We start from the raw sequence: 115,343 nt of genomic DNA, 5'->3' as shown, positions 1-115,343 counted from the left end.
ACAGCTCACCGCCACTTACTACATGGGTCCAAAAGACACAGACGCGCTGGAAGCGCTTCATGAAGACCTGGATCTGACAGTCGACTACGGTTGGTTATGGTTTATCTCTCAGCCACTACTGAGCCTGCTGAAGTTCCTGCACAGCATTATCGGTAACTGGGGCTTGGCCATCATTGCGATTACCTTAATCGTAAAAACGTTGCTATACCCACTTACCAAAGCGCAATACACCTCTATGGCTAAAATGCGTATGCTACAGCCGAAAATGCAGGCTCTGAAAGAGCGCTATGGCGATGACCGTCAGAAATTTGGTCAGGCAATGATGGAGATGTACCGTAAGGAAAAAGTAAACCCTATGGGTGGCTGCTTCCCACTGTTACTGCAAATGCCTATCTTCCTGGCGCTATTCTATGTATTCCTGGAGTCAACAGAGCTGCGTCATGCCGAGTTTATGCTGTGGCTGACAGACCTGTCTTCAAAAGACCCTTACTATGTACTGCCTATCCTGTTTGGTGCCAGTATGTTCCTGACTCAGAAGCTGCAACCTATGACAGTGACGGATCCAATGCAACAAAAGATGATGACCTGGATGCCGGTTATCTTCTCTGTGTTCTTTATCTGGTTCCCGTCTGGTCTGGTGCTGTACTGGCTGGTCTCTAACCTGATCTCAATTGCCCAGATGCTTTATATCTATCGTGGCATGGAGAAAAAGGGCATGAAAGTCCGCGGTTAATACGCAATACAGATAAACTAGAAACGGTCCATCTCGGGCCGTTTTTTTATGTCCGCCATTACCACCCAACGGCCAGTCTCACAGTCTCACAGTCTCACAGTCTCACAGTCTCACAGTCTCACAGTCTCACAGTCTCACAGTCTCACAGTCTCACAGTCTCACAGTCTCACAGTCTCACAGTCTCACAGTCTCACAGTCTCACAGTCTCACAGTCTCACAGTCTCACAGCTAATCTTAATCATTAAAATCAATATCTTGATAATATTTTAGGCAGATTTTACGCCACTTTGATAGGCAAATTCAGGTTCATGTAGCACGCTGCGCTGCATCTTAACGATTTAGCGAGCACAGTATGTTGGAACCCCCTCTGTTAGACGCATTAAACACATCGCACCTCAGCTGGTGGCTGTTACCACTGGCCTTATTTAGCGGTGTACTGACCAGCTTTACGCCCTGCGTATATCCTCTGCTGCCCATTACCCTGGCTTCACTGACCAGATACCGCACCCAGGCACTGGCACCGCTTCAGTATTGCTGTGGCTTTGCTGCTGTCTATGCCCTGCTGGGTGGACTTGCCGCGTACAGTGGCAGCCTGTTTGGGGTAGTGGCCTCCAATCCCTGGGTACAGGTTGGTTTTGCCAACCTGCTCATTTATCTGGCCCTGGTTAATAAAGGCTGGTTGACTTTTCCGCGCTTACCGGGCCCTGCATTTCAGGGCTCGCAGGGAGCACTGCTAATGGGCATGACCAGTGCACTGGTGGCCGCACCTTGCACTTCTCCGGTGCTCGGTGGTTTGCTGCTGTTTGTGGCCACCAGCGGACAGCCGATATTCGGTGCACTACTGCTATTTAGTTTTGCACTGGGTATGAGCACCCTGCTGTTGCTGGCCGGACTGAGCAGTCAATTGGTGACGCGTTTGCCCCGCGCAGGTGCCTGGCTCAATTACGTACCCACCATCAGTGCGCTGTTACTGCTCATCATGGCGCAATATTTTCTTATTCAGGCCGGCAAGAGCTGGCTATAACGCAAGGAGACCATTATGGAGACGATTATGAAGATATTCCTCACAGGCATCGTATTACTGGCACTATCGTTCACGGCCACGGCAAAGCCTTATCCCCCTTTACAGGCCAGGACATTGGCAGATCAGCCAGTCTCAAGCAGCGGCAAAGTTACCTACCTGAAATTCTGGGCCACCTGGTGCGCCTATTGTGTAGAAGAGATGCCACTGCTCCAGCAGGCCTTTGAAAACAGCAAGGAAAGTTATCAGATCATTGCCGTCAATGTGGGCTTTAATCAGACCGCCGAGGGCGTGAAAACCTATTTAAACCGCTATGGCTATCAGTTTCCCACGGTGTTTGATGCAACAGGCACCCTTACCCGCCAGTACCGGGTAACCGGCACACCTCAGCACATTTTGCTCGATGCCAGTGGCACAGAGATTTACCGCAGCGCCCTGTTCACCGATGAGCTCAGACAACACCTGACGGCACTGACAGGAGCCAAGCAATGAAATTACACAACCCGATCACCCTATTGCTTAGCCTGACTATGTTTTTGCTCAGTCAGCAGTCAATCGCCGCCCCGGTTGAGTACATATTTATTACCCTCTGGGATGAGTACGTGCAGCAAACCTCCTTGCCCGAGCCACACCCTAATATCGAGCGTCGCTTCCTTCACCCGGACATCAACATAGATAAACCCAGTGTGGATCAATTTACCGCCTTGTTTCCGGTCTATGACGGCCTGCAAATAGACACCCACAATCAGCTGGCGATCCGCTATGGCGTGAGACAAACTCCCTATCGGCTGGTGGTTGAGGGCAACCAAGTACGCCAACGGGAGGCGCTAAGCAAGGCCCCAACTAAAGCACACGCAGACCTGCCCGCTCAGGATAAAACGCTTCAAACCTTGTCCGGACAACCCTTTAACCCCGCCAGCCCGGGTGCAGGCTTTCGGGTGTTATTCTTCAGCGACAGCCTGTGTCCGTTTCAGCATATCCCGAATTGTGAGCGCAGGATCGCACAGAATAACCACCTGTCAGCCAAGATCGACTACCCGGTGGTCACCGTGATCAAACCGTTTTATGTGGATCACACTCAGGTCAGTGCCTATCAGCAACGCTTTAACGTTAATCATGAGATCGTTTTTGACAGCCACAATCAGCTGTTCAGGCGCTTTGAGGTGACTGACTTACCCTACTGGGTAGTGCAAAACAGGCAAGGCAAGGTGGTCTATCGGGCAAATCAGGTGCCGCCTTTTCCTTTATAGGGCCCAGTTGCTCTGACAATACACGCTGTAGGGTTTGTCGATAACAGCTGTCACCAACTCAAATGGCGGCACTATTGCAGCTCTGATCCAGGTAAGCTGATTGATCAGTGCTGCACTATTGGGGCGTGTGGCCAGTTGATCGCTTAACTGCTTTGACAAGGCATGATCATGAACCATAAAAGCCGCAGTCGCGCCATATAACAGTTCCAGGTGACTGGCCTGCTCTGGCGCAGACAATAAAGTCAGTGCCTGTTTCGCCTCACCCCGGCGTAAATGAATATACATACGTGTGTAGCGGGCATAACCCTCAGTCTCAACCAACTTGAGCTGCTGATACACCGCCTGTGCACTTGTCACTAACGCGCCGGCCCGCTCCAGCTCATCTTGCTTTATCAGACTCCACCCCAGCATCAACTGGGCATGCGCAGCGGTGAGTGTGGATACCTGCTCCCAGCCCAGTAACTGCTCAAAGGTTTCTATGGCAGTCGCAAGCCCCGGCGCGCCATCCTGATCCAGTGCACCATCCATAATGGCCATGCCGCGCAACAGCCAGTGTAATTCATAGTGAGGAATAAACTGCGGATCAGGCTCCACCTGTGCCAGATAAGCCTGTGCCTTGTCGCGCTGATGTAGCTGAATATAGAAAAACCCAAGGTAAGTGAGTATTTGCTTTTGCAAGTAGTCATCACCCAGTTCCGATGCAATCTCCAGCGCTTCTAATAAGCTCGGTTCACTCTGTGCAACCGGCACCAGATAGTTCTGCCCATAGGCAAATAAAGCCCGCGCCAGTAAATTGCGCCGAGGCGACTGACGGTAAAAAGCTACCGACTGTGCCAGCACCTGCTTGCTGCGTTCTAAGTCCAGTAAACGCTTGGTTTCGGGCCCGGCGGCGGGCGGATTAGCCAGATAAAAAGCCTGTTGTGCGTCGCGATACGCCAGGGCACGGCTGCCAATTAACGCGTATGCTGAATTCAGCGCCCTGGCGTAAGCATCCCACAGCTGGGTGAGCCAGAACAGGTCGGCCTGTAACTGATACGCTGTGGCCAGTTGCTCCAGCAACTGGTGACGCTGCGCAAGCGTCAGCCCATGCTGCACGGCAGTCTGCGCCTGCGCATAGTCGCCCAGGGCTTTGTTAAACTCAGCCAAGTACAAATAATGGCGCACCCGTATGGCAGGCTCTGCAGCATTCAGATCCATGGCTGCAAATAAGGTTCTCGCCTGAGTCAGCTCACCTTGTTGCCAGGCAATGCGCGCCAGTTCGAGTTGCGCAGCCAGATGTTGCGGATCCTGGGTAAGGGTCGCCTCAAAATAGGATTTAGCCAGTCTATTGCCCTGCTCATCCAGCGCCTGTAGTCCGCGATAATAGTCTTGCGACGCGACCAGCTCCGGCTTACGAGCACTTTGACCATCGGGCAATAAAGCCAGTGCCGCAATGATCTGCTCAGCGACTTCATTAAATCCCACATCCAGCTGCTCAACCACGATTTTTTCCTGCTGCCGGGCGGTATTAACGGTTAGTACGTAGCGCTGTTGCTGACGTGACAATATGAGCTCAACCTGCCTGCTATTATCCTCTTGTGTTAACTGTGCAGCCGGGATCAAACGGTATTCAGATTGCAATCGAGTCGTCAATGCCGCGTGCAGTGCATAGCCCCACCAGGCATTGGCGGCGACCCCGGTTTGGTTGTCCAGAGGCAAAATTGTTAAAGCAGGATGGGCAAGCTGCGCCGACACCGGTGCAGGATCTGTTTCAGTGAACAGGGCAATAACACCGCAACCAATCAGTAAGGTGGCACTTAACAGCGCACTCAATAGCACCTTGTGCTTGTTGTGCTTTGGCTGTGTCAGCGGGCAGATCCACTGATAACCCTGCTGCGGTATGGTACGGATAAAGCTGGGTTGCTGCGCATCATCACCCAGTGCCTGGCGCAGCTCCGCCATACTTTGCGTCAATGCAGCATCGCGAAACTCACCGTGTTGCCACAGGGCCTCCAGTAATGCCTCGCGGGATATTACTTGCTGCGGTCGGGCCAATAAATACTGTAATAACTGAGCAACTTTAGGACGCAGCACCACCACTTGCTGATCTTTTTTTAATACCAAGCTGTCGCTGTCAAAACAATACTGAGCAAATACCACCACACGCTATATCCTTATCTCTGAACCGCCTCTACTATACCTCACAGCGTGCGTTTGCTGTACACTTAGCGCTAATTAGAGTTTGCTTTCAAGGGTCATCATGATCGCACAAGACACCATTGCAGCACAGGCAACCGCACCAGGTCGGGGCGGCGTCGGCATAATCCGCATTTCGGGTACTCTGGCCGAACAAGTTGCCCACACAATTCTGGGCAGATGCCCGAAAACCCGTTACGCAGAATATCTGCCATTCCAAACCCTGCAGGGAGAACAACTCGATCAGGGGATCGCCTTATTCTTTAAAGGCCCGAACTCTTTTACCGGTGAAGATGTGCTGGAGCTGCAAGGCCACGGCGGCCCGGTAGTATTGGACATGCTGCTTAAAGAGATCAGTCAGATTGACGGTGTGCGGCTGGCAAAGCCCGGTGAATTTTCCGAGCGTGCTTTTATGAATGACAAGTTGGATCTGACCCAGGCCGAAGCCATTGCCGATCTGATCAATGCCACCAGTGAACAGGCGGCTAAAAGCGCTCTGCATTCTCTACAGGGTGATTTTTCTAAACACATCAATGCGCTGGTGGAACAAGTGATCCATCTGCGCATGTATGTTGAGGCCGCAATCGACTTTCCAGATGAAGAAATCGACTTTCTTTCCGATGGCAAAGTGGCCGGCGATCTGAGCGCCATCATAGATCAGCTCAGTGTGGTACGCCAACAGGCCAAGCAAGGCAGCATTATGCGTGAAGGCATGAAAGTGGTGATCGCAGGTCGTCCAAATGCAGGTAAATCATCACTGCTCAATGCGCTGGCAGGCCGGGAAGCCGCCATTGTGACCGATATTGCCGGCACCACCCGGGATGTGCTCAGAGAGCATATTCATATTGATGGTATGCCGCTGCACATCATAGATACCGCAGGCCTGCGCGACAGTCCGGATAAGGTCGAACAAATAGGTATTGAGCGCGCCTGGGAAGAGATCCGCGCAGCCGATCATGTGCTATTTATGGTCGATGGCACCGAAACTGACGAAACCGATCCAGCCCGGATCTGGCCAGAATTCATCGAACAACTGCCACAAGGCATGGACATCACAGTGATCCGCAACAAGGTCGATCTCAGTGGTGAAACCACAGGCACCAGTCACGACCATGGCCATGCCCTGATCCGTCTTAGCGCCAAAGACAGTAATGGCATAGATCTGCTGCGTGAACACCTTAAAGCCTGTATCGGCTTCACCGGTGCAACCGAAGGTGGCTTTATGGCGCGCCGCCGTCACCTCGACGCGCTGGAGCGTGCCGCAGAGCACCTGGAAATTGGCCAGACTCAATTAGAAATGCACATTGCCGGCGAGATCCTGGCCGAAGAGCTGCGCCTGACCCAGCAGTATCTCAATGAGATCACCGGTGAATTCACCTCCGACGATCTGCTCGGTAAGATCTTCAGTTCCTTCTGCATCGGTAAATAACCGTTTATTAGCGCAGTGCCGCTCTGGCCTGCGCCCACTCCCACTGCTAGTCACACTTTCCTTATTCACACATTCGCCCTGTTTGGTTTTGCTGATCGGGTGCCATATCGTGCTGCCTGGCCGATTTAATTACACCGTTTTAGTCAAGAATAACGACCATAAACACGCTCCGTCACTGTCGGTATCGACTCTGGTAAGCCCATAAATCGCACACGGCTGCACCGTACGCGACCCTTAAACCCGGCCTTTTGGCGCTGCAGGTTATCAAAGACAGTCCGATCCGGGCTGTGATCCAAAAAAAGATCGCCATTTTTTAGATTATTTTATTATATGGATCAAAGTTTATAGATCCTCTACTTGCATGCACTTTTACCTGTAGATCGACTTATCCCCCAAAACTATCCACAAGCCGAAAAAACAGGTCGGTTTTGCCACTTAAGCGGCCGTTTTAGTCTCATCATATAGCCCCAAAAAACATCAGGATATACGCGGCTTATCCACAACAAGCTCACTGAATTAGCCGCTGGAATACTTTATTAACCTATTGTTTATTAATTAATTATTTAAAAAGCATAGTGCTTTGCACACAAATCAGGCAAGATTTTTTTATCCCAAACTCAGATCAATACTTTACTTCTGTTGTGAGGTCATTAAGATGTCGCGAATAGATCGAAAGTCAGTAATCAGGGTACACCGCGTCATGCGCAATATTGAGATCATCATAGGAAGCCAGATGGGCAGTGCGGAATACGTCGCAGAGCAGCTTGCCGAGCAACTCGATGCCAGTGAATTCAGCACACATCTGCATGAGCAGCCAGATCTGAACGCCTGTCAGCATCCTCTTTGGCTGGTGGTTACTTCCACTTATGGTGCGGGTGATTACCCGGATAACCTGCTGCCTTTTATAGAGCAACTGACGCAGCATGATGATCTGAGCCACATTCGCTTTGCCGTGGTGGGCATTGGCGACTCAAGTTATGACACCTATAACCTGGCCGCCAGTAATTGTGCGCAGTTACTGACAGACAAAGGCGCGCAGCAGCTTTTACCGGTATTAAAGGTCGATGTACAAGATGAAGCTTTGCCGGAAGATGCAGCCATTGCCTGGTTACCAGAGCTAACACAGCAGCTGAGCCTGGCAGCGCAGTAAGGTATATGGATCTGCATTAAGATCTTTTACACAGAAGTTATTCACAAAATAGGCCTTTCTTAGATCGCATTGTGGATAACCTTTGATCTAACTGCGGATCTAAGCATACTTATCCATTGGATAGTTTTCATCGGATCTTGCCTTGTGAATAAATAGCCACTTTGATCAAAGCTTTTCATCGTGATGATCCGATCTAATTCACATCATATGATCTGATCTAACTCTTTGGATCAAATAAGGAATACATCGTTATTCACAGATCTGGGCCGATCTAATAGTAAGATCTAATAAAAGATCTTTAAAAAGATCCTTATATATTATTAAGTGATCCTTTTGTGCTGATTAAAATTTAAACGTTTCACTTCTGCGTTTTTCTGGGTAGAATACGCACCCTTTCGAAATTTGCTGGTTGTTTTTAAGTAGGATCCCGTAAATGATTTATCACGAACATTTTGACGTTATCGTTGTTGGTGGTGGTCATGCTGGTACTGAGGCGGCGTTGGCTGCAGCACGTATGGGCATGAATACCTTATTGTTAACACACAATATGGACACCCTGGGACAGATGTCCTGTAACCCAGCGATCGGCGGGATCGGAAAAGGTCATCTGGTAAAAGAGATCGATGCTTTAGGTGGCGCAATGGCCAAAGCGATCGACAAAGGCGGGATCCAGTTCCGTACTTTGAACTCTTCTAAGGGCCCAGCTGTAAGAGCAACACGTGCTCAGGCGGATCGCGCTCTGTATAAAGCGGCGATCCAGGAGATCTTGCAAAATCAGGATAATCTGAAGATCTTCCAGCAATCGTGTGATGATCTGATCGTTGAGCAGGATCAGGTTAAGGGTGTTGTCACTCAGATGGGACTGCGCTTTAGTGCACAAACAGTGGTACTAACGGTGGGTACTTTCTTGGGTGGTCAGATCCACATCGGTCTGGAGAACTTCAAAGGTGGTCGTGCTGGCGATCCCCCTTCTATTGCATTGGCACAACGTCTACGTGAATTGCCATTCCGCGTTGATCGACTGAAAACGGGCACACCACCTCGTATCGATGCGCGTACTGTAGACTTTTCAGTGATGCAGGCGCAGCCAGGTGATACGCCAACGCCGGTATTTTCGTTCATGGGTAAAGCGTCGGATCATCCACAACAGATCCCCTGCTATATCACTTATACCAACGAGAAAACCCATGATGTGATCCGTGATAACTTGCATCGCTCGCCTATGTATGCCGGTGTGATTGAAGGGATCGGACCTCGTTACTGCCCGTCTATTGAAGACAAGATCGTCCGCTTTGCGGATAAAGAAAAGCATCAGATCTTTGTTGAACCTGAAGGGCTGACTTCCTATGAGCTATATCCGAACGGCATTTCCACCAGCCTGCCATTTGATATTCAGTTAGAGATTGTGCGTTCAATCCAGGGTTTTGAAAATGCGCACATTTGTCGTCCTGGTTATGCGATTGAGTATGATTTCTTCGATCCGCGTGACCTGAAGCAGTCTCTGGAAACCAAATTCATTAATGGTCTGTTCTTTGCCGGCCAGATCAATGGTACGACTGGATATGAAGAAGCCGGTGCACAAGGTTTGATAGCAGGTATGAATGCGGCCTTGCAAGTAAAAGGTCAGGAAGCCTGGACACCACGCCGCGATCAGGCCTATACCGGTGTTTTGATCGACGACCTGGCAACTCTTGGGACCAAAGAACCCTATCGTATGTTTACCAGCCGAGCTGAATATCGTCTGCTGTTGCGTGAAGACAATGCGGATCTGCGCCTGACAGAGAAAGGGCGTGAGCTGGGTCTGGTTGATGATGAACGCTGGGCGGCATACAACAATAAGTTGGAAGTGATGGAACAGGAAACGCAACGACTGCGCAATACCTGGATCCACAAAGATCACCCGGCGCTTTCGCAGGTGAACGAATTACTGAAATCGCCATTAACCCGTGAAGCCAGTTTAGAAGATCTGATCCGTCGTCCGGAAGTCAGCTACAAAGATCTGATGCAGATTGAAGGCCTGGCGAGCGACCAGGAGAATATTCAGGCGCTGGAACAGGTTGAGATCCAAACCAAGTACGCGGGCTATATTGCGCGTCAGCAAGACGAGATCAACAAACAGCTGCGCCATGAAGAAACCTTGCTCCCAGGAGAGTTTGATTATAGTCAGGTCAGTGGTCTGTCAAATGAGGTGGTTGCTAAGCTCTCAGAAGCCAGGCCACAAACAATTGGCCAGGCGTCTCGTATTTCTGGTATCACCCCTGCTGCGATTTCGCTATTATTAGTGTATCTGAAAAAGCAAGGGTTGTTGCGCAAGTCTGCGTAACAACAAACGGAAGACTGTGTTATTAGAACAACTTACAGCCCTGTTAGCCCACACGGACATCACGCTAACTGAACAGCAAAAGCAGCAGCTCGTCGATTATGTCGGGCTGCTCGACAAATGGAACAAAGCCTACAACCTGACTTCAGTGCGCGATCCTCAGGAAATGATGGTTAAGCACATCATGGATTCTCTGGTGGTTGCGCCTCATCTGAGTGGTAGAAACTACATTGATGTGGGCACCGGACCGGGACTACCCGGGATCGTACTGGCTATTGCCCTGCCTGATACACAATTTGTCCTGCTCGACAGCCTTGGTAAACGTGTACGTTTTTTAACTCAGGTAAAACATGCGCTTGGACTGGAAAACGTCACACCAGTTCAGTCTCGTGTTGAAGAATATCAACCAAGTGTTAAATTAGACGGTGTACTGAGCCGTGCATTTGCCTCGCTGCAAGACATGGTTCAGTGGTGTGGACATCTGGTCGATGACGAAGCCCGCTTTTTGGCATTAAAAGGCCAATTTCCGCAGCAGGAACTGGATAGCCTGCCCGCCGGTGTGACCCTGGAAAGTGATATCAGCTTACAGGTTCCCGAGCTGGATGGTGAACGTCATTTAATCATTCTGAAAAAAGACTAGTATTCGAGGACATAGTGGCTAGAGTCATTGCGATTGCAAACCAAAAAGGCGGTGTGGGGAAAACCACCACTGCGGTCAACCTGGCAGCCTCCATGGCAGCTACCAAACGTAAGGTCCTGCTGATAGATCTGGATCCGCAAGGCAATGCGACCATGGGGAGCGGCGTTGACAAATATGGCGAAGTGGCAACCATTTACGATCTTTTAATTGAAGAGACCCCAATTCAGGACGTGATCAGCAAAGAAACGTCCGGTGAATACCATTTAATTGCCGCCAACGGTGATGTTACCGCGGCTGAAGTCAAACTGATGGAATTGTTTGCCCGTGAAGTGCGTTTGCGTAATGCACTTGAATCGGTGCTGGATCAGTATGATTTTATTTTTATAGATTGTCCGCCTTCATTGAATATGTTGACGGTCAATGCCATGGCCGCGGCAGATTCTGTGATGGTGCCTATGCAGTGCGAATATTATGCACTGGAAGGACTAACGGCTTTGATGGATACCATTACGCAGCTATCTAAGCTGGTAAATCCACATTTACAGATTGAAGGGATCCTGCGCACTATGTACGATCCGCGTAACCGCCTGGCGAATGATGTATCTGAGCAGCTAAAACAGCATTTTGGCGAAAAAGTATACCGCACCGTGATCCCACGTAACGTGCGCCTTGCTGAAGCCCCAAGTTTTGGTGCGCCGGCGATGTACTATGACAGAGCATCCAGTGGTGCTAAAGCCTATCTGGCACTGGCCGGAGAAATGCTCCGCCGTCAGGAAAAACAAGCAGCAGCTGTTGCCTAAGAGGAAGAAAAACAATGTCGGTGAAAAAACGTGGTTTGGGTCGAGGTCTGGATGCCTTGTTGAGTTCGGCAAAACCTGCTGCCCCTCAGCCTGCCCAGCCTGAAGTCACGCAAACCCAGAGCACTGAACGTGCCGTTGAACCCGAGCAGGCCCCGCTGAGCAATGAGGTGACCGATCAGGAATTACAGCGGTTACCCATCGAGTATTTGCAACGTGGTAAATATCAGCCGCGCAAAGATATGTCAGAACAGGCACTGGAAGAGCTTGCCAGCTCAATTCGGGCTCAAGGGGTATTGCAACCGATAGTGGTGCGCCCGATTGCAGAAAATCAGTTTGAGATCATCGCCGGTGAGCGACGCTGGCGTGCTGCACAGCTGGCTGAACTGGATGTGGTGCCCTGTATCATTAAAGATGTCGCCGACGAAGCCGCGGTGGCCATTGCCCTGATTGAGAACATTCAGCGTGAAGATCTTAATGCTATGGAAGAAGCGGTCGCTCTTGATAGATTACTGAACGAGTTTGAACTGACGCATCAGCAGGTCGCCGACGCCGTGGGTAAATCTCGAACTACAGTGACAAATTTACTTCGTCTCAATAATCTCAATGATGATGTAAAAATCTTGTTGGAGCATGGGGATATTGAGATGGGTCATGCGCGTTGTTTGCTTGCCCTGACTGGTGAGCAGCAATCTGAAGCCGCCAGAACTGCCGTTGCGAAAGGGCTGACAGTACGAGAGACCGAGAAACTGGTGCGCACGATGCTGGAGCCCGTGGAGAAAAAACCAGCAAAAGAGAAAGATCCGGACGTTAAACTGCTTGAGCAACAACTAGCAGAGAACCTAGGAGCCAAAGTGGAGATAAATTATAACCAAAAAGGCAAAGGTAAGTTGGTGATTTCTTATGCAAATTTAGACGAATTAGACGGAATTTTGGGGCGTATCCAGCCCGATTTTCAACAACCCTCCTAATCTTACCTTTAAAGGCGAAATGGGCGCTCGAAAAGCGTTACATTTCGTCTCGTCAAGTTGCAAATTGAGCAGAAATAAGTATAATTTCGCCAGTTTTCTAGCCCTGATAAAATTTAGCGTCATTAAGGTTAAATATAAGTGACTCATTCGTTAGCAAGCCCGTATCGGCGTGCCGCATTAAAAGGTGTTTTGTATCAGGGTCTCGTAGCTATCATTGCTGCAGTAATAGTTTTTATTGGTTGGGGAGTAGAAGCAGGCCTGTCGGCGTTGGCTGGCGGTGCGGTGCTGGTACTCCCTAATTTTGTATTTGCCGCCTATGCATTCAGATTTATGGGTGCGAGCAAGGCAAATCAAGTGTATTCCTCTTTGAAACGAGGAAACGGATTAAAATTTTTGCTAACTGTTGTGCTTTTTGCGCTCATTTTTAAGCATTTTTCAGTGGTTATGTGGCCGTTTTTCGGCACGTATATGCTGGTGATGCTGACACAATGGTTGGTTCTGATTTTTTTTAATCATTAACTTTTAGGATAAAACAATGGCTGCAGAAGAAGTGACTCTATCGAGCCATATTCAGCACCACTTGACCAATGCCAAGATGTGTTCGACCGATGCCGGTCTGGCCTTCAATAAAGCATGTGCGGACAGTGGTTTCTGGACATGGCATATAGATACCCTCGCATGGTCCATCGGTTTAGGTCTTATTTTCTTATGGATCTTCCGAAGTGCCGCTAAAAAATCCACCACAGGCGTTCCTGGTAAATTCCAGTGCTTTATTGAAATGGTTGTTGAGCTCGTTGGTGATAACGTGCGAGACACTTACCATGGCAATAGCAAGCTGATCGCGCCTTTGGCCCTGACTATCTTTGTCTGGGTGTTCTTAATGAACTTGATGGATTTGGTTCCAGTTGATTTCCTACCAGCTTTCGCCGGCTTTGTTGGTGAGCAAGCATTTGGTATGGACCCACATGATGTTTACATGAAGATTGTACCGACCACAGACGTGAATATGACTGCTGCACTGGCACTGGGCGTATTTATTCTGATGATCGGGTATTCAATCCGCATTAAAGGCCTGGGCGGCTTCATTGGTGAGCTTACGCTTCACCCGTTCAGCTCTAAGAACAAATTAGTGATGGTTATCCTGATCCCATGTAACTTGCTACTTGAAACAATCGCATTGGTTGCTAAGCCTTTCTCGCTGGCACTGCGTTTGTTCGGTAACTTGTATGCAGGTGAGATGATCTTCATCCTGATCGGTGCAATCGGCCTGATGCAGCTTCCACTGCACTTTGTATGGGCTGTGTTCCACATCATGGTAATCGTACTGCAAGCATTCGTATTTATGATGCTAACTATCGTTTACCTCAGCATGGCTAGCACAAAAAGCCACTAATTAGCTGAAAAAATAGAATTTTTTAAACTTTAACTTTAATTTACTATTGAAACTTTGGAGATAAAAATGGAAATCGCAGTTGCTATTAAACTTATCGCTGTTGCTCTACTAATCGGTTTTGGTGCAATCGGTACTGCACTAGGCTTCGGTAACATGGGTGGTAAGTTCCTAGAAGCATGTGCTCGTCAGCCTGAGCTTGCGCCTCAACTACAAGTTAAAATGTTCATCCTAGCTGGTCTTATCGATGCCGTAGCAATGATCGGTGTAGGTATCGCTATGTACATGTTGTTCGCTCTTTAATATTGCAAAATACCTGAAACGAACAACTGTCAAGTAAGGAGGAGCGGTCGTGAACTTAAACGCCACTCTAATAGGTGAATTAATCGCATTTGTGGTCTTCGTATGGTTCTGTATGAAGTTCGTATGGCCACCACTAAATGGTGCGATTGAAGCTCGCCAGAAGAAAATCGAAGATGGATTAGCTGCCTCTGACAAAGCTGAAAAAGACCTTGAGCTAGCGCGCGAAAAAGCCGCTGAACAGCTTAAGGAAGCGAAAACTCAGGCTGCTGAAATCATCGAACAAGCTAAAAAGCGTGCAACGCTGATTGTTGACGAAGAGACAACTCGTGGTCAGCAAGAGCGTGAGAAAATCATTGCTCAGGGACACTCTGAGATCGAATCTGAGCGCAACCGCGTGAAAGAAGAGCTACGTCAACAAGTAGCGACTCTGGCTGTGGTTGGTGCAGAGAAGATTTTAGAGCGTGAAATCGATCAAGCCGCACACAGTGACATCGTTGAAAAACTTGTCGCTGAGCTTTAAGTAGGGGTATGAGCATGTCTGAATTGACTACTATCGCTCGCCCATACGCTAAAGCGGCTTTTGAACTTGCCGTTGAGAAAGGCACAGTTGAAGCTTGGAATGAAATGCTGTTCTTCGCAGGCCAGGTGGCCCGCGATGAACAGGTTCAGGCACTGTTAGGTGGCATTGCCACCGAAGCAGAGCAGTCTGATGTATTCATCAAGCTATGCGCTGAGCAACTCAACGAACAAGGCCAAAATCTTATCAAGCTGATGGCCGAAAATGAGCGTTTAGCCGCCATGCCAGCTGTTGCAGATTTGTTTGCTGAATTAAAAGCAGACTATGACAAAGAAATCGACGTTAACGTCGTTTCAGCAGCAGCGCTTGCCGAAGATGCGCAAGCAAAATTGGTCGCGGCACTTGAGAAACGTTTCGCACGCAAAGTTAAGCTGAATTGTAGCATCGACGAAACCATCGTAAGTGGTCTGGTCATTAAAGCCGGCGATACCGTTATTGACGGGTCTATTCGCGGCAAGTTAGATCGTCTTGTGACGACGCTACAATCGTAATTGGGAAAAAGAGCATGCAACTTAATTCCACAGAAATTTCTGCACTGATCAAGCAACGCATTGAGCAGTTTGAAGTTGTAAGTGAAGCGCGTAACGAAGGTACTATCGTATCTGTTACCGACGGTATCATCCGCATCCACGGTCTTGCTGACTGTATGCAGGGTGAGATGATCGAGCTTCCTGGCAACCGTTATGCTATCGCATTGAACCTTGAGCGCGACTCAGTAGGTGCGGTAGTAATGGGTCCATACGCTGACCTTAAAGAAGGCGTAAAAGTTAAATCAACAGGTCGTATCCTTGAAGTACCAGTAGGCCGTGGCCTGCTAGGTCGTGTTGTAAACACACTAGGTGAGCCGATTGACGGTAAAGGCGCGGTAGACAACGATGGTTTTGAGCCAGTTGAAAAAATCGCACCGGGCGTAATCGAGCGTCAATCAGTAGACGAGCCAGTACAAACTGGTTATAAGTCTATCGACTCTATGATCCCAGTTGGTCGTGGTCAGCGTGAGCTAGTGATCGGTGACCGTCAGACTGGTAAAACAGCACTGGCTATCGATGCTATCATCAACCAAAAAGACACAGGCGTTAAGTGTGTGTACGTTGCGGTTGGTCAAAAAGCTTCTACCATTGCTAACGTAGTACGTAAACTAGAAGAGCACGGCGCTCTTGAGAACACCATTGTTGTTGTTGCTTCAGCATCTGAGTCTGCTGCACTACAATTCCTGGCACCGTTCTCTGGTTGTACTATGGGTGAATACTTCCGTGACCGTGGTGAAGACGCGCTAATCGTATATGATGACCTGTCTAAGCAAGCTGTTGCTTACCGTCAGATTTCACTACTACTTAAGCGTCCGCCGGGCCGTGAAGCTTACCCAGGTGACGTATTCTACCTTCACTCACGTCTGCTAGAGCGTGCATCACGTGTTAACGCTGATTACGTTGAGAAATACACTAACGGTGAAGTGAAAGGTCAAACAGGTTCATTGACGGCATTGCCAATCATTGAAACTCAAGGTGGTGACGTTTCTGCATTCGTACCTACCAACGTTATCTCAATCACCGACGGTCAGATCTTCCTAGAAACTGACTTGTTCAACGCAGGTATCCGTCCAGCGGTTAACGCTGGTATCTCGGTATCTCGTGTAGGTGGTGCAGCGCAAACTAAAATCGTTAAGAAACTAGGTGGTGGTATCCGTCTAGCGCTAGCTCAGTACCGTGAACTAGCGGCGTTCTCTCAGTTCGCTTCTGACCTTGACGATGCAACACGTGCCCAGCTTGAGCACGGTGAGCGCGTAACAGAGCTAATGAAGCAGAAACAGTACGCACCAATGTCTGTTGCTGACATGTCTCTGTCTCTATTCGCTGTTGAGAAAGGCTACCTGAAAGACATCGAAATCAACAAAGTACTTGATTTTGAAGCAAGCCTTATCGCATTCGCGAAAAGCGAATACGCAGCGCTAATGACTCAAATCAATGAAACTGGTAACTACAACGCCGAGATCGAAGCGCAGCTGAAAGAACTTCTTGAGAAGTTCAAGTCTACGCAAACTTGGTAATGTGTTATGAAGGTGAGTAGTTAGCTACTCACCCAGATTCGGAGAAAGAGTCATGGCCAGCGGAAAAGAGATAAAAAGCAAGATCGGGAGTATCAAGAATACTCAAAAGATCACCAGCGCAATGGAGATGGTTGCCGCTTCTAAAATGAAGAAGGCACAGGAACGCGTCGCGTCCAGCCGCCCATACGCTGAAAACTTACGCAAAGTGATCGGTCGTATTGCTCAGGCTAACCTTGACTTCCAACACCCGTTCTTAATCGAGCGTGAGGTGAAGCGAGTAGGTTACATTGTTATCTCTACTGACCGTGGTCTTTGTGGCGGCTTGAACTCAAACGAGTTTAAGCGTGTAGCGAAAGACGTTAAAGCGTGGAAAGAAAAGGGTGTTGATGCAACATTTGCAACCCTGGGTGGCAAAGCTGCCGGTTTCTTTAAACGTTTTGGCGGTGAGCTTGAAGCCAAAAAAGCCGGGTTAGGAGATGCGCCTTCTGTTCAGGACGTAATCGGTCCTGTATCTGTGATGCTAAAAGCATACGAAGAAGGCAAAATTGATCGCTTATTCGTTGTGTACAACAACTTTGTCAACACAATGAAGCAAGAGCCTGTTATCGATCAGTTATTACCTTTGCCAAAAGCTGAAGAAGAAGTATCAGCTCACGCTTGGGATTACTTATATGAGCCAAACCCAGAGGCGATTCTAGAGACACTACTAGTGCGCTTTATTGAGTCTCAGGTTTACCAAGGTGTAGTTGAGAACGCTGCCTCTGAGCAAGCTGCCCGTATGGTTGCGATGAAAGCCGCAACAGATAACGCAGGTGGCCTGATTGATGAGTTACAGCTGGTATACAACAAGGCGCGTCAGGCTGCAATCACACAAGAGATCAGTGAGATTGTATCTGGTTCAGCTGCCGTGTAACGCTTCGGCAAAGTTTAACGAGAGGAATAGACATGAGTTTAGGTAAGGTCGTCCAAATTATCGGCGCCGTTGTGGACATCGAGTTCCCACAAGACAACGTGCCAGCCGTATATGACGCACTAAAAGTTACAGAAGGCGACCTGGCTGGTTTGACACTAGAAGTGCAACAGCAGCTAGGTGGCGGTGTGGTACGTGGTATCGCACTAGGTAGTACTGACGGTCTGCGCCGTGGTACTTCAGTAGAAGGTACAGCTGAGCCAATCAAGGTTCCAGTTGGTACAGCAACACTTGGTCGTATCATGAACGTACTGGGTGACGCAATTGATGAAGCCGGCCCAATCGGTGAAGAAGAGCGTTGGTCAATCCACCGCGCTGCGCCTTCATACGAAGAGCAAAGCAGCTCAGTTGAGCTACTTGAAACAGGTATCAAGGTAATCGACCTTGTATGTCCGTTCGCTAAGGGTGGTAAAGTTGGTCTGTTCGGTGGTGCCGGTGTAGGTAAAACCGTAAACATGATGGAACTTATCCGTAACATCGCAATCGAGCACAGCGGTTACTCAGTATTCGCCGGTGTTGGTGAGCGTACTCGTGAGGGTAATGACTTCTACCATGAGATGAACGACTCAAACGTACTAGACAAAGTATCGCTAGTATACGGTCAGATGAACGAGCCACCGGGTAACCGTCTGCGTGTTGCACTGACTGGTCTGACTATGGCAGAGAAGTTCCGTGACGAAGGTCGTGACGTACTGTTCTTCGTAGATAACATCTACCGTTACACGCTGGCGGGTACTGAGGTATCTGCACTACTAGGCCGTATGCCTTCAGCGGTAGGTTACCAGCCAACTCTTGCAGAAGAGATGGGTGTACTACAGGAGCGTATCGCGTCTACTAAGACTGGTTCAATCACGTCAATCCAGGCCGTATACGTACCTGCGGATGACTTGACTGACCCGTCACCAGCAACCACGTTCGCGCACCTTGACGCAACGGTTGTACTTTCACGTGACATCGCATCTCTTGGTATCTACCCTGCGGTAGACCCACTGGATTCAACTTCTCGTCAGCTTGACCCGCTAGTAATCGGTAACGAGCACTACGAGACGGCACGTGGCGTTCAGACTGTACTTCAGCGTTATAAAGAGCTGAAAGACATCATCGCGATTCTAGGTATGGACGAGCTATCTGACGAAGATAAGCAAGTTGTATCTCGTGCACGTAAAATCCAGCGTTTCCTGTCTCAGCCGTTCTTCGTTGCTGAGGTATTCACAGGTGCACCTGGTAAATACGTTTCACTGAAAGACACTATCTCTGGCTTCAAAGGCATCTTAAACGGTGAATACGATGACATGCCAGAGCAGGCTTTCTACATGGTTGGCTCAATCGACGAAGCGATCGAAAAAGCCAAAAACATGTAATTAGGGGGTTGTTATGGCAATGACAGTACGCCTTGACGTAGTAAGCGCTGAAAAGAGTTTGTACTCTGGTGACGTGACTGCGATCCAAGTGACAGGTAGTGAAGGTGAGCTGGGTATTCACCCGGGTCACGCGCCACTACTGACTGGCCTAAAACCTGGTATGGTACGTTTAGTAACAGAAGACAAAACTGAAGAGTTTATCTATGTTGCAGGTGGTACGCTGGAAGTTCAACCACAGACCGTAACTGTCCTTGCTGACGTTGCGATCCGTGCGGAAGAGCTTGACGAGCAAGCTGCTGAAGAAGCTAAACGTGAAGCGCAGGCGCAACTGGCTTCAGGCACCGCAGGCGAGCTGGATTACCAGCAAGCAGCGATGCAGCTTGAAGAAGCCCTTGCTCAGCTACGTCTTCTACGCCAGCTGCGCAAATAAGCAGCCACCTATCTGGTTTAAAAAACCCACGCACTGCGTGGGTTTTTTTATGTCTCTCACTCAATACAAGCAATACATGTCGTTAGATACGGCAGCGAGTTACAAAAACAGCCTTTTTGCATGTACCTACAGTTTTGTAAAGTACGACGAAGAGCAGCAGTAGAATGACAATTGAGTTGTATCTGTTTTGATGATAAAAGTAACTTTAGTGTAGCATTTTGTTGCAGCTTTACATCGTCAATTCGGAAATCATCCAGTATGAAACCCAACGCAAACCAGACACAGAGTCGATATATCAGCATTAATTCGTGGCAATTAGATATTGATTATCGCTTGCTAAGTCGCGGTGAGATCAAACGTGAGTTGGAACCCCTTATCTATGAACTGTTGATGTATTTTATCGAACACAATGCGCAACTGGTAAGCAGAAGGGATTTAGTTGATGCCATATGGGGTGGTCGTTTTGTGGATGATAATACCATTAACCGGGCTATTTTTGAGTTGAGAAAAGCGCTTAAACTGCCGCATGATGATGTTCAATATATTAAAACCGTTTATAAAAAGGGCTATAGCTTTCAGGCAAATATAGAGCATCTTACTCCCGCTCAGTGTGGCAGAGACAAAACGGCTCAAGGGATGCTAGAAATGGCCGGCGGACATGCCTGTGTGCCACTCTCAAACGCTGATGAAGCCACAATGACTACCAGGAAAGGGATTCAACACTGGGTAATGTTATTATTCGCGCTAGGGGTTATTTCAGCCTCTGTATTGTTTTTGGCTGCAACCCTTAAACTGGATCTTGTCGAGCCAAAACTGATGCAGCATGAAACTTTATTTTGGGAAAAGGGAACCGTCATTGCGCCTTCGGTGTCTTTCGACAAACAGTGGTTGGCTTTCTCTGCAGATCAAATTGGCGATGGCCGTTTCACGTTAAAGCTACAGAACCTGAGCAATTTAAAAGTGCACAATGTAAACAGTGTTGAATTAACAGACACTTATGCGGTTGGCTGGGCCACGCATAGCCCCGTGTTGTATTTTCAGCGGTTTTTTTATTCACAAGAGCGCTCAGGAGACTGTGAGCTTTGGTCTGCGGACTTTAGTGCAGGGGTTGAGCAGGCGAACTATCAAAAGCTGTTAGACTGCGATACATCCTATCTGATGAGTGTTGGCAGTGTCGATCCCGCCAACTCGATTGTATACACTAAATACCACTATCGGGGTGAACCGGGTCTGTCGGCACTGGTGCAGCGAAATTTGCGCACTGGTATGGAGTTTCAGATCACGTCACCTGATGCAAGTGGAAAAGGGGATTACTTTTTTCACTTTTCTCATAGCGGTACAAAGCTTGCTTTTCTCAGAGAAAAGGAAGAAAAGTCACAGCTATTTCTTGCCAATGTCGATGGAAGTAAACAGCAGAAGTTATTAGATATAAATAACTTTGTTAGTCGTGTGGAGTGGTCAGATAGCGATCAGCATATAGCCTGGTTTGACGCCCTAAGCGCATCTTTGTCACAGTTTTCGCTGGCAAATAATGAATTAGTTTTGCAGCCAATGCGCACCAGTCACCCATTGCAAAGCGTTATTAGTGGCAATCATGACAGCTATATCGCGGTCTCCAAATACAGAGACTTTGATGTCCAGCGCCTTCAGTATATTGCCGGGGAAGTTAAAGCCGTTGCCTACTCAGATTCTATGGTAGATGAAAAGCTGGTTGCCCCTTTTTACACTAAGCGCGGCAGTATTTACTTAACAGAAGGTCAGGATGGTACAACGATATGGCAAAATCAGAGGCGGGGCGAGAAAGGTTATTTTCCACAGCATCAACGCAAATGAAAGAGCTGCTGCTCTCACAAGATGACCGTTACCTGGTAATGGCGGATAATCATGCGCTCTACGTCTATTCTCTTTCAGCATTATCTCTGGAAGTAACCTTGCCTGTTAGCGGGGTAATCAATAGTGTTGTATGGCATGATCAACGCGTCCACTTTACTACACTAAGTGAAGGTCAGTCGCAGTCCTGGTATTTCGATTTAGCTGACAAACATGTGGTGCCTTTCTCATCTATTCCGATGCACTCTATTTTGTCCATCGACCATCAGCATGTCCTGTTTTTATCTCCACAAAGACATTTGATGCAAATGAACCGGATTGGCGGTCAGCCTTACATGTTGAAAGATTTTAGCCAGTACTCCTATTTACGCTGGGCCATCAGCGGTGAGCAGGTTTTTGTGAGTGATGGCTCCGCCGTTTTTAGTTTTCCCGTTAAGGAGCCAGACAGCTTTAAACAGGTTTATCAATCCGATGGTGGCTTCATTTTACGGCTGAAAGCCAGTGACCAGCCTACTCCCGATGTGTTTATCAGCACTGTTCAATGGCGCGACAATCTGATGCTACGTCTGTACAAGTAATGAGGTATGTAGGCGCTCTGAGAGAATGTGATTTTTTTATATCAAAAAAAATCATGCGGTTGTGTTTTTTTATTTATTTTTTCCTTAGAAATTCCTGAGTAACTTTTCCTTTTGCCGTGCTAACTTAGTTACATGGTTTAACGCGGGCTTTATCTATAGTTAAGCCATATGTCATTCATATTTAACCATGTAAAGTGTAGCGAGAATAACGATGAAAAAATGTCTAAAACTTAGAAAAGTGCCCCTTAAGCAGTTGTCAAAAAATAATAAGATGTTGCCAGGCTTTGTCACACCAATGGTTGTTGGTGGCGCGGCTCAGACTGATACCTTGCCTGATCCTAGTACGGATACTCCGTCTGTACATCGGACAACAAAAGGTTAAGCCTTTTAAGCTGGAGAGGGGCGAACAAGATGTTACATATCACTGTGTTTTCACCTGACCTGTGTGCTTGCTTTGATTTGGGGTGTCTCAATGAGGTGCTGGGAGATACGTCGCTTCAGGGGCGTTTTTTTAAAACCAAAAGTAAACCTGTATGTGTGGTGGATGCCGTCGACATCAGTGACAGTTTAGTGGCGCTGAAACAAGGGGATATTGTGATACTCTGTGGCTGGAATAGTACAGATGGTCACCTAGGTCGCCAGTCTGTAAGCTCTGTCGAGGCATTTTTGCGCCGTGGTGGCAAGGTTGTCGTTGTCGGACACTTGCCATTACCTGACTATCAGCTGCTGGTTGCAAGATATCGCACTCAGATCACTGTGCTGGAGTCGGGTCTGCCTGTTTTGGAGTGGGCAATTGGGTTCGTGCAGCGCAATGCTGAGGCTGAAATAGCGAATAGTATTGTTGATCGACTCAAATTGTGTCCGATTAAAATAGCCGCCTTAAGCGGCCTGCATAAACCGCCTGTGATGGAAGGCTCTGCGCGAATTAAAGAAGTGGTTGAGTGGGCTGAGTCGCACCTCGAGAAAGTAACATCCGTGGATATTTTAGCAGAAAAAGCGTTTATGTCGCGACGAAACTTTGATCGTCATTTTAAAGAGATGCTAGGTCAGAGCCCGAAAGACTGGTTAATGGAAAAACGCTTTAAACTTGCCAAGTCTTATTTGAAGTATAGTGATTTTGGTATGGAAGAAGTTGCTAGTTTAAGTGGGTTTGGTAACTACCCTAACCTCAGAAACTGTTTTAGTAAAAAGCTCGGTCAATCTCCTAATTCATATCGCATTGTCAGTCGTGCTGTTTAAACGTACAATTCAGAGATAGTATTTTCAAACATGCTATCTCTGACAGTATAGAGATTATTTTAATATAAAAATCAGTTGTTTGGTATTTCGCAGCCAACATTTGGGTTTGTTCCGCCTCCCAGCTCAAATAGAGCCAGTTCCTCCAGCGCTTCCTGTTCTATATCTTGTTCGAGATCTTCTTTTAAAATCTCAAGTTCCTTTTCTTCTGTTTTATTTAATGTCATTTTTATCACCATGGTTTATTTTAACAGTGATAAATTTAGTTTTAAATATCTAGTGAGGCTAGTGAATGTCTTGAACTTTAATGTGCTGTCTGAATTTTTTTGTTTATTAAAAAAGTACGCTTTCCTAAAATAATCAGCCTAAAATGGCTCATCTGTTTTTTTATTATAGTTTGTTCGCTAAATTTTAAACATCAAGTTTAGGAGGGCGTATGGACAATAATATTATACAAATGTTTAAAGCTGAGAGTGGTGAGGTAAATCGCTTTGATCCGCAGTGGTCTCAAAGCGTAGATCCCTTTCCAAGCAGTTTTGAGTCCAGCACGCCTACGCTGACAAAACCACGTACCAGTGGCTATACCATCTATATCGATCTACCTGATACAGAAGAAGAAATGTTACTGGTACACGGGTATTTGGGTCACAGAGTTAAAGTGACCCGGGATGTCGGGCTGTACTTGCGCTCGCAAGAAGATAAGCGGCCGCCACGCCCGCTGTATGGAGAGTGGAGCGATCCGGATTACCGCCATGTGGAGATTCCCGCCCCGGATAACGAAACACTGGCACAGCTCAAAAGCAAAGGATTTCTCACTCGTCGAACGCAGGCGCAGGAACTGAGCTTTTTTCGCCAGTTTGCCACCCAGAAGGCCAAAAGGCAGGTAAACACACTGCCATATTATTTAATTATGCCGACCTATTCGTGCAATTTACGTTGCCCCTACTGTTTTCAGGATCATATGAGAACAGATCCGGCTTACAAGCATCTGCTGACCACCATGTCTGAAGAAACGGTCGATTTGATTTTTGAGCAGTTGCCTGTACTGGAGCAGCGCCACCAGGTGGACAAAAGCCAGGAGCTGACCAGAACGTACAAGTTTTTTGGTGGCGAGCCCTTGCTTAAAGATTCACGTCCGATAGTTGAATATTTCATGGCAAAGGCCAGAAGTCACAGTAAGGCCAAATTTGTGGCTATCAGTAATGGCACCGAGTTACACCACTATCGGGATTTACTGGGAAAAAACGGGATCAGCGAAATTCAGATCACCCTGGATGGTAAGCCAGAAGAGCACGATAAGAGAAGAATCTACCCAGACGGGACTGGGAGCTTTTCGTTGATTGCTGACAACATCACTATGGCTTTGCAAGCGGGGGTTCAGATATCGGCCAGAGTGAATGTCGATAAAAATAATGTCAATGATCTGCCCAGTCTGGCAAACACCATAAAGCAGTATGGCTGGCATGAGTATAAAAACTTTAGAACTTATCTGGCCGTGATTGTTGCGCATAACGATCAGACGGAAGAAAAAGTGTGTTTTGGTACCCGGGAGCTCAACCATGCATTCATTAAATTAAAGCGACAATATCCAGACTGTGATGTGTTTCAGTTTGATGGTGACACGATGAAGCAAAAAGCTCGACAGGTATTCGATACCGGCAGAGAAAATAGCATTATGTCATCACAATATTGTGGTGCACATACCAAGATGTACGTCATTGATCCCTTTGCCGATATTTACGCCTGTTATGAAAAAACCGGTGATAAAAAAATTCGTATAGGTCATTTTGACAAGACATCCGGGCTGAATATTAATCAACAAAACGAGTGTAACTGGCGTTCACGTACTGTGGCGTCTAACTCTGTCTGCGCCCAGTGCCGCTATGCACTTTATTGTGGCGGTGGTTGTGCCATCAACGCAGAGGTCCGCACTGGCAAGTTGCATGCCAATTTCTGTGATTCGTTTGGCAAGCGATTTCGTGAAAGTATTGCTGAGGTTTACAGTGAGAGAGCAGAATCATGAATATTTTGCTTTGCACACTCGACTCCCCTGGGTTCTACAACCCGGTGATAGGACTTGCCAAAGCCTTAGAGGCGCAAGGGCATCAGGCGATGCTTGTCGCAAATCACAGGCAGGAACGGTATTTTCAGCTGGCAGGTGTGACTACGCTATCGGTGCCTCACAAGGGCGAAGGGTTTACAGTCTCCCGGTGGGGAAACCCGGAACATGGCGCTTTGCAGTTTAAGGATGTAAGAAAGGCGATTGATGTTTTTTGCCCTGATCTGATTATTACTCAGCCGATGGCATTAGGCAGTATTGCGGCGGCCCGTTGTGCGTTTATCCCCTTTGTCACTATCGGGCAGTTTTCTCCCTTATGGCAGGAGCGCCACTGGCAGGATCCTGACGTGTCCAGCGTGCTGTCTATGCACCGGGACATACGTGCCAGGGAGTTGTGTGCGTTTTACTTAGACCTGTGCCGTCACTTGAATCTGAACGATCCAATCAGGGACAGCAGAGATGTCCTGGGTAGCCTGCACCTGATCCGCAGTGTAGAGCCCTGGTTACAGGAGCGCCTGCCACAAGGTCTTGCCTACGCGGGGGGAATGCTATGGGAGGCGGGTCCTAGTCGCGAGATTCGTGACTGGCTGGTCAGCATGCAGCAACAGCAGCGCCCAATCATCTATGTCCAGCATGGTAAACGGTTTGGCCTGAAGACATTCTGGGAGCAGTTGCACAATTGGTCAAAAAATAGTGGTTATGCCTTTGCGTTAAGCACAGGCCGGTTCTTCCCCAGTGAGTATAACTGGCCTTCGCATACCCTATGTCACCCTTATATTCCACAGTCATTTATATTCAGACAGTGCACGGGTGCGGTATTACATGGTCATACAACATCCGTGGTGGGTGCGCTTTCTCATGGTATTCAAGCGACGCTGTTACCCGCCGGAGGGGAGACGGTCGACAATGCAATTATTTGTAGCGCATTGAGCTGTATACAGGTGCTTGATGACTGGTCCGAAATTACGTTCGATAAGGTCCTAAGTCAGCGCTTAGCGCCTTGCAAACCCACAGTCCCGGATAAAGCAAGGGGGTTTGATATGGCCGCCGGACTTGTCTGTCGGATTATGCAACCTAGCCACATGATGGCCTAAAACTAAAAGGTAAATAAAATGAGTGACAAAAAAGTAGAAAATGTAACAACACAAGAGCAAATGCTGGACATTGATGAAGTGTCTGCAGAAGAACTGGAAGAGCAAGCGGGCGGTCTGGCTCACAGGGATCGAGATGATGACGTAAAGGACTGTATTGGGCCCTTTACCGTGGATTGCTTTATTTACTAGCGGCTTTGGGAAGGTTGAACGGTAATCAGCCTTCCCGGCTTATCACGACCATACGATCGCAGCTTACTAACAGGTGGCAACCGTATGGAGAGTGACGCAAGACAAGGAGTCGGGCATGAAAGACGATGAGCAGCATTGGGCAAGCCCTGCACATATATCGGAACATCATACGGCATATCTGGCTTTAAAACGCGCCAGTCTCGCCAATCAGGCTGTGTCTATCAGTGTTCGTGAGCATGCCCTGTATCGTTCAAACAAATATCTTTATCTGACCATCTTGCTGACTGAGCAGTGTAATTTTCGCTGCACTTATTGTTATCAGTCTTTTCGCGATACTAAATTGTTACCGGCGATTGAGGCTGCGCTGAAGGCGTTTATTCACACTGAATATCTGCAAGGGTTAAAACATCTGGAAATATGCTGGTTTGGTGGCGAGCCCACACTGCATACGGAGCCGGTATTAAGGCTGGGTCACTGGATCCGGGCACACTGCCCGCAACTGGTATATCACGCCAGTATGAGCACCAATGGTTACCTTTTGAATACACGGCTGTTTGAGTCGTTGCTGGCAGCAGGAGTCAGGCACTATCAGATCTCCCTGGATGGCAATGAGCAGACACATAACACCACCAGAAAGCGGCGTACGGGGGCCGGGAGTTTTGTGCGTATCTGGCAAAATCTGACAGCGATAAAGCGACTATCAGGTCAATTTGGCATAGATCTGAGGCTGCACTACCACAGGTTGAACGCCCAGGACTTTGAGCAGTTCAGCGCTTTGGTTGAGCAGGAGTTCGGTTCAGATAGCCGTTTTAATCTGGTGGCAGAGGCCATCAAGAACCTTGGCGGTGCAAATCATAAACAGGCACAGGCACTGAAGGTTTCGCATGACACTTCGGGCCCCAAGGGGAATCGCATTTGTTATGCGGCCATGCCCAGGCACCTGTTGGTTTATCCGGATGGTCGGCTTGGCAAGTGTACCGTCAAGCTGGATGCCCCGGAAAATCTCGTCGGTCAGTTACATGAGGATGGCAGTATCACGTTGGATAAGGCGCGATTTCGCAACTGGACCCGAGGGTTTAGTACGCTCGATGCCGTCGAATTGTCTTGTCCGGCTAACCAGTCTAAGCGTGTCAGTCGCCATCCTGACTCAGTGAATCCAGGGGAAAATCTGATCCCCGTTGTTAATGTTGTAGGGTAATCATGGCTGTTCGAAAGAAGCGTTCTATTATCAGGCCGGAAGTGATCGAGGCGCGGATTGGCATTCAGGGTGACGTGCTCATGATCAGGCCGTTGTCTTTTCGCTATTTATGCCTTTTTTTTGTTGCGGTGCTAATGCTGGTGTGTGGCTTTATGGTCTATGCCGAGTTTACCAAAAGCACCCGGGTGCGCGGGATCATCAAAAGCCCATTGGGGGTCACAAAGGTGCTACCCAGGCAATCCGGGGTGATTGATACGCTCTTTGTGCAGGAGGGGGAGAGCGTGCAAAAGGGGCAGCCTTTGTATCAGATCCGCACTGAGCAAAATGGCGTCAGCGGCTCAGTATCCAAAGAGGTGACTCAAAGCCTGATCGAGAGCCTCAAACTGGTTGAAGAAAAGTTGCAGTTTCAGGTCCGATTGAATGACTTAGAGCTTCAGGAAGCGGAGCGCAAAATCGCGCAAATCAAGAGGGATGCAGCGCATACACAGGAGCAAATTGCGCTTGAGCGAGAATACCAACAGCTGTTAGGAAAAGAGCTCTCAGAAATTGAAACTTTGTATAAAAACCAGCAAGTGTCTAAGGTCGAGTACAACGGCAAATATGCGCAATACCTGGAGAAGCGGATTGCGGTTAAGGCGCTGGTCAAACAGCACGACGATTTAATTGCCACAGCGGAAGATGAAACGTTAAAGCGCCAGAATATAGGCGTGAACGGGCACGCTATGGTGCTGGAATATCGGCAAAAAATTAATGCATTGAAACGTGAAATTACCAATGCGGGCGCACAGGAAGCGTATCGAATACTGGCGCCCCACGATGGTGTGATTGCCAACATTTATTATCAAAATGGCCATTTTGCGCAGCAAGGGCAGGTGCTAATGAACTTACTGCCAGATGAGAGTGAACTGGTTGCCGAAATCTATATCCCAACGAGTGCAATTGGTCTGGTCAATGAGGGACAGGCGATCAATTTACGCTATCACGCATTCCCGTATCAGGAATTTGGCTTGTTTAAAGGCCATATCTACAACATCTCGCAAACGTTGATTGAACCGCATCAGGCGGAAGCGTCAAACCTGGTGGAAGGGCCGGTGTATCGTGCACAGGTCACCTTGCAGCAGCAATCTTTGTATGCCAAAGGAAAGGAAGTGGGCCTGCAAGCCGGGATGACACTGGATGCCGATGTCTTGGGTGAAACACGAACCATTCTGGCCTGGGTATTTGAACCACTCGCAGAAAAAGTGTCAGGAGCACAGCCATGATTGATCTCATTAATAAACTCAATTTTAGCCTGCGAGCAAAATTACCTGTGGTGCTGCAAAGCGAGGGGGCAGAGTGTGGTTTAGCCTGTTTGTGTATGATCGGGAGCTATTATGGCCATAAACTCGATCTGATCTCATTGCGGCGCAAGTTCTCGATTAGTCTTAAAGGTGCCACAGTTAAACAGTTAATTAGTATTGCCAATCAACTGGCGCTGATAGGCAGACCGATGCGGCTGGAGTTAGAGCAATTAAAACAGTGTAAATTGCCGCTGATTTTACACTGGGACATGTGCCACTTTGTGGTGCTCAAGTCGGTTGGGAAAGACGGTGTGTGGATCCATGACCCGGCCCGTGGCGCTATCAAATGTAGTTGGGAGCAGGTGTCGCGCTCTTTTACCGGGGTGGCTATTGAGCTGCGTCCGTCCGAAAGCTTTGAGCCGGTTGAAGCTGAACTCTCACTGGGTTTTTCTTTGTTGTGGCGAAAAATTACGGGTCTGAAACGCAGCCTGGGACAGGTCATGTTGCTCTCCCTAGTGATGCAGTGTTTTTTACTGATTGCCCCTTACTTCGTGCAGCTGGTGGTTGACAACGTGATTGTCACCAACGATTTCGAATTTCTGTGGATGCTGGGCGTTGGGTTTAGCCTGCTGTTACTATTGCAGGTGGCCACAAAAGGGGTCAGAGCCTGGGTTATTCTGTATATGCGTTCAATTATGGGGATCCAGCTTGTCGCTAACATGATGCGCCATTTGCTCAGGCTACCGATGAACTGGTTCGATAAACGCTTTGTGGGTGACGTGTTGTCACGCTTTCAGTCGCTGGATTATATTAAGCGGTTGCTCAGTGATGGATTTGTCGAAGGCATGTTAGATGGCCTCATGGCAGTGTTAACCCTGTCCATCATGTTCTTTTTGAGCCCCTGGCTGGCGGTGATTACCTTAGTCAGCGTGAGCCTGTTTACCTTTATCCGCACAATGTTATTTGCTCCTTTGCGCAACAACACCAAAGAATCACTGCAGCTCAAAGCGGCCTGCGATAGTTTGTTTTATGAATCGGTGCGATCGGTGCAGCCTGTTAAGGTCTTTAACGGTGAAGCGTCGCGTCAGGCTAAGCTGGAAAATGCCCAGGCCAACTGGATCAATGCTGATGTAAAAGTGGGCAGGCTGAACATCATGCAGCTGACCGCCAAGGACTTTGTTTATGGTTTCGAATACATTCTGCTGATCTGGGTTGGGGCGTTGTTTGTGTTGCAGGACAGTATGACAGTGGGTCTGCTATTTGCTTTTCTGGCTTATCGACAGCAATTTGCCAGCAGCTCGCAACTGTTTTTGGACAAGCTGTTTGAATGGCGCATGATGGGACTGCATTTGTCACGGATTGCCGACATCGCTTTGTCTGAGCCGGAAGAAGCGCTGGACAGCGACTATCCAATGCTGGGTGAGGTGAAAGGCCGTTTAGAATTAAACCAGATTGCCTTTCAGTATGACAAAAATGAACCCTTTTTATTCAAAAACTTAAATCTGACTGTTGAGGCTGGTGAATGTGTTGTGCTGACGGCACCGTCTGGCTTTGGAAAAACCTCTCTGATCAAGCTCATGATGGGCTTATCTGCGCCCACACAAGGCAAAGTGTTACTCGATGGTATTGATATTCGGAAAATGGGATTGGTCAACTATCGCAGTGAGATTGCTGCTGTGATGCAGGGAGACACCTTACTGTCAGGCTCCATTGCGGACAACATTTGCTTTTTGCCAATGAACAGGACCCCGAACTGATGGAATCTGTGTGTCAGCAGGCGCAGATACTGGATGATATTAAAGCCATGCCTATGGGCTTTAATTCTCTGGCTGGTGACATGGGCAGTACATTATCCGGTGGCCAGGTACAGCGGGTCTTAATTGCACGCGCTTTGTATAAGCGGCCAAAAGTACTGTTTCTGGATGAAGCCAGTAGTGCTTTGGATAAGCAAACGGAGAAAAAAATTAATCAGGTGCTCAAGCAGCTTGGGATCACCCGGATCATGATTGCGCACCGTCAGGAAACAATAGATATGGCAGACAGAATAATCAACCTGCCTGAACTGATCTCTGACTCAGTGCCACCTGAACAAGCCCCGCCCCGTACACTGGTGGCAGTAAAATAAAGACGCGAAAGGAGTGTTGAAAGTGTTTATTCGTATTTGCCTATTCTTAGTAATGCTACTCAGTGGCGGTGTACAGGCCCAGTCGCGCATATCTGCAGAAGAGCGTTTGTTTGGTCTGGCCATGTTGTGGAAAGAAGCCAGTTATAATTTTGCCTACTTTGACCAGGTGCCTGATTTGGATTGGGACGCAACCTATCAGGCGTTTATTCCTAAGGTATTGGCGGCTAAATCAGACTATCAATATTACAAGGTACTAAAACAATTTTTAGCCACCTTAAATGATGGGATGAGTTATGTTCAAATGAATCATGAGCTGAGAAACAAACATAATGCATTGCCACCTATTATGCTAGCCGAGGCTGAGCATCAGGCCGTGGTGGTAGGGATCAGCGAGACGCTGGCTTCCCAATTGCCGTTAGGATCCATTATTACGCATGTTGATGGCGTTGAGGTTAAAGACAAGCTCCAACAAGAAGTTTTTCCGTTTATCAGTAGCTCAACAGAGCATATTCGATGGCATGAGGGCATTAAAGGTAATCAGGGTCTGGGTTATGGATTATTGATGGGGCAAGTGGGTACGGTGGTGAAGGTGCGTTTTACTACGCCTGCTAATCGCGCTGGCCACCTGTCTATGATAAGAGAAGCTGATTTGTCAGGGGTTGCCTGGCAATTAGCCAGCGGTGTGATGGCCAATACACACTCGGTTGTGCATAAGGTCCTGGCTGACAATATCCATTATGTGGCGCTGAATGATTTTTCTCAGGACAGTGTGACCGAGCAGTTCATTAAGCTGCTACCACAACTGCAAACAGCCAATGGGCTGGTCATAGATTTAAGGCAAAATAGGGGGGAAATACCTTTGTTGCCGAGTCAATTCTTAAGTACCTGACTTTTCATGACTTGTTAGGTATCAGTAGCAAGATGCGGATCCATAATTCAACCTACAAAGCCTGGGGCAAGTATGCGGACCAATTCAGTTGGGCAAAAAAGTACCAAGACTACTCCAGTGGCAATGCCTGGCTAAAAAATGCGCCAGATACCTTACGGGCAGATGACATAGACAAGAGCAATAAAGTGGTTGTGCCTACTGCTATTTTAACCAGCAGGGAAACCTCAGCTGCCGCTGAGAGCTTTTTAGTATACGCATCAAGTGCACGGCATATTATGTTGATTGGGGAGCCGACATTTGGCAGCACTGGTCAACCATTGGAGATTGACTTACCAGGTGGTGGGAGAGCAACTATTTGCAGTAAAAGAGAGACATTTGCAGATGGCCGCGATTTTGTAGGTATAGGCATTCAGCCTGATGTTTATGTGCCAAGAGACATTGAGTACTATTTTTCAAAACATGACAAAACGTTAAGCAGTGCCACCGAATGGTTGGGCAAACAGGGGGAGCTGGCACAGGCAACGGCAAGTAACATGCATTAAAGCCGCGGTTGGTTAAGAAAAATGAGGTTGACGACATGAACGACGCTGACGTTCGTCCGCCTTGACTGCCTGCTGTCTTGCCTGATTTCGCTCAGCTCATAGGTATTACGGTTTGCCTTTGGCGTGTGGCTACGACAATAAAAATTCTCTATTCATCTTCTATATTTGTCGCTCTGCATGACGGTACGCTCTGATTACGTCAAGCGTACAGACAGATGTATTGATAACCGTCTATGTAGAGGGATCTGCCTATCCTATCTGGCATGCGGAACCATTACATGCCTGTCTTCTACTACTTTGTTCATGACAACCTCGTTTATTCCGCGACTGGTCAGTTTGCACTATGCTTTCTTGGTCCATTTTGTTATAACGCAGCTACGAAGAAATTAATTAATTCATTAAGTTACCTTTGTTTGTGCGTCAAAGATTGCTGGTCATTGAGATGATCTATATGACGTCCTTGCTAGAGCCTGAGAGGCCGCGTAAATAAAAGTCTATACATTCATTTACTAACCTTAATGAAACAGAGTGTTTAACTCTTTAATTTTTTGCTTTAATATTGCTACAGACGACTTGGTGTAGCTAAGTATCCGGGGCGGTGATTAGGTCTAATCATCTATAAAAAAACCGCCTATCTACTCAGCAGCTTTAATAACAAGCCAGCCCTACTCATAAACTCTACAATTTAGTTTATCCCAATAGTGTAAGGGCCTGATAATAAGCAGTTACGATATGAATGAAGTTAACTTTTCAAGGACTGTGAAAGCGGTAAAATTTGGGTCCTGGACGCTAGATCCAAAGCGGCAAACCATCACAGACGGTGAAGTAACCAGAGAACTTGAACCTCTGTTATTTAAAATCCTCTGCTACTTAATTTTGAACAACGATCAGATCATCACCAGGGACGATCTGGTCAATGATGTGTGGTGCCAAAATTACGTTGATAATAATGCCATCAACCGGGCAATGTCTGAGCTGCGCAAAGTGCTCAAATCAGACAAGCAAAAAGGGTTGGTTGTTAAAACACACTATCGTAAAGGGTATAGTTTCTTTCTTGAGCCTGAAATCGTTTATCAAGACTTAATTCCTCAGGCCAGTGTGACTCCGGTCGCTAAGCCTATGAGTAAGCAGCAAGTGCAGCAATCGGTACCAGAAACAGCATTTCCAACCAATAAATCTGACTGGTTCAGGCCTGCTTTCCTGGTCACTTTGCTGCTTTTGATTGGCGGAGGTTTAGGTGTATTACACCCTCTTATTGAGAACAAACCTAAAGCTGCGAATAGCGTGTCTGTGCCAATGGAAAACGTGTTGTATAAAGAAAGCTTGTTATCTTGGATGCAGGGTCAGTATTTAAAAGTCAGTGTCTCTCCCAACAAAGAGTTTGTTGCATTTTCATTCATACCTGAAGGGAAAACTAATCAGAGTCTGGTGATGAAAAACCTACAAACCGGGTTAGAAGAAAAAATTGCACAGCCGGAAGCTAATTACTATCCATTAGGCTGGACGGTTGATTCTACAAAGCTTTTTTACCGACTAAATCAGGGAGAGCGATGCGAGATCTGGCAGATTGACAGGAGTTTCTCACAAGATAATCGTTTTCTGTTTGAGTGTACTAATCAGGTATATAACGGTGCAGGTGTGGGAGACAACACCTTTATCTATTCTAAATTTGATTATCGTGGGCGAAATCAGCTTTCTGTGTTGATGAGCTACAATACGGAATCGGGTGAAGAATTTCAGATCACATCGCCAAACCTGAATTCCTTTGGAGACCAATTCCTGCTTTACGAGCAGACTATTGATAAAGTGTTTTTTACACGTCGTCGTTATGACATCTATGAACTCTACATGACAGACCTAGAAGGTGGTAATCAGACCAAGCTGTATGAGTCAAAGACACCAATTTGGGCGTTGGGCTATGAGGAGCATACAAGTACATTAGTTTGGTTTTGCAATATAACAAGCCGCATGTTCGAGTACTCGTTGGCATCAGAGCAGTTGACGGGTATCACACAGCTTGTTAATGACAGTCGTTTTGCCAGCCATCACCCCTTGTCTAAAGGGGAAATAGTTGCAGTGAGTTATCCGTATCAGCATGATATCTACGAGCTGAGTCTGGAGAATAAAACACTTTCCCCATTAGTGGTTAACGACGATTTGAAATTTTCCGGGTTCAGCAAAAACGGTGAAACTCTGTTTTTAAAGCAGCAAAGGGAAAAAATGATACTGCAAGCGGCGGCTGCGTCGGGTTTACCATACAACATCGGCATCCCACTTGGTGATTATGTCTCTGCCACCTATGATCACAAGTCCGAGCTACTTATGCTGCAAGCCAAGAATAAGCTAAGTATTTTTGACAGTGATTTCAATTTAATTAACCACATTGATGTAGAGGGTGTGGTGATTTCAGCTGAGTTTCTAAACAATGGAGATATTGGCTATATTTCTGTAGATGAAAGCCTGAAAACGAACAAAGTATATATTTACTCCCGGCAAACCCAGCAAGCTAAAAAGTTGCCGATTAGCGATGCGATTTGGTTTGATCAGTTGGGAGAGAGTCAGTTGGTGTATTTGTCCCGTAAGGACAGCTTACACTATTTCGACCTCTCCAATGGTGAGTTGACCAGCTCAATTGAGTTACCAGGTAATGGCCGGGGGCACTTTGTGTCTCTGGGCAAGAATCGTGTATATTATTCGAATGGTCGTCAGGTTTATCAAATCCAGGAAGGAGATATTGAGGAGCTCATGGATTTGGAGCTGAAGACGGTATTTGATATGTATTACTCTTTTGACAAGCACTCATTGATCATGACAACGGTTGATGAGTCAAGCAATCACTTGCTGAAACTGGAGGTTGCTAGGCCGGCACAGAATTAATCACCATATACGGGTATGGCTGCTACACCTCACTCACAATGCCATACCCACCCTACCGTTACGCATTCTACAGCTGTCATTTTGTCATATATCAAAAGTAGTGAGCCTAAATCCGTTTATTGGCTTTTTGTTCTGATTTGAAATCAATGTGCACTGGCATAATTGACAGGTTTTCTGTATGCCAAGGGGATACACTTAAAGCCGCCCTTTAAAGTTCAATCCAATGTACAGAACAAAACCTAAGTAAACCATTATCATCATTCTTGAATTTAAATAATAACTTAATTATCAGTGTCTTATGGTTGAATGTTATATCTGGGACATAAGGTTTTATAACTTCCTATCTCAGATGGTGTGAGATACAGTTGAATTGTTGAAGCGAAGTAGGTACTGAAAGTCAAGCACGCTTGGCAATGAGATAACCAGAACCTAGGTAAATACAGTAACAGGAAGCAAGCAATGATATTTAAAGTTAACAAAAAAGAACTAAAAAAGCTCAACGGCCAGCAACTCGATGTCGCAGTCACTGCGCATGTAGCTGGAGCTCATTCTCTGCCAAAAGATTCGATTGTCAGACCGACTGGCTGGCCTGCTTCAGCTTAATTAAATACATGGCATGGATAACACATCAACAGACGAATAAGGTGAGTAGACAATGAAATTCACAGTAAATAAAAAAACACTGAAAAAGCTGAATGACCAAAATCAACTCGATGCCGCAGTCACTGCGCATGTAGCTGGAGCTCATTCTCTGCCAAAAGATTCGATTGTCAGACCGACTGGCTGGCCTGCTTCAGCTTAATTAAATACATGGCATGGATAACACATCAACAGACGAATAAGGTGAGTAGACAATGAAATTCACAGTAAATAAAAAAACACTGAAAAAGCTGAATAATCAAAATCAACTTGATCCGGCAGTCACCGCACATGTGGCCGGAGCTCATTCTCTGCCGAAAGATTCGATTGTCAGACCGACAGGCTGGCCCGCTTAATACATTATATCAACAGACGAATAAGGTGAGTAGACAATGAAATTCACAGTAAATAAAAAATCACTGAAAAGCCTGAATGATCAAAATCAACTGGATCCGGCTGCGACTGTGCATGTGGCAGGAGCAAACGCACTACCGAAAGACTCCATTGTCAGACCGACAGGCTGGCCAATGGAGTTAAATTGATACACATTTAATAGAACTGAAAAAGGAATTGAATGAAACTTGTTGGTTTACAATTAGGGGCCATTGCAGTGTTGCCAATGATGGTATCCCCACAAAGCTTAGTTGGCGAGCTGAGCGTAAGTGCTCCGGCAAACCAGTATCACTTTGCCACCTCGAATGGTGAAGCATTACAGCACCTAACGGAAATTGGTGAACTAAAGCTTGAAGGGGAACCGTTGTTGAGTTATCAGGAAACTGAGCACAAGCAAACTAAAACGATTACAAATGGCGCACAAGGGATTGTCAAAGAGCTTAAGCTTGGCACTCATGTGTCAAAAGGGGATCTATTGGCTAAATTAATGTCTCCAACATTGTTGGGTGTATTTAAGCTCGATAATCAACTTACAAATGTCCCTAAAATACTCTGGTTATGTGACTCCGGACGTGCATTCAAAGTCAAGGTGAGTTACGAAAGCCGCGACAGGCTCTTCGTCACAGTACAATTGAATGAGCATGTAAGCAGGGTGAGCAGCTCGCTTCAGGCGGTATCAAATACCAAGCTATTTACAAGTCAGGAGTATTGTCATGATTCATGATAAAGTTATGTGAAATTGCCCTAAGCATGGCGGTGCCTCGGGCATACATATGCGAGAAATGCAGATGTAATAAGGAAATTCCATACTACAGCGGAAGATTTAAAAAAACAATAGCTGATTTTGGCTATCGTTCATGCTCTCGGGCACCTATTCTATCTCTTTGATTTATATGAGCTAGCTTTTGTTTCGGCAGGCTTAAGTGCAAGATCCTCAGTTTCAGCCCTGCATACGGTTTGTACTCAACAGACCATCGATAGACCTAAGCAATCCACATCAATGCGCTCACACCTCTGTGGCGTCCACCTTCTTTTGTGCAGCGATACGTCATATAGAATCCACCCTCTTTTTCGCCGCTAGCCAGTTTAGGTATTCGTTCAGTAAGGTCTGTTCGCCTGCAGTGTATCAGTACAGCCTTTTTGTTCTGCGATATGATCCGGTATCCACTTTTATTACTCCTGCATTTATCACCAAACTTCATATTCTGTCACTCTCAGGGCGTTAACGCTCTATATAAACGGGTACAAGCAGTATTCGACTGATTAACATTGTTGCTGAATACCAAACCTCTCACATGCAATGAGCAATGATGGATGGCGAGCTACATAGAATTTCTGATTTAGCTGTACAGGACTAGTGTCAAAGTCGCTACAAGGAATAACACTGGGTTGTGTGACGGGTGAAGAGTGACTGAGTTACGTCACGCTACTATAAATCGCCCTTTCACAGGCACGCGAAAAATACAATGTTACTCGAAGTAGTCACTTATATCGTAGTAATGATTGTATATAAACTGTTGTAATTTTTGAATAAATTCTTTTTTTAGTGAATTTGTGTTCTACATTTTTGTATCGCACTATGAGCTCAACACAAGCAGCGCCACCATAAGAGTTTGGCGGTACTGACATCAGAATTGAATGAAATGGAGCGATACCCGATGACATTAAAAGAGTTCTTTGAGCGTTATTACGAAATCATTTGTTCGGGCAATCTCGACGACCTGGAGCCATTCTATCATACCGGTGCGGGTGTGATGGCCGGTGCTAAGTCCCAGTTTGAAAGTATGCGTAAGCAACTGAGCTTTAAAATGACACTGCGTAATGTAGAGCTACTTGCTAAACGTGACGACTTGCTAATAGTACGGGACGTGATGACCATTGAGGGAGAAAAAGAAGGGCAGGCTCTTGATAAACGCTCTGAAAATATTCATTCATTGGCTAAAGAAGGTGGTCAGTGGCGAATTTTCTCGACGTCTACGTTTCCTGGTGGAGCGGAATAATTATGTCGGGGTTATTCAGAAAAGAAGCCATTGAACACCAGGGGCAGAAGTTAGATGGCGAGGTATCCATTGCGACACATATGTCTTTCAACTGGATCCTGTTGGTAATTCTGGCGACAGTATTGATTGGCATCACTTATCTGGTGGTGGGTGAGTACCACAGGAAAGAGATCGTTTCAGGTTATCTGAGGCCAACAGATGGACTGAGCAAGGTGTATCCTTTAGGTCAGGGCGTCATTGATGAAGTTTATGTCGAAGAAGGGCAAAAGGTCGAAAAAGGCCAAGTGCTTGTGCGGGTAAGAATGGAGCGGATCCTGACCTCTGGCAGCGATATGAATGAAGCGATTTTAACGGAACTCATTAAACAAAAGGATTTGGTAAAGAAAAATATAGAGAATCAGACGCAGCTGGCGAAAGTCAGTCAGGAGAAGCTGGACTCTCAGATCAATAACACGGCATTTCAGCTTGCACAGACTAAAAAGCAACATGAATTGCTTACTCAACGTGTCGAGCTCAGCGAAAAGCGCTATCGGGATACGCTGGCATTGATTGAGAAAGACTTTGTCTCTCAATCTGATGTTGAAAGTGTCCGCGATGCCATGTTGGTTTTGCAGCAGCAAGCGGAAGATCTGGAAGGGCGGGTATTGAGCCAACAAGAGTCCCTCAGCCAGCTGCGTCTGGAGCGTCAGCAACTGCCGCTGACTTTACAGAAAACAGAAGCACAGCTGAGAACTCAGCTTGCCGATATTAATCAGCAAATCACCCAGGCCAGTGCACAGCAAAGTTACGATGTGCGTAGCCATAGAAGTGGTCGGGTCAGCAGTCTGATGGTTAAACCAGGTATGATTGCACAGAGCACCAGCCCTTTAATGACGGTACTTCCGGAAAATGCGGCGCTGGAAGCTGTGCTGTTGGTGCCATCCCGCGCATTTGGTTTTGTACAGGAAGGGCAAAATACGCGGATCCGTTATCAGGCCTTTCCCTATGCCCGGTTTGGTATCTATGAAGGTACGATTTCGAGCGTCTCAAAGTCAATTTTACTTCCAAATGAGACAAGTTTGCCTGTGACACTCGCAGAGCCGGCTTATCAGGTGGTTGTCTCACTCAAAGCACAGCATGCCCACGCCTATGGTGCGTCTGTTCCTCTGCAGGCTGGGATGTTACTGGAAGCCGATATTATGGTTGATAAACGCACCTTGTTTGAATGGTTATTTGAACCTCTTTACAGCATTAAAGGAGCAATCTGATGGAAAATCCAATGCACTTACTCCGGTTTAGCGCTGCCAAAAGGCTGCCTGTTATATTGCAAACCGAGGCGGCGGAATGCGGGCTTGCCAGCCTGGCAATGGTTGCTGCTTATCACGGATACAAAACAGATCTGACGACGTTGCGCCAAACCCATGAAATCTCATTGAAAGGGGCGAACTTAGAAGAGCTAATGCAAATTGCAGACAAGCTGAAACTAAGTTCACGGGCACTGCGGTTAGATTTAGAACATCTGCCGCAATTAAAAACCCCCTGTATTTTACACTGGGATATGAACCACTTTGTTGTACTTAAAAAGGTGACTAAACACAGTGTTGAAATACACGATCCAGGTTTAGGCCATCGCAAATACGCCATGGATGAGTTCTCGAAACACTTCACCGGTGTGGCACTGGAGCTGAGTCCAACCGAGGAGTTTAAGTCTGAAGATACCCGGGTAAACCTTAAGTTATCCGATTTTTGGAGCAAAGTGACTGGCCTTAAATCCACACTGGGTAAAGTGTTTGTTTTGTCCTTACTCTTGCAGGCTTTCGCCATCGCCAGTCCATACTATATGCAACTGGTTGTTGACGAGGTCATTCTGAGCTTTGACCAAAACTTATTGGCTATTTTAGCCGTGGGATTTGGCTTGTTGATGCTCATAGAAATGGTGACCGGCGCGGTACGGAGCGTATTACTGCTGCACTTTGGTAACCTCATGAGTATTCAGCTTGGTGCGAATCTGTTCCATCACCTTATCCGTTTGCCGCTGCAATATTTTGAAAAGCGTCATATTGGTGATGTGGTGTCACGCTTTGGCTCTTTACAACAGGTAAAAGAGCTCCTGACCAAAGGCGTGATCGAAGCCTTAATCGATGGTGTTATGGCCATTGCTACCTTGATCATGATTTTTGTTTACAGCCCTAAATTGAGTGCCGTGGTACTTGTTGCTACCGCAGTGTATGCCGTCATACGCATTGCCATGTACAGACCGTTACGACGTATGTCGGAAGAAGTCATCGTAAATCAGGCCAAAGAGCAGTCTAACTTCATGGAAACGGTACGTGGTATCCAAACCATTAAGTTGTTTGGCCGCGAAGTGCAAAGACAGAGTGTCTGGCATAACAAATACGCGGACAGTCTGAATGCCGGGATCCGGGTGGGCCATTTGAACATCGGTTATGAAGCAATCAATAAGGTGATCTTTGGATTTGAAAATGTGCTGGTGGTCTACTTTGCTGCAATGCTGGTTATGGAAGGCGATCTGACTGTCGGGATGTTATTCGCTTTCATGGCATATAAACGTCAGTTTGTGGAGAAAATGGCGTCTCTTATCGAAAAGCTTATCGAGTTTAAGATGCTAAGTCTGCACTTTAATCGACTTGCTGACATTTCACTGACCGATAAAGAAGATCATATGCAGGGTAAAGCCAGCTGTGGTGAATTGACCGGAGCGCTTACACTTCAGGATGTCACTTATCGCTATAACAGCAAAGAAGCACCTGTGTTTAAAAACCTGGACCTTACCATTGAGGCTGGTGAATCCATCGCGATAGTCGGCCCGTCCGGCTGTGGTAAAACGACGCTTGCCAAAATCATGCTGGGCTTATTTGAACCCGAAGCGGGCAAGGTACTTGTTGATGGGATCGACATCAAGCAGATAGGGTTATCAAAATATCGCTCCCAGATCGCGGCTGTGATGCAGGACGACCAGTTATTGTCAGGCTCCATCGCCGATAACATCTCGTTTTTTGACCCTGACCTGGATATGCGAAAAGTCGAATGGGCGGCTCAGGTTGCTGCCATCGACAAGGATATTATGTCGATGACTATGGGGTATAACACTCTGGTGGGGGATATGGGCGCAGCCTTGTCTGGAGGGCAGATCCAGCGGCTCTTGTTGGCCAGGGCATTGTATCGAAAACCTAAGATTCTATTTATGGATGAAGCCACCAGTAATTTGGATACCAAGCTCGAGTTCTCAGTCAATGAAGCGGTTAAGAATCTGGATATTACCCGAATAATCATAGCGCACAGGCCTGAAACCATTGCCAGTGCAGATCGTGTCATCGAGTTGAGATATGGGCAGGCTGTTGCGGTAGATAAGCCGGATATTAGTCTGAGGCGGCCTAAGTCTGCAGATGTATCCTTGTGTATAGATAGCACTCCATATACTGAAACAGGTGAGACGAGTGAGTTTAATATGGCTTAGCATAAGTCATTATAATAATTTTTTATATTATATTTAAGTGCACCCATGTTGAGCTTTGTGACTAGTTTGGTTGTGGTGTGCACTTATCTTGTTGTTTTGTTTTGTTTTTATTTTAAATTAATTTTGTTTTTATTTTTAAAATTACCTGTTGACATTTTGTTTTTGAGTGTTAATTTATAAATCAAGCTTAAATCTTGGCGGAGATAAGCTTAAATCAAAAATTGTAATAAGGTTTGCGAGATTAATATTCTCTTTAATTTAAAAGTTCTATTTTTAAATTGGGTTTTTAAATTGGGTTTTTAAATTCTTTGAGTTCTCCATGAAAATTTAAAAATAGAGTTTGTGAAATACAGCCAGAGCATATTTTACTGTTAAGTTAAAGTTGCTTTGGGATGTTGCAAACCTCTTTCTGCTCTCTGGTTTTATCGTTTTAGATGTTAAGCCTTTAAGAAGACAGATGAAAATCCGATATTAACGACTGTGACCGTTACATAAAAATAGGAAAAACTATGAAAAATCTAAATGCTAAAGACCTGGTTCTGATCGCTGGTGGTGAAGAAGAAGTACCTATGTGTCCTGATATCGATCAATATACCAACTAATAGAGGAAATAAAAATGAACGAATTAAATAAGTATGAAGTAGAAAATGTAACTGGTGCGGGCCGTGAATATGATGACCCATGTGACCCTGAGCTTTTCTTCAAAAAATAGGAAATTAAAAATGAAAGAAATAAAAGAACTGACAGCTGTTTTTGGTGGAAGCTTGTGTGAGCATTGTGCTGAAGAATTACGTGAACTTGAAAACCTGAAATAAGAGTTTAAGGAAATAAAATGAAAGTTATTAATAATCCAAGCTTGGTTTCTGGTGCAGGTGACCCTTTTATCGATATGAGCTGTGATGTTATCGAACACCAAGATTGTAAATCTAATTAATTAAATATTTATATAAGGATTAAATGATGAAAGAACTAAACGCAATCCAAATGAATGCAATCAATGGCGCTGGTGGCTATGTCTACGGCAAAGTAACCAAAGACGGCTGGGAAATCGGCTTCAAGTACGAATTTTAATCGACCCTGAAAGGATAAAGATCATGAAAGAACTAAACGCAATCCAAATGAATGCAATCAATGGCGCTGGTGGCTATGTCTACGGCAAAGTAACCAAAGACGGCTGGGAAATCGGCTTCAAGTACGAATTTTAATCGACCCTGAAAGGATAAAGATCATGAAAGAACTAAACGCAATCCAAATGAACGCAATCAATGGCGCTGGTGGCTATGTCTACGGCAAAGTAACCAAAGACGGCTGGGAAATCGGCTTCAAGTACGAATTTTAATCGACCCTGAAAGGATAAAGATCATGAAAGAACTAAACGCAATCCAAATGAACGCAATCAATGGCGCTGGTGGCTATGTCTACGGCAAAGTAACCAAAGACGGCTGGGAAATCGGCTTCAAGTACGAATTTTAATCGACCCTGAAAGGATAAAGATCATGAAAGAACTAAACGCAATCCAAATGAATGCAATCAATGGCGCTGGTGGCTATGTCTACGGCAAAGTAACCAAAGACGGCTGGGAAATCGGCTTCAAGTACGAATTTTAATCGACCCTGAAAGGACAAAGATCATGAAAGAACTAAACGCAATCCAAATGAATGCAATCAATGGCGCTGGTGGCTATGTCTACGGCAAAGTAACCAAAGACGGCTGGGAAATCGGCTTCAAGTACGAATTTTAATCGACCCTGAAAGGATAAAGATCATGAAAGAACTAAACGCAATCCAAATGAATGCAATCAATGGCGCTGGTGGCTATGTCTACGGCAAAGTAACCAAAGACGGCTGGGAAATCGGCTTCAAGTACGAATTTTAATCGACCCTGAAAGGATAAAGATCATGAAAGAACTAAACGCAATCCAAATGAATGCAATTAATGGCGCTGGTGGCTATGTCTACGGCAAAGTAACCAAAGACGGCTGGGAAATCGGCTTCAAGTACGAATTTTAATCGACCCTGAAAGGATAAAGATCATGAAAGAACTAAACGCAATCCAAATGAATGCAATCAATGGCGCTGGTGGCTATGTCTACGGCAAAGTAACCAAAGACGGCTGGGAAATCGGCTTCAAGTACGAATTTTAATCGACCCTGAAAGGATAAAGATCATGAAAGAACTAAACACAATCCAAATGAACGCAATCAATGGCGCTGGTGGCTATGTCTACGGCAAAGTAACCAAAGACGGCTGGGAAATCGGCTTCAAGTACGAATTTTAATCGACCCTGAAAGGACAAAGATCATGAAAGAACTTAACGCAATCCAAATGAATGCAATCAATGGCGCTGGTGGCTATGTCTACGGCAAAGTAACCAAAGACGGCTGGGAAATCGGCTTCAAGTACGAATTTTAAGAGCTGTGAATATGATCCAAATAAAAACAGAACATATGCACCTTGTCTCCGGCGGACTTGGCTGGGATGAGTTTGGCAACTGGGTTGATTGCCTGGGCCAAGTGATCAGAAAGTAAAATCTAATTTGGCGGAATTTGATTTTAATCTGAATCTGCGAGAAAAGACGTAAATAAGGAGTGGTATTCACTCCTTTCTTTTTTTCAGCCAATCAACCAATCAGCCAATCAGCCAATCAGCCAATCAGCCAATCAGCCAATCAGCCAATCAGCCAATCAGCCAATCAGCCAATCAGCCAATCAGCCAATCAGCCAATCAGCCAATCAGCCAATCAGCCAATCAGCCAATCAGCCAATCAGCCAATCAGCCAATCAGCCAATCAGCCAATCAGCCAATCAGCCAATCAGCCAATCAGCCAATCAGCCAATCAGCCAATCAGCCAATCAGCCAATCAGCCAATCAGCCAATCAGCCAATCAGCCAATCAGCCAATCAGCCAATCAACCAATCAGCCAATCAGCCAATCAGCCAATCAGCCAATCAGCCAATCAGCCAATCAGCCAATCAACCAATCAACCAAACAACTAAACAACCAAACAACTAAACAACCAAACAACTAAACAACCAAACAACCAAACAACCAAACAACTAAACAACCAAACAACCAAACAACCAAAGCCAGGTAGGACGAGCAATGTATTCCTTTTCCTGAGAATGCTGTAACAACATTGAGCAAACTTGGAGTTTAGGCAGCTGGGAGAGTTGTATTTATTACACTGTGACTCAGGTCATTGCCAAACGGTTGCCTTCTTGCTGGTAAGCGAATTCTCATATGCGATTACACGATCTGCTGGTCAGCAGACATCAGCTGTGGCGATCCTCACAGGATAGTTATTATTGCTGTACTGATTCATCATTATCTGTATTACCTTTTTGATTTTATTGGATATTTTGTGTTTTTTTGGGTTTTGACTTGATGTTTTTGGGTTGCTAATTTGAATGAGCGATCAGGGGGAAGTGCTGTACATAGTCCCACTGTGAACTATGTAAAACAGATTAATAGAAGGTATTGGTATGAACTTAAAAATTAGTAAAAAAGCAATTAAGAACCTGTCTCTCAACGAAGCTGCACACGTGGCTGGTGCAGGAAGATCTCAGGCGGCTGATGTGATTGATGACTCATGTCAGAGTGTTTGCTCTATGCAAGCGTAACACTTCGCTCTGTGTGTTCTGCCTATAAATTAAAAGTATTGGAGTTAGATATGTTTACTATTGAAAACGCTCACCTGGTATCTGGCGGTCGTGCGGAAGGAGGATGTATCCCTCCACACTTAGACAAGCTGATTAATCGTTAATTCAGCATATTGACCTGATTAAATCCTAAAAGGAGATTGTATGTTTAGTTTAAAAAAGAAAGTAATTAAAAAGCTTGTTGCTAAAGAATTTGCCCAATCAGCGACGAAAGACGTTGCGGGTGGTCATGATTTTCAGCCAAGTGCATTCCGTGGCTGCCAATCAAACGAAACGCGTGAACAGTTTATAAACTAATAGGAAACCATGATGAAACTGAAAAAAGTAAATCTGAAAGTACTGAATAGTGACGCTACTTTGGTGAAAGTCGCGGGTGGCTGTCCACATACTGTGCATGATTGTGGTGTTGATCGCACTATCCCTGTTCTGAATGAAATTCACTAACCTTCTGGTTAATTGGAGCGTCTGAAATGAAGCTAAAAGTAACAAAAATCAAAAACCTGAGTGCAGGTAAGTCATTTCCAGTTGATGCAACGCCAGCCGTCGGTGGTGGTTATCACTCATCTTGTGGTGTTGACTGCGGTTGCGGTGATCTGGGTGGTGATCAGCCAGTGATTTGGCTACCACAGTAAAGGCTGCTTTTTGAGCGTCAAATAGAAAGTTTAAGGATTAAATATGTACGAATTAAAAGATACAGCGCTGCTGGCAATTAGCGGTGGCCGGGAAGCTGATCATGATTGCACCCGACCAATTCGTGTAACACTGTAATTGGTACTGAGTGCCACAAGGCCACAGTACTGATCAGGCTAACAGTGCCACATCAGTGTGAGACGATGACTAGAAATATGAAAAACTTAAATACAGCTGATATATCTATGGTGAGTGGGGCTACACACCCTGCCGACACAGAAGTTGAATTGCTGATTGAAACCATAAAAAACTGGTTCTGAGGAACCTAAGAGAGACCAAAATGATGACATTAACACACTCTGACATTGAGCAAGTAGTAGGTGGTATCGTTGAAGGTGGTTGTGTGGATGTATTTGATCCCACTAAGCGCCGTCAGCACTAATTTCACATTTTAAGCTTGCAGACAAAGCGGCATTTTTTTGGCGGAAAGTCGCTTCTGTTTGTAATGTGAGAATGCTGAATAAATAAGGAGTCAGGTTGACTCCTTTTTTTGTGCCTGTTATCAACAATACCGCTATTTACCCCCTCATATACCTATTTGAAAGTTCACTAGCCTACCTTGGGTCGAGAAGAGCCCGACTACGACACTGCGTATGGACCAAAGCCTGGCTGAGATACGAGGAGGCAAAATTAGGTGAATATATCTGATGTATCAGGTCGAACCGAGATATGCCTAACACACTTTGTGATTGATCGAAGCATTCACAAAGCGGACTTAGTATGCAGTAGCACCTTGTGACATAAAAACGCCACCTGCATATACCTGCTTCTGACTTTCCCTGTTATAGCTTTCCCTGATGCTCCTTTGTGATGATGCGTCATGTTAGTAAGTTGCTGGATGCGAAAACGTATCTAGCCTGGTTAGCTGGCATCAGGAGGCGACTGTCAGGGCAGGGCACTAGGGGAAAGCGCACAACCTGTGCCCGAATTCAGTGAGCCTGCATATATAGAGCTGATAGTTCGGTTATTGGTAGGAAATAGATTGGGTTAAGCTTCTGATATTTATGGTTAAATTGTTATTCCCACCTTTTTGACAATGACTCTGACCTCACTCATCATGGCCTCAAGCGCTTAGGTGAATTAAGTGCTGATAACAATTTTTTGGAGATGAATATGTTTACTATGTTGGATAAAAAGCAAACAACTCAGGTGTCTGGTGGTGATACAACACATAAGATGCTGGAAAAGATGGAAAGAGAGAAAAACAGCAACTAGTCCGCTGTTTATCAGACCCAGGAACAACAGCGCATTACATACAAATGGTCAGTCGCGAGCTTTGCGCATTGATGGATGAAATATGACTGGTTCTTTGGGTCGGCTTTTAGAGACCAATTTCGAGAGAAGTTACTCTAAGCACTAGATGGTCACTGAGTGTTGAAATGAAAGTGATTTTGCGATGGATTGCAACTGAGTAGATTCTACAGAAGGTGGGGCTTTATAAATGCACCACCTTCTAAATTACCTAAATTAATTGTTTAAAATTCTTATGGTTAATGCTGTTTTAAAGTGCTGATTAAAGGTTTTATATAATCTAGCCAGACAGGTGACCATGATTATATCAACGCGGCTTTTCAAGCTGCTGGGCAAAGGAAACCTTCGCTAGAATTTTAAGCAATGAACTTTATGGTTCTAAATATAATGCTTTTTTAATTGGCATTGTGTTTCTTTGCGCTCCCTGCGCATTTTTATTTGTATGAGGTGAAATATGTATTTAACTAATGAAGAACTAAAAGCAGTCACTGGTGGCACTAGCAATCAGAAGAAAGACCTTTCAAAAATTGAATGTGATCTTTAAACCTAAACCTGGAGAATAATATGAAAGTCATTGAAAAAAACAACGCGCAGTTGGCATTGGTTTCTGGCGGTATTGATGAGGGCGGATGTATCCTTTTCCCTCCTCAAGACAAGAAATTTAACTAAGTGTCGACATGCGGCACAAGCCGCAGTTGAAAAAGCCGTGCAGAGACTCTGCACGGCTTTTTTATGTAATGTATTTCTGACTCGCTCCCTTTCATTTGTGATGAGTGATAATTTCCGGCCCTGAGGACAATGAGGCCAGTTTCAAGATCCATAATTTGAACTATGTGATGCTTTCTTATCTGAGACTTGCAGGTTCAATACACACTCATCACAAGAGCTTTACCTGCTGTAAATTATGACAAAGCTTGCGACTTTTGAGTCGTCAGGCCGTCTGTGTTGTGTTTTCGCACTGCCCCTTTTGAATGCACCAAAAACAACTGGTGAGTCAAGCTAACCACCACTTTTTTACTGCTACTTTTTCTGTTTTGTAGCATCTCACATACTACTGGCTTGCAGATTTTGCACTGTGGTGGTCGCGCAGCTTTGTTGACCATGTTTATACCCGCTTCAGCAATGGCAAGCGACATTAAGTAAGAAAAGGCCGGTGCTGCTGCATGTTGTGTATACACGCAAATCTCCAGTATGGGTACCAATACGTTTTTTCTATATGAATATTTTTATAACCATTCAGGTATTCATATTTAGCACATAATTAAGGTATATCTAAGGATAATGGTGAGGGGTAAGTTGTTGTATTTGTTGCTTAAATTTTGTTTTTCATAATTTTGATTTATTAAATTCTCGGTGTCATCATGCACACCGTCAAAGCGTTACAGCGCAAGACAAAAAACAATAATCGGAATTTAAAATTGAACAATTTAGAAAATTAGCCAGGCATTCATAAGCACAGCTTTTCGCAGATGCCTGATTATTTGGAGGCACAATGGCGAAAACAAAATTTTATACAGACAAAGAGCTGGCTTTCTTATTAAACCAACAGCTTATTGGTGATTGCCTGGACGATTATTTTCAGCCTGATGGTCTGGATTGTTCATTGATCAATGTTGCAGATGCCGAATTTAACATCGGTGATGAGCAACCTGTTAATTTTTATCGTATGTAAATTTGGAGAGCATCAGAGATGGCATTTATCGTACTTGGACAACAGCAGGATGAACACGCGCAATATATGCTTGAGAAGCTGAAAATGCGCGGGCTTGATGCTTATCTACTGTCTACGCACGACTTCCCGCGTAAGGTTCAGTTTAGTTATGAGCCTAATGAAGAACTTGGAAGCTTAACCCTTGCATGCGGAAAAACACTGACTTTAGATGAAATCCAAGCGGTATTTTGGCGCGGTTTTTCCGGTGTCTCGGATGAGTCTACCCGAGAAAACTACATGAGTGCGGAAAGCATTGCAGCTCAAGATGCGATGGCATGTCTGAGAACCTGGTTTTTTCTTGATAACGACACCATCTGGTTAAACAGCTGGGAAGCATTTCAGCATCATAAAGAGAAGCCGTTTCAATTGACTAAAGTAAAACGTCTGGGTGTACGCATTCCTCAGACCTATGTTGGCAACAATCTGGCGGACATCAAAACCGCGTTTAGTGTGCTCAAGCAATCTATTTTTAAGCCAGTGTTTGGGGGCGCGCATACCGAATTGCTGACAGAGGCACACCTGGAGTCAGAGCGTGTTACCGCTGCGCTGGCCAAGTCGCCTATCACCGTTCAGGAGTTTATTGCCGGCACTAATATCCGCAGTTATGTCATTGGGGATAAAGTGATTTCGGTTGAGCTGAAAAGTGATCGGGCAGACTTTCGAGAAGATGACAACATGGAGCTCCTGGCTATTGAGACTCCCGCAGAGATCATTGAGCAATCCAGGCAGATTGCACGAACTCTGCATTTGAACTGGACTGCCATTGACTGGCGAAGAAATGAGCGCGGAGAGTACTACTTTTTAGAGGCAAACCCCTCTCCGATGTTTATTGGGTTTGAGAAACGCTCAGGGATCTCTATAACTGATCACTTAGTTGATTATATGTTAGGGAAAGGCTGAGTTATTGGCACTTAACAGAGGAATAAGCAGATGAAAGAACTCAGTAAGATGGAATTCAGCACAGTGGTTGGTGGTGTGAATACGACGGCTCCTGATCAACCCTGGATTGACGTCATTGATGCGATTTTTGAATTCTTTGAATAAATTTATCTAGATATCTTCTTCAGTTATCTTGGCGGAGATATTGAGCCTGTAGTAATTAAATTTAACCATTATATAACAGTAATAAGGAAAAAATATGCACCCTTTTTCATTAGATAAGACCCAAAAGCAAAATGTAACCGGCGGAAATGTTTTCATTTCAGATCTGCTTAAAGAAAATGGCGGCCCAATTGATATCACTCAGGCTTATCCTGAAGACGGTTACGATCCAACACCTATCACTATGTAAAACGCATTGATGGCAAGACGTTGATAGAGAGTGAAGCTGCCCTGAAATACTTGGCGGAGTTATCGGGAATATAAGGCTTACTCTCGCTTTTTAACCATGTTAGAAGATTAATAAGGAAAAAATATGCACCCTTTTTCATTAGATAAGACCCAAAAGCAAAATGTAACCGGCGGAAATGTTTTCATTTCAGATCTGCTTAAAGAAAATGGCGGCCCAATTGATATCACTCAGGCTTATCCTGAAGACGGTTACGATCCAACACCTATCACTATGTAAAACGCATTGATGGCAAGACGTTGATAGAGAGTGAAGCTGCCCTGAAACACTTGGCGGAGTTATCGGGAATATAAGGCTTACTCTCGCTTTTTAACCATGTTAGAAGATTAATAGGGAAAAAATATGCACCCTTTTTCACTCAATAAAGCACAGCAAGAAAACGTGACTGGTGGTCTGCAAGAAGTTCAGATAACGGAATACCGGTGCGAAAACGGTGGGCCTATCCGAATCACTATGGCAATTCCAGAAGATGGTAAAGATCCGTTACCGCCACTTAAGATGTAATTCAAGCTTAGTTGCGAAGGGCATTCATATGCTCCACAGCACTAGGGTCGTGAACCTAGTGCTGTAAATCAGAAGAATATCAAAGGAAATCAGTATGAAAGATTTAAAGACATCTGAAGAGTTAGCGTCAGTCACTGGTGGTTTTGTTATGGGCATTGGCCTGGGCGATCCTAATGACCCGACTCGTACTATTTGCTAACGAGTCGTATCTCTTAGTTTTACTTGTTGTTCGGGGCTGAATGTGTATTCAGCCCTTTTTCTTTGCTACGTTAATGTCAGTTTGATACATGGATTTTTTTATGGATATGAGGCGCACGGCCTATGCATTAGTGATGCTGAATGAATTATTGCCTGAAATGCGCTTTTATTGTTAATTATGCTCCGTTGATTATTTACATCAAGTCAGCGCTGGACCTTGTTTGGGGTCTTTTGTCATCTGGCAGATTTCTATCTATATTATTGTTTATCAGTGATTTGACTTCTGTTCTTAGGGACTGTGGGGAAAATTCTTTACCTTTAATATTACTAAATTGTTTTGTTTTTGTGATTTACTATATATTATCGTTCAAGATGATACGAAAGAGTCACTTGGGTTGAAAAGTTGTGACTTATTCTGATTTATTAACTTGCCATTCGCTATTGCCCCAATCCGAATGAAGCCCGGGGATGAAGTGAAAGGATATGGGATCATGAGTCACCATGAATGAAGTAAGATTTTCAAGGCAGGTCAAGGAGGTGAAATTTGGAGCCTGGATACTAGATCCAAAGCACCAAAGTATCAGTGATGGAGAGGTTGAGCGAGAGCTCGAGCCCCTGTTATTTCGACTGCTTTGCTACCTTATAATCAATAATGAACAGATCATCACCCGACAAAATCTGGTAGAAGATGTCTGGTCTCAACACTATGTAGATGATAACGCTATCAATCGCGCGATGTCAGAATTAAGAAAGATTCTGAAGTCTGACAAGCAGAAAGGGACGATTGTAAAGACGCACTATCGCAAAGGGTATAGCTTTTTTCTTGAGCCAGAAATTGTTTACTATGATCATGTTGAAAAACCGTCTACGTTTTCCTCCCAGACCGGCACTGAGCCAAAACCCGCTTCTTTGCCTGGAGAATCTGAACTTTCTACCCGGGCTCAGCCCCATGTAACAACTAACAATCATCGCAAAAGCACGCTGCGGTGGCGTTATGTATTGCTACCTTTGCTCCTTGTCTTGCCTCCACTGGCCTGGTATATCTTGCCAACGGGCTTTTTTACGGGAGAGCAAAAAGTGCATACCCTCACCCGCAGTGATATTGAAGAAAGCGTACTGTCCTGGCTACCTGGTCGTTACGCCACGCTCAACCTGTCTCCTAATAAACAGCACGTTGCATTTTCTTTTATTCAGAATGATAACAAGAACTATGCACTGGTGGTTAAGTCACTGGAAAATGGACATGAGAAACGCATTGGTAACCCAGGTGTAAATTATTTTCCGGTCGGGTGGTCGGTTGATTCCAGCTTTATTTACTATCGGGCTGTGAGTGAAGATCAGTGTCAGGTGTGGCAACTGAGCGCTGATTTTATTACCAGCAACCGGCATGTTTTTGATTGTACCCTGCATTATACAACGGGTGGTGGCGTGGCGGCTGGGCGCTTTGTGTATTCAAAAAGTGGCTATCGCAACCGCGATGAATTATCTGTATTGACAAGCCGTGATCTGAGCACCGGTGATGAATTTCAAATTACCTCACCCAACCTGAATTCTTATGGCGATCGCTTTTTAACTTATGTCGCTCAGAAGCAGGTGATCCTGTTTGAACGCAGGCAGTATGAATCCAATGAGCTGTATATGACCGATCTGGACGGTGGCAATCAGATTAAGTTGTATGAGTCGGCGAACCGGATCTGGGCAGTAAACTATGATGCTGAACATGATTTAGTCAGTTGGTTTGATAATAGCGCAAATCAGCTATATCGGTTTTCTTTGGCGCAGAAACGACTACATAGTGTCGAGCAACTTCAGACTGAACAACAATATGCTAGCTCTCAGATACTGGATAGCAACACATTATTGATGGTGAGTTACCCTTTTCAGGCTGATGTATTCCTATTAGATCAGCAGACTCTTGGGCTGACAGAGCTCATTGCGAGCCCACTGGAAGACACTTCAGCTACTGAGGTCGGCGATGAATTCTTATTCCTGACACGTCAGGGGGATCAGCGTATCGTGAGAAAGCAGCAATCAGATGGTCAAATCGTGCCGCTAGCGCTGCCACAAGATAACTACACTGCATTGCGTTATAACTCTGCCAGTGATCACTTATTAGTTCAGTATAAAGATAAAATTGACGTGTATAAGTTGTCGGAGATGACTCTGGCTGACAGTATCAATGCGCAGGGGGTTGTGGTGGCTGCCGAGTTTATCGGACCTCATGAGCTTGGGTATGTGGTGGTGGATGACCACAAAGTGAAAAGCCGGGTGTTTAGCTATTCTTTGACAGAGAAAAAGGTCACTCCACTACCGACATCGGATTCATTGTGGATAGGACGTCTTGATGACGAGCACCTGGTTTCTTTGTCTTCCAGTGATAAAGTCGTACTTTACAATATCCAGTCGGGAGAGATAACCCGAACTATTGATTTACCTCAGGTGAAGTATAAGCACACGCTTGCTATAGGCGAAGGGGATATCTACCATTCTGACGGTGAAACCATCTACAAACTTGACTTCAGCGCACCATCCGTGATTTCTGAGTTCTATCATATAGATACTTCTAAATATGTGATCAGCAATATGAAATACTCCCAAAAACGTGGCGGGTTAATCCTGGATCTGATTGAAGTCGTGGAAAACCAACTGATTAAAGTCACGTTAAAAGAGACTGAGTCACTTTGATAGCTGCCCTCAGTTAGTCGTAAATTAAGTACAACAAAGCGATTTAAGAAGGGTTTACTGGACAGTAAGCCGGTACACTTTGCCCGCCATTCCCATTCTTCTCTCCCGAAGTAAGAATGGATTGCACTTTGATACAAGCTTGGCTTGTACAAATGTCTGTTATGCCTGCATTCACTTGGGCGATGCCAGCTGCGCGCCCAAGCTACCTCTCAATGCCTAACATGAGAACACGCAACATAAGTATGAAACAGCTGTTCACTGCGGTGACCATGATGCAGATTGAACTTTCCTTCGCCTTTAGGGTGTACGCGGTGGCTTTACCCGGTAAAACGTCTTGGTACAACAAACCCGTCATTTATATGGCCAGTAATATCTTTACAGTGGCCTGAATTTTTGCCTGCTTTGTTAAGCTAATCGTGCTGTGAAACTTTTGGAATACACAGGTTTTCTTGTTTTTTGTCCAAAATGAAATTATTCGGCAATCGCAGCAATTCTTACACGTAATTATTCGTATAGATAACATGTGCTTACTGGCTTTGATTGGAGGTAAGATAAGATTTAATAATTACCGAATTTATGATGGCTTGGCTAAGGTAGTTAGTAACGAAACAACACAGTTTCAATCGCACAACTAACCCAAGCAGCAGGAGCGTCAGGATGATTACATTAAAAACAAAAAAGCTAAAAACACTGTCAAAAAAAGAGATCTTGGGCGGTAAAGAGACACGCGTAATTGCAGGTGGCACTAATACAGAAACTTTTACCGGGTCAGTCGATCCAAAGCTGGATGCTTAATACGCAAATTTTTTGCATCACGTTGAGCGAACCGGCGTTGCTGCGTACTTAGTCGTAAATCGTCGCCATAGTCGCAATACTCTGATGTTGTGATGCCTGAATACAAGGAAAAAAACATTGCTGAATATGACTTTTCCCATGCTGGCCGCAGTTGCGCTTGCAGGACAGTTAACACTACAAGAGCCCAGTAGTGAGTTTTATTACTCCAGAGACTCTGTGACCGTTTTGGCCGCACCACGAGTGACAAATGGCACCTGGGTCGATAAGGGTTCGGTACTGCTGACTATCCAACCAGAGCACGGCGGTGAAAGCCATACGCTGGTATCTAAATCGGATGGTTATCTTGATTATGTTAGCGATAAATTATCTCCCGGATATCAAGTAACCGCTGGTGAGATGCTATTCATAATTCGTTCGGCACGGATACTGGCTAAACATGAACTAGCCGGACAGATCTCTGCACAGGAGGTCCATCAGCAACAGACTGTCTGGTTATGTGATCAAGCCAAAGCATGGCCTATGCGCGTTGATGAAGTAACACAAAGCAGCCTGCTGGTTTCAACGCATGTACAAGCCGGTGACTATGCAGCGTTAAAGTCAATTAGCCATAAGCCACAACTCTCCTTATACAAAGACCGACATACTTGTTTGGCTGACAGTATTAAATTGGCGTCTGACGCACACGCTGTTGACTGAATTGCTCCGCATCGCGCGCTTTGTTATTGTTTTGCCGTTCTGGCCTGAATCACTTGCTGTTTCTGCGAGCACCTGTCCTTTCTCCTCTTAACACAAACAGACACACCTTTCTCTGTCTAATGCTATAGCCGTATTCCTTGCTTCGGGTGCAAAGCACATACACCAGATACAGACTTCACAGTCCCTACCACGAATAAGGCATCAAAAGGACTTCAATACTGTTTATCTTTGCCCAAACTGCAGTTTGTTAGTGACAGTGTTGGAAGGTGGTGGATTTTGTCTCTGTAAATGTGGTGGCGATGACGCTTTAAGCTGCATTCTGGTTACACGTCGTTGGCGTCGCGCGTTCATGTGGTAATGAGGACGGAAAAATGTGCAGCCAGATAATGCGAACCCAGAACTCGCTGTCTGTTCAAGCAGACTTATCAGGATGTGTTCTAACTAGACTGGTCGCTGCACATATTGTTTATATGGTAGTCAAAGTCCGAACTTGCATTCATAGATCTCTGTCAGCGTCGCTGGGGCGTTATCGTGTTTCCAACTCTGTGCCTTGGTTCATTCAGACGAGGTATCTGAGGAGTACGAAATGGCTGAAAAATATGGAACAGAAGCGCGTTCAATATAGACTCTTATCAATACATACAGAGTTCGTTTTATCCATAATAAAAACCTGCAAGCTGCTGTATTTTAAGTTAATGTTTGTATTTTTGTGATTTTGACCAAGGTGCTTAAGTAGCGCAGTATAGGGCTAGTTTGATTTGACAACACCAACTAGACATAACTTGATCCGTAAGGAGCCGACAATGAAAGCACAACTCGAACATTATGCGCATGATCTGTTTGCCAGTAACCATGTACTGAAGTCGTCCATTGAGCAGTTTGAGACGATAGAACAAGGTGAACAGCTTTCTGGTGTATTGCAGGAAATAGCCTCACAGTCAGGGTATGAGTGTCTGGCTTTTGCTGATTTCATGCCTATGTCTACCACTGTATACGATATGAACTTATACGGTCATTATCACAGTGCATTAGAGAGTCACCTGGACACACCTCAGATGTACAGCCACTTTAAGTCGGGTATACGGATTGCCGCCATGTCGAATTTACTGGCCCATGCAGATGAGCTTGATCACCTGTATGCATTGCCCTTGCGCGGCGTGTCGGGGATTGTGGGAGGACTGGTGTTTAATATTCCTGAAGACGTTGCGAAGCAAAGCAGCATTGAATCCATTGATTGGTATTGGACGCTTTTGTCTCCTTATTTACTCAATGCGGCCTTGCGCTGCAGAACCGTCAGACTTTCAATCACTAAGCGGGAGCGAGACTGCCTGTTGTGGGCTTCAGAAGGCAAAACTTCCTGGGAGATTAGCCAGATCCTGGGTATCACCGAGCGTACAGTGAATTTCCATCTCACGAACTGTATAGAGAAAACTCAAAGTGCAAACCGCCAACAAGCAATTGTTAAATGTATTATCAATAACTTAATCTAGCTTTTTGAGTAAGTTTTACGGCTGTATGCCAAGTACTGCATTCGATACAGACTATGGAGGTAACCATGTTCGGGTTCGGCAATAAAAAATTAAGCAAAGAAATTATTTGGGGTGTAGGACCGTCAGAATCCCAATCGGGCAGCCTGCTCCCCACAGACACTAAACGTGACTTGTTTGACCTGTAATCACGCACTGCCGTGCGATGTGCTGTGTTAGCGCATTATCGTACGGGCGTGGTGCTCTGACCCACTGGCAAATATACTGAGGAGCCGTGTTGTCGTTAGTGGTCAGGCAATGAGCAAGCCTGGAGCTTCACTCCACACACGCAGAGCTTACTGCTCACCTCTTACCGCCCAGCCCTTACCTGTGAACACTTGACGTTCAAGCCAGATCTATTTTATCTGCACATCTATTCTTAGCTGTGGTACATAACCCCGGCAGTATCATACTAACGATACCCAACTCTGTACTGATATAGAGCTTTGCGGCATCGGTAAGGTTTGGTGTACTTTCGCATGTACATGGTGCTTGAGTGATGTGCCAGACCAAAGCCCCGTGGCTGGTCAATAGTAACAGATAAGCAAATCATCACTTACAGACTGGGCGGCCCGGCCAGAAAGACATGTGTTTCGACAGTTGTCGTCTTAAGTGAAGCAGGCATAAACCTGGCAGGCGTTGGCAGCGCTTGATACCCCGGCACAGCATAGTGTTGTGATTCAATAAAATCGGACGCTTAATTAAGCAAGTTGGTATTAATCAGTTTAAGGAGTTAGTCCGGCCTTACGGGTAAACCCCCCTTACTCAACACCTCAGCCTTAGGCAGAAATTCACGCAATGTATCCATCGCAGGTAGAAATGTCAGTGTCTCAGCGGCAGTTTCGCGCATAAGCGATGTGAGCCAGAATGAAGTTACTTCATTGAGTGGTTGGTATAAGGTACTGACTGGAAAAGAAAAAAGGGGCCACATTGCTGTGAACCCCTTTACAATCATGATTTGGTTGACTGAGCGCTTTATTCGTATCGCAGCGCTGCAGATGGTTTGGTACTGGCCGTTTTAAAGACCTGTGTAGCAACGGTCAGCCAGGTGATGGTGCCGACCAGGGCGGCTGCGACCAGGTAAATGGCATAGGGATGTGCAACACGTTCGTTAAAGTTTGTGAGCCAGTCACTGACCAGCCAATAGGCCACAGGAAACGCGATGAGCGCACTGCCTAGCACCAACTTAATATATTCCATAGCCAATAAGTTAATCAGCTGAGGACGCGTGGCGCCTAATACTTTGCGGATGGCCACCTCTTTACTGCGACGCTGGGCGCTGAAAGAAGATAAACCAAAAATGCCAATGACGGTCAGGAATATGGCCAGGGCGGTGAAGGTGAAGATCACCTTAGATGCTTGCTGATCTCCCTGATAAAGCAGCTGATAGCGCTTGGAGATTGACTCAACATCTGCACCAACAACACCGAGATGCTTTTGCAGTACCTGCTGAACTTCCTGACGCAATGGTGCCAGGTCGGTTCGGTTATGCGCCAGCACAAGGTTGGCCTGCGACATCCGGCTGTAGCCACAAATAAAGAACAGTGCAGACGATGCATCGCGAGAGGAGCCAATTTTAATGTCGTCCACAATCCCAACGACTTTTGCACGGATACTCTGACTCTCTTTATTGCCTATCACCACGCGCCAGGTCTGGCCTATGATGCTATCCATGTCGACCTGATTGGCCTGCATGGCAATATCGCGACTGATAATGATACTGGCACTGGGCTGTGCTTCATCGCCTTGCTGATACCAGTCACTACTAAACTGGCGACTGAAGTCCCGACCATGTAGCAAGGTGAGGCCCTGGTTCTCGACAGTCTGGTAGCCGGTGCCAATAAAAGGGATCGGCATATTAGCGGGATCGGCACCTGGCCAGATTAATCGCGCCGAGGTATTGGTGCTGCTGGTCAACGCGGTGTCACTGACGCCAACACTGGTGACACCGTCCAGGCGTTGCAGAGCATCCGTCAACGCAGAGCGACTGCTAAATACTTCGGTGGCATTCAGGCCGCGGATCTCCAGGCGATTTTCTTTGGCATAGCCGGTGTCGAGTGTGGTGAGAAAGACCAGTTGATGATAAAGCACATAGGTTGCGATGATCAGGGTAATAGATAATGCAGCCTGAGCAACCAGTAAAGACTTACGCACCCAGATGGCAGTGGCGCCACGTTGCAGGTCACCACTGAGCACGCGTTTTGCGTCAAACGAAGCGATAAACAGGGCCGGATATAAACCCGCAATGACACCCACCGTTACTATGGTTGCACTAAACAGCGCGATAAAGGGAAGGGTAAACGTCAGTGCCAACGATTTATCAACCAGCTGATTAAACCAGGGCAGTGCGAGCTCGACGAATACCAGGGCCAGTAAACCGGCGATCAAGGTGATCAGCACCGATTCCAGTAAGAATTGCAGCATCAGCTGAAAACGCGAAGCGCCCAGGGCTTTTTTGACGCCCACTTCTTTAGCACGCTGCGCCGCCTTCGCGGTGCTCATATTAATAAAGTTAAAGCTGGCAACCAGGATCAATAAGATACTCAGGCCAATGCTGATATGAACATTATCGGCAGAGCCATTGGCTTTGAATTCAAACCGGGAATGGCCATACAGGTGGATATCCAGCAGTGGCAGCAGTGTCACCCGAACCATGTTTTTACCGTTATAAACCATTTCGTTGTATTGCTCTGTGAGCACTTGTTCGAGTTGTGTACGCGGCAGCTGTGCAGAGTCATCGAACCGGGTACGCAGATAGACATAGGCATCATTGCTTTGCAATGCAGGCTGCCCGGCCTGTGAGGGGGTCATGGCGGCAAGGCCATTAAAATCAAAGTGGGTGTTGTCTGGCAGGTCAGCAAAGACAGCAACCACACTCCAGGTAATATCACTTTGCACGAGTGTCTGACCAACCACGTCGCTCTGGCCAAACAGACGGATCGCTTGGGTCCGTGACAGGGCGAGCTTGGCCGGTTGTGTTAGCGCTGGTGCAAGCTTGCCATGTAGTATATCCAAGGAGATAAACTGAGGAAGGTTATCTGTGGCTGCGAACACCTTATCTAATTTCTGTTGTTGTCCGCGGATCTGGATATCACTGCCATGACGCTGACTCAGATTGAGCAGGTAGAATGCGGCTTCTATGTCATTGAGTTTGGTAAACTCAGCTGCCATAAGCGGGCTGGATACAGGTGCATCAAGACCCATAGAGGGCCAGCTTTGTTCAAGCCTGAAAGTGTGACTGGCATTAGGCTGGTGGTCATCATAGCTGAGTTCAAATTGGCTATAGAGAGCGATTAATAACGCCGCACCCAGACCGATGGCCAGCCCGGTGACGTTGAGCAAAAGGTGGAACTTCTGTCTCAAGAAGGCCCTTAGTGCGCCCATCAGATAGAGTTCAAGCATACACCGCCTCCGGCACGCTTTGCCGAGCAGCCGGGCGCTCATGCGAGATTATTTCACCATCCAGTAGCCGCACAGTCTTGTTGCCGTACAAGGCATCTTGCTCCGAGTGTGTCACCATCACTATGGTGGTGCCGTCTCGATTGAGCTGCTGCAAAAGCTGCATCACTTCTTCACCATTTTGTGAATCGAGGTTACCTGTTGGTTCATCGGCCAGGATCAGGCTTGGGTTGCACACTAAGGCGCGTGCGATGGCGACACGTTGCTGCTGACCACCAGACAATTGTTGCGGAAGGTGGCCGGCACGATGGGCCAGATTGACCCGAGTCAGCATGGCCTGTACTTGTTCCTGGCGCTGCTTTTTGGCCACCTTTTGATAGATCAAAGGCAGTTCAACATTTTGCGCCACGGTCAGGTCATCAATTAAATTAAAGCTTTGGAATATAAAGCCCAGCTGACGCTTTCTTAGCTCTGCCAGCTGTTGTTCGCTGTAGCGTTCAATGGCTTGATTTGCAAATAGATAGGTGCCGCTGGTGGGGCTGTCTAACATGCCCAAGATGGAAAGTAAGGTTGATTTTCCACAACCTGATGGTCCCATGATGGCAAGAAAATCTCCTTGCTCAACATGCAGGTCGATGTTGTGTAGCGCCGTGGTTTCGACCTCTGAGGTGCGAAATACCCGGTTAATTTGTTGTAGTTTTATCATGATTGTTCTCGGTTTGTTGAGGTATTAGTTCAGCATTAAAGTGTCGGCGTTATTGAACGCGTTGTAGCTTGACGTGATGACGACATCACCTGCGTTCAGGCCACTTAATACTTCGAAATAGTCATTATTCTTTTTACCCAGGCGGATCGATTTCCTGACCGCTTTCTTGCTTTCTTTATCAAGCACAAAGACCCAGTTTCCGCCGCTTGAAGAGAAGAAGGCGCCACGACGCAACATCAAAGTGCTGGCTTGCGCATCCCCTAAATGCAACTCCAGATCAACGCTCTGGCCGCGCTTGAGCTGAGTCAGCTCTGTTGGAAGATCGAGTTCGACCTGAAACTTGGCGTCTTTTACCCGGCTGTCTATCTTGGTCACAGTCAGTGCAACAGGCTGACCATCAAACAAAGCAATGGCATGCATATCGACGGCGACCTGGTTGAGATAGTACTCGTCAACTTCCGCAACCAGCTTGTACATATCGGGAATATCAATTTGACCCAGGCGATCACCTCGTGCTTTAGATTCGCCAATCTCCGCTGCCAGTTCACTCACATAGCCATCAGCCGGAGCACGAACGAGCAGGTCTTCGAGATTTTTACGCGCAAAAGCCAGATTTTTCTGCAGCATTTGAGCACTGTCTTCAAGCTGTTCAATCTGGATATTACGGATCTCATTTTCCGCTTTTTGACGTTGCAAGGTGAGCTCCCTGCGCTGCTCATAGTAGGTCAGGTCTTGTTCCAGCGTGGCAATTTGATCTTTGGTGATTGCGCGGTGTGTTTGGAGTGCCAGCGCTTGGTCCAGTTTACGCTTCAGGTGCTGGATTTGATGTTCAATTTCTAACAGGTCGCGACGCAGGTTCAGCTTGTTGTTCTCCATCGTCATCTGAGTATTACGTAAAAAGTTAAGCTGCTCAGTGACCTGGGCTTCTCTGCTGATCACATCGAGTTGCAACGACATGTTAGACAGGCGCACCAGAGGTTGGCCTTTGGTGACGAAATCGCCGGGTTCCACATGTTTTTCCTCAACGCGGCCACCCGAGAGGGTATCAAGCAAAATGGCGCGTTTAGGGGCAATACTGGCTCTGAGTCTGATCTGCTCGGTAAAGGTGCCTCGGATCACTTTTGAGTGAACCAGGGTGCTTTGATCTATGGTCTGTGTCTGCCCCTGTGAGCGGCTGTCCTGATAGGCGTAGCTAATTGACAGTAAACTGCCACACAGACCCGCCCAGATTAATGACTTCTTTAGTTTAGTGGTGCGTGAAGTAGTAATTTTTTTATCCATGCTCATGGGCTTTCCCCTTTGGAACCTAAAGTGAACTTTGTAGATTAAATATACTTGTCGGACGGGGGCTTAGTTAGCTGTAAAATACAACAGGATCATGATGGCGTACGCAAAAAGGGCTACCCATCCATGGGCGGCCCGTGTCGGTGTTTGGTCTGTGAGGTAAGGCGTTAGACGAGCTTCACGTTTCCTTGCCCCTCTATATTTAAAAAGCGGTTAAACATATGACTGAAGCGGTTTCCTTCGTGCATTATCATCAATAAAGCCGCGTTTTGTGTGTAGTCATTAATGATCTGCAGAATATCGCCTTTGCTGGCGTCATCGATGTTGGCTAATGGCTCATCAAGCAAGTAAACACTGGCTGTTTTAAGCAGGCAAATCGCTATCTGACACTTTTTCTTCTGTCCTTCAGACAGGCGTTCAAAGGGCTTATCTAAACACTCCAGTAGGCCGAGTTTTTCAACCAATTCATCTGCTTTTTGGCGATCTCCACCTTGTGCGATAATGCGGTCAATATTGTCCCCCACAGTGCCGGGAAGCAGGCCAAAGGGGTATAAAGAGGCGCTGATATGCGACATAGCCGGTTTTGAGATCTCGCCCTGGTTCGGCGTGTAAAAGCCTGTCAACAAATGTGCCAGAGTACTTTTCCCCGCTCCATTGGGGCCACTGATCAATACACGGTCGCATTTATCCACAGTCAGGCTTGTGCTTTTTAAAATGGGCTTGGCCTGAAAATCGAAGTCAACATTGTTAAAGCTGATCGTGTCACTGTCGGTTAGCTGAGTGTGCGCCTCAGCATCTGTGGCCAGCGCTTTAAACTCGGTGTAGCGGTCCAGTAATGCGTCTAAAGTTGCCAGGCGGGGCACCAGGGCTGAGAGTTGCTCAACCGCGTTGATGATCAGGCTGAAAGCACGCGTCAGGGCAAATAAGGAACCTATGGTGATCACACCCAGGATGACCTGAAATCCCGCGACTATGATAACGGCTAACTCAGTGTAAGAGAGAAAAACGGCACTGATTGACTGATACAGGGCACTGTAACGAGTATTTTTATACTGGGCATTTAGTGAGGCCTGCAAACCTGATTTAATGGTGCTCTGCGCTGTTTGATTCAGTGAAAACAGGCGAACATGTTTATAACTGTCTACAACGGTTGCTAAAATCGACTTAAACTGAGCTTCGGATTCTTGCAATTGTTTGGTGCTGTCACTGATCTTGCCACTAAAGCGATTCGCCAGAAAATACAAGCAAGGCAAGATGATGGCCAGGGCGAGGGTGATCTCCCAGCTGATCCAAATGGCCACCGAAATGCCTGAAATACAAATGAACACACAGGTCGTAAATGCAACCAGGGTATCTATCATTTCTGAGAGCTTTTTAGGCTCATCATAGAGGCGTGAAATATAGTAGCCACGGCCATGATGGGTGATCTCCTGACAGTCATGCTGGTAATAGCTGTTGGCCAGGTCGACCGATAATTGTTCCTGTAAGGTATTTTTGATTTTCTGTCTTGTCAGTGTGGTCCAGTAGATAAGCAAGCGACCGCCGGTGGCAACTGAGGTGACGATGATGGCCAACCACATAAAGAAAGACTGATTGCCTTCATTAATGGCATCAATCAGCCACTTTAAGGCGAGCGGATCAACAACAGTAAAAAATACTGCCTGAATTGCAGTTAGTACCAGCAACAATGCCAGCCGAGACTTTTGCGGGGCCAGTAATTGCCCGGCGGTTTTTAAGTTCGATTTACTGATAGGCATAAGAACACTTCCTATATAACCCCGGCTCATCGGGGAGTGTGTGGGCAGTCTGACATTGCCAGACTGCCTCCCTCATTTTTTACAAATCATGCATGAAGCGATGACCACCGGTAGCAAGCCTGTGCAGCATCATACCTATGCCCGAAGAGCCAAAAGCATAATCCGCAGATAGGCGTACAGAGTGACGGCTTGGATATATTTCACCTTGCTGACGGTCGATGGAGAACAGCGTCAATCGTTCACTGATCTCGCAGGCAACCTGACGATAGTGAGTATTTTCCGTGATTTGATAGAGGTCGATGAAAAACTCAACGATGCCTGAAACACCAATAAACTGACCCTGATCAACTGAGTAGCGAGAGTATGCGGATAGTGCAATCGACTGTGCGAGCTCAAGGTAGCTGGCATCGCCTGTTTCTCGATAAAAGCGGATCACCACGGCACCAATTCCTGCTGCACCATGCTCCCAGTAAGGCAGGACCGTTTTGCTGTCTACCGTTTTACCCCACTTATATTCTCCCTCAGCGGTAAGTCCGGCCTGAATATCATGTGCCAGCGCCGCTTTGGCAAACTCCAGTGTGGTTGTGTTATGTGTCAGTTTGGCCAGATAGAGTAAGAACAGGGCGACTCCGGCGCTGCCGTGTGCAAAGCCAACCGGTGTTTCCTCATCCTCAGCAACGGGAAAGTAGCAACCGTGCTCGGTGTCGCAAGCGCGCAGCTGCAGCTGTTGTGCAATGGACCCGGCGTGCTCAAGGTATACTGCGTCGTGATAGCGGGTATACAGCTTCAGACACATATAGCCGACACCTGCCAGACCATGTGCAAAGCTAACCGCATCAAACTTACTCATCGAATCCAGGGCATAGTCGGCCCAGCGTTTGGCCTGCACTTCACGGTCTAGTTCTAGTTCGGCCAGTGCCATACCTGCATAGCCGACGAACAGGCCTGCGGTAGAGGTTTGAGTCTCAAAATCGGCGATTTTCTCCAGCAAATGTGCCGGAACATCATGACCTGTCTTGGCCATAAACACGGCGGGTCCATAGTAACCATAAGTGAGTGCCAGAGGGTGAACGTCAAATGCCGTGTAATCGATGGGCATAAAATGCGGGTCGATGTTAGTCTTGATCCCTTGTGAAATAAATGCAGCTATCTTATTCACCCGGAGCGCAAAGTCTTTGGCATTTGCAACTGGGTGCTGATCGTAATCGGGCAAGGCCGTAATGAAGTGCGCGCTGGTATTCGCAATTTGTGGATTAGCGGTTTCGGCAAGTTTAACTAATGCGCTTTTTGCTTGCTCTGGCTCACCGTCAGCCAGCTTTTGAATGACCTCTGTAAGGTGAGGGTTGAGTGCACAATCATTTTGTAGTTTGTGCAGCAGTTGCCAACGCTTTTCAGGGGCCAGAGAAAAAATATGCAGCGCTGGAAAAATCATGCTGTACAGCGCCATGGCCAGAGCGAACCAGTCGCCTTTATAGGTTGCACCGGTATCCATAAAGCCTTCATTACTAAACCCGGGGGTCGTCAGTAAAGCGCGTTGCATTTGAGCGTTCTGCTCAGGGTGATAAGCACCTTCGAAATCTATGAATCGGATTGTTTTGGCCTGTTCGTCAACCAGAATATTGTTTGGTGATACATCACCTAAAACCACTCCGCGTTGGTGTGCTTCTGTCACGGCTGCGATGGTTTCGCGGGCGATCCAGATAAAATGTTGTTGGAATCGCTCAGCACTGGCAACGTCTGCGACAAATGGCACTAAAGTGACTTCTTTTTTACCGCGGTAATTACGCAACGGTGTGCCGTCAATGTATTCCTCGACTAAGAATGAATGTTCCCACTCGGTAAACCAGTCTATCGCGGTCGGAAAGTAGCGGCTACTGCTGAGCGTTTTGATAACACTAAATTCGTTCTGCAGTACTTGATCGGCGTAAATTGCGCCCTGATCTGCCACACTGGAGAAGTGTACATAAGGTCTTGCTTCTTTGACCACGACAGTCTGTGAAGTTTGCAGATCCTTCGCTTTATATACACCACCACTATTGGAAAAAGACAAGGCCTCAATGACTTCATATCGATCATTGAGTGGCGCTATGCTTTCATCTGAACTGTCTGTTAGCTTAAAGGGTTCCTGTATCCATTCTGGCAATTTATAAAAGGCTTCGCGCTCATCTTTGATAAGCGTACCATCTGGCTTTTTGATACAGGCAACCTGGCTGCCATCTGCTTTTTGTTGTGGCAACAATTTAAAGCCACCATAACGGTAATATACTACTTTGCTATCTTTATAACGTTTGTCTGAAAGAATATAAGGGCCATTAAACTCTTTTGTTACTTCATAAATGGCTTGGATCAGTTGTTTAAATATGGACACACTGCGTGGGTAAATAGTGATGAGTTTTCCAGAGCTGCCCCTTCCGGTGGCTTTGGATGCCATTTGGTTGGCTATGTCCTGGCGGCAAATAACTTTAAATGATGTGTCGAACTCTATGCATTGTTGCAGGGTTGCCCGAATGATAGACAGTGCATCTTCAGTGGAAGCTGAAACGTGAATTTTAAAGCCCTGCTCGGGTAGTTGCTGATAGCTGGGTGTTGCTGAGAGCCAAATACTATGGTGCTTAGTTGACCACGATTCAGGGACTGTTGACGAGACTGCCTGTGCAATGGCCTCATCTGGCTTCATGATAGCGGGTTGAGTAAAGTACTCATTATCACCCAACATATAAGAGTTGTTATACATACCGACACCTGTTGTTATTTAAAGTTATTTTCTAAACAGCAAGGAGCTGAGCAAACAGGTGCTGTGCACTCTTGGTCAAGCAATCCATTATTAACCTGACCCAGAGGTATCTGGAAGGATTTATCTCCTTTCAGAATCAGTCACTGTTTTTATCTCAGCCCAGCCGAAGAGCACTTAAAGTGCTTTTTCCAGTCTGTTTCCACAGTGGTTGGAAATGGTGCTCCACTCCTGGATCTCTGCGTTATCGTTACCTGAAGCGATGCTTTGTAGCTTTAATACGTTGTTCATTATATTTCTCCGATCTTTTTCTAATTAAAGTGATTTCTGCAGGCTATCGCTGCCACAGTGGTTAGAGATAGTGCTCCAGTCTTGGATTTCAGCGTTGTTGTTGCCAGACTGCACTGCTTGTAGTTTTAATACGTTGTTCATTATATTTCTCCGATCTTTTTCTAATTAAAGTGATTTCTGCAGGCTGTCGCTGCCACAGTGGTTTGAGATAGTGCTCCAGTCTTGGATTTCAGCGTTGTTATTGCCAGACTGCACTGCTTGTAGTTTTAATACGTTGTTCATTATTATTTCTCCGGTATATTTAATTAATTAAAGCGATTTTTGCAGGCTGTCACTGCCACAGTGGTTAGAGATAGTGCTCCACTCCTGGATTTCAGCGTTGTTGTTGCCAGACTGTACTGCTTGTAGTTTTAATACGTTGTTCATTTTTATTTCTCCGATATGTTTATTTAATTAAAGCGATTTTTGCAGGCTGTCACTGCCACAGTGGTTAGAGATAGTGCTCCATTCCTGGATTTCAGCGTTGTTGTTGCCAGACTGTACTGCTTGTAGTTTTAATACGTTGTTCATTTTTATTTCTCCGGTATATTTATTTAATTAAAGCGATTTTTGCAGGCTGTCACTGCCACAATGGTTAGAGATAGTGCTCCATTCCTGGATTTCAGCGTTGTTGTTGCCAGACTGTACTGCTTGTAGTTTTAATACGTTGTTCATTTTTATTTCTCCGGTGTGTTTATTTAATTAAAGTGATTTTTGCAGGCTGTCACTGCCACAGTGGTTAGAGATAGTGCTCCACTCCTGGATTTCAGCGTTGTTGTTGCCAGACTGTACTGCTTGTAGTTTTAATACGTTGTTCATAATTATTCTCCGATTTTTAAATTGCACGGTTGACCCTGGTTTCACAAAAATGACTTGATAAGTTTGCTGTTTTATCAAAACTCAAGCCGTCACTAATTTCTTCAGCTGTTTTAATGTCGCTTGATGTATTCATCTTTATCTCCAGGTAGTATTTGTTTAACAAACTAGGTTTTGTCTTCTTGGCGTTAGCCAGTGATTAAATAATAGCGCTGATTGGTGTTTTTATAAGCTGGCTTTTATTACAGGTTTTATTTCTTATGGGGTGTTATTCCTAAATCTTTTATTATTCTTATTGTCTAGCTGTATAATATGACAGGTAGCATTGCTCTATATCAGGCAGGCGGGTGTTATTGTGTTTTTGCTGACATATGCGAGTGAGCACGGCACTGCTACGCTAAGAAAGAAGGCATTCGTTACTGACAATACGCAGAATTAAGCGTTACAATGTCACCGCATAAATGGAGCGGGTTGCCCATGCAATGGAAAGGCATTCCTATGCTCTTCGTGGTAGACAACAAATTAGAAGAGAATAATGTTATGGCATTGACTACAGTCATCCTTGCTGCGGGCAAGGGTACTCGTATGCGTTCAAAATTACCTAAGGTATTACACCCGGTTGCAGGCCGTCCTATGGTGCAACATGTCATTGATAATGCTATAGCTTTGGGTGCGAGTACGACGAACCTTGTATATGGTCACGGTGCACAACAGCTAAAACAGGCGCTGAAGCATAATGATGTCAACTGGGTACATCAGGCAGAGCAACTGGGGACAGGTCATGCTGTCGCAGTAACAAAAGAGCATATTGCAGATGATGATACTGTGCTTATCTTATATGGCGATGTACCGCTAACTCGCCTATCTACCTTGCAACGTCTGCTCGAGGTGACTCCACAGCGTGGTTTAGCAGTATTAACCGTGAATCTAGATAACCCAAGCGGTTATGGCCGCATGATCCGTGAAAATGGTAAGCTGGTCGGTATCATTGAACAAAAGGATGCAACAGCGCAGCAGCTGGCAATCCAGGAGATCAATACCGGTATTATGGCGGCGAATGGTGGGCTATTAAAAAAATGGCTGGGCCAGCTCTCCAATAATAACGCACAGGGTGAGTACTACCTGACCGACATCGTTGCGATGGCACACCAGGATGGCGTCGAAATAACTTCAGCACAGCCGGATGACGCGATGGAAGTTGAAGGGGCTAACAACCGTGTGCAGCTTGCTGGTTTAGAGCGAGCCTATCAGGCATGGCAGGCCGAAACCCTGATGCTAAATGGCGCTAGCCTGGCAGATCCAATGCGCATCGATGTCCGTGGTGAAGTTACAACCGGGCAGGATGTGCAAATTGATGTAAACGTGGTACTTGAAGGCCAGGTTGAGCTGGGTGATGATGTGGTGATTGGCCCAAACTGCGTCCTGAAAAACTGTAAGATTGGCAATGGTGTTGTGATTAAAGCCAACACGATGATAGAAGACGCAACCGTCGGTGATGCCTGCACCTTGGGTCCGTTCGCCAGATTGCGCCCCGGTGCGGTAATGGAAACTGATTCGCATATTGGCAACTTTGTTGAAATGAAAAAGTCTCGCCTTGGTAAAGGATCAAAAGCAAACCACCTGACTTATCTCGGTGATGCTGAGATTGGTGAAAAAGTGAATATTGGTGCTGGTACCATTACGTGCAACTACGATGGCGTGAATAAATCGAAAACCATTATAGGTGATGGTGCATTTATTGGGTCTAACTCCTCCCTGGTCGCACCGGTGGAGATTGGTAAGACTGCAACTGTTGGAGCTGGGTCTGTGATCACCACAAAAGTCGGTGACGAGACACTCGCAGTGGCCCGAGGCAAGCAGCGCAATATTGATAGCTGGCAAAGACCAGTAAAAAAGAGTTAATAAAAACGGGAGCTTAGGCTCCCGTTTCTTATTTCGGGCCTTTGTTTTGTCAAGACATCGAACAGTGAGTTCCTTTCTGATGACCAAAGTGATACATTACTGGGGGTTAATTAAAATTTAACAATAAAAACTCAAACAATCGGGTGTTAGGTAATTATGGAAAATCTCTTTAGAAAAGAAGTATTAGAGAGTAAAAGACACCGACTAGAAGGAGCTGTAAGTTTAGTTCAACCACCCGTGTTTAAGACACTGACTTTACTTATCCTGATCGTCGTAATTGTAAGTATCATTTTTCTTGCCAGCGGTAGCTATGCTCGTAAAGAGCGGGTCTCCGGAGTGATAGAGCCCAATACAGGGGTGTTAAAACTCGTTGCGCCTCAGACAGGGATCATTGCTGAAGTACTGGTTGCTGAAGGAGACTATGTTGAAGCCGATCAGCCTTTGTTACGGGTTGCTTCTGCCAAGCACAGTACTCAGTCATTAGAGCTCAATCAGGCGTTACTAAATCAGTATAGTTTTCAGTTGCGCAATTTACAGCAGCAGATCAGTCAGCAAAAGCGTCAACATGTGCTGGAACTGACTGAGCTGAGACAACAGAAAGCGACGGCAGAAGCACGCCTGAAAGAGCTGGATAGTCAGGCCAGTACTTTTGAAAAGCGGCTACAGCTGAATCAGCAAATGGTAGGCCAGATCAGTACGCTAAAAGGCACCGGCTATATTTCTGAGCTAGAGCTTCAGCGACAAAAGGATACCTTGCTGTCGTTACAGCAACAGGCATCCAGTATTCAATCTGAGCGGCTGACACTGGCTGCGCAAATTCAGCAGCACGATACCGATCTGGAAAAACTCCCGCTGCAACATGATGAACGTTTAAGCCAGCTGGAATCACAGCAAGCCGATCTGCAAATCCAATTATCGTCCGTTGAACAGCAACGTCTGGGCGAATTGCGTGCCCCCAAAGCGGGTGTTGTCACAGGCTTGCTAGGCAAAGTGGGCAAGAGCGTCAATGCAGGGCAAAACCTGCTCAGCATACTGCCTCAGGGCAGCCAGATGCAGGCAATCATCTATGTGCCGACGTCCTCTTTTGGTTTTATTAATCTGGGCCAGGAGGCCAAACTGAGGTACCACGCATTTCCCTATGAGAAGTTTGGTATTTATAACGGCACCATCCAACAGGTCAGTAACAGTGTGATCCTGCCAGAAGAAACCAGTACGCCAGGCGTGATACAGCAACCGGCTTATCGGGTGGTGGTTGCGCTTGAAGAGCAGCAGATCACGGCCTATGGCAAGGCGACGCCGCTGCGGGCGGGGATGATGCTCGATGCTGACATCATCGTTGAAGAACGCTCCTTATTGCGTTGGTTATTTGATCCCGTGTTTAGTATTAAAGGACAGCTGTAGGCTGCAACTACAAGAATAAAAAGGCTTTTTATGCACGTTGAAGACGAATCACCGGTACAGCAGTTAGAGTTCTGGTCAAGGAAGTCACTGCCTATTATTTTACAATCAGAGGCGGCTGAATGCGGCCTCGCCAGCCTGGCCATGGTCGCGGCGTATCACGGTTACCACAGCGACCTGACCACATTACGACAAAAGTTCAGCATATCTATCGAAGGGGCGACCCTGCTGGATATTATGCACTTTGCAGAAAAGCTGGAGATGAGTTCACGGCCATTGCGCATCGAACTGGAAGATCTGGATGCACTGCAGACGCCCTGCATTTTGCACTGGGATATGAACCACTTTGTGGTCCTTAAAAAGGCCAATGAAAAGCGCATCGTGATCCATGACCCCGCTTCGGGTGAAAAAACCTTCACCATGGCTGAGGCGTCAAAGCATTTCACAGGCGTCGCCCTGGAGCTGACACCGACCAAGAGTTTTGAAAAGAAAGAGAAGAAGCCCAGCCTGCACTTTTCGGATTTCTGGAGTCGTATCACAGGGCTGAAACGCTCATTGACCCTGATCTTCTTACTGTCCATCATACTCCAGGTGTTTACCCTCGCAGCACCTTACTATATTCAGCTGGTGATCGACGATGTGATCCTGACGGGTGATACAAACCTATTGACGGTGCTCGCCACTGGTTTCTTTTTGGTGCTGGTATTTGAAATAGCCACCAATGCGCTGCGAGGGTTCACCTTGCTGCATTTTGGTAACCAGATGAACATTCAGCTGGGAGCTAACCTGTTCCACCATCTGGTTCGCCTGCCGATTTCCTATTTCGAAAAACGCCATATGGGTGACGTGGTTTCCCGCTTTGGTTCATTGCAGCAGGTCAAGCAAATCCTCACTACCGGGGTGATCGAAGCCATCATAGATGGCCTGATGGCAATCATTACGCTGGCTATGATCTTCTTTTACAGCCCAACTCTGTCTGCGGTGGTATTAGCGGCCGTGGTGGCGTACGCCATAGTACGTATTGCTATGTACAAACCGTTTCGTAATATCAGCGAACAGGAAATCATGGCACGTGCAGAAGAAAACTCTAACTTTATGGAGACCGTACGGGGCATTCAGACCATCAAGCTGTTTGGCTCTGAGGTGAAGCGCGAAGGGCAGTGGCAAAACCGCTATGCCAATGCCATCAACCAGAGTATTCGCCTGGGGAATTTCCAGATTGGCTATGATGCTATTAACCGAGCTTTATTTGGTATTGAAAACATTTTGGTGGTGTTTTTGGCGGCGCATTTGGTTCTGGATGGCGGATTCAGTACCGGTATGCTGTTCGCGTTTATGTCCTATAAGCGCCAATTTATGGACAAAACAGCGAACCTGATTGAAAAATTGATTGAGTTTAAAATGGTGGGCCTGCACTTTGATCGTATTGCGGATATTGCACTGACCGACAAAGAAATTCTGCAGCCGGACCAGGTTAAGCAACACAAGGTTGAAGGTCACATCGAATTGCGTGACATCTGCTTCGCTTATTCAGATGCAACTCCCAATGTCCTGAACAATCTCAATCTGACCATTTCAGCGGGTGAATCCGTGGCGATAACCGGCCCCTCGGGTTGTGGTAAATCCACCTTGCTGAAAATCATGCTGGGCCTGAACCAACCAAAAAGTGGTGAAGTGCTCATCGATGGTGTGCCTATGGAACAAATTGGGGCGCGTCAGTATCGCCAGCAAATCGCAGCAGTGATGCAAGACGATGAGCTGTTATCGGGCTCTGTCGCCGACAATATCGCATTTTTCGATACACCAATTGATATGGAGCGAGTCGTGTATTGTGCGCAGCTAGCTGCTATCCATGATGATATCAGCCAGATGCCAATGAACTACGACAGTCTGATAGGCGACATGGGGTCGAGCCTGTCTGGTGGTCAGAAGCAACGTATTATTCTGGCTCGCGCCTTGTACAAACAACCCAAAATTTTGTTTATGGATGAGGCAACCAGTCACCTGGACACCAACCTGGAATCCGATATCAATGAAGCGGTATCTCGTTTGGATATCACCCGAGTGATTATTGCGCACCGTAAAGAAACCATTGCCTCAGCCGACCGGGAAATTCGGCTGAAAAAAGCCGACGTGTCTGATGCCCAGGAGCAGGAGGAAGAGTCCGTTTGTGAGTAATTACCCGTCTGATTGTTTTTATTTTGTAAAAAATATGATTGTCGATGGTTGAGCAGGCGGAGAATTTGGGTTAACGTCGGAAAGATAACAAAGGTACAGATGGCAATGCGTGCATCAATGATGCGCGCACTGCATCGAAGACACGATAACAATAACGAATGACGATTAGATTAAGGATGAACATGCCGGAGCAATTTTCATTGTCGACGCAGCAGCGCGACACTATCCACACCATTCTGTCCGTTGTGGCTGACAAAGTCAGCGCACATATCCGTGATACGGAGTTGCCTCATGGCCTGCTCAGCGGCTTAGCAGGTCAGCTACTGTTTTTGTATAAAGCGTACGAATATGACGCAAGCCTGGTTGATGAGGACCTGTTTGCTCAGAAATTAGAAGAATTACAGGAAGGCTTGGATCAACAGAGTTTTGAATTAAGTAACGGTCTGGCGGGGCAGGCTTGGTTACTTGAGTATCTGAATCAGGCTGATCCAGAAAATTATGACCCCGAATTACTTGAGGAAATTGACGAATTATTCCGTCAGTCGCTGGATCATCAGCCCTGGCGTGGCGAAATTGAAATGGTGCTGGGACTTTCCGGATTTGCACCGTATGCATCACGTCGTGGCAGACAATCTGACCAAACTGCTCTGTATGAGGTGATTGTCAATGGATTAGAAAGTACCGCAACCCATTTCGACAACGGTCATATTGCCTGGTCTCAACCAGAAGAGTCGGTCTACCGTTTTAATAAAGATGAGCCCAAAGAGCCTGAGTACAATCTGGGTCTTGCGCATGGTGTGCCTGGTATTATTGCGGCGTTATTGCCTGCGGTTCATATTCCAGCTCTGAAAGAGCGTGTGACTAAGCTGTTGTTAGGCGGTTGTGATTGGTTGCTGGAACAGCAAAGCCCAGACAGTGGCTCACATTCATGTTTTGGTTCATGCGCGGGTAACGAACATCAGTCTCGCCTTGGTTGGTGTTACGGCGACCTGACTATTGCCATGACACTGGCACGTGTAGGGCAGGCGCTGGATCGCCCAAGCTATATCGAGCGGGCATTAGAAATTGGCCTGCATGCTGCCGAGCGCGATGAAAAATCTGGCCACATCACCGATGCCGGCGTGTGTCATGGCTACTATGGCATGGCACTGATTTATCAAATCCTGAATCAGTTAATGCCTCATCCTCGTTTTGCACAGGCGATGCAGTATTGGGTTGATTACTCGTTGCAGCAGTATGCTGAGCGTGGCGTTGAATCTCTCTATTCCTTCAATGGCATAGACAAAGAATATCATGAAGACTTTGGCTTCCTGATGGGCTATGCAGGTATTGGCATGACCCTGACTTCTCTGTTTGATGATGATACTGGCTGGGTTGATTGTTTGTTAATGGCATAGGGAGTAAGTGATGTCTAAACAGCTAAAAAATGAAGATTTTTTTGTAATTCGTACGCCCCGTCTGGGGCTTGAGCAACTGGCCCAGTTTGGCGAAGACAATGCCGACACCAATGTCTTGCTGGCTGCCTGGCTCGCCACACCGGGGGTCGAAGAGGCCATCTATCTTGCGAGCCCGTCATTACTTGAGCGAATCGAACAGTGGCGTACTAAGCCAGAGTCCAAGCAGGGCAAAAAAGTCGCCCATGCTTTGATTAAATACATGGTCCGCATGTGCTCACGACCAACACCTTTTGGTCTGTTTTCAGGGATCCATCAGGGTAACATTGCTGATAGTACTGAACTGACGGTCGCGGATCTCGGTGAAGACAGTCGTAAAACCCGACTCGACATGTTCTATCTGAATGCACTTAAAGAGCACTTTATCAAGCACGCGTCCCGCTCAGATACATTGACCTACAAACCGAATACCTCGCATTACTTCATCGCCGATCAGTGTCGATATATCGAGACATATTTGTCAGAAGAGACCATGCAATATCGTCTGAGTGCGGTAGAGAGTGATGAGTATTTCCGCTTTGTACTGGACGCTGCGCGCGATGGTAAGAGTTTTAATGCTTTGGTGGCACAGTTCCGTGAACAGTATGCTGAAGCCGAGCTTGAAGAAGTGGAAGCCTATATCCAGGACCTGATTGACGAGGGAGTGCTGCTGGCAGACATTCCGCTGCCGCTGACCGGTGAGTCACCGGATCGCGCGTTACTGAAGTCGATCACCGCCATCAATGAACTCGACACGGCTGATAAACTAGCTACTGCGCTGGCGCAAATAGACGCTCTGGATAGCCAAAAAACAGGTGAAATTAAACCTTATAAACAACTGCTGGAGCACCTGCAAAGCCTGCCTGTGAAAGTACAGGAAAACAAGCTGTTTCAGAGCGATATTTATCGTCAGTTTAATGACTGCCAATTGTCAGGGCAGGAAGTTTTACGTCTGCAAAAGCAGCTGGAGCTGATTGCTGGCCTGAGTGTGTCTGAGCAGGGCAGTTCACTTAACCAGTTTATGACTAAGTTCAATGCGCGTTTTGAGGGGCAGTTTGTACCGCTGGATAAAATTCTGGATGATGAATCCGGCATTGGCATTTCAACGGAAACCGGGTATGAAGCACCTCTGGTTGCGGGTCTGAACCTGGCTCGCAGTGGCAGTAGTCAGCAGAGCGCACCTGAAATTAGCGTACTGGATGGCCTCGTGGAGGATGCGCTGAGTCAGCCTCAAAACCGTGCAAAAGACTGTGTTGTGCTGCGTGGTAAAGAGCTGAAGCAAAAAATCACCAATAAAGAAGCCGTGACTAAGTTCCCATTCTCTTTCGCGACTATGGTGAGCTTGTATCAGGACGACCGGGGAAATCCGGTTTACAAATTCAACGGCTGTTACGGTCCATCAGCTGCTAATCTGCTGGGTCGTTTTTGTCATCTGGATGAAGGGCTTAAAGACAATGTAGTGGCGCATTTGGAATCTGAGCAGGCACACAGCGACGACGTGATTTTGGCAGAAGTCGTCCACATGCCAGAGGGACGCCCGGGGAATGTGATTGCACGCCCACATCTGCGCCAGTACGAAATCGTCTTCCTGGCAGACAGTGCACTGGAAGATGAGTATCAGATCCCATTGAGCGACCTGTATGTCTGGGTTGAAGGGCAAAAAGTGAAATTATGGAGTAAGCGACTGAACAAACAAGTCGTACCGCGCTTGTCTAGTGCTCACAACTACTCTGCTCGCAGCCTGAGTGCCTATAAGTTCTTATGTATGTTGCAACATCAGGATGGCAGACCACCGCAATTTAAGTTGCCTGGCAGCCTGGATCGTGCCTCTTTTGTGCCACGCCTGATGTTGGATAACCTGATCCTGAATGAAAAAACCTGGCGCATTGACAGAACAGAGCTTGAAGCTATCAGTAAAAAAGGCCAGTTTGATCGTACTAAACTGGATGCACTACTTGATACTTATCAGCTCGATCCGCAAGTCAGCTTTGCTATGGCTGATAACGTGCTTCAGCTGGACCTGCGCAACCCGGATATGTTTGCGATTTTACTTGCTGAAACCAAAGGTCATCGCCGGGTTGAGCTCAAAGAAGTGCTCAGCAATCATTATCCTTCACGAGTGGTGGATGCACAGGGGAATCACTACAGCAATGAAGTGATTATTCCATTTATCAATGAGCATGCTAACGTTCACCGCCATTTCAGTGATGATCCTTTGGGGAACATCACGGCTGCACCTTTGAAGCGTCGCTTTAGTGCAGGTTCGGAATGGCTGAGTCTGAAGATTTACTCAGGCAACTCTCTGGTCGAGCAATTACTGACCGAAGAACTACTGCCACTGATTGAGCAAAATAGTGAGCTGTACGACAAATGGTTCTTCATTCGTTATGGCGATCCAGACTGGCACCTGCGCCTGCGTTTCCATGGTGATCCAGGGTTGCTATGTGGCCAGCTACTGCCAAAATTGAATGCGTTACTCGACCCGAAAGTGGAAAGTGGCGAGCTACATAAAGTCGAACTGATGACCTATGAGCGTGAGGTTGAGCGCTATGGTGGTCCTGAGTCGATGGCATTGGTTGAATCCCTGTTTATGTACGACAGTGCGCTTATTGCAAAAACCTGCGCGCTGGTGGACGAATACGGTGAAGACGTACGCTGGCGTATGGCGCTGGCACACACCCACAAACTACTGGATCTGTTTGAATACGATGATGCTACACGCTTTGCGCTGATCAGCCAGTTACGCGATGGTTTTGGCAGAGAGTTTAATGAAACCAGTGTCTTGCGTAAGCAGTTAGGTAACCGTTATCGTGACTATGAAGCGCAACTGGATAAGGACTTTGCACTGTTGACCAAACAAACGGATGCGCAAGCTGACGAAGCACAACAGGCGCTGTTTGAGATCCTGTCACAATGGTACATGGCGGCAGAGCCTGTGGTTGGGGTTCTCAACCGTATGATCGACGAAGGTAAACTCAACTGTACCAAAGATACGCTGATGGGGTCTTTGTTGCACATGCACAATAACCGTATGTTCAAAGCCTATGGTCGCGAACAAGAGCTGGTTATTCACGATATGCTCCGTCGTAAGTACTTCTCGGCAGATAAAAAAGCCGACTAAGCGACTGAACGGCAAAAAGCGCACCAATGGTGCGCTTTTTGTGTTTATGAGACCCTTTGACTACCCTTGAGTAATCACAAAATGAAGGACGATGTTATGACCCGAACATTAACTCTCTGGCTTAGTTTATTGCTCCTGCTTGTATGGAATATCCAGGTGCTGGCAGATGACGATAAACCTGCGCAGCTTGCTAAGGAACTTGCCGTATTTCAACCCTTTTTGGGAACCTGGCAGGCGGATTTTGCTGTTCCTGCAGGTAAACCGCCAATGCGGGATATCAGTCACTGGGAGCGAGCGCTCAATGGCACCGCAGTGCGCACTTTGCATTCTATCAATGCGGGTATGTATGGTGGCGAGTCGCTGATTTTCTGGGACAAGAGCAAAAACGCGGTGGTTTTCTACTATTTCACCACAGCAGGGTTTTATACCCACGGCACCATTGAAGTGCTCAGTCCTACCGAATTTGTTGCTTTTGAGGACGTAACCGGCAATAAAGATGGCATCACTCAGGTAAAATCCATTAGCCGTTTCAAAGATAATCACTTTGAGGTATCTACCCAGTATCTAAAACAAGGCAAATGGACAGAGCCAGAGCAGCGTACCTATGTACGCAGTAATGAAGTGGTACAGTTCAAATAACCGGTGCGGCTAACCATAATAACAACAATAAAGAGTTAAATGTGTTCACCTCGCTCAGTATTTCAGGGCTGACTGTATTTCAGCTGATCTTTGCCTGGCAGATGTGCTTTGCCGCGATACTTGTGTGGCAAAATCCGCACAGTCGCTGCCTGGTGTTATTTTTTGTTTTTCAGACCTTACTCTGCCTTGCTAACGTGCTTGAAAGCGCAGGCTTTACACTGGCAGGATACGTCATCACACCGGCTTTTACTGTGGCCATGGGGCCAGTCTGGTATCTCAGTGTCCGCAACCTGATCGGGGCCTCAACAGATGGCTTGCAGTCTGCCCGCCACCTGCTGTTACCCCTGGTATCACTGGGCTTGACCCACTATGTTCAGCCGCTAATTGCGCTGGGCAGCATCATGCTGCTGGGTTATCTGGTGGCGTCTTTAAAACTGCTGCGTGACTATCGCGATACGGTGTATCAGGTACATGCCGATGCGGCGACGATGGATCTCACCTGGCTGACCAGATTACTTGGCGTGTATGCCGTACTGAGTGTGACGGATTTTGTGCGCATGAATGTGCAGCCCATCACGCCTATGCCCTGGAAAGCCTACTGGTATTTAGCCCATGAAGTGGGCTTCTTTGGTATTCTGTCTGTGTTGCTGGTTGGGGTTATAAAGCAGCCGCAGTTGTTTAATCGCCTGGCCCAATATCAGACGCTCAGTCAGCGAGATGACGCTGCAGAGGACACGCAGCTGGCGCAGTCGATATTTGCAGCGGTAGATGCACAGGTTCGGCAGCAGAGGCTGTTTTGTCAGCCACGACTGAGTATTCAGCATATCGCAGATCAGCTGTCACTGGGTGTAAAGCAGGTTTCCTGGGCTATTAACTCTGTGTCTGGAAATAACTTCTCTAACTATATCAATGAGGTAAGGCTGGGGCAGGTTGAAAAACAGTTGGCTGATCCGGCCTATGCAGAGGCGTCGGTACTCGATATTGCGATGAACAATGGCTTTAATGCCAAGTCGACCTTCAATCAGGCCTTTAAAACCCGTACAGGAATGACGCCGACGCGTTTTCGACATGGCGCGCTGAAAAACTAACCAAATCACACTTTTATTCGTTCAGGATCCGGATTCTGGACGAATAAAAGTAGTTTATTCAATACATTGGTTCTTAACCTAAGAGGAGAACCAAATGTATAAAGCCGTTTTTGGACTACTCGGACTCATCATTTTGAGCTGTCAGCAGTCACATGCAACCCCGTCACGTGGTACACCCGGGTATCATAACGATGCATATCAAATTCCCGTGTTGCCTAATCAGGTAAGCGATCCGGTTGGTTATTACCACAGCAAAGAGCAGCTGTTTACCCTGGTTGAACGCGAAGACTGGCCGGCGGTCGTCAAACTGGCCAAGGGGCTGACCACAGACTATCAAAACGATGGTGTTACCTGGTATCTGCTGAGCCTGGGGTATCGGCAGCAACAACAGTGGCAGGAAGCCATTGCTCCACTTAAGCGGGCATTACAGTTGGGGGTACGGTTAAAGCGCTTGCCAAAATGGCACGATAACCCCAACGACATGATGGTAACTCTGGCTGAGCTGTATGGCGCGCTTAAAGATAAGAAAAATGCCATGCTGTGGCTGGAGCGGGCACTCGAGGCGCGCTGGGACGACAAACCCGCGCTGACCGGCCGCAGCCTGTTTAGCCGCAAGCCCAATCCGCACTTTGCCGCGTTTGCACAGGATGCCGATTTTCGCCGCTTAGTGGGCGCAGCACCTGGTGCAGAGTTCGACAGAGAGGCACGCTGGCGTCATGATCTGCATTATCTGGCTGATGAGATCAGGCGTTTACATGTGTCGGCCTTTCATCGCATGAGCGAGCAGGGCTTTGAGCGCAAGGTCGCGCAGATTGATAAGCGCATTCCCGCTTTGAGTGACCAGCAGGTCGTGTTTGAGCTGATGCAGCTGCTCGGCATGCTGGAAAATGGTCACAACTTCATTATTCCGGCCTGGGGTAAGGCGGGCAACACTCAGCAGTTACCCGTGCAGTTTTATCTGTTTGAAGAAGGGCTGTTTATTGTGGCGGCCGACTCAGACTATCAACACCTTATTGGCAAGCAGGTGTTGGCGATAGGCAATACCCCGGCATTACAGGCACTGGAAAAAACCGGGGAGGTTAACCCGCGCGATAATAATATGCAGCAAGCGTGGCTGGGACCTTACTATTTGAGCCTGACTCAGGTATTGCAGGGCCTTGGGGTGGTTGAAGACGCAAGCAAAGTTGCGCTGACGGTCCGTGGAGATGATCAGCAAACACAACAGTTGACGCTGACGCCGCGTGCTATGCAGTTTAATGGCTTTCCAAAGTTGCCACGCCAGCACCTGCAGTCAGAGCCTTACTGGTCCAAATTACTGTCTGAGCACAAGGCACTCTATGTGAACTTTAATGCCGTACGTGAGCGCAAGGATGTGTCGCTGGATGCTTTTAATCAGCAGCTGCGCGATACACTGCTGGCCGGGCAGGCGGAGCACTTTATTTTGGACCTGCGTGATAACAGCGGCGGAAATGGCTTCCTGCTGTCCAGTACCATTGCCACCGCAGTGTTGTTCGAAGCTCTGGTACCTAAGGGTAAGCTGATCATCCTGGTTGGACGCAATACCTTCTCGGCCGGTCACGATCTACTGATGGGGATCAGCAAACTGACCAGCGCCATATTGGTCGGCGAGCCTTCGGGGACCCGACCTAACGCCATCGGTGAGGCGGGCTGGTTCACCTTGCCCTACAGTGGTCAGATAGGGGTGATCTCATCCCAGTTTCATCAGCAGGGCGCAGCGGAAGACAGCCGGGTGTGGCTGGCACCAGATTTGCCGGTTGCCCTGACGGCAAAGGATTACTTTGCAAATAAAGATGCGGTGTTGGATGCGGCGCTGACCTTAATGTCTAGCGGTTCGCGCTGATCCTGCTCTGCCTGCTGCACATAAGCATGCGCCAGCTTGAGTGCAGCTTCGCCGAAGATCCAAAACGGTTTGGTTTTACTGTTGATATTCACCGCTACACTAAGCTGGTAGAGAGGTACCACAATTAACATACTCTGCGATCCTCGCGATACGCCGCCGTGGTGATAGTAAGTAAACGCGGGATGGCCGTTATGCTGGTATTCATGACGACGCCATCCCAGTGCATAGTTTTGCGGGTTTACCTCGCCATGATTCAGGCGCTGTGGTGTCCAGATCTGTTTGCGCACCGCCGGGTGCAAATAATGGGGGTCGAGATAACCACTGCCGAGCCGCACAAGGTCACTGGGTGTGCTGATCAGGCCGCCGCCGGCCAGGCGGTGGCTGAGGTTTACCGGGCGCCAGGGAATATACTGGGCATCCTGTCCGCGACGATTAAAATAGAAGGTGGCCAGCTTATTGCCCTGTGACTCCGTGCCACTGTGGCGCATCCCCAGCGGTATCAGCACATACTGCTGGAGCAAGTCGAGATAGGGGCGCTGAGCATGTTGCGCCAGGACCGCACTCAGCAGCACAGTACCATAGCTGGAGTAATAAAATGCATCGCCCGGCCTGGAACGCAGCGGCCCTTCATCAAACTGCGCAACGGCATCCTGTACCCGATCAAACTGGGTATTCAGGCTGAGCGAGCGATACAGCCCGATGCGATCCTGGTTGCCTTTGTAATGAGGCAGACCGGCGCTGTGCGATGCCAGCTGGCGCGGGGTAATATCTCGCCACGCCGGGTTGGGCAGCGGTGTCAGGCTGTCTTGTAGCGGCGTATCCAGGTTAAAGTTTTGTTCCTGCATGAGTTTTGCCATGAGTGTGGCGGTCACGGCTTTGGAAGTACTGCCAATGCGAAACTGATGCTCGGGAGTGAGCGCTGTTTTGGTTTTGATGTCGGCATACCCGAGCGTGCCCTGCCAGACAAGCTGACCACGATGGGCAATGGCGGCAGAAATACCGGGCGCGTTGCTTGTAGCTCTGGTGGTATTAAGAATATCAGCAGCCCGGGTATTGAATGCACCGAGCGCCGGTGCGTGATGTGACTGGTGTGGCAAAGGGCCCTGGGGAAGCGACGTAGCGCTGGCCAGTACCGGCACTTTTTCCAGGTTGAAGGCATAAAACTGGTAGACGGGCCAGCCAAAATAGGCCAGCGCGGTTAGGAGCAGTAATGTCAGCAGACTGAGCAGACGTTTCATTGTTGATCCTTAATTCGCGATAAACTGGCTTAACTATCTGAGATTTAAGCTTTTAAATCTTGTCTAAAGTGAAAAATACTGGCCGATTCTGAAAAGGTGGCTAAATCAGTTGCTAAATAGGTAGAGCCGTTCAGGTCATATGTGCGGCGAAAACACCTGTTTTGCGGCGCTTTAATCTTGCCTGAAGCTGGTATGGCGCAATATTCCTGCGTATGCTTGGATATTCATCTTGTTATTAATCCATGACTTACCAAGACTGGCCGCAAGATAAACAACACAAGGACCTAGTCATGACACTTGGACAATACATCAAACAACTCAGACAACAAAGGGCGTTGAGCCAGCCACAACTGGCTTCGCAAATGACGGTTGAGCAGAGCTACCTTTCTAAACTGGAGAACGATCACTCAATTCCTTCTAATGAGGTGTTCAGGAAACTGCTGGCCGCACTGGATCTGGACTTAGGGAGCTTTATGCAAGGGGTTGCGGAGCAGGGGGACAAGCATAGCCTGACACAGATCCCAGACATTGAAGCCTGGTACCAAAACCTGGATAAACATAAGCTGGCACGGCGGCGTAGCTGGATACTCATGGCACTGGTGTGTATCTCTTTGGGGTGTGCGCTATTTACAGTGGCTATCGCACGCTCTTTTTGCCTGAACGCCAGTATGAATACCACTCCTATGGAGAGCTGAAAGACGAAGAGCCTCTCGATTTGTACACGCGCTGGCATCGTTACGTGAGTGACGCGGATAAACAGAACCGGGCCGACTATGATGCGTTGCGACTGATGTATCAGAAGCGCCAGGCGCCGGAGCGATTGTATAGTTTTGACTATCGTGGCAGTGCTTTTGTGGTACAGGTTGATAACGGTCGCCGGTATTTTGAGATGCAACCTGAGCGTGTGCATCATGTGTCTCGTCCCGGTAATGCCTGGATGCAGTTTATCGGTATCGTGCTGTTTGTCGCAGGTTTACTGGCCCTTTTACTTGAGCGTCGCTACGCCCGGGCTCACTAGCCTGGTCGTCCTGTACTGTTCTGGCGGGAAAATACGTGCGTGGCGCGATATACTCAGCATATCTGCAGCAGGAGTGAGTTATGGCAAAGCGCTTATTTTTTGGCATAGGGTTGGATGCACACAGCCAGGCCCATATTGATGCCTGGTTACGCACTGAGGTCCGTGCCCGCAAAGCACCGACCAATATGGAGAACTGGCACCTGACACTGGCTTTTCTTGGTCAGGTAGAAGCGTCACAGGAGGCGGACATAGTGGCGTTTGCCCGCCAGCTTCAGGTACCTGCCTTTACGCTGAACTTTGCACATACCGGTTACTGGTCGGGTAACGGGATTTTCTTTTTACGCCCGGAGCCTGAACCTGCACAGTTAAGTGCGCTTGCTGAGCCGTTACGTGATATGGGTGCCAAACTGGGGTTGCATTGTAACCACTTGCCTTTTGCACCGCATATTACCTTACTGAGAGGACACAAGGGCGAGCCTGAGGTGTGCTCATCGATTACGCCGTTTACCCTTTCGGTCACTCGGTTTCACCTTTATCATTCTTATCGATGCGACACGCGTGGGCTCGTTTATGAGCCCGTGCAATCTTTTGAGCTGCTCTGAACAGCGCTCAGGTGTTGTCTGCGGTAGTCGCCTGGTGTCAGGGCATAAGCTTGTTTAAAGGCGCGGTTGAATGGGCCGATGGAATTAAATCCGGCATCGTAAGCAATGCTCAGAATGGCCGTGCGGGCATGGGCCAGGTCGCGCAATTGCTCGGCGGCATACGCCAGTCGATACTGATTGATAAAATGAGAGAAGTTTTTGCAGCCAAGCTGCTGGTTGATCAGGGTGCGCAGCTGGTGAGTGGGTATATCAAGACGCTCGGCCAGCAGACCAATGGTGAGTTCGGGCTCACGATAAATGCCCTGTGCCAGCAGGGTTTGCAAAGCCTCATAAGTGGTTAGCCAGTGGGCAGGCACCGGCAGTGTTTGTTGGCTGGCCTGACTGGGGTTGCCGTTGTCTCTTACGGCAGGTCGGGACAATCCGGTGAGCAGTAACAACAGACAAAAAACAAATACCGTATTAGCCAGCAGATAAATGGGATCCCGCCGAATAAGACTGGCACTGAGCTCAAACCCGACCAGCACCAGGCAGTGCAGCAGGGCAAACGTGGCTAGGATCAGCCGCAGGCGACGTCGGCTATGCACCAGATCATCATTAAAATTCGCCAGACAGTAATACAAGGTGGCACACATTGCTAAGGCTGAAAATACATGCATGAGTGTATGCCAGTGTGTATTACTTCCGTAGATCACAAACACGCAGCTACTGATTACAACAGCACACCCCAGTAGCCAGCGGCCCAATGAAGCGTCAGCCAGTGTGGTACACGCTGTTTGATCAGATACCAGGCGCAGGCACACAACACCAGCGGCAACAGCTCCGTACCTGCGAGAAACAGATTACGTAAAGGGTTAAAGCGCCACTCAGGCAAAGGCTGGGTGAGCAGCAGGAAAAACGCCAGGCTGGTGGCCAGAGAAACGCTCAGCAGGCGCTCTAAACGACTCAGGCGGGGCCAGTTAAACAGCACCAGGGCAATGAGTAATCCCAGAGCACTAAAGCGAAACAACAGATCCACCAGGGTGACTAGCGCCACAGTTTGCTCCATAGTCGCCTCAGCAATCTTGCTATCAGATTGTCACTTTTTGACGCTTGCATAAACAGTGCATAGGTGGCCTGATTGCGGGCTTTACTGACGTGTTTACGAGCACATTCATTTGCCGCCCGCTGCCAGTCTTCTTGTTTCAGGGCTGTCTGGAGTTTTGGCCAGCGACTACTCAGATTGGTGATGCCCAGGTTATAAGCCAGATCCAGCAATGCAAGCCGAACACTGGAAGGCAGCTTGTTATACGGCCGGGTATAACCATTTTTGGGGCAGATCAGGCGCGTTAGCTCCTGCTCAAAATTGCTGATCTGTTGCTGCAGCAAACGCATACTTTCGCTGTGTGGCAGATGCAAGGAGCAGTGCTCGTCATACCAGCGGGCAGTTTTACCTGCAGGCAGGCGTGTCAGGGTATTGTACTCCTGTTGTTTCTGCGCTCTGCTGGCCGGTTTATTAGTGCGCTTGTCTCGTAGGCTCAGGCGGGTAAACGCCTCTTTACTGCTGACATGAAAGCCCACCCCTATGGTTGGATTACCTCGGGTATCGAGATAAAGATGGTCGATCACCCCTTCAAAGTGGCATATATGCCTGGCTGCCGGCGAGGGCGAAACAGGGCGAGATAAAATACGTTTTAGCACACAGTTAATGCTCCGGATCAGGTGGGTCGTTGTGTTGCGTGAGTGTTTGCCTGCCCGAGGTGCAGTCAGACACCGGCGACACGTGCGAGTCCACCGTAGAAATGTAACATTGCTTCAGTAGCGAACAGTAACAAGTATAGACCTCTACCTGCTCAGCCATACTGTCTATCTTATCCCACAGGCGGTTGTTGAAATTGCTTTTTTGCATCGTAAATAGTGGCAAAGAGGCACCATCGGCAAGCAGTGAGTGCTCGGCGCGACTGGTAATGTACCAGCCAAATTTAGCCAGCACGTTGACCTCATTGTCGTCCTGCTGTGCATTATCAAGGGCTTCGCGATAGGCGCTGATATTACAGCAGGCATCGAACAGTGCGATGATCGAGTCGTAAACCTGGTCCCGGTAGTGGTATTCCACCCACTCAATCAGAGCGGGGCCGGTACCTGAGTTGAGAATGCCAATGGTGATCCTGGGGCGTTCAGATTCCAAATCAAAGTTACTGTAATTGAATTGCAGCCAGGGCCAGGTTTCGGCCTCAAGCTGGCGCTCTGCCGCCGCAACTTGTTCCTGAGCGGCTTTGGCCTGCATGTATGTGGCATAGAAAGAAGCCGCTGAGATCAGCATCGCGCACAAAGCCAGCACCGTATTCATTTTGGATCGTGATAGCTTCAGCTGCATTGGTCGAAACAGCCGTTTTTTGTTATGAGGGGCAGGCTCGGGCCTGTCAACTTCATGCCCGGGCGGGTGCTCCTGACAGTCATCGCTGCCGGGTAAAATGGTTTCCTGTTGCGTCATACGGCAAGTCCTGTTGGTATTGTTTTATGGGGCCGTGAGATGAATGGCGAGGGTTTCACCCAGCCTGAGTTGATTGTTGTCACGCTGGTTCCAGCGTTTCAGATCTTTGACCGAAACACCAAACTGCCGGGCGATACGCCACAAGCTGTCACCACGTTTTACCACGTAGTCGAGCTTTTCTGAGCGTGACGGCAACAACAACGTCTGACCAATTCGGATCAGGTTACTGTTTAGCTGATTGAACTGGCGCAGCTCGCTGACGGTGATGCCATGTTGCTGGGCGATCCGGCTCAGGCTGTCACCACGGCGCACCACCACTTGCTGCCAGCGTGTATCTGGTAGTGCCTGAAACTGAGCTGCTGCCAGCTGCCATTCCTGCTCTCTGTCCCGGGGAACCAGTAGGTGACCCGGACCGCTGAGTAACACCGGAAAACGGCGAAAGCCCGGGTTCAGAACCGCCAGTTCGGCCCAGTCATGCTCATTGGGCAGGATCACGGCTTTGTCCATCGCCAGCTGGATAAACGCAGGCTGGTTATCTATGGCCGGAAAGTGCATACGCTGTTGCTTTAGTAACGCTGCGGCAGCCAGCAGTTTGGGCACATAATGTCGGGTTTGCTTTGGCAGCTTTAGTGAGAAAAAGTCCGTTGCTTTACCCGCTTTGCGATTATTCGCAATGGCCGTGGCAACACGGCCTTCGCCGGTATTATAAGCCGCAATGGCGTGATACCAGTCACCGTCGAAGCGTTGATGCAAATAAGTTAAAAAATCGAGCGCAGCTCCGGTGGATTGGATCAAGTCCTGGCGTCCGTCAAACCAGGGGTTGATAGTGACACCATAGTGTTTGGCTATTAAAGGCGTCAGTTGCCACAAGCCCGATGCGTGTTTTTCGGAGTAAGCTTGCGCGTTGAAGTCACTTTCAATCAGTGGCATCAGTGCCAGCTCTATGGGCAGACCACGACGTTCCACTTCGCTCACCAGATAGTACAAGTAAGGCTCGGCCCTGTTGCTGATGGTGTGCATATAATTTGGATGTTGCAGGTACCAGTTCACACGTTTCAGCACTCTGGGGTGTGTTGAGCTGGCAAAACTCAGCTGCATGCGAATACGTTGCCAGACATCATCACTGGTGTGCGGGGTGGGCAACGCCGGCAGCGGCCGGTCTGAGGCAGAGGTGTACCTGGGTTGGTTAGTCTGGCTGGTCACACCTTCATCTGCTGATGTACTGTCTGTGGGAGTGCTATTACACCCTGCGAGCAATAACAGCATTATCAGTAAAGGTAACGTTCTGGCTGGCATCTTGTTTTCGGCGTTATTATTATTTGTTTTGATTGTATATAAGTTGGGGAATTTTGCCACTCTTGTCGGGCTGGGTTGATCGTTTGAGCTGAACTGTACGTAAATTGAGCTAAACTTGCAATGTTAAGCAGGCCATTGCGCTGTGCTAACTGAGTACCGTCTGGGGGCTTTTATGTTACGTTCCGAACTGAAAAATGAGCTGGATCAGAATCACATGGATGCAGTTATCCTGAGCTATGCGGATTCCAATCATTATCTGGCCGGTGGACTGGATCCATTGGGTAATTATCATTTACTGACCGACCGCCAGGGAAAAACCCTGACTTATAATTCATTGCGCGAAGCCGAGCTGGAATTGGCTGAGCTGGGTGCCACGCAAGCGACTTTTGATATGGAAACAGCCTACGATGAGATGATAGGCAATGTCAGCGACGGACACTGCCGATTTGTGATGCCGTTGAATAAAGCATCTCTTTAAGTGGGTGCCTTGCCGCAAGGGCAAGGCATATTGTGCAGCTAATGAAACGTTTCGTGACTGAAGCGCAAATGTTTGGCATCTTCCATTAGCTGACGAAAATCCTCCTGGGCCAGTTGTAGCAAATGTCGATGATCGCCCGACTCGATATAGACATAGGGTTGGTTGAGGAGTAAGTCGTCAAAGACTGTATCCAGATGGTAGGCGTTGGCGATGGGCGGCACAGCCCCCGGACTGCAATCTGAAAACAAACGGTACACCTGACGCTCTTTCATCAAATGAAAGCGCCGTTTAAGTGCGTCGTTCAGGCTGCTCAGGCTGATTTTATAGTTTGCGGGCAACACCGCCATCAGACGTTTGCTCTCGTGGTCTTCCAGCATCACCGCCTTTGCCAGTTGTGGTAACGGGATCTGGCTAAGATAAGCTGACGCGAATGAGGACTGACTTTCGACGTGCTCGATAACGCGGTACGGAATGAGGTGTGTGTCTAAGTAGGCACTGATACGATGAGTCATGGGACCTCCTCGTGTTTACTTACTGTGATCGTTAAGTATAGACGAGCAGGTCCGGATAGGCAGGAAATATCGGCTTATAACTTCTCGGGGACGCTGAGGTGCATATGGCCGCGAGCATAGTCTAGTGTGACCAGAAAGTGTTTTAGCACATCAAACCCAACGACTCCTTTGACTTTCTTTCCTTTTATTGCACTGGATGCGTGGGAGTATTGTTGAAATTGAGAGAGTTTATGCCCTTTTTCAGGGTAAGTGAGTCGTACATTCGACAACACAAATGGGCCGAATGTGAGCTCTTCTAACTGAGTGGTGCGCATCTCACTCAATGCATTGACGCCTTGTGATGTAACTTGTGTGTCATTTGGGCTTATCAAATCCAGTCCTTTAGCCAGGCGGCGGCCAATTAACACACCACCATTGCTGCCTGTGTCGAGTAACAGCCAGACTTTTTTGCCTGCCATTTCAACCTGAACGATGGGCAATCCAGAAGCTTTGTGTCTCTGGGTTTTAATGTTTTCATGTTTTGCCACATCGATCACATCACGGGTTACCATGCGCATACGGCTATTTGGATAGTCAATTTGAATAACAAATTGACTAAAAAACCCCGAACCAATTAGCAGGCTGTTGCGTGGATCGCCCAAGTTTATTCCTGCCAATTGGCTTAGTTTGGTTTCAATGCCAAACAGATTTACGTCGACTTTAGCATAGAGCTTTTTTCGCTCGGTATTATGCATACCTTTAATATGGATATTGCCATTGTGGGCGAGGGGGAGTTTATGGTGGTCTATGAAGTTCTGATTAATGGCGTTACCCTGAGCGCCGGTATCCAGGATCGCCATGCTGTCTAATCCGGCCACAGTCGCCGGAACTTTGATATGGCCATTTTCCAGTTCAAATGGGATCCACGGGGTGACGCCGGCTTGGGCAAAGCCAGATACAATCACAGTAATAAAAAAATAGATCAGTCTTATCATCATGAGGCGCCTTCCTTGTATTTAGCGACAATGAAAAGGGCATTATCGCTGAATTTTTCCACACCTGGAAGTATTAAGGGTCCACATTAAAGGTGGCCGCTGAGTGTCAGGCTCAGCTGAGGTTGTATCATTTCATTTAGTATTTCTCTGCGCTTAGGGGAGTGGCTCCGGTCAGGTTCGTACAATACTCTGGTATATTGATATTTTGCCTTATTAAGAGTGTTCATCTCGGCTCTGAGCGATAATCCGCTGCCAATCTGAGTCTGCACAAAGACACTGAGTTCAGTGTTGGCCCGCTCGGTCAATATTTCATTATGATAGTACTCCCTAAAGCGGGTAGGCAGAAACGCTTCGACACCCCAGGATAAGCGGGCCTGATCACGTCGAAACCCTATCGTTAACTCATGTGGTGTTATGCCTGTGATGGGACGGGGGCCACTCAGCGGATCTGCATAACGGGCATCTCGCCAGGCATAACTCAGTTCAACACGGCTGTCACTGAGCACATAGTGGGTGCTAATGCTCCACTCGGTATCTAGGCCAAAATAGCGGGCCCGTCCTGCGTTGACAATGGCACCATTACCATTACTTTGTACCTGGTACTCGTGAATGTCCTGTTGCCATTGATAAAGCGGACTCAGGGTAAACTCAAACCACTCGGCCCGGGCATATTGCCAGGTGAGCATCAGCTCAGTGTACTGCATGGGTTTTAGTTGTTTACTGCCATTTTGTGTGCGTGCAAAGCCGCTGCTCTGGGAGCTTTGAAACAGCCCAAAATCGAGCTGTTCAGCCTGATGTTGCGCACTGAATGTCAGTTGTGAGTCTGCACTGAGATCGTAACCCAGCTTGAGTTGCGGCTTTAACAGGCGATGTTGCTGTGATTGCGTGCTGTTTTGGCCGGATTTCAAGGTAGCCTGCTCCAGTGCAAGTTTACCCGACAGCTGCCACTTTGGCGTAACCTGCCAGCTGGCCGCCACAAAAGGCTCAAACCGTGTTTCAGTGACCTTACTGGTTTCAGTTTCGCCTTCACTTTTGGTGTCGGCAGTGACTGAGTTGTAGCTTCCTTCTATACCTAAACTCGGTTGCAGGTAATGTGACGGATCACTATACGCCAGCCTGAGCACCTGTTCGCGAGCATGTTCGCGTTGCTCAAAGGTGGCTTTGGGCGGCGTTTGTCCCAACCACTCTTGTATAGACAAGTCTGATTGCTCACGTCTGGCAAGGCCTGTCAGTTGCATTTGCCAGTCTGTGTGGGTCTGTCTTTGCCAGTCAAAGCCCAGTTCATATTCATCCACCTGCTCGATGTCTTTGGTGCCATTGACAGGTGCAGGCAAAGCAGGCGTCCAGCGATAACGTGTCAGCCAGTCGGTTTGCTGTGCTGAAGCATTGAGTTGCAGGCTGCCACTGCGCAGCTGGGTTCTGCTGATCAGCGCCAGCTGTACGCCTTGCTCACGCTCAGCAAAATGTTCTCGTTCGGTATCGGTGGCCTGATCTGATTGTACATCGGTATATTGCAGCAGTTCGCCTGATGAGTAGGCTAAATTGTTCACCCATTTTACGCTGGCACTGTGGTGCCAGTCAGCATGGCGAGTTTGCATACTCACCATCGCTTCGCTGAGTTCATGATCGCTGTGCTGAGAGTGTAGTTCAGCACGCCAGTCTAAGGTTGTGTCCTGATCCTTGATAAGGATGTTCACGACCTGAGTATATTCACTGAGCTGGCTAAACGGATGCTGGCCGGTGTATAACTCCAGCCCAGCTATCTGGCTCATCGGTAGTTGGCGCAACAGGGTTTCAATAGAGTCGGACTTGGATAACGGGACCACGCCATCGATCAGCACATTGCTGCTGGCACCACTGAGGCCGCGTTCGTTACTGCCTTCGGTGAGCACAAAGGTGGGCAGCTGATTAAGCAGATCCAGTGCATGCAGGGCGCCGAACTGGGCAAGGGCCGCTTCGTTAAACACACTATCGGCCTGATCCTGCGCATAAGCCGGCGCGACGACCGCGCAGATCAACGACGAAGCCAGTAAAGCAGGTTTGAATCGGTTCATACAACACTCCTTGAAAATTTGCCCTATGATACGAATTTCAAATCAATATAAACAAAAGCTTAGGGGTAAGATGTGGCTGACTGGGACGAATGAACCTGGGCTGTTTATTGATCCCGATAAAGGTGGGACGAACAGACTGGTGCTAATTTAGACACTTTGCGCCAGCTGGGTTTTCACTTCCTGTTTATAGCCCTTGCTCAAGGCAATCTGAGCGCCGCTTTTCAGCTGAATAATGGCACTACCGGAAGGTTTATTCTGGATCCTGTCTATGGCATACAAGTTAACTACATGAGAACGATGAGTGCGGATAAACTGAGACGGTAGTTGAGCCATCAGCTCTTTTAAGGTGCCGCGCTTAAGGTATTGCCGGGTACTGGTATGGATCTCCATATAATTGCTGGCGGCAGTAACATGAGTAATGTCATCAAAGGGCACTGGGGCTTTGTCTTTTCCCTGATCAGCCCAAAGCACCGGATGATCCTGATCTGGCTTGGCAATGACGCGTAACTGGGTATGCCATAAAATGGTGATCACAAACAGCACCAGCAGGTGTGCCGGCGCAAAATAATACAAGGTATAAGCAATAGGGTCGTCCAGTGCTACCAGGTCGAACAGCGCCTGTAACAGCATGGTACAGCAATAGGTACCACTCATGAGCGTGAGGTAATGGGTCACTTTCACCTTAGGCGCGGGTTCAAGCCGAGAAAGGGCACGGAAAATCACAGGGGATAGCAAATACCACAAGCCCCATTCCTGCACCGCCCACCAAAGTGGATTATTCAGGCGCTCTTCTTCTGGGACCGACCAGTCATGCAATAGATCTATAAGGGTCAGGAAGGCGATCACCAGCGTCCACCCGCACAACGACAGCAGCCATTCTTGTCTGATCCGAGCTGACACCACACTTCCCCATATTTGATACACTGGCGTATTTTAGCATTTTGCTAACGGTTGTGAAGCCAAACAGCTTCGCTATCACTCAAGCGTCATAAACATACGCCCCGATATCCCGCTTCCACCTTTTTCCTTCGCAATTTCGCCTCTCTCCTTCGCTGCCCAGCTTCTCCTTCCGTCATCCCGGCCCCCGAGCCGGGAACCATAAAAGCGCCATCAGGTGCCAAAAAACAGCTACGAAACTGAAGGCGAGTAGATCCCGTCACCCGACCTTTTTGCTGTCATCCAGCCCGTTTCCTCCACTATCTCCGTCTTTAATAACCCAACTAAAAAAGGGCACTTCCACAATAAAAAAGCCATGCTCAAAATTTAACTTGTTTCGAACCGTAAGTTTCGACTATAATTTCGCAACGTTCGAAACGAAACTTATAACTAAATATAAAACTACGATGACAAAACGCAATACACAGCAACGCAGACATACAATTCTTGCCATGGTAAACGAGCAAGGCGAAGTGAGTGTGGAAGCCTTAGCCAGTGAATTTGCCACATCAGAAGTTACGATTCGAAAGGATTTAACCGCATTGGAAAAAAGCGGCCTGTTATTACGCCGCTATGGTGGCGCTGTGGCACTGCCGCAAGAAATTGTTGCCAAAGGCGACGACGTACGCGATACGCTACGCAAAGTGGCCATTGCCAAAGCCGCCGCCGCGCTGATAAAAGATCACCATCGCATTATCATCGACAGCGGCCGTACTACCGCTGCCATGATCCCAGAGCTGGCGCAAAAGCGCGGACTGGTGGTGATGACCAATGCCATTAATATTGCCAACCGCTTGTTGGCACTGGAAAACGAGCCGACCTTATTGATGACCGGTGGCACCTGGGACCCGCATTCGGAGTCGTTTCAGGGGCAGGTTGCCGAGCAGGTTTTACGCTCTTACGATTTTGATACCTTGTTCATCGGTGCCGACGGCATTGATGTGGCAAGGGGCACCACCACGTTTAATGAGCTGGTGGGGTTAAGCCAGGTCATGGCCGAAGCGGCTCGTGACGTGGTTGTACTGGTCGAATCTGAAAAGATCGGCCGCAGAATACCGAATTTAGAATTGCCCTGGGATCAGGTCACGACCTTGATCACCGACAACAACCTGGCCGCAGACTTGCGCCAGGCGATCGAGGCCCGTGGCGTGCAGCTGATCTGTGCAGAGGTAGAGTGACAACACACAACGTGCAAATAATGGAGAGTTTATGTGTGGTATAGTTGGTGCGGTAGCAGAACGTCCTGTTAACCGTATTTTGATCGAAGGTTTAAAACGTCTTGAATACCGTGGATACGATTCAGCGGGTGTCGCTTTAAGCGAGGCTGGTACCCTGAATACGGTCAAGGCAGTAGGTAAAGTGGCCAACCTGGAAGCGGCCGTAGCCGAATCTGGTGTCAGCGGACACACAGGTATTGCGCACACTCGCTGGGCTACACATGGTGGTGTAACCGAAGTGAATGCTCACCCACATATTTCAAATAACGAAATCGCGCTGGTTCACAACGGCATCATTGAAAATCACGAATCGCTACGTGCAGTGCTAAAAGACGATGGCTATACCTTTTTGTCTGACACAGACACCGAAGTCATGGTGCACCTGATCCACCAACTACGTCAGCAGCATGACTCTCTGCTGGACTCGGTTAAAGCCGCAGTTAAACAGCTCGAAGGCGCCTACGGCACGGTGGTATTCGACAAAGCCAACGACAACGAAATCATCGTAGCACGTTCAGGCAGCCCGCTGGTTATCGGCTTAGGTCTGGGCGAAAACTTCATCGCGTCTGATCAGCTGGCGCTGCTTGCGGTAACACGTAACTTTATCTTCTTAGAAGAAGGCGATGTAGCACGCATCACCCGCGATACGGTTGAAATTTACGACATCAACGGCGAGCCGGTTGAGCGTGAAGTGGTTGAATCCAACATTTCTCAGGATGTCTCGGGCAAAGGCGAATACCGCCACTACATGCTTAAAGAAATCTACGAGCAGCCAATGGCCGTGCGTAACACACTGGAAGGGCGTTTAGACGGTGACAAAGTGTCGGTAGATGCATTTGGCGATCAGGCTAACCAGATCTTCAAAGACGTTAAACACGTGCAGATCATTGCCTGTGGTACCTCTTACCACTCAGGCATGGTGGCGCGTTACTGGCTTGAGCAATACGCTGGCGTAAGCTGTAATGTCGAGATCGCCTCTGAATTCCGTTATCGTGAGTCGTTCGTACACGAAAACAGCTTACTTGTAACCATTTCTCAGTCTGGTGAAACCGCCGATACACTGGCGGCACTGCGTCTGGCTAAAGAGCAGGGTTACATGGCCTCTATGACCATTTGTAACGTGCCGGGCTCATCTCTGGTACGCGAATCTGACCTGGCCTTTATGACCAAAGCCGGTGCCGAAATTGGGGTTGCCTCAACGAAAGCGTTTACTACGCAATTAGTCGGCTTATTGATGCTGACTGCGTCAATTGCACAGGAAAAAGGCCGCGACCAGAGCACAATTGTTAACGCCATCAAGACCCTGCCAAACAAACTGGAAGAGTCACTGAACATGGCCGAAGGCATCGAAGCGCTGGCAGAAGAATTCGCCGACAAGCACCACTCATTGTTCCTGGGCCGTGGTTCACAGTACCCAATTGCAATGGAAGGCGCACTGAAGCTTAAAGAAATCTCGTACATTCACGCCGAAGCCTACGCCGCAGGCGAGCTAAAGCACGGCCCACTGGCCCTGATCGACGCCGACATGCCAATCATCGTCGTAGCGCCAAACAACGAGCTGCTTGAAAAGCTGAAGTCAAATGTTGAAGAAGTCCGCGCCCGCGGCGGCATCATCTATGTCTTCGCAGACAAAGACTCCAACTTCGCATCAGACGACACCATGCGCGTAATGAACGTGAATCACGTAGAAGATATCATCGCACCCGTTGTCTATACAATCCCGCTACAGCTACTGTCGTACTACGTTGCCGTAATCAAAGGCACCGACGTCGACCAGCCACGTAACCTGGCCAAGTCAGTGACGGTAGAGTAAGTTGGGTTAGGTTGATTGAACTGAAAAAGGCGCGAAAGCGCCTTTTTTTTGTGGGTGGTTCTGAGCGATGTAAAATTTATATCGCAGTCTCATAAAAGCTCACTCACCCCATCAAAACTCTTCATCAAAACACGCCATTATCATTTTGAATATCGCCACCGCTGAAAAGTGAGTAAATGCGCATTGACAGGTCCAGGGCCTGGATTGAGTCCCAGTGTTCAACAATGCGGCCGTCTTCGATGCGCCAGGTGTCGATGATGTTCATGCCTTTTTGGTCATTGCCGCGGTGATCTTTATCCAGTGTGGCATGAGAGTGAAAAATCACGAAGTCGCCGTCGGCGTAGATGTGTTTTACGTCATAGCTGTAGTCCGGGTAATCCTCTACAAACGCTTGTAAAAAGCCGACCAGACCGGGGATTTTATCCGGCAGGTTGCGGTTGTGCTGCACATAGGCGCTGTCGTTGTAGTGTTTTAGCACATAGTCAAAGTTGTGGTTGTTCATCAGGTTTTGTACAAAGTCGGTGACCAGACGGGCATTGCTTAATTCCTGCTCGCTCCAGCTTGGTTTTTTTAACTCATCAAAGTGGATTTTAGGGGCGTCTTTGCCTGCGGCAAATGTCACGGTACTGACCAGTAAAAGTAATGCTGCACTTAGGGTTTTCAACATGGGGTGCTCCTTAGTTGTAAATTTAGTCTTAAGTCTCATCTGGTAACCATGGTAATTATTAGTAACCACCTTTGCAAGAAGGCACAAATTACTTACCAGGGGACTTTTTGGTAACCCATGTCGCACATAGGCTGTGACAATCAGGGTGTTAAAGCGTGCGTTATGGCGCATCGTATTGCGCCCTGACATGCACCGCTGAATAGGCCTCAGAGATAAAAGAGGATGAAGAAAGTGGTGTAACGTTATGAAAATAATTGAAATAAAAAGTTCGAACGGGCCCATTCAAACGACTTATCGTCCATTTTTTTGCACTGTATGACCTCACCTGTTTACGGTTAATAACATTCAATGCGAGGAAGACAATGCAAAACGTTCAGCACACACCTACATCCTGGGATGCCCGATTTTTTCTGATTGCCGGTGGTTTTATGTTAATCAACACCCTGTGTTTATGGGCACGCCACTTTTCCGGATACCAGCTTTCTATTTTGTGGCCCGCAATTCCGGCGATTATCGGACTCGCATCCAGTGTCCTGGGGTTGTATAAACTGCACCCTCGAATTGCGTCGCGAGCACCGAAACTGGCAAAGTGGGGCGCGGGGTTTGCACTGGCGGCTTTGCTGGCACTGAGTATTGGGGCCTGCTGGGTCATTGCCAGCGTAGTGCTGGGTGATGCCACCAGAGGTGTTGGTATGCAGGCGCTGATAGGCGTATTTATGATTGCGATGGTCGGTGCCTTTATTTGCAATGCGATTGCCTGCCTGCGGGGCCCTGCCTCGCATGCTCTGGGCCTGGCTTTGTCGATCCCCGTTGTATGCTGGAGCCTGATGTTACTGGCGGGCATGCTGTATGGGGCAGAAGTGGGCTTCTCGCTGGACTTTTATACCAATGGGTTACTGGCGCTGGCGTTTGTGTGGGCCAGCCGGGTAATTCGCTCTGATACGATGGCTGGATCTCAGGTAGCGTGAAGAGGCGCCGTGGGCGCTTTTACTCATACGAAGTGTAGAAATTTGGGTACATATTGCGCTACTGTGGGTGTATGTTTTTAAATCTGAAAGGAGAAACAGATGAGCATACACAAATCGGTATTTGTGACTGGCGGAACAGGTAATATAGGCAGTGCCATAGTGCGAGAACTGATCACACATGGTTATCAGGTCAAGGTGTTATGCAGAAATGCAACAAGCGCTGATAAAGCCGTGCAACTGGGCGCAACGGCAGTGACGGGGTCACTGACCGAGCCGCAATCCTGGCTCAGCGAGCTTGCGAGCTGTGATGCGTTTATCCATACCGCCTGTACCTTTGATGACAAGATGGGCGAGGTGGATGCGACGTTGATACAGGCTGTGGCTAACCATGCCTTAACACGCACTACGCCACTTATACTTGTATATACCGCTGGATGCTGGGCCTATGGCAGTCATGATGCGGTGATCACTGAAACCACGCCAAAGCACTCAGTGGCCGATTTTCAGTGGATGCTGGATAACATCGCCTGGTTATCGGACAAAGAAAACATCGACTTACGAGTTGTCAGCCCGGTCAATGTGGTGTGCGAGGAAGAGCACTATTTGCCACCCATCCTGAGCTGGGAAATTGAGCGCTGTGGCCACCCCGTGTTGCCAGCAGAAGAAACGCAAACCTGGCCACTGGTTGAGCGCACTAACCTGGCCGAGCTGTATCGTCTGGTACTTGAGCGTGGCAAGCAAGGTGAGGAGTACATAGGATCGGCAGAGCCAAGCGCTCCGCTGGCAAGTTTATTACAGAGACTGTCTGAGCAACCAATTGTGTGCGGACAAGCGGCGCAGTGGGCGCAAATATATGGCACCTGGACAGAAGGCTATGCACTGCAGCAGGTGTTCTCAAGCGACAAAGCCATCCGCGAGTTGGGCTGGCAACCCAGACCCTTTTTAAACCTCGGTTAAGAGACGCTATCAGTCCCTGCTAGTTCAGTGAGGCATAAAAATGGCCTCACATCGTTAATTGTCTTTTATCGGGCGGCGTGTGGGTGCGCTTCTTTTTGGCCATCATCACCTTCGGTTGGGCAATCTGGCGGTGTTTCTTCGAAGGGTACCTCATCCGCCTCATGGTCCAGGGGATCATAATCCCGGGGTTGGGTGTCGCCAACCTCATCTTCATCCACAACCAGCATTTGTTCGTGGGCTGTGGTTTCTTCGATCCGCGGATCCATGGTCGCGGCCAGCGGCGAGTTAGTCACATCGGACGTGCCCACCACGTAGTCGCTGGGCTCAGGCTGTTCGGCCTTTTGTCGTGAGTTGATGTAAGTGAGCAGGGTAAACATCAACACAGTGAGCAGCGTAATCGAGGCATACAGCGCCTGATGACCAAAGGAGGCCATTAGCTGGGCATTGACCGCAGAGCCAATCGCTGCACCGCCCCCAAAGGCAACCAGCAGGGCAGAAGAGACGCCAACCCTGTCTTCGTCATCAACGCGCGAGTTTGCCAGCGCAGATGACAATGGATATAAGGTAAATGCAAACAGACCAAAGATAAAACTCAATACATAGGCAGTTTGCTGCGAGGCAGGCAACAAAAATAACAACAGACTTACTAAACCAATGATCACAGCATTGCTGCGCAGCAGAATACTGCGGCGAATTTTGTCGGAGATCACCCCCATTGGCCACTGTGCCAGGAGCCCGGCAAAAATGGTGATCGACATAAACAGGGCTATCTCTTCTGCGTTAAAGCCCGATGAGTGCGCGAAGGTCGGCGCAAGACCATAAAAGCTGCCATTGATGATCCCGGCAAACAATACGGCTGTCAGTGACTGAGGGATTTTCTTAATATATCCGAACAAACTGACCTGAATGGGTTTGAGCGGTTTAGGGTGGATCCGGCGGGTGGTCGAAATGGGGATGATCCCCACCGACAGTGCCATGCACACCAAAAACAAAGGCGCATAGCCCAGCTCCGGAAAGTGCGACAGTGCGTATTGTCCTGCCACCATGCCCAGATAAGAGGTGATCATATAAAATGAGAACACCCGGCCACGGGATTCAGGAGCAGCCTGTTCATTCAGCCAGCTTTCCAGCACCATGTAGTTACACATCATCCCGAGCCCGACAAATAAGCGCAGTGCCAGCCACAGATAAATATTATCGCTCACCCCGTGGGCAGCTACACAAGCAGTGACCGCAGCGGTACTGGCGGCAAAGGTCCGGATATGTCCCACAGACTTGATCAGGTGATAACCCAGTTTAGAGCCCAGTAACAGGCCCAGGTAATAGCATGAGGTCAGCAAACCTATCCAGAAGGTGGAGACCCCTTGTTTGCCGAGATACAAAGCCAGATAGGTGGTCAGTAAACCGGTGCCACCAATCAAAAACAGATTGGTAAAATAGAGCGACGGGAATGATTTCATTAGATTATTATTTATGCGTCAATACAGTCACATAGTAGATGAAGAATCACGCTTTGACTAGCAAACTTTGGGGGCTGGCAGTGGGAGTGTGTGCGCTTTATTTCAAGGTGTGCGGGGGCACGAGCCCCCGACACACCGGTTGTATTACAGCGCCCGGGCAAACATCGCCCAAAACATCACGCGCACGTGCGATTTAACCACAATATCAAACTCTTCTTCTCTGCCTTTACGGTATTTTTCAGCCATTTTGGCGTGAGCAAAGTCAATGATCTCATTGGTGTAGCCAGCGTACCAGCTAAATGGCGATTCGCCCTTAAAGTGCTCGGCAAACTGGGCTTTGGCCAGCCCTTCATGAATAAAGGTTTGCACATCCCGAATATAGTCCTGAACAAACTGTACATCGGCTTTGTAGCCCAGGTTACTGTGGCCGGTGACCATCACGTCCCAGTCCAGTGCCATCAGTGTATCTATGTCGTTTTTATAGGCAATGGCGTCTTCAACGTTTGAAAAGCTGCGAAACTCCAGCTGATCCGGATGGACCAGATCGATGGCGTGAATGATGGTGCGTCCCTGATCTTGAATCAATAACGCGGTGTTGTCCTGAGTATGGCCATTAAAGTTGCTAAATGTTTTAAATGTGTGCCCCTCGAAGTCAAATGTATCACCAATGACCTGAGTGATCGGCGCGGGCGCCGTGACGTTGTGCGAGTGCAGTGCATCGCGCACCTCTGCGGTGGCGTAAATCTCAATGGGAGTATCGGCCAGTGCTTTTTGGATAAGCCGTGAGTCGCCCACGTGATCAGCATGGGCATGAGAATAGACAATGCCATGCAGCGGTTTGTTGGTGAAAGACTTGATGGCTGCCAGCAGTTGTTTGCCTGTGCCATGCGGGGCGTCGATCAGCAATACACTGCGCTGACCAACCACTGCGGTGACGTTGTAGTTGGCAACCGATATCCAGTAGACGTTCTGACTCAGGCGTTGCACTTCATAAGGTTTCACAAAACGCTCGCGGTGGCTGCCTGCTACTTTCTGATGGTGTGCTGCTATCTCAGTGGCAGAGGCGGGTTTGTAAATAAAGTCACCAGCCAGAGCGGTGGTGGTTGAAAGCATAGCCAGTGCGCCGAAGAAAGCATATTTTGATGTGGTCATGAGTGTTTCCTGATCCAGTCGTGTTACGTTTCTCAGGGCCAGTCAGCATAATATGTGCCTTTAAAACTAATAAAAGTATCAAAATGGCCCTTAGTATATTTTTGAAACTATAGAGTTCAGATATACTCAGTTCAAGTAAGCACCAATTTGTAAGCTAGTATGGCCAAGGTAACCAATGTCAAAAAACAACGCGTTACGTACAGAAGAAAATGAAATTAATTTAGGTGGCTGTCCGATGAAGTTTATCAAACACTCTTTTTTAGTAACTGTATAACGCCTTCTGCACCAGGTCTGCTCAGGTATACAGATCTTATGAGCAGAGTGAGTCAATGCCAATGAACTTTCTATATCCGGAAAATGCGGGAACAGATAACTCAATCAGGTAAGCATCCTGAAACTGAGGAAGTATTTTGTAAGGGTGCACGTCCCAGTTTTCAGGGATCCTCCGCAGTACATCATATAAATTTATCTCGGGGAGTTGTGTTTCTGCGCAGGGCTCGCTGAGCCCTTCAATGAAATATTCTTTTGACAGTGCCAGCTCAATTTCTGTCGGTGAGCCGAAAGAAACAACGGTGTTCTCAAGTGTTTGACCTGGAGAAAGATATTCGTCACTGTTGTTGAGCTCAAAAGCATATAACCTGTCCAGTTTTCCTCTTATCGACTTTAGCCAAAAGTAAAACTGATTCTGGTTGGTCATTGCATAGTAGTGTGTCTCGCCAAACTGTGAACTAAGTGCATTTGCCAGCGCGCCCAGAAGGTTCATATTATTTTTTACAGCCTGTTTTTCGCAGTGCGCAACGTAGTAAGGCAAATTATCCGGGCGGGCGGACTCGTGAAAGCTTGGTAACCCAAAACCACCCAGATAAATATGTTGGTCTAGTTTGGCGAGTATAAGGCGATGTGCGTTGTACACCGCAAATGTATCAAATTTAGCATCCGTTTTGTGTACGTCCTCTACTTCAACGTTTTCGCACATAAACTGGAGAATGCCTTTAAGATCCGAGCTGTTGATGGTCATCCAAACGAAATTACCAAACAAGGCCGCGTTCGCTTTGTCTGTCTTGCTTCTATCCCAGATATCATTACTCATGCTGTATTGACCTTCTCTAGTCTGCTTGGGTGTACTCAGCAACAGGATTAATAGTATAAATAATACCCATAGTATCTTTAGTAAACTATAATGTTCGGATATAGTCAGCATAATAAGCACTAATCAAGAGTATAGCAGGGCCGGTGTAACCAATGGCGGAAAACAACGCGTTACGTACAGAAGAAAATGACATTAATTTAGGTGGCTGTCCGATGACGTCGGTCATGAATGTGATCGGCGGCAAGTGGAAGGTGATCATTCTGTTTCACCTGCGCGATAATACACTGCGTTTTGGTGAGCTGAAAAAGCGCATTCCAAAGATCACACAAAAGATGCTGACCCAGCAGTTGCGAGAGCTTGAAGCCGACGGATTGGTCTCTCGTGAGGTGTATGCCGAGGTGCCGCCCAGGGTGGAATACACCAGTACAGGGTTGTCAGATGAGCTTAGGCCAATTCTGGATATGCTGTGCGAATGGGGCCAGCGGCAACAAGATTTGGCTCATAAAAAAGGCGATACCTAAGTACCGCCTGACTGCTTGCTCTCAATTGTAAATCATGGGGGTTTAGTTACAGGCACCTAAGTCTGTCCAGACTTTCCAGGCATTACCCACGTTGGAGTTTTGTGCCGGGTTTTTGCCACGGTGCCACCAGTTGCTGTGATATTTGCGACCATTGTAGGCAACTTCATTACCTGAACGGTAAATCTTGCTGGCAGACCAGGTTTCCAGACCGGTACAGCCAGTATTGTTATTGCCATCTGTGACAGAGACTGACTGAGTGACTGTGTGCGTAGCACCTGCATCGTCTGTTACCGTCAGTGACACCTGATAGCTACCCGCATTGGCAAAAGCATGGGTCACGTTTACACCTGTGGTTGCGACGCCGTCAATATTCCAGTCATAAGCAACAACCTGTCCATCCGGATCGCGGCTGGCACTGGCGTTAAACCCACAGGCAAGGTCGGTGCAGCTGGCGGTAAAGCTGGCAACCGGAAGCTGGTTGTCCTGCGCGCCGCTACAGCCATTGGCCGCAATATAATCAGACGCAGCCTTAGCCTGCACTAAGCCATGACCGTATTCATGGTCGCGACCTGCCGAGCCTAAGTCGATGGCGGTGGCATTCAGGGCATTACGGATATCGACATTGCTACAGCTGGGGTGTTGGCTCCAAACCAGAGCAGCAACACCGGCTACATGCGGGCTGGCCATAGACGTACCCGACTTTTCATCGTAGTCCAGAATAGCTTCAAGCTGCACTTCGACCGTGCTGCCCACAGATGACAGAAGGGCTGTGCCGTCTTCCTGCGACAGAGAAATCACCGGAATGGTCACGCCATGTACCCCGTCACCCAGTGTACCACCAAAGGAACCCGGGGCATTGTTATAGACTATGGCTGCCACACCACCACCGGCCTGACAGTTTGCCGCCTTGTCTTTAAAGGATGCACCGCCACGTTCAATTAAACACACACTTTGCGTGGCCGCACAGGTGCTCAGGCCCTGGCCACAATCGACGAGTTCGGCACTGACCTTACCTTCTACCGAGTTGGTCATGCCACCGCCTTTCACAAACACGCCGTTGGCGGTCACGCCAGCTGCAACCCCTGTTCCCCGGGGTACTGTCGACAGGATGTTTGTACCTGGCGCAGCAATTTCAACCTGCGCGTTATACTGCGAAGAGCTGTTCTTAACGCGGTTTTCGTCAATATTGGCCACCGATACCACAGTGTCATAGCTGGCAGGGTAGCTGAGGGTCGCGTCGCCGCCGTTACCGGCAGCCGCGATCAGCAAGACGCCTTTATCATAGGCCGCTTGCAGACGATCTCTGAAGTATTGGCTGGGGTTGCCGCCACCCAAACTCATGTTGATAACTTTAGCGCCATTTTCAACACAGTTATCAACGGCGCGGGCAATACGCGAGGTTAAACCTTGTTTGCCGTCATTGTCGAATACGCGCACGTTATGTACGCCAATTTTATCATTGGGCAGCACACCCACTACACCCTGGCCGTTTTTCAGCGCAACGATGGTTCCTGCAACGTGGGTACCATGACCGGAGCCATCCTGATACCAGGTCAGACCGCCCGGCAGATCGGTAAAGCCGGTGGCGTTTTGTGGCAAGTCCGGGTGGCCCAGATCATAGCCTGAATCAATGACACAAACCTTAAACAGATCAGCGTTGGTGTCTTGCAGGAGCGGTGCCTGAACTTCAGCAAGGCCATACGGTGAGACTTCCGCGCTGTTAGTCGATGAGAAAGGCACGTACTCATAATCTTCTTCAATGTAGGCATACTGGCCAGATGCTTTCAGTTTCGCAACCTGCTCAGCAGTCAGTTCCATGGTGACTACTGTGCCATTATCGTCGTTTGACAGTACTTCTGCGGCAGGCTCAGCGGCAAAGTCTTGTGCAATAGCTGCGCGGGAAAAACGGCTTGTTTGCGGTGCAAAAATGGCTAAATCACTTTGTTTTAGAATGTACTGCTTGGTTTCCTGTGCGTTGACGGCGGTTGACGACAGGGCCGATAAGGCAAGGGCTAACGAGGTGAGTCTGAATGTCTTGTTCATCTTGCTTCCTACTGATTTATGATTGTTGCTACTTGTTATGTTTGCTGCATCCGATGCAATGGTGTCCTGCTTGTTGTTTATTTTGTACCCCAATAAGGATCAAACTACCTCTAGGTGTTTTTATTTGCAACCCGTTGTTAATGTAAATTACACAAATAAGTAAAAATCATGAATGTTTTGGGTACATGCTCATGCTGAGGTGCTTTTATGACGACATGGTTTGGCGTAGTATCAATACATCACAACGGAAGGAATAAATAATAACAATGGCTTATAAATCAGGCGCTGCATCTTTTGTCGTTTTGATGGTGCTGTTTGCGCATTCAGTACTGGCTGCGGACTATCGTATCGCAAAGGCACTTTCAGTCCCTCAACAGCAGATAAAACTGACCATAACACCGGGCGAGCGGACCTTTAGCGGGGAAACAAAATTAACATATCAACTTTCTCAACCTATTGATTATATTGCTTATCATGCCCTTGGTTTAACGCTTGAACAGGTTGAGCTGGCGTATCAGGGCAAACAGCTTTCACTACCTGTGGTCGCCGCAGATGAGTTTGATATTGTCCGCCATGATTTACCTTTTACACTCGAAGAAAGCGCCGAGCTGACCATACGCTTCACCGGTCTGGTTGGCGAGGTGGGCAGCGTGCAGGGCTTATATGAGGTGGGTGGAGACGGTGACCTGACTACTTTGTTTACCCAGTTTCAGGAGATGGAAGCACGCAGGGTGTTTCCTGCCTTGGACGACCCGGGTATCAAAACCACGTTCACCCTGACCTTAGATATTCCCGCCGGATTGCAGGCATTGCACAATACGCGCCCGGTTAAAACCCAGCAACAGGGCAACAGACAGCTGATCCGGTTTGCGCCAACGCCGAAGATCAACACCGATGTGCTGGCACTGGCGGTCGGCGAGTTTAATGCCACTGAGCTTAAAGGTGCGGGCGTGCCGGCCACGGCGTATATGCAAAAAAATGTGCGTCAGAGCGTACCGGCTGAGCTGGGTACGCTTATCCATCAATCGATCAGTTACCTGTCTGACTACTTGAACTCTCCGTTTCCCTATAGCAGGCTCGATTTTTTTATCGCACCCATAGGCACGCTGGCGGGGATGGAAAATGTCAGCCTGATCGCGCTGAATACCAATCAACTGCCCGGTGCGGATGCCAGTCAGGGAGAGCTATGTCGTTTTCGTAAGTTAATTGCCCATGAAGTCGCTCACACCTGGTTTGGTCATAATGTCACGATGCAATGGTACGACGATTACTGGCTGAACGAATCGTTTAGTGAGTTTTTTGCTGCCAAAGCGGTGGCGCATTATTACCCGGACAATAACACCTGTACCTATACCCCTCAGATCAGGGCTTTTGATGGTGATAATCACAGTGCCCCGGCACTGAAACGCATCGTCAGAGACCGGACTGATAATGAAGGTATCGGTGGGCTGTATTATACCAAAGGCCGAGCGCTGCTTAACATGTTGGAGGCTCACGTTGGTGACACCACATTCAAACAGGTGATGCGCCAATATGTCGAAGCGCATCAGGGCGGTCATGCGACGACGGCCGATTTTAGCGGGTTATTTCCCAAGTCACTGCGCGTTGATGAAATAGTAAACTCTTATCTGACCCAGCCGGGCTATCCGCTGATCACACTGAGCAAGCAAAATGACAAGTTAGTGCTGTCGCAGCAAAGCTTTCATGACGATACAGGCAGGCGCTGGACGACCCCCTTGCAGCTTAAGTTCTGGGATGGTCATAGAATCAGAACCCAGCGACTTATCTTGTCTGAAGCGGCAATGTCATTGCCACAGGTGGGCGCGCAGGATGCCATACTGATTGACCCAGCAGGGGTGGGATATTTTCGTCATATTGATCGCTCCGCTAACCCACGGTTTCCGGTAGATCAGCGCATCATGGCCGACAGACTGGCAGATATGGACAACCAGGAAGCGCTGACCAAAACGGGTTTGCTGGGCTATACCCACTACATTCAGGGACTGATCGAGTTGTTATGCACTCAGCCCGCGGATAGCCTGGAGGCCAGTAAAGCGCTGGATATACTCAAGGATGCGTTCGTCGCTCAGGTCCCCGCGCATTTACAGCCTCAGTTTGTGGGTTTTTTGGCGCAGCGTTTACCAAAACAGCGTCCGTGGCAGGCGCTGATCACGCAAAGTACAGGTGGCAGCTGGCTAGAGCTTTATGGGCTGTACCTTAAATCACCCGAAGCGATCGGATTTGCCCGTAAGTATGCTGCCAGCAGGCCGCTTGCTCAGCTCCAGCATCGCGCCAGTGTGTTACGGGTACTGGCCAAAAACAGCAGCAATGACGAATATCAGGACTTATTAAAGTTGTTCAGCACAGATAACCGCCCGATACAGGAAGATCTGTTGGATTCGCTGGGATATGTGGCGAATGCACAGCAAGTGTCGCTGTTTTATGATTTTTTGCTCAGTGAGGCCACACGCAGTTTTGTGATCGACTATCGCTTTCAGTTTCCGGCATTCCAGCCCCGGCTGAGACCCGTTGCAGCCAGATATATGCAGCAACACAAGGCACAGATCCAGGCGCGGATCCCCGATGACCAGTTACAGTGGTTCCCGTATAACTTTATCACCGGATGCTCAGAACAAGACACAGCCCTGCTCAGACGCACTTTTGCTGACTGGCTCACAGTAGCAGGCCTGGAAAAGAAACTGGCGATTGTAGAGGAGCATATTCGCAGTTGTCATCGCGATACCCGTAAAGCCCGGGATGATATTGCCGCAATGTGAGATGGTCTAAAACGGAACCAGTGCAGTGGTGAAGAGAGCCGCTGCACTGGTTTCGGATAGCCAGAAGTTAAGATCCCCGGGCCTCTTTTGAATAGCTATTGAAGTCTGAAATGTAATTAGGGTCTTTTTCTGACACTACCCCGAACACATGCTCTATGGCGTTATGGATCCCCCAGATATCTATGTACTCAGGCTCACCGTCAGCAAGGTTATACAGCGCTTTTTCGCGGTTATATCGCGCATTTACCCAGTCAAAACACAGCGGTTTGCGGTGATGGTAATCGTGCTGAGGTAAGTCACCTACCAGAATGAACAGGCGCACAGGCAGATGGTAAAACAGCTGCACAAAATACCATTTCAGTTTGCTGATGAAGCCTTTTTCCGGATATTTTGAACCACAAAAGCGTCCCCACGAAATATCGCTGTAGAAGTAAGGGTCTTCCAGCAGGTCTTCTGTGCTCTTAATGTTATTTTCAAACCAGGCGTGCTCACTGCAAATCTCTATGAAAGCACTGATCTGATATAAGAACACCACAGGCACGATAAAGGCGAAGAACAGGGCGCTAAAGCCACCGGTCAGATAATAAGGTACGGCCAGCAAGGCGGCAATGTAGGCGATAGACAGCAGGCTTCGGATGCTGCGCTCAGCGCTGATATTGTAGCCCAGGCGAGTAATAAAGAACGACAGGTGGAAAATTGGCGAGAAAATACTGATAAAGAAATTCAGATACAGGTTCTGCTTTTTCGCACCTAAGTCTATACCAAATACTGAGAAAAACTGCACGATAGGGTCATACTTTGTCGCAAAGGTCAGTGGACCATGATGGATCTTACAGTGGTCGACCTTATAGGTTTCATAATCCTGAGTCAGCATGAGCAGCGTCACAAAGTCGCCTAATAACTTATCAAACAGGCCGTTACCACTGAGTCTCTCGTGAACGCTCTGGTGGAGAATAACCGCCGCCATTCTGCGGGTAGAAAACACCAGACCAGCCCAGCACAGCAACATGATGCCAATGCTCTGATCGGCAACCTGATTGTAAAAGCCACCGATATAGGAAAGAAAGAAAACAGCCAGCACAAACGCAACGTACAGTGTCCAGTGTAGTTTAAATAGTGGCTTCTGCCCGGCGCATGGTTTGCCGGTAAGCCAGGTGGCGACCGCTTTTGGGATAAGAGTACGGTTGTATGATTCTCTGATTAACGCACTCTGCTCTTTATTTAGTTTCATTGTCTTAGTTCACTCTACTGAATAATTTCAATGTCTGATTTTGGATAGCTTTGGCATGCCAGATAACCACCGGCATTGGGATTGCTTTCAACTTCACCTGATACCAGGTGATAGCGACACTGGCCACATTCGCCCGAGCCGCAGCTGTATTTGAAATTGATTTCATTGGAGCGCAAGATGGTATCCAGGATGGTCTTACTTTCCTTTCCTTGCACCTGTGAGTTGTTCACTTTTATGGTGAACTTTTTGCTTCTTTTAAAAAACATACTATCTCCTTTAGCTTAATGCTGTGTTTTAAAGTTGCTTCAATAAGTTGTTGTCAGAGCATGGTTTTTAGAGAAAAGAACACCCCCATACTGGCCAGTACAACGAATAAGGTATTTTTTACCAGCAGGCTTAACACGACAGCGATAATACCGGCCAGTAAAAAGGGGTTGGTGATGTCCTCGCTCGACAAGGCTACCTCGCCAAATACAATGGGTGCCGCCATAGCGGTTAAAATGCAGGGCGCTGTAAAACTCAAAAAGCGTTGCACTCGCAGGTCGAGCTTGATGGGCAGCTTTTCCATAAAAAAGGCGTAACGCATGAAAAAGGTGATTAAAGCCATTAACAGGATCAGGTCATAACTCATTGTTGCGCTCCTACAGTGCTTCTTTGTCCAGGCTATATCCCACAACCATACCGATCAGTGCTGAGAGCAGCAGGTCATTGGGTACTTCGAGTTTGTGAAACAGCACCGCGCAAAACGTCGATACCAGGACTGCGACTAACACTGGGGATGATTTGATGTTGGGAACTACCATAGCGATAAAGGTTGCGGCAATGGCAAATTCCAGTCCCAGACTTTCGAGGTTGGGAATACTGGTGCCGGCCACAATGCCCGCCAGCGTAGACAAATTCCAGATAACATAGAAGGTGGCCCCTGAAATCAGCGCGTAATCCAGTGGAAAGCGCCCCAGCTCTTTGCGTTTGTTTTCCGTGACCGCAAACATTTCATCGGTGAGTAAAAAGGCCATAAGCATCTTATGATGCAGTGGTAGCGCAATGGCGCTGTTACGAAAGGTGGCGGAATACAGCAGGTGGCGTGAACTGATCACTGCTGTGCTGCCCAAAATAGTGGCGACCCCACCGCTGGCACCGACTATGGTCAGAGAGGAAAGTTGTGCCGCACCGGCAAACACCAGCAGTGACATTAATTGGGATTGTAAAGGACTCAGCCCCACTTGTATTGCCAGTGAGCCACATAAAATGCCCCAGGGGATCACGGCAATAGACAGGGGTAGAATATCAAAAAATGCGGCCAGCCTGAGTGATCTGGCTGGCTGTGTACTCATCGTTCGCTCCGTGCTCATGGTGTCTACCTAACTTGTTTATGAATGTAACAACCTAAGCGGACCACGATCATGACTGAACGGCTTTATTTCGCTGAGGTTGATGATCTTTGCTGTTTTTTTGCGGGAGAATGTACCCTGAATAGAACCCGAGTGCAACAATAATTACCCAGAAATAAAACAAAATATTTTCAATGTTGCAATATTTTTATTATTGTGTTTTTTGAAGTGTGAGCGGTTTTGTGTTTTGTAAGAAAAATTTAATTTAAATAGATACTTACAAGTAGTTTTTTGGGGCGTTTATTCGGAGTCTGAACTGCTTAAAGGAGGGCCAAACAAGCTGTAATGATGCCAGGCCCGGTGAGGTTAATAGTCTTGATACAAATAATGGATCTTCTGACTTTTGTCTGGCTCGCAGGAAGAATAGCCAATCTTGATTATTGTCCCGGTTGCAGCAGCCGACAGCAGCATGGCAGTATTAATGTCAGCGGCACCATCAGACAGTTCGTAGTACCAGTAGGTGTTACCATTGTTTGCGTCTCTTTTGCATTCATCTCCTTTCAGTCGAAAGTTGACTCTTGTCTCGGTGGGGTAGATACGTTCAATCATGCCCACTCCCTTTGCTGCCATTGCCGATGGTGCAAGTGGCAGTAACAGCGAAAGTGCTAATATCAATTTGGTATTCATTGTTGAGTCCTTTTATCCGGATAAGTAGGTTGTTACTTTTTAACGTGCCGTTTTTGTCGTCAAGCTGGTTTAAACGATGTCATTCGGCTCTTTCAAGGGTGTTTGGGAGCACTATGGTGTAGCGACATCCTTGACCTGCCTCACTGTGGCACTCTATGGTGCCTTTGAGCTTTTGAGTGATTATATTAAAGACTATGTGCATCCCAAGTCCAGTGCCACCGTTGCTGCGTCGGGTGGTATAAAAAGGCTCGAAGACTTTGCCGAGGGTATCTTCACTCATGCCTGCACCGTCATCGGACACAACCCAGATGATCTGATCCTCGCTGACAGTGAGCGAAATGCTGACTGTGCCGGGTTGGCTGCCCTCATCAAAGCCATGTTTAATGGCATTATCCACCAGGTTTGTCAGGATCTGGGCTATGGCACCAGGGTAGGTCGACATTCTGGCTTCACTGGGAAAGTCGGTTTGCACTGAGACCTGAGTATGCTTCCACTTAGGGTGCAAGCTGGTTAGTACGTCGTTCAGATAGTCTGGCAGATTAATGGTGCTTAGCTCTTCAATGGACTGGTCGACAGCCACCTGTTTGAAGTTTTTGACTAACTGAGCCGCACGATTCAGGTTGGACTCGAGCAGTTGCAGGCTTTCTTTCAGCAAAGCCATAAACTGTTCTAGATTGTCTTTGGTCAGTTTGCCGGTGGCCAGCTTTTGCTCGCATTCCGAGAGCGCTTTACTGGCATAAGAACCTGCGGTAATGCCAATGCCCAAAGGCGTGTTGATCTCATGGGCAACGCCAGAAACCAGCCGGCCAAGTCCCGCCATTTTCTCCTGCTGGACTAACTGTTGCTGGGTTACTTTGAGATCTTCATGAGCGGTTTGTAGTTGCTCAAAGGTGCTTTCCAGTTGGGCAACAGAGTCGGCATTGGCCAGTGCGATGGCTGTGTAGTTAGCTATGGTACGTAACATTTGCACGTCGTTGTCGCTAAACGCATGTGGCTGAAAACTTTGCACGGTTAAGCAGCCTATGATCCGGGTATCAATAATCAATGGCAGATAGATCAGAGATTCACTCTCGGCGCCGCTGACCGGTGGTGCAATGTGATTAACATAGCGAGTAAGCTCCGATATCTGATTAACCCAGAGCGCCTTTTGATGGGTGACACACCATACTGCCGGGCGTTGGGTGTCGGACAGAGCATATTCAAAGGCGGGTAGTTTTTGTCCTTTTTCAATGGCAAGCTGACAAGAAATTCGCTGATTCGGCTCATCGAGGATCCCAACGACAAACACATCTGCAACCATCAACTCATTGACATGTTTGTACACCCGCTCAAGGACGGAAGATAAATCCAAGGTGGAAGTGATGTCTTTGCCTATGGTGCCCAACATAGAAATGTTTTCAGTGCGTGAGTGCACCAGCTCATCCAGTGCGATCTGTTGCTGTGTCAGTTCACGGATCCGCCATAGGTAGGCCAGGTATAGTAGTGCAGCGAGCAGAAGTATACACGCTATTCGGAACCATAGAGTTTCATACCAGGCCGGCAACTGGGTGACACTCATGTTGATCTGGTGTTCACTCCATTGTCCCTTACGATTGGTGCCTTTGATCCTGAGCTGATACTGCCCGGGTGGCAGTCGGGTGTAGGTGATATGACGTTTGCTGGCATCCACCTGGATCCAGCTTTCATCATATCCCGTCAATTGATAGGCATAGCGGTTGCTTTGTGGGCGGTGTAATCCAGCGCAGCAAACTCGACAGAGAAACTGCGGGCATCGGGAGGCAGGATTAATTTATCAGTCATGGTAATCGGTTGATTGTTGACGGCAAGCTCACTTATGACCAGTGGGGGCTGGTAAGTCCAGGGTACCCAGCGTTCAGGGCGTAGTAGCAGGATACCTTTTGTGCCTCCAAATAATAACGTGCCGTCACGTAACTTAGTGTATGACCCTGTCCACATGGTGCCAGTGTCCCAGTCATCGGCGACACCCAGATCCTCAAATCGGCGGTTGTCTGGGTCCAGCCAGCCATAGCCGTTCCAGATCCGCCCTTGTGTGTCTTCCAGCAGGTTGCCTGCGGTACCGGTGGGGCGATCCACCAGTTGATCCAGAGACTCGAACTCGGCAAATTCCTTGTCATAGCGGACCAGTCTGTCGAGTCCATGGGGGTGGCAACAAGTAGCCGTGCCTCGCTGTCGACGAGTAAACTGCTGATATAGTTGTCTGACAGCGTATCTGTGGTTCCATTGTGTGTGCTGATCTCAGTGATGGTTTTTTCTTTCAAATCCAGTGTAAACAGGCCATTTCGGGTGCCAATCCATAACTGCTGAGGGGCCAGGTAGGCCATGGTCAGTACGGATTTACCCTGCAAAATTTCATGATTGGCAAAGGAGGTCAGTGGCTGTAGCTGACGTGTGCTGATATCCATCAGAGCCAGGCCTTCACCCGTGCCAACCCAGAGTTGTCCTGTGGGTGTTTCCTGTAATGTGACCACCTGATATCCTGGCAGGCCGTCTGCCCTAGTGTAACGCGTAAAGCGCTGAGTTTTAGGGGAAAAATGGTGTAGCCCTTTATTAGCTGTGCCAACCCAGATGCTGCCATCATAGGTTTGGCGTATCACTCTGGCATAGCCTTCGGCAAGCTTACTGGGGTCGGCAGGATCCGGATGGTGGCTGGTTATTACACCAATCTCCGGGTCAATGACATCGATCCCTGTTTGAGCATTTCCGACCCAGATCTCGCCATTGCTCAGCTCGGCAAAACTTCTCACATCCACATGAGTGAGTGAATGAGGATGCCACAGGCGTCTGACAAAGGTTCTGAACGCGTCATTATGTGGATTATGTCGATTGAGCCCGTTGCCCCAGGTGCCTGCCCAGATTAACCCAGATGCATCAACGAGCATGGCACCCATAGAATCAAGGTTGATACTGTAGGGGTTGAGCGGGTCGTGACGAATATGGCGGATCACCGTGCCATCGGAGGCGTTTACCACAGTGATCCCACCTCCGGATGTACTCAGCCAGATCTCTTTGTCGCTGGGTTGGACAATGCCGTTCACCCAGTGATGGCTGAGGCTGCTCGGGTCATTGGGACGATGGGTAATGCGCGTCACTTCGGGGGAGCCCGGAGAGAAAAAGGCGGCCCCGTGATCTGTGGTGCCCACCCAGATGGTTTGATTGGCCCCCTGAAACAAACGAAACACATTCTGACCGTTGAACGCCACCTGCGTTTCTCCTGTCAGAGGCTGGTGCCAGTCTGCCTGCTCTGCTGTGTCAAACGCAGGTAAAGTGATGCGGCATAAGCCGGTTTTACTGCCAAGCCAGAGCGTGTTTTTCCCCATCAGCAAGACGGAGCGCAGACGCGGTATTTGGAGCACCGTGTCACATCCTTGTATGGTCAGCCGTGTCACGTCACTGGTCCGGGTATCAATATGGTTGAGTCCATTGTCCGTGGCAACATACACATTGCCCTGATTGTCACCGGTTAACGATCGAACGGTATTGTGAGACAGGCTTGTTGAATCAGCGCGGTTATGTTCAAAGCGCTTAAAAGCGTTGTATTGCGGGTCGTATACCGAGACGCCGTCTGAAAAAGTTCCTATCCAGATCTTACCATCTTTGGCGGCCCATAAAGCACGCACAAAATTGCCTGATAAGGTGGTTTCAGCATTTGGCTCATGCTGAAACGGTGTAAATCGGTATCCATCGTGGCGGATCAGGCCAAATTGCGTGCCTATCCAGATAAACCCCTGGGGATCCTGTACCAGAGCTGTAACAACCCCTTTTGGGATCTGTTCGTTGTCGCCTATGGTCTGAAAGATTAACTCACCGAGGTCAAAAAAGGTGGGATTTGTTTGTGGTGCAGACGTTGCTTGCCTGGCTGATATCGGGCAGAGATATAGCAGCAGACAAATCAGAATGAGTTTAGGACAGAGCAAATTATTCACTTACATTCCTCAGTCGCAATCCCTTAAGGTGATACCAATCGGTTGTTATCCAGTATAGATGAGCTGTCTGTGGTTGCACGATTGTGAGCGGTTTCATGGCGCGGCTCTGGTTACTCAGACTTAGTTTGTTTAATGGCTTCGAGATAGCGACTTTCTACAAAGCTCTTCTCTTTACTGAGGTGTTTTAGTTTTTGTTGGGTTTGGTCAAGTTCCGCTTTCAGGGCTGCCACCTCGGCGCTGCTGTTGTCTCCT

The 115,343-nt window shown here is 47.7% G+C and carries 105 protein-coding genes (2 of these 105 only partly in view); 73 read left to right on the top strand and 32 right to left on the bottom strand.

Annotation, left to right across the window (positions count from 1 at the left end; translation table 11 throughout):
- From yidC to ELR70_RS24660, 4 genes are all read left to right on the top strand, one after another.
- Positions 1-733 carry the 3' end of a membrane protein insertase YidC gene (gene yidC, locus ELR70_RS24675; RefSeq protein ID WP_054016199.1) on the top strand. The gene continues 899 nt to the left of window position 1, outside the view, so the window shows 733 of its 1,632 coding nt (coding positions 900-1,632); its start codon lies off the left edge, out of view; it ends in the stop codon at positions 731-733.
- Positions 734-1,085: 352 nt separating this feature from the next.
- Positions 1,086-1,757 (top strand): cytochrome c biogenesis protein CcdA, encoded by a 672-nt coding sequence (locus tag ELR70_RS24670; protein ID WP_054016198.1) that lies wholly within the window; start codon positions 1,086-1,088, stop codon positions 1,755-1,757.
- 27 nt (positions 1,758-1,784) lie between these two features.
- Complete coding sequence (locus tag ELR70_RS24665; RefSeq protein WP_054016238.1) at positions 1,785-2,246, top strand: TlpA disulfide reductase family protein; 462 nt, start codon at positions 1,785-1,787, stop codon at positions 2,244-2,246.
- On the top strand, positions 2,243-3,004 hold the full coding sequence (locus tag ELR70_RS24660; protein WP_128064767.1) for a hypothetical protein: 762 nt from the start codon (positions 2,243-2,245) through the stop codon (positions 3,002-3,004). Before ELR70_RS24665 ends, ELR70_RS24660 begins: the two co-directional genes overlap by 4 nt.
- Here ELR70_RS24660 and ELR70_RS24655 read toward each other — a convergent pair.
- Positions 2,999-5,146, bottom strand: a complete 2,148-nt coding sequence (locus tag ELR70_RS24655) for a winged helix-turn-helix domain-containing protein (protein ID WP_054016197.1) — start codon at positions 5,144-5,146, stop codon at positions 2,999-3,001. The genes ELR70_RS24660 and ELR70_RS24655 overlap by 6 nt on opposite strands.
- A 97-nt stretch (positions 5,147-5,243) precedes the next feature.
- Here ELR70_RS24655 and mnmE point away from each other — a divergent pair, with 97 nt between their 5' ends.
- From mnmE to ELR70_RS24565, 18 genes are all read left to right on the top strand, one after another.
- Positions 5,244-6,608 carry a tRNA uridine-5-carboxymethylaminomethyl(34) synthesis GTPase MnmE gene (gene mnmE, locus ELR70_RS24650; protein WP_054016196.1) on the top strand — a complete coding sequence of 455 codons (1,365 nt, stop codon included), beginning with the start codon at positions 5,244-5,246 and terminating at the stop codon, positions 6,606-6,608.
- A 700-nt stretch (positions 6,609-7,308) separates the two neighbouring features.
- Complete coding sequence (gene mioC / locus ELR70_RS24645) at positions 7,309-7,758, top strand: FMN-binding protein MioC (protein WP_054016195.1); 450 nt, start codon at positions 7,309-7,311, stop codon at positions 7,756-7,758.
- 433 nt (positions 7,759-8,191) lie between these two features.
- Positions 8,192-10,081 (top strand): tRNA uridine-5-carboxymethylaminomethyl(34) synthesis enzyme MnmG, encoded by a 1,890-nt coding sequence (mnmG, locus tag ELR70_RS24640; protein ID WP_054016194.1) that lies wholly within the window; start codon positions 8,192-8,194, stop codon positions 10,079-10,081.
- Positions 10,082-10,097: 16 nt separating this feature from the next.
- Positions 10,098-10,718, top strand: coding sequence for a 16S rRNA (guanine(527)-N(7))-methyltransferase RsmG (rsmG, locus tag ELR70_RS24635; RefSeq protein ID WP_054016193.1), 621 nt, complete (start codon positions 10,098-10,100; stop codon positions 10,716-10,718).
- 14 nt (positions 10,719-10,732) lie between these two features.
- A complete protein-coding gene (locus tag ELR70_RS24630; RefSeq protein ID WP_010384867.1) occupies positions 10,733-11,518 on the top strand; it encodes a ParA family protein in 786 nt (261 codons plus the stop codon).
- A 14-nt stretch (positions 11,519-11,532) separates the two neighbouring features.
- Complete coding sequence (locus ELR70_RS24625; RefSeq protein ID WP_054016192.1) at positions 11,533-12,486, top strand: ParB/RepB/Spo0J family partition protein; 954 nt, start codon at positions 11,533-11,535, stop codon at positions 12,484-12,486.
- 138 nt (positions 12,487-12,624) lie between these two features.
- The gene (locus ELR70_RS24620; RefSeq protein ID WP_054016191.1) at positions 12,625-13,005 is read left to right on the top strand and encodes an ATP synthase subunit I; all 381 of its coding nucleotides are present in this window, start codon (positions 12,625-12,627) and stop codon (positions 13,003-13,005) included.
- Between the two features lie 16 nt (positions 13,006-13,021).
- Positions 13,022-13,879, top strand: coding sequence for a F0F1 ATP synthase subunit A (gene atpB, locus ELR70_RS24615; protein WP_054016190.1), 858 nt, complete (start codon positions 13,022-13,024; stop codon positions 13,877-13,879).
- Between the two features lie 66 nt (positions 13,880-13,945).
- Positions 13,946-14,179 (top strand): F0F1 ATP synthase subunit C, encoded by a 234-nt coding sequence (atpE, locus tag ELR70_RS24610; RefSeq protein ID WP_008222392.1) that lies wholly within the window; start codon positions 13,946-13,948, stop codon positions 14,177-14,179.
- 49 nt (positions 14,180-14,228) lie between these two features.
- Positions 14,229-14,699, top strand: a complete 471-nt coding sequence (atpF, locus tag ELR70_RS24605; protein WP_054016189.1) for a F0F1 ATP synthase subunit B — start codon at positions 14,229-14,231, stop codon at positions 14,697-14,699.
- A gap of 14 nt (positions 14,700-14,713) precedes the next feature.
- Positions 14,714-15,247: a F0F1 ATP synthase subunit delta gene (gene atpH, locus ELR70_RS24600; protein WP_046004731.1), complete on the top strand. Its 534-nt coding sequence runs from the start codon at positions 14,714-14,716 to the stop codon at positions 15,245-15,247.
- 14 nt (positions 15,248-15,261) lie between these two features.
- On the top strand, positions 15,262-16,803 hold the full coding sequence (gene atpA / locus ELR70_RS24595) for a F0F1 ATP synthase subunit alpha (RefSeq protein WP_046004730.1): 1,542 nt from the start codon (positions 15,262-15,264) through the stop codon (positions 16,801-16,803).
- A 52-nt stretch (positions 16,804-16,855) separates the two neighbouring features.
- Entirely contained in the window at positions 16,856-17,716 is an 861-nt protein-coding gene (gene atpG / locus ELR70_RS24590) for a F0F1 ATP synthase subunit gamma (protein ID WP_054016188.1), read from the top strand.
- A 32-nt stretch (positions 17,717-17,748) separates the two neighbouring features.
- Positions 17,749-19,134 (top strand): F0F1 ATP synthase subunit beta, encoded by a 1,386-nt coding sequence (gene atpD, locus ELR70_RS24585; protein WP_010384876.1) that lies wholly within the window; start codon positions 17,749-17,751, stop codon positions 19,132-19,134.
- A gap of 13 nt (positions 19,135-19,147) precedes the next feature.
- Positions 19,148-19,564: a F0F1 ATP synthase subunit epsilon gene (locus ELR70_RS24580; protein WP_046004727.1), complete on the top strand. Its 417-nt coding sequence runs from the start codon at positions 19,148-19,150 to the stop codon at positions 19,562-19,564.
- A 258-nt stretch (positions 19,565-19,822) separates the two neighbouring features.
- On the top strand, positions 19,823-21,397 hold the full coding sequence (locus ELR70_RS24575; protein WP_128064766.1) for a winged helix-turn-helix domain-containing protein: 1,575 nt from the start codon (positions 19,823-19,825) through the stop codon (positions 21,395-21,397).
- A complete protein-coding gene (locus ELR70_RS24570) occupies positions 21,394-21,972 on the top strand; it encodes a hypothetical protein (protein ID WP_164881468.1) in 579 nt (192 codons plus the stop codon). The genes ELR70_RS24575 and ELR70_RS24570 overlap by 4 nt, the downstream gene beginning before the upstream one ends.
- A 411-nt stretch (positions 21,973-22,383) precedes the next feature.
- Entirely contained in the window at positions 22,384-23,211 is an 828-nt protein-coding gene (locus tag ELR70_RS24565; protein ID WP_054016186.1) for a helix-turn-helix domain-containing protein, read from the top strand.
- A 71-nt stretch (positions 23,212-23,282) separates the two neighbouring features.
- Here the strand turns inward: ELR70_RS24565 and ELR70_RS25050 are convergent, their stop codons facing one another.
- Positions 23,283-23,435 (bottom strand): hypothetical protein, encoded by a 153-nt coding sequence (locus tag ELR70_RS25050; RefSeq protein WP_160317402.1) that lies wholly within the window; start codon positions 23,433-23,435, stop codon positions 23,283-23,285.
- A gap of 209 nt (positions 23,436-23,644) precedes the next feature.
- Here ELR70_RS25050 and ELR70_RS24560 point away from each other — a divergent pair, with 209 nt between their 5' ends.
- From ELR70_RS24560 to ELR70_RS25005, 23 genes are all read left to right on the top strand, one after another.
- Positions 23,645-25,231 (top strand): radical SAM protein, encoded by a 1,587-nt coding sequence (locus tag ELR70_RS24560; protein WP_200908214.1) that lies wholly within the window; start codon positions 23,645-23,647, stop codon positions 25,229-25,231.
- Positions 25,228-26,361: a hypothetical protein gene (locus ELR70_RS24555; protein WP_054016185.1), complete on the top strand. Its 1,134-nt coding sequence runs from the start codon at positions 25,228-25,230 to the stop codon at positions 26,359-26,361. The genes ELR70_RS24560 and ELR70_RS24555 overlap by 4 nt, the downstream gene beginning before the upstream one ends.
- An 18-nt stretch (positions 26,362-26,379) precedes the next feature.
- Positions 26,380-26,550 (top strand): hypothetical protein, encoded by a 171-nt coding sequence (locus ELR70_RS25045; RefSeq protein ID WP_160317401.1) that lies wholly within the window; start codon positions 26,380-26,382, stop codon positions 26,548-26,550.
- Between the two features lie 115 nt (positions 26,551-26,665).
- Positions 26,666-27,748 (top strand): radical SAM protein, encoded by a 1,083-nt coding sequence (locus tag ELR70_RS24550; protein WP_054016184.1) that lies wholly within the window; start codon positions 26,666-26,668, stop codon positions 27,746-27,748.
- Positions 27,749-27,750: 2 nt separating this feature from the next.
- The gene (locus ELR70_RS24545) at positions 27,751-29,010 is read left to right on the top strand and encodes an HlyD family efflux transporter periplasmic adaptor subunit (RefSeq protein ID WP_054016183.1); all 1,260 of its coding nucleotides are present in this window, start codon (positions 27,751-27,753) and stop codon (positions 29,008-29,010) included.
- Entirely contained in the window at positions 29,007-30,785 is a 1,779-nt protein-coding gene (locus ELR70_RS24540; protein ID WP_128064764.1) for a peptidase domain-containing ABC transporter, read from the top strand. The genes ELR70_RS24545 and ELR70_RS24540 overlap by 4 nt, the downstream gene beginning before the upstream one ends.
- Positions 30,785-31,153, top strand: coding sequence for an ATP-binding cassette domain-containing protein (locus ELR70_RS25805; RefSeq protein ID WP_164881467.1), 369 nt, complete (start codon positions 30,785-30,787; stop codon positions 31,151-31,153). The genes ELR70_RS24540 and ELR70_RS25805 overlap by 1 nt, the downstream gene beginning before the upstream one ends.
- Positions 31,154-31,175: 22 nt before the next feature.
- Positions 31,176-32,042: a S41 family peptidase gene (locus ELR70_RS24530; RefSeq protein WP_128064762.1), complete on the top strand. Its 867-nt coding sequence runs from the start codon at positions 31,176-31,178 to the stop codon at positions 32,040-32,042.
- Positions 32,043-32,074: 32 nt separating this feature from the next.
- Positions 32,075-32,584 (top strand): S41 family peptidase, encoded by a 510-nt coding sequence (locus ELR70_RS24525; RefSeq protein WP_128064761.1) that lies wholly within the window; start codon positions 32,075-32,077, stop codon positions 32,582-32,584.
- 732 nt (positions 32,585-33,316) lie between these two features.
- A complete protein-coding gene (locus ELR70_RS24520; protein WP_054016180.1) occupies positions 33,317-35,461 on the top strand; it encodes a winged helix-turn-helix domain-containing protein in 2,145 nt (714 codons plus the stop codon).
- Positions 35,462-35,920: 459 nt separating this feature from the next.
- Positions 35,921-36,064 (top strand): hypothetical protein, encoded by a 144-nt coding sequence (locus tag ELR70_RS25040; RefSeq protein ID WP_160317400.1) that lies wholly within the window; start codon positions 35,921-35,923, stop codon positions 36,062-36,064.
- Positions 36,065-36,116: 52 nt separating this feature from the next.
- A complete protein-coding gene (locus tag ELR70_RS25035; protein ID WP_160317399.1) occupies positions 36,117-36,263 on the top strand; it encodes a hypothetical protein in 147 nt (48 codons plus the stop codon).
- 52 nt (positions 36,264-36,315) lie between these two features.
- The gene (locus tag ELR70_RS25030) at positions 36,316-36,456 is read left to right on the top strand and encodes a hypothetical protein (protein WP_160317398.1); all 141 of its coding nucleotides are present in this window, start codon (positions 36,316-36,318) and stop codon (positions 36,454-36,456) included.
- Positions 36,457-36,492: 36 nt separating this feature from the next.
- The gene (locus ELR70_RS25025) at positions 36,493-36,642 is read left to right on the top strand and encodes a hypothetical protein (protein ID WP_160317397.1); all 150 of its coding nucleotides are present in this window, start codon (positions 36,493-36,495) and stop codon (positions 36,640-36,642) included.
- A 32-nt stretch (positions 36,643-36,674) separates the two neighbouring features.
- Positions 36,675-37,217 (top strand): hypothetical protein, encoded by a 543-nt coding sequence (locus ELR70_RS24515; RefSeq protein ID WP_054016179.1) that lies wholly within the window; start codon positions 36,675-36,677, stop codon positions 37,215-37,217.
- Positions 37,218-38,151: 934 nt separating this feature from the next.
- Positions 38,152-38,493: a nuclear transport factor 2 family protein gene (locus ELR70_RS24510; RefSeq protein WP_054016178.1), complete on the top strand. Its 342-nt coding sequence runs from the start codon at positions 38,152-38,154 to the stop codon at positions 38,491-38,493.
- A gap of 2 nt (positions 38,494-38,495) precedes the next feature.
- Entirely contained in the window at positions 38,496-39,740 is a 1,245-nt protein-coding gene (locus ELR70_RS24505) for an HlyD family efflux transporter periplasmic adaptor subunit (protein ID WP_054016177.1), read from the top strand.
- The gene (locus tag ELR70_RS24500) at positions 39,740-41,950 is read left to right on the top strand and encodes a peptidase domain-containing ABC transporter (protein WP_054016176.1); all 2,211 of its coding nucleotides are present in this window, start codon (positions 39,740-39,742) and stop codon (positions 41,948-41,950) included. The genes ELR70_RS24505 and ELR70_RS24500 overlap by 1 nt, the downstream gene beginning before the upstream one ends.
- Before the next feature lie 2,587 nt (positions 41,951-44,537).
- On the top strand, positions 44,538-44,945 hold the full coding sequence (locus ELR70_RS24495; protein ID WP_128064760.1) for a hypothetical protein: 408 nt from the start codon (positions 44,538-44,540) through the stop codon (positions 44,943-44,945).
- A 486-nt stretch (positions 44,946-45,431) separates the two neighbouring features.
- Complete coding sequence (locus ELR70_RS25020; protein WP_160317396.1) at positions 45,432-45,569, top strand: hypothetical protein; 138 nt, start codon at positions 45,432-45,434, stop codon at positions 45,567-45,569.
- 183 nt (positions 45,570-45,752) lie between these two features.
- Positions 45,753-45,905: a hypothetical protein gene (locus ELR70_RS25015; protein ID WP_160317395.1), complete on the top strand. Its 153-nt coding sequence runs from the start codon at positions 45,753-45,755 to the stop codon at positions 45,903-45,905.
- Between the two features lie 9 nt (positions 45,906-45,914).
- Positions 45,915-46,052, top strand: a complete 138-nt coding sequence (locus tag ELR70_RS25010; protein ID WP_160317394.1) for a hypothetical protein — start codon at positions 45,915-45,917, stop codon at positions 46,050-46,052.
- A 26-nt stretch (positions 46,053-46,078) separates the two neighbouring features.
- Positions 46,079-46,240: a hypothetical protein gene (locus tag ELR70_RS25005; protein WP_160317393.1), complete on the top strand. Its 162-nt coding sequence runs from the start codon at positions 46,079-46,081 to the stop codon at positions 46,238-46,240.
- A 2,211-nt stretch (positions 46,241-48,451) separates the two neighbouring features.
- Here ELR70_RS25005 and ELR70_RS24485 read toward each other — a convergent pair.
- The gene (locus ELR70_RS24485) at positions 48,452-48,727 is read right to left on the bottom strand and encodes a hypothetical protein (protein ID WP_054016174.1); all 276 of its coding nucleotides are present in this window, start codon (positions 48,725-48,727) and stop codon (positions 48,452-48,454) included.
- Between the two features lie 314 nt (positions 48,728-49,041).
- On the opposite strand from ELR70_RS24485, the gene ELR70_RS24480 reads away from it, so the two are divergent.
- The 10 genes from ELR70_RS24480 (at position 49,042) to ELR70_RS25800 (ending at position 56,976) form a co-directional block, all read left to right on the top strand.
- Positions 49,042-49,221: a hypothetical protein gene (locus tag ELR70_RS24480; protein WP_054016173.1), complete on the top strand. Its 180-nt coding sequence runs from the start codon at positions 49,042-49,044 to the stop codon at positions 49,219-49,221.
- 18 nt (positions 49,222-49,239) lie between these two features.
- Positions 49,240-50,160, top strand: a complete 921-nt coding sequence (locus ELR70_RS24475; RefSeq protein WP_054016172.1) for a hypothetical protein — start codon at positions 49,240-49,242, stop codon at positions 50,158-50,160.
- Positions 50,161-50,398: 238 nt separating this feature from the next.
- On the top strand, positions 50,399-50,551 hold the full coding sequence (locus ELR70_RS25000) for a hypothetical protein (RefSeq protein ID WP_160317392.1): 153 nt from the start codon (positions 50,399-50,401) through the stop codon (positions 50,549-50,551).
- 123 nt (positions 50,552-50,674) lie between these two features.
- Positions 50,675-50,827 (top strand): hypothetical protein, encoded by a 153-nt coding sequence (locus tag ELR70_RS24995; RefSeq protein ID WP_160317392.1) that lies wholly within the window; start codon positions 50,675-50,677, stop codon positions 50,825-50,827.
- A 123-nt stretch (positions 50,828-50,950) separates the two neighbouring features.
- A complete protein-coding gene (locus ELR70_RS24990) occupies positions 50,951-51,112 on the top strand; it encodes a hypothetical protein (RefSeq protein WP_160317391.1) in 162 nt (53 codons plus the stop codon).
- Positions 51,113-51,811: 699 nt separating this feature from the next.
- A complete protein-coding gene (locus tag ELR70_RS24470) occupies positions 51,812-53,995 on the top strand; it encodes a winged helix-turn-helix domain-containing protein (RefSeq protein WP_054016171.1) in 2,184 nt (727 codons plus the stop codon).
- 242 nt (positions 53,996-54,237) lie between these two features.
- Positions 54,238-54,384, top strand: coding sequence for a hypothetical protein (locus tag ELR70_RS24985; RefSeq protein WP_160317390.1), 147 nt, complete (start codon positions 54,238-54,240; stop codon positions 54,382-54,384).
- A 268-nt stretch (positions 54,385-54,652) separates the two neighbouring features.
- The gene (locus tag ELR70_RS24980; RefSeq protein ID WP_160317389.1) at positions 54,653-54,790 is read left to right on the top strand and encodes a hypothetical protein; all 138 of its coding nucleotides are present in this window, start codon (positions 54,653-54,655) and stop codon (positions 54,788-54,790) included.
- A 117-nt stretch (positions 54,791-54,907) separates the two neighbouring features.
- Positions 54,908-55,486 (top strand): hypothetical protein, encoded by a 579-nt coding sequence (locus ELR70_RS24465; protein WP_128064758.1) that lies wholly within the window; start codon positions 54,908-54,910, stop codon positions 55,484-55,486.
- Between the two features lie 803 nt (positions 55,487-56,289).
- Entirely contained in the window at positions 56,290-56,976 is a 687-nt protein-coding gene (locus ELR70_RS25800) for a helix-turn-helix transcriptional regulator (protein ID WP_054016169.1), read from the top strand.
- Positions 56,977-57,987: 1,011 nt separating this feature from the next.
- Here ELR70_RS25800 and ELR70_RS24455 read toward each other — a convergent pair.
- The 6 genes from ELR70_RS24455 to ELR70_RS25115 form a co-directional block, all read right to left on the bottom strand.
- Entirely contained in the window at positions 57,988-60,414 is a 2,427-nt protein-coding gene (locus ELR70_RS24455; RefSeq protein WP_054016168.1) for an ABC transporter permease, read from the bottom strand.
- Entirely contained in the window at positions 60,407-61,117 is a 711-nt protein-coding gene (locus tag ELR70_RS24450) for an ABC transporter ATP-binding protein (RefSeq protein ID WP_054016167.1), read from the bottom strand. The genes ELR70_RS24455 and ELR70_RS24450 overlap by 8 nt, the downstream gene beginning before the upstream one ends.
- A gap of 24 nt (positions 61,118-61,141) precedes the next feature.
- Complete coding sequence (locus ELR70_RS24445; RefSeq protein ID WP_054016235.1) at positions 61,142-62,398, bottom strand: efflux RND transporter periplasmic adaptor subunit; 1,257 nt, start codon at positions 62,396-62,398, stop codon at positions 61,142-61,144.
- A 170-nt stretch (positions 62,399-62,568) separates the two neighbouring features.
- Positions 62,569-64,158 carry an ABC transporter ATP-binding protein gene (locus tag ELR70_RS24440; RefSeq protein WP_054016166.1) on the bottom strand — a complete coding sequence of 530 codons (1,590 nt, stop codon included), beginning with the start codon at positions 64,156-64,158 and terminating at the stop codon, positions 62,569-62,571.
- Positions 64,159-64,237: 79 nt separating this feature from the next.
- Positions 64,238-66,892 (bottom strand): class III lanthionine synthetase LanKC, encoded by a 2,655-nt coding sequence (gene lanKC, locus ELR70_RS24435; protein ID WP_054016165.1) that lies wholly within the window; start codon positions 66,890-66,892, stop codon positions 64,238-64,240.
- 174 nt (positions 66,893-67,066) lie between these two features.
- A complete protein-coding gene (locus tag ELR70_RS25115; protein ID WP_200908213.1) occupies positions 67,067-67,180 on the bottom strand; it encodes a class III lanthipeptide in 114 nt (37 codons plus the stop codon).
- A gap of 1,395 nt (positions 67,181-68,575) precedes the next feature.
- Between ELR70_RS25115 and glmU the strand changes: the two genes are divergently transcribed.
- From glmU to ELR70_RS24395, 8 genes are all read left to right on the top strand, one after another.
- Positions 68,576-69,937, top strand: a complete 1,362-nt coding sequence (glmU, locus tag ELR70_RS24430; protein ID WP_054016234.1) for a bifunctional UDP-N-acetylglucosamine diphosphorylase/glucosamine-1-phosphate N-acetyltransferase GlmU — start codon at positions 68,576-68,578, stop codon at positions 69,935-69,937.
- A 156-nt stretch (positions 69,938-70,093) separates the two neighbouring features.
- On the top strand, positions 70,094-71,338 hold the full coding sequence (locus tag ELR70_RS24425) for an HlyD family efflux transporter periplasmic adaptor subunit (RefSeq protein ID WP_054016164.1): 1,245 nt from the start codon (positions 70,094-70,096) through the stop codon (positions 71,336-71,338).
- Positions 71,339-71,368: 30 nt separating this feature from the next.
- Positions 71,369-73,513 (top strand): peptidase domain-containing ABC transporter, encoded by a 2,145-nt coding sequence (locus ELR70_RS24420; protein WP_054016163.1) that lies wholly within the window; start codon positions 71,369-71,371, stop codon positions 73,511-73,513.
- A gap of 182 nt (positions 73,514-73,695) precedes the next feature.
- Entirely contained in the window at positions 73,696-74,910 is a 1,215-nt protein-coding gene (locus ELR70_RS24415; protein ID WP_054016162.1) for a lanthionine synthetase C family protein, read from the top strand.
- A gap of 10 nt (positions 74,911-74,920) precedes the next feature.
- A complete protein-coding gene (locus ELR70_RS24410; RefSeq protein WP_054016161.1) occupies positions 74,921-78,067 on the top strand; it encodes a lantibiotic dehydratase in 3,147 nt (1,048 codons plus the stop codon).
- Positions 78,068-78,163: 96 nt separating this feature from the next.
- Positions 78,164-78,706 (top strand): hypothetical protein, encoded by a 543-nt coding sequence (locus ELR70_RS24405; protein ID WP_054016160.1) that lies wholly within the window; start codon positions 78,164-78,166, stop codon positions 78,704-78,706.
- A gap of 41 nt (positions 78,707-78,747) precedes the next feature.
- Complete coding sequence (locus tag ELR70_RS24400) at positions 78,748-79,794, top strand: AraC family transcriptional regulator (RefSeq protein ID WP_054016159.1); 1,047 nt, start codon at positions 78,748-78,750, stop codon at positions 79,792-79,794.
- 94 nt (positions 79,795-79,888) lie between these two features.
- Positions 79,889-81,655 carry a hypothetical protein gene (locus tag ELR70_RS24395; protein WP_054016158.1) on the top strand — a complete coding sequence of 589 codons (1,767 nt, stop codon included), beginning with the start codon at positions 79,889-79,891 and terminating at the stop codon, positions 81,653-81,655.
- Here the strand turns inward: ELR70_RS24395 and ELR70_RS24390 are convergent.
- Complete coding sequence (locus ELR70_RS24390; RefSeq protein WP_054016157.1) at positions 81,589-82,893, bottom strand: serine hydrolase domain-containing protein; 1,305 nt, start codon at positions 82,891-82,893, stop codon at positions 81,589-81,591. The genes ELR70_RS24395 and ELR70_RS24390 overlap by 67 nt on opposite strands.
- A 290-nt stretch (positions 82,894-83,183) precedes the next feature.
- Between ELR70_RS24390 and ELR70_RS24385 the strand changes: the two genes are divergently transcribed.
- The 3 genes from ELR70_RS24385 (at position 83,184) to thpR (ending at position 84,513) form a co-directional block, all read left to right on the top strand.
- Positions 83,184-83,588 carry a helix-turn-helix transcriptional regulator gene (locus ELR70_RS24385; RefSeq protein ID WP_164881466.1) on the top strand — a complete coding sequence of 135 codons (405 nt, stop codon included), beginning with the start codon at positions 83,184-83,186 and terminating at the stop codon, positions 83,586-83,588.
- Positions 83,495-83,911 carry a hypothetical protein gene (locus ELR70_RS24380; RefSeq protein ID WP_164881465.1) on the top strand — a complete coding sequence of 139 codons (417 nt, stop codon included), beginning with the start codon at positions 83,495-83,497 and terminating at the stop codon, positions 83,909-83,911. Before ELR70_RS24385 ends, ELR70_RS24380 begins: the two co-directional genes overlap by 94 nt.
- A gap of 80 nt (positions 83,912-83,991) precedes the next feature.
- Entirely contained in the window at positions 83,992-84,513 is a 522-nt protein-coding gene (thpR, locus tag ELR70_RS24375) for an RNA 2',3'-cyclic phosphodiesterase (protein ID WP_054016155.1), read from the top strand.
- On the opposite strand, the gene ELR70_RS24370 is transcribed toward thpR, so the two are convergent.
- Genes ELR70_RS24370 through ELR70_RS24350 form a run of 5 tightly spaced genes read right to left on the bottom strand, consistent with a single transcriptional unit; the run spans position 84,480 to position 88,279 of the window.
- The gene (locus ELR70_RS24370; protein WP_128064755.1) at positions 84,480-85,169 is read right to left on the bottom strand and encodes a helix-turn-helix domain-containing protein; all 690 of its coding nucleotides are present in this window, start codon (positions 85,167-85,169) and stop codon (positions 84,480-84,482) included. The genes thpR and ELR70_RS24370 overlap by 34 nt on opposite strands.
- A gap of 53 nt (positions 85,170-85,222) precedes the next feature.
- Positions 85,223-85,546 (bottom strand): hypothetical protein, encoded by a 324-nt coding sequence (locus ELR70_RS24365; RefSeq protein ID WP_128064754.1) that lies wholly within the window; start codon positions 85,544-85,546, stop codon positions 85,223-85,225.
- On the bottom strand, positions 85,537-86,190 hold the full coding sequence (locus tag ELR70_RS24360) for a hypothetical protein (RefSeq protein ID WP_128064753.1): 654 nt from the start codon (positions 86,188-86,190) through the stop codon (positions 85,537-85,539). Before ELR70_RS24360 ends, ELR70_RS24365 begins: the two co-directional genes overlap by 10 nt.
- 4 nt (positions 86,191-86,194) lie before the next feature.
- Entirely contained in the window at positions 86,195-86,983 is a 789-nt protein-coding gene (locus ELR70_RS24355) for a hypothetical protein (protein ID WP_054016152.1), read from the bottom strand.
- Between the two features lie 24 nt (positions 86,984-87,007).
- Positions 87,008-88,279: a LysM peptidoglycan-binding domain-containing protein gene (locus tag ELR70_RS24350; protein ID WP_054016233.1), complete on the bottom strand. Its 1,272-nt coding sequence runs from the start codon at positions 88,277-88,279 to the stop codon at positions 87,008-87,010.
- A 172-nt stretch (positions 88,280-88,451) separates the two neighbouring features.
- Between ELR70_RS24350 and ELR70_RS24345 the strand changes: the two genes are divergently transcribed.
- Positions 88,452-88,757: a DUF6482 family protein gene (locus ELR70_RS24345; RefSeq protein ID WP_054016151.1), complete on the top strand. Its 306-nt coding sequence runs from the start codon at positions 88,452-88,454 to the stop codon at positions 88,755-88,757.
- Between the two features lie 38 nt (positions 88,758-88,795).
- On the opposite strand, the gene ELR70_RS24340 is transcribed toward ELR70_RS24345, so the two are convergent.
- The 4 genes from ELR70_RS24340 to ELR70_RS24325 form a co-directional block, all read right to left on the bottom strand.
- Complete coding sequence (locus ELR70_RS24340) at positions 88,796-89,269, bottom strand: YbaK/EbsC family protein (protein ID WP_054016150.1); 474 nt, start codon at positions 89,267-89,269, stop codon at positions 88,796-88,798.
- Positions 89,270-89,343: 74 nt separating this feature from the next.
- Entirely contained in the window at positions 89,344-90,246 is a 903-nt protein-coding gene (locus ELR70_RS24335) for a retropepsin-like aspartic protease (RefSeq protein ID WP_054016149.1), read from the bottom strand.
- An 83-nt stretch (positions 90,247-90,329) separates the two neighbouring features.
- The gene (locus tag ELR70_RS24330; protein ID WP_054016148.1) at positions 90,330-92,297 is read right to left on the bottom strand and encodes a hypothetical protein; all 1,968 of its coding nucleotides are present in this window, start codon (positions 92,295-92,297) and stop codon (positions 90,330-90,332) included.
- Between the two features lie 147 nt (positions 92,298-92,444).
- Positions 92,445-93,197 (bottom strand): LytTR family DNA-binding domain-containing protein, encoded by a 753-nt coding sequence (locus ELR70_RS24325; protein ID WP_054016147.1) that lies wholly within the window; start codon positions 93,195-93,197, stop codon positions 92,445-92,447.
- Positions 93,198-93,640: 443 nt separating this feature from the next.
- On the opposite strand from ELR70_RS24325, the gene ELR70_RS24320 reads away from it, so the two are divergent.
- Positions 93,641-94,411 carry a DeoR family transcriptional regulator gene (locus ELR70_RS24320; RefSeq protein ID WP_054016146.1) on the top strand — a complete coding sequence of 257 codons (771 nt, stop codon included), beginning with the start codon at positions 93,641-93,643 and terminating at the stop codon, positions 94,409-94,411.
- A gap of 31 nt (positions 94,412-94,442) precedes the next feature.
- The gene (gene glmS, locus ELR70_RS24315) at positions 94,443-96,263 is read left to right on the top strand and encodes a glutamine--fructose-6-phosphate transaminase (isomerizing) (RefSeq protein WP_054016145.1); all 1,821 of its coding nucleotides are present in this window, start codon (positions 94,443-94,445) and stop codon (positions 96,261-96,263) included.
- Positions 96,264-96,387: 124 nt separating this feature from the next.
- Here the strand turns inward: glmS and ELR70_RS24310 are convergent, their stop codons facing one another.
- Positions 96,388-96,930 carry a nuclear transport factor 2 family protein gene (locus tag ELR70_RS24310; protein WP_054016144.1) on the bottom strand — a complete coding sequence of 181 codons (543 nt, stop codon included), beginning with the start codon at positions 96,928-96,930 and terminating at the stop codon, positions 96,388-96,390.
- Positions 96,931-97,292: 362 nt separating this feature from the next.
- Here ELR70_RS24310 and ELR70_RS24305 point away from each other — a divergent pair, with 362 nt between their 5' ends.
- Entirely contained in the window at positions 97,293-97,898 is a 606-nt protein-coding gene (locus tag ELR70_RS24305; RefSeq protein WP_054016143.1) for a hypothetical protein, read from the top strand.
- Between the two features lie 99 nt (positions 97,899-97,997).
- Positions 97,998-98,855, top strand: a complete 858-nt coding sequence (locus ELR70_RS24300; RefSeq protein WP_054016142.1) for an NAD(P)H-binding protein — start codon at positions 97,998-98,000, stop codon at positions 98,853-98,855.
- A gap of 65 nt (positions 98,856-98,920) precedes the next feature.
- On the opposite strand, the gene ELR70_RS24295 is transcribed toward ELR70_RS24300, so the two are convergent.
- From ELR70_RS24295 to ELR70_RS24285, 3 genes are all read right to left on the bottom strand, one after another.
- Positions 98,921-100,315: an MFS transporter gene (locus ELR70_RS24295; RefSeq protein ID WP_082353236.1), complete on the bottom strand. Its 1,395-nt coding sequence runs from the start codon at positions 100,313-100,315 to the stop codon at positions 98,921-98,923.
- 144 nt (positions 100,316-100,459) lie between these two features.
- Complete coding sequence (locus ELR70_RS24290; RefSeq protein WP_054016141.1) at positions 100,460-101,467, bottom strand: MBL fold metallo-hydrolase; 1,008 nt, start codon at positions 101,465-101,467, stop codon at positions 100,460-100,462.
- A gap of 310 nt (positions 101,468-101,777) precedes the next feature.
- Positions 101,778-102,557 carry a hypothetical protein gene (locus ELR70_RS24285; RefSeq protein WP_054016140.1) on the bottom strand — a complete coding sequence of 260 codons (780 nt, stop codon included), beginning with the start codon at positions 102,555-102,557 and terminating at the stop codon, positions 101,778-101,780.
- Positions 102,558-102,709: 152 nt separating this feature from the next.
- On the opposite strand from ELR70_RS24285, the gene ELR70_RS24280 reads away from it, so the two are divergent.
- Entirely contained in the window at positions 102,710-103,078 is a 369-nt protein-coding gene (locus ELR70_RS24280) for a helix-turn-helix domain-containing protein (RefSeq protein WP_054016139.1), read from the top strand.
- A 42-nt stretch (positions 103,079-103,120) separates the two neighbouring features.
- Here the strand turns inward: ELR70_RS24280 and ELR70_RS25795 are convergent, their stop codons facing one another.
- Positions 103,121-105,121, bottom strand: coding sequence for a S8 family serine peptidase (locus tag ELR70_RS25795; protein ID WP_054016138.1), 2,001 nt, complete (start codon positions 105,119-105,121; stop codon positions 103,121-103,123).
- A 266-nt stretch (positions 105,122-105,387) separates the two neighbouring features.
- On the opposite strand from ELR70_RS25795, the gene ELR70_RS24270 reads away from it, so the two are divergent.
- Positions 105,388-107,898 carry a M1 family aminopeptidase gene (locus ELR70_RS24270; RefSeq protein ID WP_054016137.1) on the top strand — a complete coding sequence of 837 codons (2,511 nt, stop codon included), beginning with the start codon at positions 105,388-105,390 and terminating at the stop codon, positions 107,896-107,898.
- Between the two features lie 67 nt (positions 107,899-107,965).
- Here ELR70_RS24270 and ELR70_RS24265 read toward each other — a convergent pair whose 3' ends face one another.
- The 8 genes from ELR70_RS24265 to ELR70_RS24230 all read right to left on the bottom strand — a co-directional run.
- A complete protein-coding gene (locus ELR70_RS24265) occupies positions 107,966-109,129 on the bottom strand; it encodes a fatty acid desaturase (protein ID WP_054016136.1) in 1,164 nt (387 codons plus the stop codon).
- 14 nt (positions 109,130-109,143) lie between these two features.
- On the bottom strand, positions 109,144-109,395 hold the full coding sequence (locus ELR70_RS24260) for a 2Fe-2S iron-sulfur cluster binding domain-containing protein (protein WP_054016135.1): 252 nt from the start codon (positions 109,393-109,395) through the stop codon (positions 109,144-109,146).
- A gap of 53 nt (positions 109,396-109,448) precedes the next feature.
- A complete protein-coding gene (locus tag ELR70_RS24255) occupies positions 109,449-109,760 on the bottom strand; it encodes an AzlD domain-containing protein (RefSeq protein WP_054016134.1) in 312 nt (103 codons plus the stop codon).
- A 10-nt stretch (positions 109,761-109,770) separates the two neighbouring features.
- The gene (locus tag ELR70_RS24250) at positions 109,771-110,463 is read right to left on the bottom strand and encodes an AzlC family ABC transporter permease (protein WP_054016133.1); all 693 of its coding nucleotides are present in this window, start codon (positions 110,461-110,463) and stop codon (positions 109,771-109,773) included.
- Positions 110,464-110,826: 363 nt separating this feature from the next.
- The gene (locus tag ELR70_RS24245; RefSeq protein ID WP_054016132.1) at positions 110,827-111,147 is read right to left on the bottom strand and encodes a hypothetical protein; all 321 of its coding nucleotides are present in this window, start codon (positions 111,145-111,147) and stop codon (positions 110,827-110,829) included.
- A 79-nt stretch (positions 111,148-111,226) separates the two neighbouring features.
- Complete coding sequence (locus tag ELR70_RS24240) at positions 111,227-112,846, bottom strand: ATP-binding protein (RefSeq protein WP_128064752.1); 1,620 nt, start codon at positions 112,844-112,846, stop codon at positions 111,227-111,229.
- A 133-nt stretch (positions 112,847-112,979) separates the two neighbouring features.
- Positions 112,980-115,091: a two-component regulator propeller domain-containing protein gene (locus ELR70_RS24235; RefSeq protein WP_128064751.1), complete on the bottom strand. Its 2,112-nt coding sequence runs from the start codon at positions 115,089-115,091 to the stop codon at positions 112,980-112,982.
- Between the two features lie 110 nt (positions 115,092-115,201).
- Positions 115,202-115,343 carry the 3' portion of a hypothetical protein gene (locus ELR70_RS24230; RefSeq protein ID WP_054016130.1) on the bottom strand. It continues 629 nt past the right edge of the window, so only the last 142 of its 771 coding nucleotides appear in the window; its start codon lies off the right edge, out of view; the stop codon is at positions 115,202-115,204.

Origin of the sequence: Pseudoalteromonas sp. R3 (genome assembly GCF_004014715.1) — a bacterium.
Lineage (GTDB): Bacteria > Pseudomonadota > Gammaproteobacteria > Enterobacterales > Alteromonadaceae > Pseudoalteromonas.
Note: the sequence above shows the minus strand (reverse complement) of the source record. Positions and strands in the feature narration are given on the sequence as shown.

Excerpts from the sequence above, each read along its gene's own strand:
- ELR70_RS24545 (WP_054016183.1), top strand. The coding sequence starts at position 27,751 with ATGGCTGTTCGAAAGAAGCGTTCTATTATCAGGCCGGAAGTGATCGAG.
- ELR70_RS25030 (WP_160317398.1), top strand. The coding sequence starts at position 36,316 with ATGAAATTCACAGTAAATAAAAAAACACTGAAAAAGCTGAATAATCAA.
- ELR70_RS25025 (WP_160317397.1), top strand. The coding sequence starts at position 36,493 with ATGAAATTCACAGTAAATAAAAAATCACTGAAAAGCCTGAATGATCAA.
- ELR70_RS24665 (WP_054016238.1), top strand. The coding sequence starts at position 1,785 with ATGAAGATATTCCTCACAGGCATCGTATTACTGGCACTATCGTTCACG.
- atpA (WP_046004730.1), top strand. The coding sequence starts at position 15,262 with ATGCAACTTAATTCCACAGAAATTTCTGCACTGATCAAGCAACGCATT.
- ELR70_RS24330 (WP_054016148.1), bottom strand. The coding sequence starts at position 92,297 with ATGAACCGATTCAAACCTGCTTTACTGGCTTCGTCGTTGATCTGCGCG.
- ELR70_RS25040 (WP_160317400.1), top strand. The coding sequence starts at position 35,921 with ATGATATTTAAAGTTAACAAAAAAGAACTAAAAAAGCTCAACGGCCAG.
- ELR70_RS24470 (WP_054016171.1), top strand. The coding sequence starts at position 51,812 with ATGAATGAAGTAAGATTTTCAAGGCAGGTCAAGGAGGTGAAATTTGGA.
- ELR70_RS24310 (WP_054016144.1), bottom strand. The coding sequence starts at position 96,930 with ATGTTGAAAACCCTAAGTGCAGCATTACTTTTACTGGTCAGTACCGTG.
- ELR70_RS24320 (WP_054016146.1), top strand. The coding sequence starts at position 93,641 with ATGACAAAACGCAATACACAGCAACGCAGACATACAATTCTTGCCATG.
- ELR70_RS24415 (WP_054016162.1), top strand. The coding sequence starts at position 73,696 with ATGCCGGAGCAATTTTCATTGTCGACGCAGCAGCGCGACACTATCCAC.
- ELR70_RS25035 (WP_160317399.1), top strand. The coding sequence starts at position 36,117 with ATGAAATTCACAGTAAATAAAAAAACACTGAAAAAGCTGAATGACCAA.
- ELR70_RS25115 (WP_200908213.1), bottom strand. The coding sequence starts at position 67,180 with ATGAACAACGTATTAAAGCTACAAAGCATCGCTTCAGGTAACGATAAC.
- ELR70_RS24260 (WP_054016135.1), bottom strand. The coding sequence starts at position 109,395 with ATGTTTTTTAAAAGAAGCAAAAAGTTCACCATAAAAGTGAACAACTCA.
- atpG (WP_054016188.1), top strand. The coding sequence starts at position 16,856 with ATGGCCAGCGGAAAAGAGATAAAAAGCAAGATCGGGAGTATCAAGAAT.
- ELR70_RS25020 (WP_160317396.1), top strand. The coding sequence starts at position 45,432 with ATGAACTTAAAAATTAGTAAAAAAGCAATTAAGAACCTGTCTCTCAAC.
- mioC (WP_054016195.1), top strand. The coding sequence starts at position 7,309 with ATGCGCAATATTGAGATCATCATAGGAAGCCAGATGGGCAGTGCGGAA.
- ELR70_RS24285 (WP_054016140.1), bottom strand. The coding sequence starts at position 102,557 with ATGAGTAATGATATCTGGGATAGAAGCAAGACAGACAAAGCGAACGCG.
- ELR70_RS24290 (WP_054016141.1), bottom strand. The coding sequence starts at position 101,467 with ATGACCACATCAAAATATGCTTTCTTCGGCGCACTGGCTATGCTTTCA.
- ELR70_RS24405 (WP_054016160.1), top strand. The coding sequence starts at position 78,164 with ATGACCCGAACATTAACTCTCTGGCTTAGTTTATTGCTCCTGCTTGTA.
- lanKC (WP_054016165.1), bottom strand. The coding sequence starts at position 66,892 with ATGTATAACAACTCTTATATGTTGGGTGATAATGAGTACTTTACTCAA.
- ELR70_RS24990 (WP_160317391.1), top strand. The coding sequence starts at position 50,951 with ATGCACCCTTTTTCACTCAATAAAGCACAGCAAGAAAACGTGACTGGT.
- ELR70_RS24305 (WP_054016143.1), top strand. The coding sequence starts at position 97,293 with ATGCAAAACGTTCAGCACACACCTACATCCTGGGATGCCCGATTTTTT.
- ELR70_RS25015 (WP_160317395.1), top strand. The coding sequence starts at position 45,753 with ATGTTTAGTTTAAAAAAGAAAGTAATTAAAAAGCTTGTTGCTAAAGAA.
- ELR70_RS24370 (WP_128064755.1), bottom strand. The coding sequence starts at position 85,169 with ATGCATGTATTTTCAGCCTTAGCAATGTGTGCCACCTTGTATTACTGT.
- mnmG (WP_054016194.1), top strand. The coding sequence starts at position 8,192 with ATGATTTATCACGAACATTTTGACGTTATCGTTGTTGGTGGTGGTCAT.
- ELR70_RS24625 (WP_054016192.1), top strand. The coding sequence starts at position 11,533 with ATGTCGGTGAAAAAACGTGGTTTGGGTCGAGGTCTGGATGCCTTGTTG.
- ELR70_RS24335 (WP_054016149.1), bottom strand. The coding sequence starts at position 90,246 with ATGATGATAAGACTGATCTATTTTTTTATTACTGTGATTGTATCTGGC.
- ELR70_RS24265 (WP_054016136.1), bottom strand. The coding sequence starts at position 109,129 with ATGAAACTAAATAAAGAGCAGAGTGCGTTAATCAGAGAATCATACAAC.
- ELR70_RS25000 (WP_160317392.1), top strand. The coding sequence starts at position 50,399 with ATGCACCCTTTTTCATTAGATAAGACCCAAAAGCAAAATGTAACCGGC.
- ELR70_RS24660 (WP_128064767.1), top strand. The coding sequence starts at position 2,243 with ATGAAATTACACAACCCGATCACCCTATTGCTTAGCCTGACTATGTTT.
- ELR70_RS24340 (WP_054016150.1), bottom strand. The coding sequence starts at position 89,269 with ATGACTCATCGTATCAGTGCCTACTTAGACACACACCTCATTCCGTAC.
- atpH (WP_046004731.1), top strand. The coding sequence starts at position 14,714 with ATGTCTGAATTGACTACTATCGCTCGCCCATACGCTAAAGCGGCTTTT.
- ELR70_RS25800 (WP_054016169.1), top strand. The coding sequence starts at position 56,290 with ATGAAAGCACAACTCGAACATTATGCGCATGATCTGTTTGCCAGTAAC.
- ELR70_RS24395 (WP_054016158.1), top strand. The coding sequence starts at position 79,889 with ATGTATAAAGCCGTTTTTGGACTACTCGGACTCATCATTTTGAGCTGT.
- ELR70_RS24480 (WP_054016173.1), top strand. The coding sequence starts at position 49,042 with ATGGCGAAAACAAAATTTTATACAGACAAAGAGCTGGCTTTCTTATTA.
- ELR70_RS24450 (WP_054016167.1), bottom strand. The coding sequence starts at position 61,117 with ATGATAAAACTACAACAAATTAACCGGGTATTTCGCACCTCAGAGGTC.
- ELR70_RS24245 (WP_054016132.1), bottom strand. The coding sequence starts at position 111,147 with ATGAATACCAAATTGATATTAGCACTTTCGCTGTTACTGCCACTTGCA.
- ELR70_RS24555 (WP_054016185.1), top strand. The coding sequence starts at position 25,228 with ATGAATATTTTGCTTTGCACACTCGACTCCCCTGGGTTCTACAACCCG.
- glmU (WP_054016234.1), top strand. The coding sequence starts at position 68,576 with ATGGCATTGACTACAGTCATCCTTGCTGCGGGCAAGGGTACTCGTATG.
- ELR70_RS24270 (WP_054016137.1), top strand. The coding sequence starts at position 105,388 with ATGGCTTATAAATCAGGCGCTGCATCTTTTGTCGTTTTGATGGTGCTG.
- ELR70_RS24525 (WP_128064761.1), top strand. The coding sequence starts at position 32,075 with ATGCGGATCCATAATTCAACCTACAAAGCCTGGGGCAAGTATGCGGAC.
- ELR70_RS25805 (WP_164881467.1), top strand. The coding sequence starts at position 30,785 with ATGGAATCTGTGTGTCAGCAGGCGCAGATACTGGATGATATTAAAGCC.
- ELR70_RS24515 (WP_054016179.1), top strand. The coding sequence starts at position 36,675 with ATGAAACTTGTTGGTTTACAATTAGGGGCCATTGCAGTGTTGCCAATG.
- ELR70_RS24295 (WP_082353236.1), bottom strand. The coding sequence starts at position 100,315 with ATGAAATCATTCCCGTCGCTCTATTTTACCAATCTGTTTTTGATTGGT.
- ELR70_RS24550 (WP_054016184.1), top strand. The coding sequence starts at position 26,666 with ATGAAAGACGATGAGCAGCATTGGGCAAGCCCTGCACATATATCGGAA.
- atpB (WP_054016190.1), top strand. The coding sequence starts at position 13,022 with ATGGCTGCAGAAGAAGTGACTCTATCGAGCCATATTCAGCACCACTTG.
- thpR (WP_054016155.1), top strand. The coding sequence starts at position 83,992 with ATGGCAAAGCGCTTATTTTTTGGCATAGGGTTGGATGCACACAGCCAG.
- ELR70_RS24255 (WP_054016134.1), bottom strand. The coding sequence starts at position 109,760 with ATGAGTTATGACCTGATCCTGTTAATGGCTTTAATCACCTTTTTCATG.
- ELR70_RS24995 (WP_160317392.1), top strand. The coding sequence starts at position 50,675 with ATGCACCCTTTTTCATTAGATAAGACCCAAAAGCAAAATGTAACCGGC.
- atpE (WP_008222392.1), top strand. The coding sequence starts at position 13,946 with ATGGAAATCGCAGTTGCTATTAAACTTATCGCTGTTGCTCTACTAATC.
- ELR70_RS24500 (WP_054016176.1), top strand. The coding sequence starts at position 39,740 with ATGGAAAATCCAATGCACTTACTCCGGTTTAGCGCTGCCAAAAGGCTG.
- ELR70_RS24520 (WP_054016180.1), top strand. The coding sequence starts at position 33,317 with ATGAATGAAGTTAACTTTTCAAGGACTGTGAAAGCGGTAAAATTTGGG.
- ELR70_RS24560 (WP_200908214.1), top strand. The coding sequence starts at position 23,645 with ATGGACAATAATATTATACAAATGTTTAAAGCTGAGAGTGGTGAGGTA.
- ELR70_RS24475 (WP_054016172.1), top strand. The coding sequence starts at position 49,240 with ATGGCATTTATCGTACTTGGACAACAGCAGGATGAACACGCGCAATAT.
- ELR70_RS24350 (WP_054016233.1), bottom strand. The coding sequence starts at position 88,279 with ATGCCAGCCAGAACGTTACCTTTACTGATAATGCTGTTATTGCTCGCA.
- atpD (WP_010384876.1), top strand. The coding sequence starts at position 17,749 with ATGAGTTTAGGTAAGGTCGTCCAAATTATCGGCGCCGTTGTGGACATC.
- ELR70_RS25045 (WP_160317401.1), top strand. The coding sequence starts at position 26,380 with ATGAGTGACAAAAAAGTAGAAAATGTAACAACACAAGAGCAAATGCTG.
- ELR70_RS24540 (WP_128064764.1), top strand. The coding sequence starts at position 29,007 with ATGATTGATCTCATTAATAAACTCAATTTTAGCCTGCGAGCAAAATTA.
- ELR70_RS24670 (WP_054016198.1), top strand. The coding sequence starts at position 1,086 with ATGTTGGAACCCCCTCTGTTAGACGCATTAAACACATCGCACCTCAGC.
- ELR70_RS24985 (WP_160317390.1), top strand. The coding sequence starts at position 54,238 with ATGAAACAGCTGTTCACTGCGGTGACCATGATGCAGATTGAACTTTCC.
- ELR70_RS24410 (WP_054016161.1), top strand. The coding sequence starts at position 74,921 with ATGTCTAAACAGCTAAAAAATGAAGATTTTTTTGTAATTCGTACGCCC.
- ELR70_RS24425 (WP_054016164.1), top strand. The coding sequence starts at position 70,094 with ATGGAAAATCTCTTTAGAAAAGAAGTATTAGAGAGTAAAAGACACCGA.
- ELR70_RS24575 (WP_128064766.1), top strand. The coding sequence starts at position 19,823 with ATGAAACCCAACGCAAACCAGACACAGAGTCGATATATCAGCATTAAT.
- ELR70_RS24455 (WP_054016168.1), bottom strand. The coding sequence starts at position 60,414 with ATGCTTGAACTCTATCTGATGGGCGCACTAAGGGCCTTCTTGAGACAG.
- ELR70_RS24300 (WP_054016142.1), top strand. The coding sequence starts at position 97,998 with ATGAGCATACACAAATCGGTATTTGTGACTGGCGGAACAGGTAATATA.
- ELR70_RS24390 (WP_054016157.1), bottom strand. The coding sequence starts at position 82,893 with ATGAAACGTCTGCTCAGTCTGCTGACATTACTGCTCCTAACCGCGCTG.
- ELR70_RS24385 (WP_164881466.1), top strand. The coding sequence starts at position 83,184 with ATGACACTTGGACAATACATCAAACAACTCAGACAACAAAGGGCGTTG.
- ELR70_RS24565 (WP_054016186.1), top strand. The coding sequence starts at position 22,384 with ATGTTACATATCACTGTGTTTTCACCTGACCTGTGTGCTTGCTTTGAT.
- ELR70_RS24580 (WP_046004727.1), top strand. The coding sequence starts at position 19,148 with ATGGCAATGACAGTACGCCTTGACGTAGTAAGCGCTGAAAAGAGTTTG.
- ELR70_RS24420 (WP_054016163.1), top strand. The coding sequence starts at position 71,369 with ATGCACGTTGAAGACGAATCACCGGTACAGCAGTTAGAGTTCTGGTCA.
- ELR70_RS24445 (WP_054016235.1), bottom strand. The coding sequence starts at position 62,398 with ATGGATAAAAAAATTACTACTTCACGCACCACTAAACTAAAGAAGTCA.
- ELR70_RS24440 (WP_054016166.1), bottom strand. The coding sequence starts at position 64,158 with ATGCCTATCAGTAAATCGAACTTAAAAACCGCCGGGCAATTACTGGCC.
- ELR70_RS24510 (WP_054016178.1), top strand. The coding sequence starts at position 38,152 with ATGACATTAAAAGAGTTCTTTGAGCGTTATTACGAAATCATTTGTTCG.
- ELR70_RS24505 (WP_054016177.1), top strand. The coding sequence starts at position 38,496 with ATGTCGGGGTTATTCAGAAAAGAAGCCATTGAACACCAGGGGCAGAAG.
- glmS (WP_054016145.1), top strand. The coding sequence starts at position 94,443 with ATGTGTGGTATAGTTGGTGCGGTAGCAGAACGTCCTGTTAACCGTATT.
- ELR70_RS25010 (WP_160317394.1), top strand. The coding sequence starts at position 45,915 with ATGATGAAACTGAAAAAAGTAAATCTGAAAGTACTGAATAGTGACGCT.
- ELR70_RS24345 (WP_054016151.1), top strand. The coding sequence starts at position 88,452 with ATGTTACGTTCCGAACTGAAAAATGAGCTGGATCAGAATCACATGGAT.
- ELR70_RS24570 (WP_164881468.1), top strand. The coding sequence starts at position 21,394 with ATGAAAGAGCTGCTGCTCTCACAAGATGACCGTTACCTGGTAATGGCG.
- ELR70_RS24250 (WP_054016133.1), bottom strand. The coding sequence starts at position 110,463 with ATGAGTACACAGCCAGCCAGATCACTCAGGCTGGCCGCATTTTTTGAT.
- ELR70_RS24980 (WP_160317389.1), top strand. The coding sequence starts at position 54,653 with ATGATTACATTAAAAACAAAAAAGCTAAAAACACTGTCAAAAAAAGAG.
- ELR70_RS25050 (WP_160317402.1), bottom strand. The coding sequence starts at position 23,435 with ATGACATTAAATAAAACAGAAGAAAAGGAACTTGAGATTTTAAAAGAA.
- ELR70_RS24280 (WP_054016139.1), top strand. The coding sequence starts at position 102,710 with ATGGCGGAAAACAACGCGTTACGTACAGAAGAAAATGACATTAATTTA.
- ELR70_RS25795 (WP_054016138.1), bottom strand. The coding sequence starts at position 105,121 with ATGAACAAGACATTCAGACTCACCTCGTTAGCCCTTGCCTTATCGGCC.
- ELR70_RS25005 (WP_160317393.1), top strand. The coding sequence starts at position 46,079 with ATGAAGCTAAAAGTAACAAAAATCAAAAACCTGAGTGCAGGTAAGTCA.
- ELR70_RS24355 (WP_054016152.1), bottom strand. The coding sequence starts at position 86,983 with ATGACGCAACAGGAAACCATTTTACCCGGCAGCGATGACTGTCAGGAG.
- mnmE (WP_054016196.1), top strand. The coding sequence starts at position 5,244 with ATGATCGCACAAGACACCATTGCAGCACAGGCAACCGCACCAGGTCGG.